At 63.5% G+C, this 112,070-nt stretch carries 104 protein-coding genes, 1 tRNA gene, 1 other RNA gene and 1 pseudogene (2 of these 107 running past the window's edge); 34 read left to right on the top strand and 73 right to left on the bottom strand.

All coding sequences use genetic code 11. The annotated features are described in order from the left end of the window. On the bottom strand, positions 1-616 hold the 5' portion of the coding sequence (locus tag AC1DXN_RS13955; protein ID WP_477270632.1) for a TetR/AcrR family transcriptional regulator. Its footprint begins 20 nt before the window's first position; the window shows 616 of its 636 coding nt (coding positions 1-616); its start codon is at positions 614-616; its stop codon lies off the left edge, out of view. 126 nt (positions 617-742) lie between these two features. On the opposite strand from AC1DXN_RS13955, the pseudogene AC1DXN_RS13950 reads away from it, so the two are divergent. Together AC1DXN_RS13950 and AC1DXN_RS13945 are read left to right on the top strand one after the other, a co-directional pair. After that, positions 743-1,550: pseudogene (locus AC1DXN_RS13950) on the top strand (Rossmann-fold NAD(P)-binding domain-containing protein). Position 1,551: 1 nt separating this feature from the next. Then, the gene (locus AC1DXN_RS13945) at positions 1,552-2,028 is read left to right on the top strand and encodes an anthrone oxygenase family protein (protein ID WP_477270630.1); all 477 of its coding nucleotides are present in this window, start codon (positions 1,552-1,554) and stop codon (positions 2,026-2,028) included. Positions 2,029-2,062: 34 nt separating this feature from the next. Here the strand turns inward: AC1DXN_RS13945 and AC1DXN_RS13940 are convergent, their stop codons facing one another. From AC1DXN_RS13940 to AC1DXN_RS13910, 7 genes are all read right to left on the bottom strand, one after another. Further along, on the bottom strand, positions 2,063-2,368 hold the full coding sequence (locus tag AC1DXN_RS13940; RefSeq protein WP_477270628.1) for an Rdx family protein: 306 nt from the start codon (positions 2,366-2,368) through the stop codon (positions 2,063-2,065). Between the two features lie 13 nt (positions 2,369-2,381). Then, positions 2,382-3,131 carry a YebC/PmpR family DNA-binding transcriptional regulator gene (locus AC1DXN_RS13935; protein WP_477270626.1) on the bottom strand — a complete coding sequence of 250 codons (750 nt, stop codon included), beginning with the start codon at positions 3,129-3,131 and terminating at the stop codon, positions 2,382-2,384. 221 nt (positions 3,132-3,352) lie between these two features. Then, positions 3,353-4,117, bottom strand: coding sequence for a TerC family protein (locus AC1DXN_RS13930; protein ID WP_477270624.1), 765 nt, complete (start codon positions 4,115-4,117; stop codon positions 3,353-3,355). Positions 4,118-4,197: 80 nt separating this feature from the next. After that, positions 4,198-5,022 (bottom strand): TIGR00282 family metallophosphoesterase, encoded by an 825-nt coding sequence (locus AC1DXN_RS13925; RefSeq protein WP_477270622.1) that lies wholly within the window; start codon positions 5,020-5,022, stop codon positions 4,198-4,200. A gap of 61 nt (positions 5,023-5,083) precedes the next feature. Further along, positions 5,084-5,671, bottom strand: coding sequence for a 5-formyltetrahydrofolate cyclo-ligase (locus AC1DXN_RS13920; protein WP_477270620.1), 588 nt, complete (start codon positions 5,669-5,671; stop codon positions 5,084-5,086). A 99-nt stretch (positions 5,672-5,770) separates the two neighbouring features. Beyond that, positions 5,771-5,926, bottom strand: a non-coding RNA gene (gene ssrS, locus AC1DXN_RS13915) — 6S RNA. Positions 5,927-5,951: 25 nt separating this feature from the next. Then, positions 5,952-6,377 carry a DUF4345 domain-containing protein gene (locus AC1DXN_RS13910; RefSeq protein ID WP_477270618.1) on the bottom strand — a complete coding sequence of 142 codons (426 nt, stop codon included), beginning with the start codon at positions 6,375-6,377 and terminating at the stop codon, positions 5,952-5,954. Between the two features lie 137 nt (positions 6,378-6,514). Here AC1DXN_RS13910 and AC1DXN_RS13905 point away from each other — a divergent pair, with 137 nt between their 5' ends. From AC1DXN_RS13905 to msrB, 4 genes are all read left to right on the top strand, one after another. Beyond that, entirely contained in the window at positions 6,515-7,354 is an 840-nt protein-coding gene (locus AC1DXN_RS13905; protein WP_477270616.1) for an AAA family ATPase, read from the top strand. A gap of 93 nt (positions 7,355-7,447) precedes the next feature. Continuing rightward, positions 7,448-7,894: an N-acetyltransferase family protein gene (locus AC1DXN_RS13900; protein WP_477270614.1), complete on the top strand. Its 447-nt coding sequence runs from the start codon at positions 7,448-7,450 to the stop codon at positions 7,892-7,894. Between the two features lie 8 nt (positions 7,895-7,902). Further along, complete coding sequence (locus AC1DXN_RS13895) at positions 7,903-9,093, top strand: vWA domain-containing protein (RefSeq protein WP_477270612.1); 1,191 nt, start codon at positions 7,903-7,905, stop codon at positions 9,091-9,093. Positions 9,094-9,310: 217 nt separating this feature from the next. Continuing rightward, positions 9,311-9,715: a peptide-methionine (R)-S-oxide reductase MsrB gene (gene msrB / locus AC1DXN_RS13890; RefSeq protein WP_477270610.1), complete on the top strand. Its 405-nt coding sequence runs from the start codon at positions 9,311-9,313 to the stop codon at positions 9,713-9,715. A 70-nt stretch (positions 9,716-9,785) separates the two neighbouring features. Here the strand turns inward: msrB and AC1DXN_RS13885 are convergent, their stop codons facing one another. The 11 genes from AC1DXN_RS13885 to AC1DXN_RS13835 form a co-directional block, all read right to left on the bottom strand. Next, positions 9,786-10,094 carry a hypothetical protein gene (locus AC1DXN_RS13885; RefSeq protein WP_477270608.1) on the bottom strand — a complete coding sequence of 103 codons (309 nt, stop codon included), beginning with the start codon at positions 10,092-10,094 and terminating at the stop codon, positions 9,786-9,788. Continuing rightward, the gene (locus AC1DXN_RS13880) at positions 10,091-10,537 is read right to left on the bottom strand and encodes a hypothetical protein (RefSeq protein ID WP_477270606.1); all 447 of its coding nucleotides are present in this window, start codon (positions 10,535-10,537) and stop codon (positions 10,091-10,093) included. Before AC1DXN_RS13880 ends, AC1DXN_RS13885 begins: the two co-directional genes overlap by 4 nt. 170 nt (positions 10,538-10,707) lie before the next feature. Beyond that, positions 10,708-10,968, bottom strand: a complete 261-nt coding sequence (locus AC1DXN_RS13875; protein ID WP_477246046.1) for a DUF2312 domain-containing protein — start codon at positions 10,966-10,968, stop codon at positions 10,708-10,710. A 149-nt stretch (positions 10,969-11,117) separates the two neighbouring features. Next, positions 11,118-14,576 carry a pyruvate carboxylase gene (gene pyc / locus AC1DXN_RS13870; protein ID WP_477270604.1) on the bottom strand — a complete coding sequence of 1,153 codons (3,459 nt, stop codon included), beginning with the start codon at positions 14,574-14,576 and terminating at the stop codon, positions 11,118-11,120. A gap of 290 nt (positions 14,577-14,866) precedes the next feature. Then, on the bottom strand, positions 14,867-15,985 hold the full coding sequence (locus AC1DXN_RS13865; RefSeq protein ID WP_477246042.1) for a branched-chain amino acid ABC transporter substrate-binding protein: 1,119 nt from the start codon (positions 15,983-15,985) through the stop codon (positions 14,867-14,869). A gap of 137 nt (positions 15,986-16,122) precedes the next feature. Next, the gene (locus AC1DXN_RS13860; protein WP_477246041.1) at positions 16,123-16,470 is read right to left on the bottom strand and encodes a DUF6867 family protein; all 348 of its coding nucleotides are present in this window, start codon (positions 16,468-16,470) and stop codon (positions 16,123-16,125) included. Positions 16,471-16,582: 112 nt separating this feature from the next. Then, entirely contained in the window at positions 16,583-17,311 is a 729-nt protein-coding gene (locus AC1DXN_RS13855) for an ABC transporter ATP-binding protein (RefSeq protein WP_477246039.1), read from the bottom strand. Beyond that, entirely contained in the window at positions 17,311-18,426 is a 1,116-nt protein-coding gene (locus AC1DXN_RS13850) for an ABC transporter ATP-binding protein (protein WP_477270602.1), read from the bottom strand. Before AC1DXN_RS13850 ends, AC1DXN_RS13855 begins: the two co-directional genes overlap by 1 nt. Then, a complete protein-coding gene (gene livM, locus AC1DXN_RS13845; protein ID WP_477246035.1) occupies positions 18,426-19,817 on the bottom strand; it encodes a high-affinity branched-chain amino acid ABC transporter permease LivM in 1,392 nt (463 codons plus the stop codon). The genes AC1DXN_RS13850 and livM overlap by 1 nt, the downstream gene beginning before the upstream one ends. A gap of 4 nt (positions 19,818-19,821) precedes the next feature. Further along, a complete protein-coding gene (locus AC1DXN_RS13840) occupies positions 19,822-20,724 on the bottom strand; it encodes a branched-chain amino acid ABC transporter permease (RefSeq protein WP_477246033.1) in 903 nt (300 codons plus the stop codon). 433 nt (positions 20,725-21,157) lie between these two features. Continuing rightward, positions 21,158-21,544, bottom strand: a complete 387-nt coding sequence (locus AC1DXN_RS13835; protein ID WP_477246032.1) for an ectoine synthase — start codon at positions 21,542-21,544, stop codon at positions 21,158-21,160. Between the two features lie 174 nt (positions 21,545-21,718). On the opposite strand from AC1DXN_RS13835, the gene AC1DXN_RS13830 reads away from it, so the two are divergent. Further along, positions 21,719-22,636, top strand: coding sequence for a LysR substrate-binding domain-containing protein (locus AC1DXN_RS13830; protein ID WP_477270600.1), 918 nt, complete (start codon positions 21,719-21,721; stop codon positions 22,634-22,636). Here AC1DXN_RS13830 and AC1DXN_RS13825 read toward each other — a convergent pair. The 3 genes from AC1DXN_RS13825 to AC1DXN_RS13815 form a co-directional block, all read right to left on the bottom strand. Beyond that, a complete protein-coding gene (locus tag AC1DXN_RS13825) occupies positions 22,629-23,630 on the bottom strand; it encodes a 4-hydroxyproline epimerase (RefSeq protein WP_477270598.1) in 1,002 nt (333 codons plus the stop codon). The two genes, AC1DXN_RS13830 and AC1DXN_RS13825, sit on opposite strands and share 8 nt — an antisense overlap. A gap of 15 nt (positions 23,631-23,645) precedes the next feature. Continuing rightward, the gene (locus AC1DXN_RS13820; protein WP_477270596.1) at positions 23,646-24,965 is read right to left on the bottom strand and encodes an NAD(P)/FAD-dependent oxidoreductase; all 1,320 of its coding nucleotides are present in this window, start codon (positions 24,963-24,965) and stop codon (positions 23,646-23,648) included. Between the two features lie 63 nt (positions 24,966-25,028). Next, positions 25,029-25,922, bottom strand: a complete 894-nt coding sequence (locus AC1DXN_RS13815) for a dihydrodipicolinate synthase family protein (RefSeq protein ID WP_477270594.1) — start codon at positions 25,920-25,922, stop codon at positions 25,029-25,031. A 108-nt stretch (positions 25,923-26,030) separates the two neighbouring features. On the opposite strand from AC1DXN_RS13815, the gene AC1DXN_RS13810 reads away from it, so the two are divergent. Continuing rightward, complete coding sequence (locus AC1DXN_RS13810) at positions 26,031-26,684, top strand: GntR family transcriptional regulator (RefSeq protein ID WP_477246612.1); 654 nt, start codon at positions 26,031-26,033, stop codon at positions 26,682-26,684. A gap of 9 nt (positions 26,685-26,693) precedes the next feature. Here the strand turns inward: AC1DXN_RS13810 and AC1DXN_RS13805 are convergent, their stop codons facing one another. Together AC1DXN_RS13805 and AC1DXN_RS13800 are read right to left on the bottom strand one after the other, a co-directional pair. Further along, on the bottom strand, positions 26,694-27,011 hold the full coding sequence (locus AC1DXN_RS13805; protein WP_477270592.1) for a hypothetical protein: 318 nt from the start codon (positions 27,009-27,011) through the stop codon (positions 26,694-26,696). Between the two features lie 413 nt (positions 27,012-27,424). Further along, a complete protein-coding gene (locus AC1DXN_RS13800; protein ID WP_477270590.1) occupies positions 27,425-28,921 on the bottom strand; it encodes a CoA-acylating methylmalonate-semialdehyde dehydrogenase in 1,497 nt (498 codons plus the stop codon). A gap of 197 nt (positions 28,922-29,118) precedes the next feature. On the opposite strand from AC1DXN_RS13800, the gene AC1DXN_RS13795 reads away from it, so the two are divergent. The 3 genes from AC1DXN_RS13795 to AC1DXN_RS13785 all read left to right on the top strand — a co-directional run bounded on the left by AC1DXN_RS13795 (position 29,119) and on the right by AC1DXN_RS13785 (position 32,753). Further along, a complete protein-coding gene (locus AC1DXN_RS13795; protein WP_477246022.1) occupies positions 29,119-30,000 on the top strand; it encodes a LysR family transcriptional regulator in 882 nt (293 codons plus the stop codon). A 159-nt stretch (positions 30,001-30,159) separates the two neighbouring features. Continuing rightward, entirely contained in the window at positions 30,160-30,600 is a 441-nt protein-coding gene (locus tag AC1DXN_RS13790; protein ID WP_477270588.1) for a hypothetical protein, read from the top strand. Positions 30,601-30,614: 14 nt separating this feature from the next. After that, positions 30,615-32,753, top strand: a complete 2,139-nt coding sequence (locus tag AC1DXN_RS13785; protein WP_477270586.1) for a phospholipase D-like domain-containing protein — start codon at positions 30,615-30,617, stop codon at positions 32,751-32,753. Between the two features lie 288 nt (positions 32,754-33,041). Here AC1DXN_RS13785 and AC1DXN_RS13780 read toward each other — a convergent pair whose 3' ends face one another. The 8 genes from AC1DXN_RS13780 to rsfS all read right to left on the bottom strand — a co-directional run bounded on the left by AC1DXN_RS13780 (position 33,042) and on the right by rsfS (position 41,284). Next, positions 33,042-34,298 carry a D-amino acid dehydrogenase gene (locus tag AC1DXN_RS13780; RefSeq protein ID WP_477270584.1) on the bottom strand — a complete coding sequence of 419 codons (1,257 nt, stop codon included), beginning with the start codon at positions 34,296-34,298 and terminating at the stop codon, positions 33,042-33,044. A 105-nt stretch (positions 34,299-34,403) separates the two neighbouring features. After that, positions 34,404-35,555 (bottom strand): alanine racemase, encoded by a 1,152-nt coding sequence (alr, locus tag AC1DXN_RS13775; RefSeq protein ID WP_477270582.1) that lies wholly within the window; start codon positions 35,553-35,555, stop codon positions 34,404-34,406. A gap of 85 nt (positions 35,556-35,640) precedes the next feature. Next, positions 35,641-36,162, bottom strand: coding sequence for an RNA pyrophosphohydrolase (locus AC1DXN_RS13770; RefSeq protein WP_477270580.1), 522 nt, complete (start codon positions 36,160-36,162; stop codon positions 35,641-35,643). A 155-nt stretch (positions 36,163-36,317) separates the two neighbouring features. Continuing rightward, complete coding sequence (locus AC1DXN_RS13765; protein WP_477270578.1) at positions 36,318-37,493, bottom strand: divergent polysaccharide deacetylase family protein; 1,176 nt, start codon at positions 37,491-37,493, stop codon at positions 36,318-36,320. A 99-nt stretch (positions 37,494-37,592) separates the two neighbouring features. Beyond that, positions 37,593-38,918: a S41 family peptidase gene (locus AC1DXN_RS13760; RefSeq protein ID WP_477271468.1), complete on the bottom strand. Its 1,326-nt coding sequence runs from the start codon at positions 38,916-38,918 to the stop codon at positions 37,593-37,595. A 1-nt stretch (position 38,919) separates the two neighbouring features. Continuing rightward, a complete protein-coding gene (locus AC1DXN_RS13755) occupies positions 38,920-40,263 on the bottom strand; it encodes a murein hydrolase activator EnvC family protein (RefSeq protein WP_477246010.1) in 1,344 nt (447 codons plus the stop codon). A 126-nt stretch (positions 40,264-40,389) separates the two neighbouring features. Further along, complete coding sequence (gene rlmH / locus AC1DXN_RS13750; RefSeq protein ID WP_477270576.1) at positions 40,390-40,872, bottom strand: 23S rRNA (pseudouridine(1915)-N(3))-methyltransferase RlmH; 483 nt, start codon at positions 40,870-40,872, stop codon at positions 40,390-40,392. Between the two features lie 34 nt (positions 40,873-40,906). Further along, positions 40,907-41,284, bottom strand: a complete 378-nt coding sequence (gene rsfS / locus AC1DXN_RS13745; RefSeq protein ID WP_477246006.1) for a ribosome silencing factor — start codon at positions 41,282-41,284, stop codon at positions 40,907-40,909. A 242-nt stretch (positions 41,285-41,526) separates the two neighbouring features. On the opposite strand from rsfS, the gene AC1DXN_RS13740 reads away from it, so the two are divergent. After that, positions 41,527-42,384 (top strand): mechanosensitive ion channel family protein, encoded by an 858-nt coding sequence (locus AC1DXN_RS13740; protein ID WP_477270574.1) that lies wholly within the window; start codon positions 41,527-41,529, stop codon positions 42,382-42,384. A gap of 2 nt (positions 42,385-42,386) precedes the next feature. Here AC1DXN_RS13740 and AC1DXN_RS13735 read toward each other — a convergent pair whose 3' ends face one another. The 6 genes from AC1DXN_RS13735 to obgE are packed head-to-tail and all read right to left on the bottom strand — an operon-like array spanning position 42,387 to position 48,027. Further along, the gene (locus AC1DXN_RS13735) at positions 42,387-43,673 is read right to left on the bottom strand and encodes an MFS transporter (protein ID WP_477270572.1); all 1,287 of its coding nucleotides are present in this window, start codon (positions 43,671-43,673) and stop codon (positions 42,387-42,389) included. Then, positions 43,674-43,880, bottom strand: coding sequence for a hypothetical protein (locus tag AC1DXN_RS13730; RefSeq protein WP_477270570.1), 207 nt, complete (start codon positions 43,878-43,880; stop codon positions 43,674-43,676). It abuts the gene before it with no gap. Between the two features lie 13 nt (positions 43,881-43,893). After that, on the bottom strand, positions 43,894-44,481 hold the full coding sequence (locus tag AC1DXN_RS13725) for a nicotinate-nucleotide adenylyltransferase (RefSeq protein WP_477271466.1): 588 nt from the start codon (positions 44,479-44,481) through the stop codon (positions 43,894-43,896). A 47-nt stretch (positions 44,482-44,528) separates the two neighbouring features. Continuing rightward, a complete protein-coding gene (locus tag AC1DXN_RS13720; protein WP_477270568.1) occupies positions 44,529-45,815 on the bottom strand; it encodes a glutamate-5-semialdehyde dehydrogenase in 1,287 nt (428 codons plus the stop codon). A 3-nt stretch (positions 45,816-45,818) separates the two neighbouring features. Beyond that, entirely contained in the window at positions 45,819-46,994 is a 1,176-nt protein-coding gene (gene proB, locus AC1DXN_RS13715; RefSeq protein WP_477270566.1) for a glutamate 5-kinase, read from the bottom strand. Position 46,995: 1 nt separating this feature from the next. After that, a complete protein-coding gene (obgE, locus tag AC1DXN_RS13710) occupies positions 46,996-48,027 on the bottom strand; it encodes a GTPase ObgE (protein WP_477270564.1) in 1,032 nt (343 codons plus the stop codon). A 158-nt stretch (positions 48,028-48,185) separates the two neighbouring features. On the opposite strand from obgE, the gene AC1DXN_RS13705 reads away from it, so the two are divergent. After that, positions 48,186-49,049: an endonuclease/exonuclease/phosphatase family protein gene (locus tag AC1DXN_RS13705; protein ID WP_477270562.1), complete on the top strand. Its 864-nt coding sequence runs from the start codon at positions 48,186-48,188 to the stop codon at positions 49,047-49,049. 19 nt (positions 49,050-49,068) lie between these two features. Here the strand turns inward: AC1DXN_RS13705 and AC1DXN_RS13700 are convergent, their stop codons facing one another. The 3 genes from AC1DXN_RS13700 to AC1DXN_RS13690 all read right to left on the bottom strand — a co-directional run bounded on the left by AC1DXN_RS13700 (position 49,069) and on the right by AC1DXN_RS13690 (position 50,853). After that, complete coding sequence (locus AC1DXN_RS13700) at positions 49,069-49,656, bottom strand: GNAT family N-acetyltransferase (RefSeq protein ID WP_477270560.1); 588 nt, start codon at positions 49,654-49,656, stop codon at positions 49,069-49,071. A gap of 118 nt (positions 49,657-49,774) precedes the next feature. Next, a complete protein-coding gene (gene rpmA / locus AC1DXN_RS13695; protein ID WP_013529063.1) occupies positions 49,775-50,044 on the bottom strand; it encodes a 50S ribosomal protein L27 in 270 nt (89 codons plus the stop codon). 101 nt (positions 50,045-50,145) lie between these two features. Beyond that, on the bottom strand, positions 50,146-50,853 hold the full coding sequence (locus AC1DXN_RS13690; RefSeq protein WP_477270558.1) for a 50S ribosomal protein L21: 708 nt from the start codon (positions 50,851-50,853) through the stop codon (positions 50,146-50,148). Positions 50,854-51,224: 371 nt separating this feature from the next. Here AC1DXN_RS13690 and AC1DXN_RS13685 point away from each other — a divergent pair. Next, positions 51,225-51,314: transfer RNA gene (locus AC1DXN_RS13685), tRNA-Ser, on the top strand. A 202-nt stretch (positions 51,315-51,516) separates the two neighbouring features. Here AC1DXN_RS13685 and AC1DXN_RS13680 read toward each other — a convergent pair. The 5 genes from AC1DXN_RS13680 to uxaC all read right to left on the bottom strand — a co-directional run bounded on the left by AC1DXN_RS13680 (position 51,517) and on the right by uxaC (position 56,761). Beyond that, the gene (locus AC1DXN_RS13680; protein WP_477270556.1) at positions 51,517-51,849 is read right to left on the bottom strand and encodes a hypothetical protein; all 333 of its coding nucleotides are present in this window, start codon (positions 51,847-51,849) and stop codon (positions 51,517-51,519) included. Positions 51,850-52,121: 272 nt separating this feature from the next. Next, complete coding sequence (recQ, locus tag AC1DXN_RS13675) at positions 52,122-53,960, bottom strand: DNA helicase RecQ (RefSeq protein WP_477270554.1); 1,839 nt, start codon at positions 53,958-53,960, stop codon at positions 52,122-52,124. A gap of 271 nt (positions 53,961-54,231) precedes the next feature. After that, positions 54,232-54,570 (bottom strand): cupin domain-containing protein, encoded by a 339-nt coding sequence (locus AC1DXN_RS13670; protein WP_477270552.1) that lies wholly within the window; start codon positions 54,568-54,570, stop codon positions 54,232-54,234. A gap of 8 nt (positions 54,571-54,578) precedes the next feature. Beyond that, positions 54,579-55,355 (bottom strand): 2-dehydro-3-deoxy-D-gluconate 5-dehydrogenase KduD, encoded by a 777-nt coding sequence (kduD, locus tag AC1DXN_RS13665; RefSeq protein ID WP_477270550.1) that lies wholly within the window; start codon positions 55,353-55,355, stop codon positions 54,579-54,581. Next, positions 55,352-56,761, bottom strand: coding sequence for a glucuronate isomerase (uxaC, locus tag AC1DXN_RS13660; protein WP_477271464.1), 1,410 nt, complete (start codon positions 56,759-56,761; stop codon positions 55,352-55,354). Before uxaC ends, kduD begins: the two co-directional genes overlap by 4 nt. Positions 56,762-56,933: 172 nt before the next feature. Here uxaC and AC1DXN_RS13655 point away from each other — a divergent pair, with 172 nt between their 5' ends. Further along, positions 56,934-58,418 carry a mannitol dehydrogenase family protein gene (locus AC1DXN_RS13655; protein ID WP_477271462.1) on the top strand — a complete coding sequence of 495 codons (1,485 nt, stop codon included), beginning with the start codon at positions 56,934-56,936 and terminating at the stop codon, positions 58,416-58,418. Positions 58,419-58,758: 340 nt separating this feature from the next. On the opposite strand, the gene AC1DXN_RS13650 is transcribed toward AC1DXN_RS13655, so the two are convergent. The 8 genes from AC1DXN_RS13650 to AC1DXN_RS13615 form a co-directional block, all read right to left on the bottom strand. Next, positions 58,759-59,166 (bottom strand): F0F1 ATP synthase subunit epsilon, encoded by a 408-nt coding sequence (locus tag AC1DXN_RS13650; protein WP_477245973.1) that lies wholly within the window; start codon positions 59,164-59,166, stop codon positions 58,759-58,761. 109 nt (positions 59,167-59,275) lie between these two features. After that, positions 59,276-60,874 (bottom strand): F0F1 ATP synthase subunit beta, encoded by a 1,599-nt coding sequence (atpD, locus tag AC1DXN_RS13645; RefSeq protein ID WP_477270548.1) that lies wholly within the window; start codon positions 60,872-60,874, stop codon positions 59,276-59,278. A 70-nt stretch (positions 60,875-60,944) separates the two neighbouring features. After that, the gene (locus AC1DXN_RS13640) at positions 60,945-61,829 is read right to left on the bottom strand and encodes a F0F1 ATP synthase subunit gamma (RefSeq protein WP_477245969.1); all 885 of its coding nucleotides are present in this window, start codon (positions 61,827-61,829) and stop codon (positions 60,945-60,947) included. A 33-nt stretch (positions 61,830-61,862) separates the two neighbouring features. After that, positions 61,863-63,392, bottom strand: coding sequence for a F0F1 ATP synthase subunit alpha (gene atpA / locus AC1DXN_RS13635; RefSeq protein ID WP_477245967.1), 1,530 nt, complete (start codon positions 63,390-63,392; stop codon positions 61,863-61,865). Then, positions 63,392-63,952 carry a F0F1 ATP synthase subunit delta gene (locus AC1DXN_RS13630; RefSeq protein ID WP_477270546.1) on the bottom strand — a complete coding sequence of 187 codons (561 nt, stop codon included), beginning with the start codon at positions 63,950-63,952 and terminating at the stop codon, positions 63,392-63,394. Before AC1DXN_RS13630 ends, atpA begins: the two co-directional genes overlap by 1 nt. Positions 63,953-64,187: 235 nt before the next feature. Next, positions 64,188-64,583, bottom strand: coding sequence for an AGROH133_08824 family phage infection protein (locus AC1DXN_RS13625; protein ID WP_477270544.1), 396 nt, complete (start codon positions 64,581-64,583; stop codon positions 64,188-64,190). 93 nt (positions 64,584-64,676) lie between these two features. Continuing rightward, on the bottom strand, positions 64,677-65,372 hold the full coding sequence (locus AC1DXN_RS13620; RefSeq protein ID WP_477270542.1) for an aspartate/glutamate racemase family protein: 696 nt from the start codon (positions 65,370-65,372) through the stop codon (positions 64,677-64,679). A 37-nt stretch (positions 65,373-65,409) separates the two neighbouring features. Next, the gene (locus AC1DXN_RS13615; RefSeq protein WP_477270540.1) at positions 65,410-67,593 is read right to left on the bottom strand and encodes a primosomal protein N'; all 2,184 of its coding nucleotides are present in this window, start codon (positions 67,591-67,593) and stop codon (positions 65,410-65,412) included. A 90-nt stretch (positions 67,594-67,683) separates the two neighbouring features. Here AC1DXN_RS13615 and fsa point away from each other — a divergent pair, with 90 nt between their 5' ends. Then, positions 67,684-68,340, top strand: coding sequence for a fructose-6-phosphate aldolase (gene fsa / locus AC1DXN_RS13610; protein WP_477270538.1), 657 nt, complete (start codon positions 67,684-67,686; stop codon positions 68,338-68,340). 90 nt (positions 68,341-68,430) lie between these two features. Here fsa and lptE read toward each other — a convergent pair whose 3' ends face one another. Next, complete coding sequence (gene lptE / locus AC1DXN_RS13605; RefSeq protein WP_477245955.1) at positions 68,431-69,009, bottom strand: LPS assembly lipoprotein LptE; 579 nt, start codon at positions 69,007-69,009, stop codon at positions 68,431-68,433. Further along, the gene (gene leuS, locus AC1DXN_RS13600; protein WP_477270536.1) at positions 68,996-71,623 is read right to left on the bottom strand and encodes a leucine--tRNA ligase; all 2,628 of its coding nucleotides are present in this window, start codon (positions 71,621-71,623) and stop codon (positions 68,996-68,998) included. Before leuS ends, lptE begins: the two co-directional genes overlap by 14 nt. Before the next feature lie 147 nt (positions 71,624-71,770). Between leuS and AC1DXN_RS13595 the strand changes: the two genes are divergently transcribed. Beyond that, on the top strand, positions 71,771-72,433 hold the full coding sequence (locus AC1DXN_RS13595; protein ID WP_477270534.1) for a YggS family pyridoxal phosphate-dependent enzyme: 663 nt from the start codon (positions 71,771-71,773) through the stop codon (positions 72,431-72,433). 430 nt (positions 72,434-72,863) lie between these two features. Then, entirely contained in the window at positions 72,864-73,913 is a 1,050-nt protein-coding gene (locus AC1DXN_RS13590) for an aldo/keto reductase (protein WP_477270532.1), read from the top strand. A 60-nt stretch (positions 73,914-73,973) separates the two neighbouring features. Here AC1DXN_RS13590 and AC1DXN_RS13585 read toward each other — a convergent pair whose 3' ends face one another. Beyond that, positions 73,974-74,879, bottom strand: coding sequence for a LysR family transcriptional regulator (locus tag AC1DXN_RS13585; RefSeq protein WP_477270530.1), 906 nt, complete (start codon positions 74,877-74,879; stop codon positions 73,974-73,976). A gap of 126 nt (positions 74,880-75,005) precedes the next feature. Between AC1DXN_RS13585 and AC1DXN_RS13580 the strand changes: the two genes are divergently transcribed. Together AC1DXN_RS13580 and AC1DXN_RS13575 are read left to right on the top strand one after the other, a co-directional pair. Continuing rightward, positions 75,006-76,187 (top strand): MFS transporter, encoded by a 1,182-nt coding sequence (locus AC1DXN_RS13580; protein ID WP_477421572.1) that lies wholly within the window; start codon positions 75,006-75,008, stop codon positions 76,185-76,187. A 59-nt stretch (positions 76,188-76,246) separates the two neighbouring features. Further along, on the top strand, positions 76,247-77,281 hold the full coding sequence (locus AC1DXN_RS13575) for an aldo/keto reductase (protein WP_477270526.1): 1,035 nt from the start codon (positions 76,247-76,249) through the stop codon (positions 77,279-77,281). A 164-nt stretch (positions 77,282-77,445) separates the two neighbouring features. Here the strand turns inward: AC1DXN_RS13575 and AC1DXN_RS13570 are convergent, their stop codons facing one another. Further along, entirely contained in the window at positions 77,446-77,718 is a 273-nt protein-coding gene (locus tag AC1DXN_RS13570) for an usg protein (protein WP_477270524.1), read from the bottom strand. A 302-nt stretch (positions 77,719-78,020) separates the two neighbouring features. On the opposite strand from AC1DXN_RS13570, the gene acs reads away from it, so the two are divergent. Together acs and AC1DXN_RS13560 are read left to right on the top strand one after the other, a co-directional pair. Then, positions 78,021-79,976: an acetate--CoA ligase gene (acs, locus tag AC1DXN_RS13565; RefSeq protein ID WP_477245939.1), complete on the top strand. Its 1,956-nt coding sequence runs from the start codon at positions 78,021-78,023 to the stop codon at positions 79,974-79,976. After that, positions 79,976-80,716: an MOSC domain-containing protein gene (locus AC1DXN_RS13560; protein WP_477270522.1), complete on the top strand. Its 741-nt coding sequence runs from the start codon at positions 79,976-79,978 to the stop codon at positions 80,714-80,716. The genes acs and AC1DXN_RS13560 overlap by 1 nt, the downstream gene beginning before the upstream one ends. Before the next feature lie 236 nt (positions 80,717-80,952). Here AC1DXN_RS13560 and AC1DXN_RS13555 read toward each other — a convergent pair whose 3' ends face one another. Then, positions 80,953-82,224: a class I SAM-dependent methyltransferase gene (locus AC1DXN_RS13555; RefSeq protein ID WP_477270521.1), complete on the bottom strand. Its 1,272-nt coding sequence runs from the start codon at positions 82,222-82,224 to the stop codon at positions 80,953-80,955. 420 nt (positions 82,225-82,644) lie between these two features. Beyond that, complete coding sequence (locus tag AC1DXN_RS13550) at positions 82,645-83,514, bottom strand: transglutaminase-like domain-containing protein (RefSeq protein WP_477270519.1); 870 nt, start codon at positions 83,512-83,514, stop codon at positions 82,645-82,647. Positions 83,515-83,685: 171 nt separating this feature from the next. Here AC1DXN_RS13550 and AC1DXN_RS13545 point away from each other — a divergent pair, with 171 nt between their 5' ends. Beyond that, positions 83,686-84,351, top strand: a complete 666-nt coding sequence (locus tag AC1DXN_RS13545; protein WP_477270517.1) for an HAD-IA family hydrolase — start codon at positions 83,686-83,688, stop codon at positions 84,349-84,351. Between the two features lie 148 nt (positions 84,352-84,499). Here the strand turns inward: AC1DXN_RS13545 and AC1DXN_RS13540 are convergent, their stop codons facing one another. After that, positions 84,500-84,721, bottom strand: a complete 222-nt coding sequence (locus tag AC1DXN_RS13540; RefSeq protein ID WP_477270515.1) for a DUF1674 domain-containing protein — start codon at positions 84,719-84,721, stop codon at positions 84,500-84,502. A 123-nt stretch (positions 84,722-84,844) separates the two neighbouring features. On the opposite strand from AC1DXN_RS13540, the gene htpX reads away from it, so the two are divergent. Beyond that, positions 84,845-85,861, top strand: a complete 1,017-nt coding sequence (gene htpX, locus AC1DXN_RS13535) for a zinc metalloprotease HtpX (RefSeq protein ID WP_477270513.1) — start codon at positions 84,845-84,847, stop codon at positions 85,859-85,861. Beyond that, complete coding sequence (locus AC1DXN_RS13530; RefSeq protein ID WP_477270511.1) at positions 85,852-87,240, top strand: RsmB/NOP family class I SAM-dependent RNA methyltransferase; 1,389 nt, start codon at positions 85,852-85,854, stop codon at positions 87,238-87,240. The genes htpX and AC1DXN_RS13530 overlap by 10 nt, the downstream gene beginning before the upstream one ends. A gap of 159 nt (positions 87,241-87,399) precedes the next feature. On the opposite strand, the gene AC1DXN_RS13525 is transcribed toward AC1DXN_RS13530, so the two are convergent. After that, positions 87,400-88,335 carry a phytanoyl-CoA dioxygenase family protein gene (locus AC1DXN_RS13525; RefSeq protein WP_477270509.1) on the bottom strand — a complete coding sequence of 312 codons (936 nt, stop codon included), beginning with the start codon at positions 88,333-88,335 and terminating at the stop codon, positions 87,400-87,402. A 93-nt stretch (positions 88,336-88,428) separates the two neighbouring features. Between AC1DXN_RS13525 and AC1DXN_RS13520 the strand changes: the two genes are divergently transcribed. Together AC1DXN_RS13520 and AC1DXN_RS13515 are read left to right on the top strand one after the other, a co-directional pair. Next, a complete protein-coding gene (locus tag AC1DXN_RS13520; RefSeq protein WP_477270507.1) occupies positions 88,429-89,271 on the top strand; it encodes a helix-turn-helix transcriptional regulator in 843 nt (280 codons plus the stop codon). Positions 89,272-89,427: 156 nt separating this feature from the next. Further along, positions 89,428-91,152, top strand: coding sequence for a heparinase II/III family protein (locus AC1DXN_RS13515; RefSeq protein WP_477270505.1), 1,725 nt, complete (start codon positions 89,428-89,430; stop codon positions 91,150-91,152). Between the two features lie 31 nt (positions 91,153-91,183). Here AC1DXN_RS13515 and AC1DXN_RS13510 read toward each other — a convergent pair whose 3' ends face one another. Continuing rightward, positions 91,184-91,492 carry a putative quinol monooxygenase gene (locus tag AC1DXN_RS13510; RefSeq protein ID WP_477270503.1) on the bottom strand — a complete coding sequence of 103 codons (309 nt, stop codon included), beginning with the start codon at positions 91,490-91,492 and terminating at the stop codon, positions 91,184-91,186. Positions 91,493-91,636: 144 nt separating this feature from the next. Between AC1DXN_RS13510 and purH the strand changes: the two genes are divergently transcribed. Beyond that, positions 91,637-93,253, top strand: coding sequence for a bifunctional phosphoribosylaminoimidazolecarboxamide formyltransferase/IMP cyclohydrolase (gene purH, locus AC1DXN_RS13505; protein ID WP_477270502.1), 1,617 nt, complete (start codon positions 91,637-91,639; stop codon positions 93,251-93,253). Between the two features lie 186 nt (positions 93,254-93,439). Here purH and AC1DXN_RS13500 read toward each other — a convergent pair whose 3' ends face one another. Further along, positions 93,440-94,819 (bottom strand): MFS transporter, encoded by a 1,380-nt coding sequence (locus AC1DXN_RS13500; RefSeq protein ID WP_477245920.1) that lies wholly within the window; start codon positions 94,817-94,819, stop codon positions 93,440-93,442. 273 nt (positions 94,820-95,092) lie between these two features. Then, positions 95,093-99,892 (bottom strand): NAD-glutamate dehydrogenase, encoded by a 4,800-nt coding sequence (locus AC1DXN_RS13495; protein ID WP_477270500.1) that lies wholly within the window; start codon positions 99,890-99,892, stop codon positions 95,093-95,095. A 137-nt stretch (positions 99,893-100,029) separates the two neighbouring features. On the opposite strand from AC1DXN_RS13495, the gene AC1DXN_RS13490 reads away from it, so the two are divergent. Together AC1DXN_RS13490 and AC1DXN_RS13485 are read left to right on the top strand one after the other, a co-directional pair. Further along, positions 100,030-100,593 (top strand): peroxidase-related enzyme, encoded by a 564-nt coding sequence (locus AC1DXN_RS13490; RefSeq protein ID WP_477270498.1) that lies wholly within the window; start codon positions 100,030-100,032, stop codon positions 100,591-100,593. A gap of 136 nt (positions 100,594-100,729) precedes the next feature. Beyond that, positions 100,730-101,056: a hypothetical protein gene (locus AC1DXN_RS13485; RefSeq protein ID WP_477270496.1), complete on the top strand. Its 327-nt coding sequence runs from the start codon at positions 100,730-100,732 to the stop codon at positions 101,054-101,056. Positions 101,057-101,065: 9 nt separating this feature from the next. Here AC1DXN_RS13485 and AC1DXN_RS13480 read toward each other — a convergent pair whose 3' ends face one another. Beyond that, positions 101,066-101,680 carry a LysE family translocator gene (locus tag AC1DXN_RS13480; protein ID WP_477270494.1) on the bottom strand — a complete coding sequence of 205 codons (615 nt, stop codon included), beginning with the start codon at positions 101,678-101,680 and terminating at the stop codon, positions 101,066-101,068. A gap of 471 nt (positions 101,681-102,151) precedes the next feature. On the opposite strand from AC1DXN_RS13480, the gene AC1DXN_RS13475 reads away from it, so the two are divergent. Beyond that, complete coding sequence (locus tag AC1DXN_RS13475) at positions 102,152-102,778, top strand: DUF1062 domain-containing protein (RefSeq protein WP_477270492.1); 627 nt, start codon at positions 102,152-102,154, stop codon at positions 102,776-102,778. Between the two features lie 59 nt (positions 102,779-102,837). Here AC1DXN_RS13475 and typA read toward each other — a convergent pair whose 3' ends face one another. Further along, on the bottom strand, positions 102,838-104,667 hold the full coding sequence (gene typA, locus AC1DXN_RS13470; protein ID WP_477270491.1) for a translational GTPase TypA: 1,830 nt from the start codon (positions 104,665-104,667) through the stop codon (positions 102,838-102,840). Between the two features lie 197 nt (positions 104,668-104,864). Between typA and AC1DXN_RS13465 the strand changes: the two genes are divergently transcribed. Continuing rightward, complete coding sequence (locus AC1DXN_RS13465; RefSeq protein WP_477270489.1) at positions 104,865-105,146, top strand: hypothetical protein; 282 nt, start codon at positions 104,865-104,867, stop codon at positions 105,144-105,146. A gap of 12 nt (positions 105,147-105,158) precedes the next feature. Here the strand turns inward: AC1DXN_RS13465 and AC1DXN_RS13460 are convergent, their stop codons facing one another. Beyond that, a complete protein-coding gene (locus AC1DXN_RS13460) occupies positions 105,159-106,727 on the bottom strand; it encodes an alkaline phosphatase D family protein (protein ID WP_477270487.1) in 1,569 nt (522 codons plus the stop codon). Positions 106,728-106,997: 270 nt separating this feature from the next. Further along, entirely contained in the window at positions 106,998-108,281 is a 1,284-nt protein-coding gene (locus tag AC1DXN_RS13455) for an MFS transporter (protein ID WP_477270485.1), read from the bottom strand. 73 nt (positions 108,282-108,354) lie between these two features. Between AC1DXN_RS13455 and AC1DXN_RS13450 the strand changes: the two genes are divergently transcribed. Both AC1DXN_RS13450 and AC1DXN_RS13445 read left to right on the top strand, forming a co-directional pair. Beyond that, positions 108,355-108,972 carry a TetR/AcrR family transcriptional regulator gene (locus AC1DXN_RS13450; protein ID WP_477270483.1) on the top strand — a complete coding sequence of 206 codons (618 nt, stop codon included), beginning with the start codon at positions 108,355-108,357 and terminating at the stop codon, positions 108,970-108,972. A gap of 244 nt (positions 108,973-109,216) precedes the next feature. Beyond that, the gene (locus AC1DXN_RS13445) at positions 109,217-109,813 is read left to right on the top strand and encodes a hypothetical protein (RefSeq protein ID WP_477270481.1); all 597 of its coding nucleotides are present in this window, start codon (positions 109,217-109,219) and stop codon (positions 109,811-109,813) included. A gap of 259 nt (positions 109,814-110,072) precedes the next feature. On the opposite strand, the gene ppa is transcribed toward AC1DXN_RS13445, so the two are convergent. The 4 genes from ppa to AC1DXN_RS13425 form a co-directional block, all read right to left on the bottom strand. Continuing rightward, a complete protein-coding gene (ppa, locus tag AC1DXN_RS13440) occupies positions 110,073-110,606 on the bottom strand; it encodes an inorganic diphosphatase (RefSeq protein ID WP_027031765.1) in 534 nt (177 codons plus the stop codon). A 111-nt stretch (positions 110,607-110,717) separates the two neighbouring features. Further along, positions 110,718-111,224: an N-acetyltransferase family protein gene (locus tag AC1DXN_RS13435; RefSeq protein ID WP_477270479.1), complete on the bottom strand. Its 507-nt coding sequence runs from the start codon at positions 111,222-111,224 to the stop codon at positions 110,718-110,720. 107 nt (positions 111,225-111,331) lie between these two features. Next, a complete protein-coding gene (locus AC1DXN_RS13430) occupies positions 111,332-111,970 on the bottom strand; it encodes a TPM domain-containing protein (RefSeq protein ID WP_477270477.1) in 639 nt (212 codons plus the stop codon). An 8-nt stretch (positions 111,971-111,978) separates the two neighbouring features. Then, positions 111,979-112,070, bottom strand: the 3' end of a protein-coding gene (locus AC1DXN_RS13425) for a TPM domain-containing protein (protein ID WP_477270475.1). The gene runs 814 nt beyond the window's last position; 92 of the gene's 906 nt are visible here — the last part of the coding sequence; its start codon lies beyond the right edge, outside the window — the gene reads right to left on this strand; its stop codon occupies positions 111,979-111,981.

Here is a 112,070-nt window from a genome sequence, read left to right as displayed (position 1 = left end):
GCAACGCCATGCGCTTGTAGGCGGCGACCAGCCTGTCGCCCTCATCTCGCTCGACCGAGATCGCCAGCCGCATGGCGGCCTCGCCCATCTGCCAGATGAGAAATGCCGTGGTTTCCAGCGCCGCCAGATCGGCGGCCGGCCGCAGCCGCTTCAGCACCGCGGTGAGGAATTCGGCGTTGGCTCGGCTGTCGGCGAGTTCGAGTTCACGCAGCGCCTTGTCGGCCTGTGTGCCCGACCAGATGTCGCGCATGACGGGCTCGGCCAGAAACAGCCCGTAATAGATATCCACCAGCTCCGAAAACGCCCGCCGCAGGCCCTCGGCGTCACTGACATCGGCCAAAACGGCCGCGATGCAGGCCTGGCTTTCGGCGGTATGGCGCTCTGCCAGCGCCCAGACGATCGCACGTTTGTCGGGAAAGAACTGGTAGAGCGAGCCGATCGAGACCCCTGCCCTTTCCGCCACTTCGCCCATGCGCATGGCGTCGCTGCCTTGTTCGGCAATTAGCGCCGAGGCGGCGGCCAGCATGCGCTCGACCCGCTCGCGGCTGCGCTGCTGGCTCGGCGCCCGGCGCGGCGAGGCGATCTGTTCGTTGGCCGGTGGGGCGGTGCCTTCCATGACTGTCTCCAACAAACGCGCTCAGCTGAATCACCGTGAAAATTGGCTTGACTCGCAAAATACGAGGGTTTATCACGTTTTGCAAATGTGAGGATTACTCATATTCTCAAAACAGAGGAACCAGAGATGACGGACACGACATCGAAACCAACTCTGATCCTCGGCGGCACCGGAAAAACCGGCCGCCGTCTTGCCGAGCGGTTGACCGCGGATGGCACGCCGGTGCGGATCGGTTCGCGCGCAGGCAGCCCACGCTTCGACTGGGAAATCCCCGCGACCTGGGGCCTGGCGCTGCAGGGCGTCGCCGCCGTCTACATCAGCTACTACCCCGACATTGCCGTGCCGGGCGCCGCCGAAGTCGTCGACGCCTTCGCCCGGCTCGCCGTGGCCAATGGTGTCACCCGGCTGGTGCTGCTGTCGGGGCGCGGCGAGACCGAAAGCCTCTGGCGCCGACTGGACGATCCTGCGCTGCGCCTGGTTCTCGCAGAATTTCAGCGAAGGTTTTCTCGTCCAGCCCTTGCTGGAAGGCGAAGTGGCCTTGCCGGTCAGCAATGTCGGCGAACCCTTCGTCGATGCCGACGACATCGCCGAAGCCGCCTTCGTCGCGCTGACCGAGCCAGGCCATGTCGGCCAGCTCTATGAGTTGACCGGGCCGCGACTCCTGAGCTTCGCCGACGCGGTCGGCGAGATCGCCAGGGCCACCGGACGCGACATCCGCTTTGTCAGGATTTCGCACGCCGAGTTCACGGCTTCGGTGGCCGCGCACGACATGCCGCCTGAGTTTGCCTGGCTGCTCAACGAGCTGTTCACCGAAGTGCTCGACGGCCGCAACGAGGCGCTCACGGACGGCGTCCAGCGCGTGCTTGGCCGTGGGCCGAAAGACTTCTCCACCTACGCAACCGAAACCGCCGCAACCGGCATCTGGAGCAACTGAGATGATCAAGCTTCTTCCCACCCTCACCATCATTGCCGCAATCGGCTCGGGCGTCGTCGGCGGCGTGTTTTTCGCCTTTTCCAATTTCATCATGGCGGCGCTTGCCCGGCTGCCCGTCCCAACGGGCATCGCCGCGATGAATTCGATCAACATCACGGTGATCACGCCGACCTTCATGACGGCGCTTTTCGGCACCGGCCTGCTCTGTGTGGTGCTGATCGCCGCCGCCATCATGGGTTGGAGCCAGTCCGGCTCGTACTGGTTGCTTGCCGGGGCGGTGATCTACCTGATCGGCAACCCGATCGTGACCATGATCTTCAACGTGCCGCTCAACGATGCGCTCGCCGCCGTCGACCCGACCAGCGCCAACGGCGCCGCCGTTTGGGCGAACCATCTGAGCCAATGGGTAATGTGGAACCACGTCCGCACCATCACCGCCATCGTGGCGATGGCCTGCTTCATCTTCGCATTGGTGTGAAAATGGCACGTCGCAAACGCAAAAGGACCTCGCCTCAGGCGGGGTCCTTTTGCGTGTGACCCTTGCGGTCGGAATGGCCTAGATCCCGATCCGGATCGATGACGTCGCGCACCAGCTGCTTAAGTTTTGCCGCGTCCGGAAAGCCGCCGTCGCGCTTGCGGTCCCAGACCAGCGTGTCGTTGCAGGAAATGGTGAAGATGCCGCCGGTGCCGGGCACCAGCGTCACTTCGCCGAGATCCGTGCCGAAGGTGGAGAGCAGCTCCTGCGCCATCCAGCCGGCCCGCAACAGCCACTGGCACTGCGTGCAATAGGTGATGCGGATGGCTGGGAGATCGCTCATGTTCGAGTTTCGATCATGCCGCGCTGAGCTTGGCCATGGTCTCGTCGTCGACCTCGAAATTGGCGTAGACGCTTTGCACGTCGTCGTCATCCTCGAGCGTGGCGACCAGCTTCATCAGCGACTGTGCCCGTTCTTCGTCGACGGCGATATTGGTCTGCGGTTTCCAGATCGGCTTGACCGACTCGGCCTCGCCGAGCGCGCCTTCCAGCGCCTTCGACACCTCGCCCAGGCTTTCAAAGGCGCAGTAGATGGTGTGGCCTTCCTCGTCCGACTGCACGTCGTCGGCCCCGGCTTCGATCGCCGCGTCCATGACCTTCTCGGCGTTGCCGGCCGAGGCTGGATAGTAAATCTCGCCGGCGCGGTCCCACATGAACGACACCGAGCCGGTTTCGCCCATCGCCCCACCCGCCTTGGTGAAGGCGGCGCGCACATTCGAGGCCGAGCGGTTGCGGTTGTCGGTCAGTGCCTCGACGATGACGGCGACGCCGCCTGGGCCATAGCCTTCATAGCGCACCGCTTCGTAATTCTCGGCATCGCCCATCGACGCCTTGTTGACGGCGCGCTGGATGTTGTCCTTCGGCATCGACACCGCCTTGGCGTTCTGGATCGCCAGGCGCAGGCGCGGGTTCATCGATGGATCGGGCGTACCGCTCTTCGCGGCGACGGTGATTTCTCGCGCCAGCTTTGAAAACATTTTCGACCGCACCGCGTCCTGGCGGCCCTTGCGGTGCATGATGTTCTTGAACTGTGAATGGCCAGCCATGGCACCCCTGTCGTCTTCTCGTCTAGAGCAGCTTGCGGCCAGGTGGATCACCCGGCGTTTTGCAAAAATGCTCAAATTCAAAATCTAGAACGCCCTGATGCGTCCGGATGGACGCAACGTCGCTCTCTGTCGGAATGGCCGGCTTATAGATAAATCGGCTCAATTCGTCCAGCCGCGCCGTATATGCGGCGCGCGTGTCCAGGATTGTCGCTTTTCCGAGGCTAGTGGCCGCCGGACTTGGACTTCTTGCGTTTGCGCGCCAGCATGTTGAGGCCTTCGACCAGCGCCGAAAAGCCCATGGCGGCGTAGATGTAACCCTTGGGCACATGATAGCCCATGCCGTCGGCAATCAGCGTCATGCCAATCATCAACAGGAAGCCCAGCGCCAGCATGACGATGGTCGGGTTCTTGGCGATGAAATTGGCCAGCGGCGCGGCCGCCAGCATCATCACGCTCACCGCCACGATCACCGCGATGTACATGATGGCGATCTCGTCGGTCATGCCGACAGCAGTGATGATCGAATCGATCGAGAAGACGAGGTCAAGCAGCAGGATCTGGAAGATCGCGCCGGCGAGCGAAAGCTGCAGCGTCTCGCCCATCATTGAATCCTGGTGATCGTCGAGATCGACCGTGTGGTGGATTTCCTTGGTTGCCTTCCAGACCAGGAACAGGCCGCCGGCGATCAGAATCAGGTCGCGCCAGGAAAGGCCGTGGCCGAAGGCGGTGAACACCGGCGTCGTCAGCTGGACAATGATCGAGATGGTGGCAAGCAGCACCAGCCGCATGACCAGCGCCGCCGAAATGCCGAGCCGCCGGGCGCGGGCCCGCTGCGCCTCCGGCAATTTGTTGGTGAGGATCGAGATGAAGATCAGATTGTCGATGCCGAGCACGATCTCCAGCACCACCAGCGTCAGCAGCGCGATCCAGGCGGTCGGATCGTTGACGAAGGCAAAATGCGGCGCCAGGAATTCGATGAGCTGCATGGAGGTCGTCCCCTCTTTAACGATCTAGAGCAGTGTCGCGGTTGGCCGGCAGTTAGGTACTGCCTGCACCCATATCAATGTCACGACCAGAAGGACGGCGCGGTTTCCTCCAGCCGTGGCCCGCGGCGAAACGGCGCGATCTTCTCGGCGAGGCCAGTGCGGTCGGAAATGTCGACGCCGACGCCGCACAATGTCGCCGGTCCGGTCGCCGCCTCGAACCGGCCTTTCGGCACTTTCGACAGGAACCGGTTGAGCGGTTCTTCCTTGTCCATGCCGAGCGAGGAATCATAGTCGCCGCACATGCCGGCGTCGGACAGATAGCCGGTGCCGCCATTGAGGATCTGGTGGTCGGCGGTCGGCTGGTGCGTGTGGGTGCCGACGACGAGGCTGGCGCGACCATCGACGAAATGCGCAAAACACATTTTCTCCGAAGTCGCTTCCGCGTGAAAATCGATGACCGCCGCATCGGCCTGTTCGCCGAGCGGGCAGGCGGCGAGTTCGCGCTCACCGGCCTGGAACGGATCGTCGAGCTCGGGATGCATGAACACCCGGCCCATGATGTTGGCGACCAGCACGCGTGCGCCATTTTTGGCGATGTAGACGCCGGAGCCGCGCCCCGGCGTGCCCTTTGGGAAATTCGACGGGCGCAAGAAGCGTTCCTCGCGCGGCGCGAAAACCAGCGCATCGCGCTGATCCCAGACATGGTTGCCGGTGGTGACGACATCGGCGCCGGCCGCGATCGTGTCGCGAAAGATGTCTTCGGTGATGCCGAAGCCGCCGGCGGCATTCTCGCCATTGACAATGACGAAATCGAGTTTGAAATCCGAGATCAGGCCGGGCAGCTGTTCCCACACTGCCGTGCGCCCCGATTTGCCGACCATATCGCCAAGAAAGAGAAGTCTCATCTAGGTCCTGAAAAGCTGCATGGACCCTTGGAAAGGATCATGCGTCTGAAAGATAATCTATCTACAATTTTGGCGAGAACCGGCGCAACCCGCTCTCGGTGAGTATTTCCGGGATGACCACGTCATGCGGCTCGTCCGGCACCAGCGCCACTTCCTGGCAATCGAAGGCGATGCCGATCAGTCGCGGCGGACGCCCTTTGTCCACCAGCTTGGCGATGGCGCGATCATAGTAGCCTGCGCCATAGCCGATGCGGTGGCCGCGCGCGTCAAAGGCAGCGAGCGGCACCAGCATCACCGCGGGATCGAGCACCTCGGCCTCTTCATGTGGCCCGACCGTGCCGAATCCCATCTCGACCATCGGCGCGCCGCGCACCAATTCGCGAAAGACGATGGTGGTCTTGTCGAGAATGGCCGGCAGGCAAAGCCTTGCTCCTTGCTCACGCAAGGCAAACATCAGCGGCCGCACGTCGACTTCCGAGCGCATCGGCCAGAAGCCGGAGACGATCTGTCCCGGTTCGACAGCGAGATGATCGCGCGCCGTCTCGGCCATTTCGAGAGCCGCCTCCACCCGCCAGAACTCATCGAGCGCATCGCGGCGGCCGAGTGCTTCCTTGCGGAGATGCTTTTTCAGGTCTTTCGGAGAGGTCATGGAGCCAAGGTAGAAAAGGTCGGATTTGGGCGGAGTGTCAGGAGCGACGTTTTCTACCGCATGATCCACCGGAATGTCAGTGGATCCAAAGCGTTTGAGTGACGATCCACACAACCGGTGGAGAGAGCGATCCCGGGAACCTACAAAGTAGGTGGGCGCCGTATGAGAAAACCCACGGGTCTTCCCAGGGACAGCTCCCTAGGGATCATTAAGGCCCCGGGGAAAATGTTCTCCTGCCGGGAAGCGCAGACCGTCGACCCTGATATAGGCCTCTTGCCGCCTATAGACCAGATGCCAAGACATTCTCGGCCGCATTATTCGCGACCCGCCCCTGCCACCAGACCAGCGCCGGCATGGCCAGCAGTTCGACGCAGAGCCCGGCGATGTGGCCCGCCGACGGCGCACCGGCCACCAGCAGCGAGAAAAGCCGCGCCAACCCGCCACTGAAGGTGCAGGCGGCAAGCAGGCGAAACCGTTCGGTCTTGGTCTCGATGCCGGGAATGCAGCTGTACCAGGCGATGCCGACGGCGAGGAAGAAACCGGAGAGGAAACGGAAATGGCTGTCGAGATCGACCGGCCAAGGTGCCGTAACATGCAGGAACTGCGGTCCCGAAACCATGCCTTCGAGGCCGACCAGCACCGGCGTCGCCGCCAGCCCCGCGACAGCGACTTGCAGCGCTGCCTTGCCGAATGTCTTTTCTTTCAACTCTGTCGTCCCTCGGTCCGAGGTTGGACCTGACAAAGCAACGGAGTTGGCGGCACGAGGTTTCACGGCAGCTTCGTCGCAGCCTTGCACAGCCAAAGCCGTCTCCTTAGGGTCCCCCGATGAACCAAGGAGCAAAAATGCGTTTCGAAGGCACGGCGGCCTATGTCGCCGACAAGGACCTGATGGTGGCGGTCAACGCGGCAATCGCGCTGGAGCGGCCCTTGCTGGTCAAGGGCGAGCCCGGCACCGGCAAGACCGAACTTGCCAGGCAAGTGGCATCCGCACTCGGCCTCGACCTGATCGAATGGCACGTCAAGTCGACGACGCGGGCGCAGCAGGGCCTCTATGAATATGATGCCGTGTCGCGGCTGCGCGACAGCCAGCTCGGCGATAACAGGTTCAACGACATCAGGAACTACATCAAGCGCGGCAAGCTTTGGGAAGCCTTCGCCGCCGGCAAGAAGGTCGTGCTTTTGATCGACGAGATCGACAAGGCCGACATCGAGTTCCCCAACGACCTTTTGCAGGAACTCGACCGGATGGAGTTCTTCGTCTACGAGACCGGCGAGACGATCCGCGCCATGGTGAGGCCGATCGTCATCATCACCTCCAACAATGAGAAGGAACTTCCGGACGCTTTTCTGCGCCGCTGCTTCTTCCACTACATCCGCTTTCCCGACGTCGAGACGCTGCACAAAATCGTCGACGTCCACTATCCAGGCATCAAGCAGAATCTGGTGCGCGCCGCGCTGACCCAGTTCTACGAAATCCGCGACGTCCCCGGCCTGAAGAAGAAGCCGTCAACCTCCGAAGCGTTGGACTGGATCCGGCTGTTGGTGGCCGACGACATCGCGCCGGAGGATCTGCGCGCCGACCCAAAAAACGCGCTGCCCAAGCTGCACGGCGCGCTGTTGAAGAACGAGCAGGACGTGCACCTGTTCGAGCGCCTGGCTTTTATGGCGAGAAGGCAGGGGTAGGACGGCAGTAATAGGGTTTTCCCCTGCTGTGGACGGTTGCGGGCAACCTGGCATCAAGGCAGCCTCGGGCATGAAGCTTCGGAGGAAAATGAAATGACCGAGATCACCGTCCGCCCACTGGCGCAGTTCGATCATGCCGACTGGCAGCGGCTGTGGACCGCCTACTTGACTTTCTACGAGACGGTGCTGCCGCAAGAGGTCTACGCCATCACCTGGAAGCGGCTGTTCACGGAAGGTGAGTTCGAGCCAAAGGGCTTCATCGCCACGCTCGACGGCAAGGCCGTGGGTCTCACCCACTATCTCTACCACCGCTCCGGCTGGTCCGAGAAAAACAACTGCTATCTGCAGGACCTGTTCGCCGACCCCGATGTGCGCGGCAAAGGCATCGGCGCCGCTCTCATCGAAGCGGTGAAGCAGGAAGCGGCCAAGATCGGCGTCAAGAACGTCTACTGGATGACCCACGAGACCAACACCACCGCGCGCAAGCTCTACGATCATGTCGCACGGCGGACCGGCTTTATCGAATATGATTTGATGTAGACAAGACCATGTTCATCCCCTTCTTCCTCGAACTGAAGGCCGCGCGGGTTCCCGTTTCGCTCCGGGAATATCTGTCGCTGCTGGAAGGGCTGGAAGCGGGACTGGTCGACTATGACGTCGAGGGTTTTTACTACCTGGCCCGCACTGCCCTGGTGAAGGACGAGCGCCATATCGACCGTTTCGACCAGGTCTTTGCGCATGTCTTCAAGGGCATTGAAGCGCTGGATGGGCCGGATGCGGTGGACGTCGCCAATATTCCCGAGGAATGGCTGCGCCGCCTTGCCGAAAAGCACCTGACCGACGAGGAGAAAAAACTGGTCGAGGCGCTGGGCGGTTTCGAAAAGCTGATGGAGATCTTGAAGCAGCGGCTCGAGGAACAAAAAGGCCGCCACCAGGGCGGCTCCAAATGGATCGGCACCGGCGGCACCTCGCCCTTCGGCGCCTATGGCTACAACCCCGAAGGGGTGCGCATCGGCCAGCATGAAAGCCGCAATCGCCGCGCGGTCAAGGTCTGGGACAAGCGCGAGTTCAAAAACTTCGACGATGCCGTCGAGCTCGGCACCCGCAACATCAAGATCGCGCTGAAGCGCTTACGCCGCTGGGTGCGCGAAGGCGCTGAGGAAGAATTCGACCTGCCCGGCACCATCCATGCCACCGCCGAGCATGGCTATCTCGACGTGCAGACGCGGCCCGAGCGGCGCAATGCGGTGAAGCTGTTGATGTTCTTCGATGTCGGCGGCTCGATGGACGATCACATCAAAACCGTCGAGGAATTGTTTTCGGCCGCCCGCGCCGAGTTCCGCCAGCTCGAATATTTTTACTTCCACAATTGCCTCTACGAGGGCGTGTGGAAGGACAATCGCCGCCGCCACGCGGAGACCATCCCCACCTTCGACCTGCTCCACAAATACGGCCCGGACTATAAGGTGATCGTCGTCGGCGATGCCTCGATGAGCCCCTATGAGATCGCGCATCCCGGCGGCTCAGTCGAGCACTGGAACCCGGAGGCCGGCGTGGTCTGGCTCGGCCGCCTGCTGCAGCACTGGCCAAACGCGGTATGGCTCAATCCGGAAAACCAGAAGAATTGGGGCTTTACCCATTCGATCGCGATGATCCGCGACATCTTCGGCGGCCGCATGTTTCCGCTGACGCTCGCCGGTCTGGAGGGCGCGACGAAGCAGCTTTCAAGGAAACATTGACTTGCGGCTGGGCGGCCAAGATTCAGGTCAGGCCGAGTCGAAAATGACGGCGTGCGAGAACCGGAGCGTACTTGCAGTACGTGAGCACCGGAAGCGCAGGTATCAGCCATTTGCAGGCCGGCCTCGCCTGAATCTGGGCAGACGCGTAACAAATGCCTATGTTGGTGCGAACATGAGGTTGCAATCAACAACGAGCCGGCAAGGCTGAGGAGATCAAATGGACACCCACACCTATCCCGTCACCCGCACCGACGCCGAATGGCGCGCCCGGCTGACGCCTGAGCAATATGCGGTGATGCGCGACCATGGCACCGAGCGGCCGGGAAGCTGCGCCCTGCTCTACGAAAAGCGCGCCGGCACCTTTTCCTGTGTCGGCTGCGACCAGCCCTTGTTCGAATCCAAGCTGAAGTTCGAGAGCGGCACCGGCTGGCCGAGCTTCAACGATCCGGTCCCGGGTTCGGTCGAGAACACCGTCGACCGCAGCTACGGCATGGTCCGCACCGAATGCCACTGCGCCCGCTGCGGCAGCCATCTCGGCCACGTCTTCGACGACGGCCCGCCGCCGACCGGCCTGCGCTATTGCATCAACGGCGTCGCGTTGAAATTCGAGCCGGCCGCGTAAGCCGAAGCTCTTTTATCGCCTAGCGAAGGGCGGCTCCGGCCGCCCTTTTTCGTTCAACGATTGCTTTGATTTAGACGACGGCCGTCAGGATCAGCCATAGCGCGGAACCGAGCATCATCGCCGAAGCCTTGGCGCCAGCGGCCTTCTCAGCGGTTCGCCAGACGGCAAGGGTCAGGAAGATGTTGTAGGGCACCGGCGAAAAATGCACCGCCAGAACCAGTGCCAGCGGCAGCCTCAGCCCGAGCAGGATGAGTGCCGCCACCGTCGAGGCGATGTTGATCGCGGTGCCGATAAAGGCCAGGTCGCGCCAGAACAGCCGGTCGAGCGGCACCAGGCCTTGCCAGCGCGAGCGGAAGAACGATCCGACGGCGGATATCATATCTTGCTCTGTCCCAGCACGTCGGTGACGACCCGCTCGATGCGTGAGCATTCCGTCACCAGCCAGTCGGCCATCGCCGGCCAATTGTCCTCGGCAAAGCAGTTGACCCGCCACATCGAATTGATGCCGAGGCCCTCGCAACTCTGTTCCGGCCTGAGCTTCAGCCTGTCTTCGATCGCCGCCTGGAACGGCTTCAGCCGCGACCAGGATTCTGTAGCGCCGAACTTCTCGTTGCGGCCGAAGAAGACGCCGACATGGTTCTGCGCCGGAGCGACATACATGGAAAGCACCAGGGCGAAATCGGGCAACCCGCGCTGCCAGAACCAGGGCCCGCGCCGCGCCATTAGAGGCCGTTCTTCCGGATGCCGTTCCGCGAACAGCGTCCAGAAGCTGCGTTGGCGAAATTCAGAGGCGCGGCGGGCGCCGAAGTCGAATTCGCTCATGGCCCGCTCCAGCATCATGCTCGGCCCGAGACTGTTTTCGAAATTCGCTCTGGCGAGTCATATGGCGGTGGTTTCGAGAACCGTAGCGCAGCGGACATTTGGTCCGTGAGCAACGGAAGCGCAGAAAACGCCGTCAGATGGCCGCCGGAGTAGAATTTCCAGACAGTCTCTTACACCATGCCGAGCGCGGCCTTGTAGAGATCGAGGATGGTTTCCTCTTCCTGCCGCTCGGCCTGGTCCTTCTTGCGCAGCCGGATAATCGACCGCATCGCCTTGGTGTCGAAGCCGGTGCCCTTGGCCTCGGCGAACACTTCCTTGATGTCATCGGAAATGGTCTTCTTCTCTTCCTCGAGCCGCTCGATGCGCTCGATGAAGGCGCGCAACTGGCCGGCGGCAACAGTCTGGCTGGTATCGGTGATGTCGTCGGCCATTTTTCTTCTCCGCTTCTTTTTAAGCGCCGCGATTCTGGCGCGGCGAAATGGAGCGGGTTCGATGCCCGAGCGGGCGCGGCGGGTCAAGACATTATCGGCGCTTCGTGAACGGCTGCTGCCAGCCGTCCCCAGAGCGATCGATCGGCGCGTCAATTGAACGCGATCAACAGATCCTTCGCATCGATCTGGTCGCCGGCCTTGACCAGCACCTCGGCGATCGTGCCGTCGCGCTCGGCATGCAGCGCCGTCTCCATTTTCATGGCTTCGATCGACAGCAGCACGTCGCCGGCCTTGACCGCCTGACCGGCGGCAACCGCAAGTGCGGAGACCACGCCCGGCATCGGCGCGCCGACATGCGCTTCATTGCCGGGCTCGGCCTTGCGCCGCGCCTTGGCGGCGGAAGCGCCATGCGCCCGGTCCGGCACCTTGATGCGGCGCGGCTGGCCGTTGAGCTCGAAGAACACGGTGACCATGCCCTTCTCGTCGACATCGCCGATGGCCAGGCAGCGCACCACCAGCGTCTTGCCCTTCTCGATGTCGACAAAGATCTCGTCTTCCGACTTCATGCCGTAAAAATAGGTCGGCGTCGGCAGCACGCTGACCGGCCCGTAGGTCTCCTGCGCGCCGGCGAAGTCGGCAAACACTTTTGGATACATCAGCCACGAGGCGAATTCGAATTCTGACAGCTTGCGCTCGAGCTTCTCCTCGATCTCCTTGCGGCTCGCCTTGAGATCGGCGGCTTTCAGCAGCGAGCCCGGCCTGACCGTGATCGGCTTGTCGCCCTTCAACACCTTCTTCTGCAGCGCCTCCGGCCAGCCGCCGGGCGACTGGCCGAGATCGCCGCGCAGCATCGACACAACCGAGTCCGGGAAGGCGATGTCCTTGCTGGGGTTCTCGACATCGGCGACGGTCAGGTCCTGGCTCACCATCATCAGCGCCATGTCGCCGACGACCTTGGACGACGGCGTCACCTTGACGATGTCGCCGAACATCAGGTTGACGTCGTGATAGGTCTGCGCCACCTCGTGCCAGCGCGTCTCCAGCCCGAGCGAGCGCGCCTGCTCCTTCAGATTGGTGAACTGCCCGCCCGGCATTTCGTGCAGATAGACTTCCGAGGCCGGACCCTTGAGGTCGCTTTCGAAGGCAGCGTACTGGTTGCGCACCGCCTCCCAGTAGAACGAGATTTTCCGGATCCATAGCGGATCGAGGCCGGGATCGCGCTCGGTGCCCTTCAGCGCCTCGACGATCGAGCCCAGGCATGGTTGCGAGGTGTTGCCCGACAGCGAATCCATCGCCGCGTCGATGGCGTCGACGCCGCTCTCCACCGCCGCCAGCACCGTCGCCGCCGACAGGCCCGACGTATCGTGGGTGTGGAAATGGATCGGCAGGTCGCTCGCCTCGCGCAGCGCCTTGAACAGCACGCGGGCCGCAGCCGGCTTCAATAGTCCGGCCATATCCTTGACGGCGATGATGTGAGCACCGGCCGCCTGCAATTCCCTGGCCAGCCCGACATAATATTTGAGATCGTATTTGGCCCGCGCCGGATCGAGGATGTCGCCGGTGTAGCAGATCGCCGCCTCACACAGCTTGCCCTCGGCGCCAACCGCATCCATGGCGACGCGCATGTTTTCGACCCAGTTCAGGCAGTCGAAGACGCGAAACAGGTCGATGCCGCCGGCAGCTGCCTGCTTGACGAAATGCTGCACGACATTGTCGGGATAGTTGGTGTAGCCGACGCCATTGGCGCCACGCAAAAGCATCTGCAGCAGCAGATTGGGTGCGGCTTCGCGCACCAGCGACAGCCGCTCCCATGGGTCTTCGGTGAGAAAGCGCATGGCGACGTCAAAGGTGGCGCCGCCCCAGCATTCCAGTGACAAAAGCTGCGGCAAGGCTCGCGCGTAGGTGCCGGCAATGCCGGCGATGTCATGCGTGCGCATGCGCGTTGCCAGCAGCGACTGATGCCCGTCGCGCATCGTCGTGTCGGTGACCAGCACCTCTTTTTGCGCGCGCATCCAGCCAGCGAATTTTTCCGGCCCGAGCGCGTCGAGCTTCTGCTTGCTGCCGCCTGGCACATTGCCGTTGAGATAGGGCACCACAGGTGCCGCCGCATCGGCCTTCGGCTTCGGCCGGCCGCGTGTCTCAGGATGGCCGTTGACCGAGACATCGGCCAGATAGTTGAGCAGCTTGGTGGCGCGGTCCTGCCGCTTGACCTGCTGGAACAGCTCCGGCGTCGTGTCGATGAACTTGGTGGTGTAGGAATTGTCGGCAAAACTCGGGTGATTGATGATCGCCTCGAGGAAGGTGAGATTGGTCGCGACGCCGCGGATGCGGAACTCGCGCAGCGCCCGGTTCATGCGGGCGATGGTCTCGGCCGGCGTCGGCGCCCATGCCGTCACCTTCTCCAGCAGCGGATCATAGAAGCGGGTGATGACCGCGCCCGAATAGGCGGTGCCGCCATCGAGGCGGATGCCGAAACCGGTGGCGCCGCGATAGGCGGTGATGCGGCCATAGTCGGGGATGAAATTGTGCTCGGGGTCTTCCGTGGTGATGCGGCACTGCAGGGCATGGCCGTTCAGCCTGATGTCCTTCTGCGCCGGCACCCCCGATTCCGGCGTGCCGATGGCAAAACCGTCGAGGATGTGGATCTGCGCCTTGACGATGTCGATGCCGGTCACCTGTTCGGTGACGGTGTGCTCGACCTGGATGCGCGGGTTCACCTCGATGAAGTAGAACTTGCCGGTGTCGGCATCCTGCAGGAACTCGACCGTGCCGGCGCCGATATAGGCCGTCTCGCGGGCGATCTTCAGCGCGTAGCCGCACAGCTCCTCGCGTTGCGACATTTCGAGATAGGGTGCCGGCGCCCGCTCGACCACCTTCTGGTTGCGGCGCTGGATCGAACAGTCGCGCTCGAACAGATGCACGGCGTTGCCTTGGCGGTCGCCCAGCACCTGCACCTCGACATGGCGGGCGCGCTCGATCAGCTTTTCGAGATAGACCTCGTCCTTGCCGAAGGCGGCTTTCGCCTCGCGCTTGCCTTCCGTGACCTCGCGGGCAAGGTCGGCTTCGGCGCGAATGGCGCGCATGCCGCGGCCGCCGCCACCCCACGATGCCTTCAGCATCACCGGGTAGCCGATCTCCTTGGCCAGTTTCTTGACCGCCTCCATGTCATCCGGCAACGGATCGGTGGCGGGGATCACCGGCACGCCGACCTCGATGGCGAGGTTGCGCGCCGCGACCTTGTTGCCAAGCCGGCGCATCGTGTCCGGCTTCGGCCCGATGAAGGTGATGCCGGCCTCGGCGCAGGCGTCGGCGAATTCGGGGCTTTCGGACAACAGGCCGTAGCCTGGATGGATCGCATCGGCGCCCGAAAGCCTGGCGACGCGGATCACTTCCTCGATCGACAGGTAGCTTTCGATCGGCCCCATGTCGCGGGTCAGATGCGGTCCGCGCCCGACCTGGTAGCTTTCGTCGGCCTTGAAGCGGTGCAGCGAATATTTGTCTTCCTCTGCCCAGATCGCCACGGTTTTGAGGCCGAGTTCGTTGGCCGCGCGAAAGACGCGGATGGCGATTTCGGACCGATTGGCGACAAGGATCTTCGTGATTGCCAAGGACTGGGCTCCAGACACGAGGGGATGGGGGCTAAAGGCAATGATTAACGCGAAAATGCTGCAGTGCAAACAAAATCAGGAGGCGATTAAACCGATTTAAATCGATTCTTCGCGTGAAAGCGGCATGCATTTGCCTGGACGCGTCGGCAGCCTCCGATTTGCGATCCGGGCGGATGCCCTTCGCCCGCCGCATCGAGGCTCGATTTCGGGTTTTGCAAGGGGTCGTACCAGACATGAAAAATGCCCGGCGCAGCGCGCCGGGCATTTTCCGATTTCAGACGTTTGTCGGCTTATTGCTCGAAGTAGGTGTACTTGCCGTCGTCACCCTTCTTCCAGTTATAGATAACGTAGTCGGGGCGGGTGATGTCGCCCTTGGCGTCATAGCCGATGTCGCCGATAGCGGTCTTCCAGGGGCCACTCGCCTTGATCTCTGCGGCAACCTTCTGCGCGTCGTCCGACGAGCCGACCTTGGCGGCGGCGGCGGCGACGATCTGCAGGGCGGCGTAGGAGTAAAGCGTGTAGGCCTCAGGCTCGAAACCGGCGGCGCGGAACTTCTCGACGAGTTCCTTAGCGTTCGGGTTCTTGCGCGGATCGGGAGCGAACGTCATCAGCGTGCCATCGACGGCGTCGCCGGCGATCGAAGCCAGTTCGTTCGACACGATGCCGTCGCCCGACATGAACTGGACCTTGAGGCCCTGGTCAGCCGCCTGGCGCTCGATAAGGCCGAACTCGGTATGCAGGCCGCCGTAGTAGACGACGTTGACACCGGCGTCCTTCATCTTGGCGATGAGGGCCGAGAAGTCCTTGTCGCCGACATTGATGCCTTCATACAAGACTTCGGTCAGGCCGTTGCCATTGAGCGCCTTCTTGGTTTCGTCGGCGAGGCCCTGGCCATAAGGCGTCTTGTCATGGATGACCGCGATCTTGCCATCCTTGAAGTGCGCGGCGAGATAGTCGCCGGCAACCTTGCCCTGCTGATCGTCGCGTCCGCAGGTGCGGAACGTGTTCCACAGGCCGCGCTCGGTCAGCTGCGGGTTGGTCGCCGAAGGCGTGATGACGAGAATGCCGTTCTCGGCATAGACTTCCGATGCCGGGATGGTGACGCCCGAGTTGAAGTGGCCGACAACATATTTGACGCCGTCAGCGACGAACTTGTTGGCAACCGAGATGCCCTGCTTCGGATCCGACACGTCGTCGCCGACTTCGAGCTTGACCTGCTGGCCGTTGATGCCACCGGCCGCGTTGATGTCGGCGGCCGCCTGCTCGGCGCCCTTCTGCAACTGGGCACCGAACGCTGCGTTCGGGCCGGTGATCGGACCGGCGACGCCGATCAGGATGTCAGCCCACGCGTTACCGCTGAACGCGACAAGCGCGGTCAGGGCGACGGCGGACAAAAGTGACTTTTTCATATAACGCTCCCATTTACCGAGTGGGCGTGGATGATGCTTTCATGCGATGCCCACTCTTGCTCGCAGAAAGTTTACTTTGCCGATTTTCAGGCACTTGTCACGCCGATTCATCCCCGGAACGGCGTTAATGATGAACGTCAGCCCTTCGGTTTCCAGCTCAAAAGCGACGCTCGTTCGTAGAGCCAATTATACTGCGTCACCATCTGGTTGGTGCGCGTGTATTGATAGCCGATGAAGCCCAATATCAGCAGCACGATGGTGTCGACGATGTAGTAATGCAGCGAAAACATCGTGCCGCCGAACAGCGCGTGATGGATGAACCTGATGCCGATGCCGAGGCCGAGCATGTAGGCGAACAGCTGGATGAAGCTGCGCCATGTTTGGGCACTGGCCTTGCCGGTCATCCATGCCGCCCAGCCGCCGAGCAGGCAGGTGACGAAGAAGAACTGCCAGATCGAGGGTTCCTCGTAGAGAATGCCCTGCATGATGATGACTCCCTAGCATGGTCCCGAAAAGTTGCAGACTTTTCGGACAAATATCATGCGACAAACAAACAACTTGGAGCGGAATACCGGATGCACGCATTCCGCTCCAAACTCAGTGGTGGCCGCCTTCGAGATAGGCGGCGCGCACTTCCGGATTGGCGAGCAGTTCCTTGCCGGTGCCGCTCATCGTCACGTTGCCGTTGACCATGACATAGCCGCGGGTGGCGAGCTTCAGCGCGCCAAAGGCGTTCTGCTCGACCAGGAACACGGTCAACCCTTGCGTGCGGTTCAGTTCGCGGATGGCGTCGAATATCTGTTTGACGATCAGCGGCGCCAGGCCCAGCGACGGTTCGTCGAGCAAAAGCAGCTTCGGCCGCGCCATGAGCGCGCGCCCGATCGACAGCATCTGCTGCTCGCCGCCCGACAGCGTGCCGCCGCGCTGGGCGATGCGCTCCTTGAGGCGCGGGAACAGCGTGAACACCTTCTCGACGTCCTCGTCATAATGCTTGAGGTTGTCGAGGCTGGCGCCCATCTGCAGGTTTTCCATCACCGTCATGCGCGGGAAGATGCGGCGTCCCTCCGGCGACTGCGCGATGCGCATGCGCGCAATCTCGTGGGTCGGCATCTGGGTGATGTCGGTGCCGGCGAAGGTGATGGTGCCGGCGCGGGCGCGAGGCGCGCCAAAGATGGTCATCATCAGCGTCGACTTGCCGGCGCCGTTGGCGCCGATCAGCGCGACGATCTCACCCTCGTTGACGGCGACATCGACGCCGTTCAGCGCCCGGATATTGCCGTAAAAGGTCTGGACGCCCTTGATATCGAGCAGCGTATTGGCGGCCATTATTTGCGTCCTCCGCGCGGCTTGGTTGTCGAGGACTTCCCGGTCGGCTTGGCCGTGGCTCGCTCGGACGACTTTCTTGGCAAGTTGGCCTTTGCATCGACCTGCTCTGCCTTGGAGGCGCCTTTCGACACGGTGACGCGTTCGCCCTCACTGTGGCCGATCGTGTCGGTCACCGGGCCGGCCATCATCGACGACGACATGTCGGACCCGTGCGCCTTGTCGGGACCGGTGTCCAACTGCTCGATGACGGCTTCGTCACCGACCTCGGTCAGCACCGTCTCGACCTCTTCGTCATCGACACCGAGATAGGCGGCGATGACGCGCGGATCGGTCCGCACCGATTGCGGACTGCCGTCGGAGATCTTGCGTCCGTATTCCAGCACCACGACATGGTCGGAAATCTGCATGACCACCGACATGTCGTGTTCGATCAAGAGGATCGAGGTGCTGTTCCTGATGTCCATCAACAGATCGTTGAGTGCCGCCGATTCCTTCGGATTGAGGCCCGCGGCCGGTTCGTCGAGGCACAAAAGCTCGGGACCGGTGCACATGGCGCGTGCGATCTCCAGGCGCCGCTGCGCACCATAGGGCAGGTCACCGGCCGGATCGTCGGCACGGTCGACGAGATTGGCCTTCTCCAGCCAATGCTTGGCGAGGTCGATCGATTCGGCCGACGCCTTGCGGTAGCTCGGGAAGCCGAACAGGCCCAGCATCGTATAACCCGACGCCTTCATCAGCTTGTTGTGCTGGGCGACGAGAAGATTTTCCAGCAGCGTCATGCCCGAGAACAGGCGGATGTTCTGGAAGGTGCGCGCCACCTTGGCGCGCGCCGGGATCTCATGGTTCGGCAGCCGTTCAAGCAGGAAACTCGAGCCGCCGCTGAGGTTGAGCGTGATCATGCCTTCCGACGGCTTGTAGAAACCGGTGATGCAGTTGAACACGGTGGTCTTGCCGGCGCCGTTCGGTCCGATCAGTGCGGTGATCTCGCCGCGCCTGGCCTGGAAAGACAGATCGCCGATGGCGACCAGACCACCGAATTTCATCGACAGATGGTCGACCTGGAGGATGGCGTCTTTCATGGACGGATCGGTCTTCTGAATCGAGTTCATGCTCATCAGCCGTGTCCCTCTTTGGTGAAGGACCCCGAGACCGCTCTTCTCTCCTTGAGGAAGGCTGTCGGCTCACGGCTGCCGACGAAACCGCGCGGCTTCCACAACATGACGATGACCATGGCCATGCCGAACAAAAGCATGCGGTAGAGCTCCGGTGTGAAGTCAGGACCGAATATGGCCTTGAGGAAGTCCAGCTCGCGCAGGATTTCCGTGCCGCCGATCATCACCAGCGCCGCCACCGCGATGCCTCCGAGCGAGCCCATGCCACCGAGCACGACGATGGCCAGGATGATCGCCGATTCCAGGAACACGAAGGATTCCGGGCTGACGAAGCCTTGCCGTGCGGCGAAGAACGAGCCGGCAAAGCCGCCGAACATGGCGCCGGTGGCGAAAGCGGTGAGCTTGGTGGTGGTGGTGTTGATGCCGAGCGAACGGCAGGCGATCTCGTCCTCGCGCAGCGCTTCCCAGGCGCGGCCGACCGGCAGGCGGCGCAGCCTGATGGTGACGAACGCGGTGAGCAGACAGAGCAGCAGGATGAGATAATAGAGGAAGATCTTGTAATAGGCGCCCGACTGGGCAATGCCCAGCACTTTGGCGATGTAGTTCGGGTCCGAGACGTTGAACGACATCAGGCCGAAGAACGAGACCTTCGGAATGCCGGAAATGCCGGCGGAGCCGTTGGTCACCTCGCGCCAGTTGATGATCACCAGCCGGATGATCTCGCCGAAGGCCAGCGTCACGATCGCCAGATAGTCCCCTCGCAGGCGCAGCACCGGAAAACCGAGCATCACGCCCCAGAACGCTGCCATCAGGCCTGCGGCCGGCAGCAGGATCCAGAACGACAGGCCGAAATGCGTGCCGAGCAGCGCATAGGCATAGGCGCCGACGGCATAGAAGGCGACGTAGCCGAGGTCGAGCAGGCCGGCCAGACCGATGACGATGTTCAGCCCCCAGGCCAGCATCACATAGATCAGAATCTGGATGCCGAAATTGTCGACCCACTTCAGCGAGCCCTGGAAGCCGACCAGCAGAACGATCACGATCGGATACAGGAACAGTACGGTTATGCCGATCTTGTTGAAGTTGCGGCGCACGAAGCCGGGTTGCGCCGCGACTGCTGGAGCTTGGGCCTTTTGCGCCTTGGCGCGCTCAAGGGCGGGTTGTGCGAACCCGACATAGAGGAAACGTCCAGCGGCGGTGAGGAGCACCACTATGGCCAGCAGACCCCAGCGCTGCACCAGGATCAGCTCGTTGGAGATATTCTGGTCGGTCTTCAGGCCGATGAACAACACGAACAGGCCAAGCGCGATGGCGCCGGCATAAAGCGCCTCGCGAAAGGCGCGCTGGACGGGGCTGGCGACGACGTCGCTTTCCGGAGAAACGGTAACCGCCATGATTTCAGACCTTTTCGACTTCTGGCCGGCCAAGAATGCCGGACGGCAGGAAGATCAGCACGATCGCCAGGATGGAGAAGGCGGCGACGTCCTTGTAGTCGATGGAGAAATAGGCCGACCACATGCTCTCGATGAAGCCGATCAGCAGCCCGCCGAGCACGGCGCCGGGCAGCGAGCCGATGCCGCCGAGCACCGCCGCGGTAAACGCCTTAACACCGGGCGTGAATCCATCGGAAAATACCACCACGCCGTAATACATCAGGAACAGCGTGCCGGCGACGGCGGCAAGGGCGGCGCCCATGATGAAGGTGATCGAAATGGTACGGTCGACATCGATGCCGAGCAGCGCCGCCATCTTGCGGTCCTGCTCGCAGGCGCGCTGCGCTCGGCCAAGCGAGGTCTTGTTGACGAGATACCAGAACAGCGCCAGCAGGATCGCGGTGACCACGACAATGATGATCTGTTTCAGCGACACGCTGACGCCCTCGATCGTGAAGACCTTGGACACCATCGGCGGGACCGGCTTGTTACGCGGCCCTTGCGTCACCTGGACGAAATTGGACAGCGCGATCGACATGCCGATCGCGGTGATCAGCGGCGCCAGCCGGAACGAACCGCGCAGCGGCCGGTAGGCCACCTTTTCGATCGTCCAGTTGTAGAGGCTGGTAAGCAGCATCGCCACGATCATCATGATCAGCAGCGCGAGCACAATCGGCACCGAAGTGAACAGGGCGCCGAGGATGAGGAAGACGATGAGGGCGGTGAAGGCGCCGACCATGAAGATGTCGCCATGGGCGAAATTGATCATGCCGATGATGCCGTAGACCATCGTATAGCCGATTGCGATCAGCCCATAGATCGATCCCAGCGTCAGCCCGTTGATAAGCTGCTGGATGAAGTACTGCATGCTGTTGTGGCTCCCCTGGAATGTCGCCCATGCAGACGCATTCCTTTTCGTATTTCCCCTAGTCGTAAAGTTTCGAGCCCGGATTGCAACGTGATTTTTCGATGGTCATGCGTGTTTTCCCGACACGCCATCAGATTGCCCGTTTTTTCTTATCCGACCCCTGGACTATCGCGGACCCTATCATTGGCATAACGCAATGTCTTTGACGATTCGGCCGCATCATGCACCTCGTTTCGAAGAAACCACCGTCAAAATTAGGTGATGAGCAGGATCGTTGCGTCATTGAAGGCGATCCGGTTTTCGCGCCTTTCGCGCCCCGCGGCTCCGGATTCTGTTAGCTGGCGACAAACCTGCGCTAAAACGGATCATGGCCGGCGATTGAGATGGCCTTCAATCCGGCCATCCAATCGAGCAATGGTCGCTCCGCCTGGCCTCAATAGGCCGAACCGCCGTCCTGGCCAAGAACGTGCCGCTCAGTGCCCTTCAATGGCGGGTTGAACACGCTGACCAGGACCATGTCATTGGCCGCATCCGCGCGCAGGAAATGCTCGTCATGTTCGTCGAGCACATAGATCGTGCCCGGCTCGATGCGATGGACGGTGCCGGACATGTCCTCGACCTCACCCGCGCCGGCGATGCAGTAGCAGGCCTCGAAATGCCTGATGTAATGGAGCCGTGATTCGCTGCCGGCGCGCACGACGGTATGGCAGACGGTGAACCCCATGCCGTCCTGCTGGGTCAGCAGGCGATGGCTGGTGCCATTGCCCCAATCGACGAAGAAGTCAGATTTTTCTACATCAGTGAGTTGTCTTGTAAACATGATCGTTCTTTCGAAAGCTACGGCCACAGCCATGACACGCAAAACGGACTAAGGGATAGCGCTGCTTTATCTCAAGTTTTTGCGATGATCCCGGGATCCGCCTGCAGGAATGCCGCAGCTGAGGGGCGCTTTCAAATGATTGCTTCTCACCTGATATGTTAGTAAATTTGACAGATGGACTACATCCCGTTGAATGCCGTGCGCGCTTTCGAGGCGGCGGCCCGCCATTTGAGCTTTTCGGCTGCCGGCGAAGAGCTTCACGTCACCCACCCGGCCATCAGTCACCAGATCCGGCGGCTGGAGGAATGGCTGGGCGTCTCGCTGTTTCACCGGGATGCCCGCAAGGTGCGGCTGACCGAAGCCGGGGTGATCCTGCAGACCTCGGCCAGTGGCGCGCTTGCCGAACTCGACGCCACTTGCCGCCGCATTCGCCGCAATGCCGGCCAGGAAACCTTGTCCGTCGGCTGCATCCCTTCCATCGCCAGCCGCTGGCTGGTGCCGCGTCTGTCCGACTTTGCCGCCCGTCACCCCGGTATCGGCATGCGGGTCGCCTATGCCAAGGCCGATGAGAGGTTCATCGACGGCCACAACGATGTGCTGATCACGCTCGGCGCCGATCCCTCTCCCGACGTCACCAGCCTCAAGCTGTTTTCCCGCCTCAACCGGCCGGTGTGCAGCCCCCACTATCTCGCCGGCAAGGAACACCTGCGCACGCCGGCCGGCATCGCCGGCGCCGACCTGTTGCACGACGAGACCCGCGACGGCTGGCGCGAATGGTTTTCTGAAAGCGGCCTGCCCGGCGTCGATGTCGGCAATGGCCCGGTTTTCGCCGACTTCAGCATTCTTGCGACGGCGGTCATCGCCGGCCACGGCGTGGCGCTCTGCCCCGTCGAAGTTTTTCGCGATGAGCTGAAGCGCGGCGACCTGATCGTCCTGTCGGAGATCGCGACCAACCGCGACAAGGGCTACTTCCTGACCATGCTGGCGCAGGCCTCACCGGCAGCGGTCAAATTCGCCGACTGGTTTCGTCAGGAGGTTTCGGCTGACAAGGAAGCAGGCGGCTCTCAGGCCGGACAACTCGACGTCACTTGACGACGAAGCCATGCGCGAACGGATCGCGGTCGTCGATGAAGATCGTGTTCAGCCCGGTCATCCGCGCCCAACCCCCGATCGAGGGAATGATCGCCGGTTTGCCGGCAACGGTGACGTCTTTCTCGACCTTGCCCTTGAAGAGCGAGCCGATGATCGATTCGTGGACGAAGTCGTCGCCGGCCTTGAGCTTGCCCTTGGCATGGAGCTGCGCCATCCGCGCCGAGGTGCCGGTCCCGCACGGTGAGCGGTCGATCGCCTTGTCGCCGTAGAAGACGGCGTTGCGCGCGTCGGCCCCCTCCACCGTCGGCTTGCCGGTCCACAGCATGTGCGACAGCCGGTTGATGCCGGGATTTTCCGGATGCACGAAGGAATACTTCTCGTTGAGCCGCTGTCGCACCACCGGGCTCCAGGCGATGAAGTCGCCGGCTGAATGATCAGCCATGTCGCGATAGTTTTCTTGCGGCTCGACAATGGCGTAGAAATTGCCGCCATAGGCGACATCGACACTGATCTCGCCGAGCCCGGGGCATTCGACCGTCAGTCCCTCGGCATAGAGGAATGATGGCACATTGGTAATGCGCACTTCCTCGACATACTCGCCAACCTGTTTGTATTCGGCGGTGACCAGGCCGGCCGGCGTGTCGAGCCTCAGAACGCCCGGCGTCTTCGGCTTGATCAGCCCGTGCTCGATGGCCATCGTTACCGTGCCGATGGTGCCATGGCCGCACATCGGCAGGCAGCCCGACGTCTCGATGAACAGTATGGCAATGTCGCAATCCTCCCGCGTCGGCGGATAGAGGATCGAGCCCGACATCACGTCATGGCCACGCGGCTCGAACATCAGTCCGGTGCGAATCCAGTCATACTCGGCCAAAAAATGCGCGCGCCGCTCCATCATCGTCGAGCCCTGGAGCAGTGGCCCGCCGCCGGCGACCAGCCGCACGGGATTGCCGCACGTGTGGCCGTCGATGCAGAAGAAGGAATGCTTGGCCATGACGTCTCCTGGAACTCAAAACCGTTGTGGGCTGAAAGGGGCGAGATCGATCGGCGGAGTCTGCCCGAGAACGAGATCGCGGATCAAGCGGCCGGTAGCAGCCGACTGGGTCAGGCCGAGATGGCCGTGGCCGAAGGCATAGACGACAGACGGGCCGTTCCGAGCGCCGCCAATGACCGGCAGCGAATCCGGCAGCGAGGGACGAAACCCCATCCATTCGCGGCCGCCTGAGGGATCGAGCCCCGGCAGGAAGGCTTTCGCCTTTCCCAGCAGCGCCTTCGAGCGGGCATAGTTGGGTGGCCGCTCGATGCCGCCGAGCTCGACCGCGCCGCCGACGCGCAGGCCGGTATCGAGCGGCGTGATGACGAAGCCATGGCCGGAGAAGATCAGCTGCCGCTTCACATCGAAGGCGGTCTTCGGCAGCGTCGTGTTGTAACCGCGTTCGGTTTCGAGCGGGATGCGGTCGCCGAGATTTTTGGCCAGCAGATGCGACCAGGCGCCGGCGGCGATGACGAGGTGTTTTGCCTGCCGCGTCGTGCCATCGGCCAGCGTCAGCGTCGCGCCGTCCTGAGCCGCATCGATACGTTCGATCCGAACCTTTTCAAAACGCGCGCCCTTGCTCTGCGCATAGGCCCAGATGGCTTTGCCGAGCAATTTCGGGTCGGCGACGGTCTTCCATCCCGGCACGAACGTGGCCTTGATGAAGCGCGGTGACAGACCTGGCTGCAGCCGCGCCAGCTCTTCGCCATCGACATGGCGAAAGCCGATGCCGAAACGCTGCTTGGCCGCCCAGCCGGGCAGCGATGCCTTGAACTCGGCTTCGCTCTCATAGAGTTCGAGCGAGCCGTCCTCGTGCAGCATGTCTCCGGTACCGGAGCGCGCCATCAGCCCGGCCCATTCGGCTTCGGCGAGCCGCATCATCGCGACTTGTGCCGCGATGCTGCCCTCATAGCGATCACTGCGCCCGGCACGCCAGAAGCGGAACAGCCAGGGCAGGAGTTTTGGCAGATAGGCGGGCGGAATGCTGAGCGGCCCGAGCGGGTCGGCAAGCCATTTCGGCAGTTGCCTGATCATGCCCTTGTGGGCGAGCGGCAGCACGTCGGAAAAGGCAAAGGCAGCGGCATTGCCGGAGCTCGTCTCTTCGCAAATGCCCGTCCGGTCGAAGATCGTGACGTTGCGCCCTGCCTCAGTCAGAAAGGCAGCGGCGCAGATGCCGATGATGCCGCCACCGACTATGGCGATATCTTCCCCTTCTCCCCGTTCACGGGGAGAAGGTGCCCGAAGGGCGGATGAGGGGCGGCGCCCCGCTTCTGCCGATTTGGAATTTCCTTGCACGTGGGCGCTGCCCCTCATCTGGCTGCCGCCATCTTCTCCCCGTGAACGGGGAGAAGAGAGCCATCAAAACTGCGGCAGATTCGGCCGCACCGCCAACGCGTCTTTGACGATCTTCTCGACCGCCTTGCGGCGTTCGCCCGAAAGCGGCTGGCGCGGCATGCGCACCCGGTCGTTGGTTTGAATCGCAAAAACTTCGGCGAGCTTGATGTTCTGCACCAGATAGGTCGACACGTCGAGGTCGAGCAGCGGCCGGAACCAGCGGTAGATGCTCAATGCCTCCTCGCGGCGGCCCTGCTTCATCAGCTGGTAGATGGCGACCGTCTCGCGCGGGAACGCCACGACCAGTCCGGCCACCCAGCCGATGGCGCCGACCGACAGCGCCTCGAACGCCAGATTGTCGACGCCGGTGAACAGATCGTAGCGGTCGCCGAAGCGGTTGATGATCTCGGTCGAGCGGCGGATGTCGTCGGAGGATTCCTTGATGGCGACAAAACGCTTGTCCGACGCCAGCTCCTCCATCTGGTCGACGGTGACGTCGACGCGGTAGGCAAGCCGGTTGGAGTAGATCATCACCGGCAGATCGCCGGCCTGAGCGACGGCGCGCAGTGCTGCGACCGTCTCTTCCTCATTGGTGTGGTAGATCGGGCTCGGCACCACCATCAGCCCGTTGGCGCCTTCCTTCGCGGCGCGACGTGCGATGGTCGCCGCCTCGCGGGTGCCGGCCTCGTTGACGGTCAGCAACACCGGCTTCTTGCCGGCGACCTTCTGCGCCGTCTTCAGCACTTCGATCTTCTCGTCGGGCGACAGCATCGGCCCTTCGCCGAGCGAGCCGCAGACGATGATGCCGTCGCAGCCGGCCTCCATCTGCAGAGCAAAGCAGCGCTCCATCTCGGCATGGTCGAGGCGGTCGTCCTCGGTAAACTTGGTCGTGACGGCGGGGAAAACTCCGGTCCACATGGTCATCTCTCCATCTGATATATCAGTGATATATTTCAAGCGAAAGCCGCTGTCAATGCGGATTCCATTGTGATATATCCAAAATATATCAGGAGATGACCCTTGGCATTGGTCGACGAAAGCCAAAGCGCAGAGCCGGTGGCGGCGAAAGCCTACCGCGTGCTCGAGCACATGATCGTGACGCTCGAGCTGGCGCCCGCCAGCTTCGTCACCGAAGGCGCGTTGATCGAGCGGCTCAAGCTCGGGCGCACGCCGGTGCGCGAGGCGATCCAGCGGCTGGCCTGGGAAGGCTTGCTCGATGTCCGGCCGCGCGCCGGTATTGCCATTGCCCCGCTGCATCCCGGCGACTGGCTGCGCGTTCTCGACGCCAGGCGCGGCATCGAAGTGGTACTGGCCCGCTCGGCCGCCCGCTTCGTCACCCGCGAGGCAGCCGACCTGTTTCACGATGCGGCGCTTGCCATGCAGAAGGCGGTCATCTCCGGCAATGTGCTTGCCTTCATCCAGGCCGACAAGGCACTCGACGAGGCACTGGCGCTGGCCGCCGACAATCCGTTCGCTGCCCGGCTGGCCGCACCCTTGCAGACCCACAGCCGCCGCTTCTGGTTCCGCTACAAGGCCGACACCGGCCTCGCTGAGTCTGCCGAGCACCACGTCGCGCTGATCCGCTCGATCTTGGCCGGCGACGAAGAGGCCGCCGCCAAGGACGCCAAGCGCCTGATGGCGCTGCTGCGCGGCCATGCCGAGGCAGCTGCCACGCGCTGATCAGGCAGCTCAGTTCCCGTGCGCCATCGCGTTCACGGTGAGGGTATTCTCCCATCCCTCACCGATCGCGAGGATACAGCTTTGGCCGTTTACGTCGGTTATCAGCAGGGTCCATGTCCCACTTGCCGAGACATAGATTTCGACAACGGCAGCTTGCCCGACAACACCGTAGCCGATCTGCCTCTGTTGAAAGGCCTGCGCCAGTCCGGCGATAACGTCACTGTGGCCGCCGCAGACGAGTTGCGCCTGAGCGGGCAGCGTCGACAGCGCCAACGCGGCGGCGATCGCGGCTATCCTGATCCATCGAAACGAAAATATGTGTGCCATTTGGCACCTCCTTCGCCTTCACGTTCCGGCAAAGGGAGGCACATAGGCAGCCTCAATATGCCGGAGCGTTCCAGGCCGGGTCCGACGTCTTCATCACGTCACTCCTTCTGGTTTCCGGTCTGTCGTCTGGGAATTTTGTCTCATTCCCTCGATTCGATATGGTGAGGTCCCGATCCGAAAACAAGCACCATTGCCTTGCCGTCACCGGCGCCACCTCACAGGATTTTGTCACCGCATGACACGATCCAAGCAACAGGATGCCGTGCAAAAAAAGGCGCGGCAAAAGCCGCGCCCTTGGCTCGATAAAATCCGACCTCAGTTCATCGTCGGAATGACAAACTCTGCACCATCTTTGATGCCTGCCCGCGCACCCGCAGCCGAAGGCGAGGACGCGCAAACAGGAAATCGTCCGGCTAGTTCATCGTCGGAATGACGAACTCCGCACCATCCTTGACGCCGGACGGCCAGCGCGACGTCACCGTCTTGGTCTTGGTGTAGAAGCGGAACGCGTCCGGGCCGTGCTGGTTGAGGTCGCCGAAGGAGGAACCCTTCCAGCCGCCGAAGGTGTAATAGGCGATCGGCACCGGGATCGGCACGTTGACGCCGACCATGCCGACCTGGACACGGCTTGCAAAGTCGCGCGCCGCGTCACCGTCACGGGTGAAGATGGCCACGCCATTGCCCATTTCATGGTCGTTGGCGAGCTTGATGGCGCTCTCATAGGTCGGTGCACGCACCACCGAGAGCACTGGGCCAAAGATCTCTTCCTTGTAGATGCGCATGTCCGCCGTCACATTGTCGAACAGGCAGCCGCCCATATAGTAGCCGTCTTCATAGCCCTGCATGGAGAAGCCGCGGCCGTCGACGACCAGCTTGGCGCCTTCCTTGACACCGATGTCGACATAACCCTTGACCCGCTCCAGCGCTTGCGCCGTGACCAGCGGGCCGAAATCGGCGGACGAATCCGTCGACGGGCCGACCTTCAGGCTTTCGACGCGCGGGATCAGCTTTTCCATCAGCCGGTTGGCGGTGTCGTTGCCGACCGGAACCGCCACCGAGATCGCCATGCAGCGCTCGCCGGCCGAGCCGTAGCCGGCGCCTATCAGCGCGTCGACGGCCTGGTCCATGTCGGCATCGGGCATGATGACCATGTGGTTCTTGGCGCCGCCGAAGCACTGCACGCGCTTGCCCGACGCGGTGCCGCGCGAATAGATGTACTGGGCGATCGGCGTCGAGCCGACGAAGCCGATGGCCTTGATATCAGGATCGTCGAGGATGGCGTCGACCACGTCCTTGTCGCCATTGACGACGTTGAGGATGCCTGCCGGCAGGCCGGCCTCGATGAACAGTTCGGCGATGCGCATCGGCACACCTGGGTCACGCTCGGAAGGCTTCAGGATGAAGGCGTTGCCGCAAGCGATGGCCGGCGCGATCTTCCACAGCGGGATCATGGCCGGGAAATTGAACGGGGTGATGCCGGCAACGACGCCGAGCGCCTGACGCATCGAATAGACGTCGATGCCGGGGCCGGCGCCATCGGTGAATTCGCCCTTCATCATATGCGGTGCGCCGATGCAGACTTCGACCACTTCGAGGCCGCGCTGGATGTCGCCCTTGGCGTCGGCGATGGTCTTGCCGTGCTCGCGCGCCAGGATCTCGGCCAGCGAGTCGTATTCCTTGGCGACCAGTTCGAGGAACTTCATCAAGACGCGCACGCGCCGCTGCGGGTTGGTTGCCGCCCATTTGGGCTGGGCTTCCCTGGCATTGATGACCGCTGCGCGCAGTTCCGCCTGCGAAGCCAGCGCCACCGTGCCGCGCACAGTGCCGTCCATCGGCTGCATGACATCCTGCTTGCGGCCGCTGGTGCCGGCGACATGCTTGCCGCCGATGAAATGACCGTAGTCGATCATGATTTCTCTCCCTTTGTTGTGATGGGATTATTCAACGCCTTTGCGCGGTCGATGGCAACGCGAGCCAGAACGCAACCGTTGTGCGTAAAATAGATATCGGTTGGTGTCTGTGCATTAATTGCCGCAAATGATAGGGTGCAGCGTCGATTGCTGGAACCACACGTTGAGCCTTGACCGTTTTCACCGGGACCATTCCCATGAACTGGGATGACGTCCGCATCTTCCTCGCCGTGGCCCGTGCCGGCCAGATCCTTGGCGCCGCCAAGCGGCTGGAGCTCAACCACGCCACCGTCTCGCGCCGCATCGCCGCGCTCGAAGATGCGCTCAGGACGAAACTCTTTCGCCGGCTTACCACCGGTAGCGAGCTAACGCCGGCCGGCGAGCGCTTTCTCGACATCGCCGAGCGCATGGAGGGCGACATGATCGCCGCGCGCTCCACCGTTGCCGGCGAGGGCGACGATGTCTCCGGCACAGTGCGCATCGGCGCGCCGGACGGTTTTGGCGTCGCCTTTTTGGCCAAGCACCTCGGCCAGCTCACCGCGCTTCACCGCGAACTCACCATCCAGCTGGTGCCGGTGCCGCGCTCCTTCTCGCTGTCCAGGCGCGAGGCCGACATCGCCATCACCGTCGAGCGGCCAACGGAAGGCCGACTGGTGGCGGGGAAGCTGGTCGATTACACGCTCGGCCTGTTCGCCTCCCGCGCCTATGCCGAGGCGCATGGTCTGCCCAAAACAGCCGCCGAGCTTGGCCAGCACAATCTGATCGGCTACGTGCCGGACCTCATCGTCAGCCCCTCGCTCGACTATGCGGCCGAGTTCAGCGCCGACTGGCGCACCAGCTTTGCCATTTCCTCGGCACTCGGCCAGGCGGAAGCGGTGCGATCGGGGGCCGGCATCGGTATCCTGCACACCTTCGTCGCCCGCTCGATGCCGGAGTTGCTGCCGGTCGACATCGTCGCGCCCATCCGCCGCGCCTACTGGCTGGTCTATCACGAATCGGTCCGGCCGCTGCGCCGCGTCCAGATCGTCGCCAATTTCATCACCAAGGCGGTGGAGCGGGAACGCGGGCTATTCGTATAGGATCGGGGCGCGTCGGGCACGAATGTACCGTCCGTAGTGCGAACCAAGCCGCCTTGCCCTTGCCACAAAATCGGCCAGTGTGGCATCAGGTGCAGGCGTTCTCGATCACGTGGCCAAAGCGCTGGGTGGGGACATTTTCGGAAATTGGCGCGGATAGACATGCGAGCCGTTCTTGCCATCCTGCCGCTGGTTTTCGTCTCGGCCTGCGCCAACCCGTGGACGAAGGTGCCGGAAGCGGAATTGCCCAAGCCGATCCGCACGGCCATGGCACGCCCCTCGCCTTTCGTCTTCGGCAATTACTGCGGCCCCGGCACCCGCACCGGCGACCTCTCGGCCCGGCCGGTCGACCGCCTCGATAGGGCTTGCCAAACCCATGACGCCTGCTACATCGCCCGTCGCAACCATTGCGATTGTGACAGCGCGCTCATCGCTTCGGCCAGGACGATCCGCGATGACAGGACGGCGCCAAAGAAGATGCGCGGCGAGGCAGAGCTTTTGATCGCCACCTTCGTGCTTCCGGTCTGCAAGGTCTTTCCGCAAGGCTTCATGCCGCCGCGCGATCCCGCCCAGTTGAAGGAATTGAACGAGGCAGCGGGTTGAACCGGGCCGCGTGCATGGCCCTGTTCGGACTGGCGTTTGCCGCGCTTGCCGGTTGCGCCGGACCACTTCGCCATGGCTGTGATTTCTTCCCCAACGGAAAGGATTGCTCGAGACCGTCGCTGTCGGCGGGTACATCAGAACCGCAAATCGCGGCCAACCGGTTTTTCGGCGACACCGGCACCAGCGACTACGAAAAGCAGTTCCTGGCGCTGCTCGCCCACAACCAGATCGGCGCCATCGACCGCACCAATGGTACCGGCCCTTTCGGCCATGATCGTCACGCCATCGCCAACAGCGATTTCCAGGCGACCTATCGGGCGCTGGAACAATTGGCAAAGCCGCTCGCCACCGCGCAGGTGCCGCCGGCGAGCGGCCAAGCGGGCGAAGGCCGTTTCGACGGCCGCTGGCGGGTGTCGCGGCAGACGCTCTATGTCGACGCCGCCGCCCGGCCATCTCAGCCAAAGACCTTCAGCTTTTCCGGCCTGCAGGCACGCTCGGTCGAAATCCTGCTGCGCCAGGCGGGACGGCAATCTGTCGACATCGGCGGTACCTGCGACGGTGCGCTGGCGCTCCGTGCCGGCGGCCATTCGCGCACCATCGCCAGGGGCGCGGCATTTGGTTTCCACCTGTCCGGGGAGGGTGTCGCCGTCAGCCTGTTTCCGAGCGAAAGTGTGAACCGCTGCGACCTGCAAATCCGCTCCAGCCTTGCGCTGGCCGGCACGCCGCTCACCATCCTGCGCGAAGAAATCGCCGACCCGGCGCTGGCCGCCTTCGATAGCCGCTACCAGCGCTGTCCGGTCCCCGATCCGGCCGGCCTCGAAGAACTCGACCACGTTTTCTACGCCAGCCGCTGGCTGTCGCAGACCTGCTCGCTGCCGCTAGGGTCACCACGACTGTTGCGCAAGTCGCGCGAGGGCTTCAACGCCAAGGTCGAAGCGCTGATGGGCGCGGCCTTGCCCGACAGCGCCTTCGACAAGGGCGATCCCGAACTGCCGCTCGATTTCTCGCACGCGCCCAAACTCAGGCTGATCTATCTGTCGTCGCTGGAGTTCAAGGCGGACTTTTCCGGCCGCATTATCGAGCGGCTGATCCGCCATCACGCCGCGCTCGGCACCAAGGTGCGCATCATGGTCACCGACGTGCTGGAGCGCGACAAGGACGACGCCATGCTGCATCGGCTGGCGGCCGAATTCCCCAATGTCGAGCTGCAGGAATACCGCTGGCGGCCAGACCACGGCGCGCCGATCGACGAGCAGCTGTCGCAATTCCACAAGACCCACCACGTCAAGATGCTGGCGACGCTTAGCGACGATCCGGGCCGCTCCCGCGTCATCATCGGCGGCCGCAACATCCATGACGGCTTCCTGTTCCACCAGCCTGTCGACCTGTCGCGCTACCCGAACCTCCAGCAATATGGCCGGACCGACGGACTGTCGCTGAATTACTATTCGAACTGGAGCGACTTCGACATCGAGATATCGGACCGGGCCACGGTCGAGACGCTCGCCGCGCATCTTTCGACGCTGTGGCTGCGCGACGCCGACACCAACATTATCAGGCCCTTCTCCATTCCGGTCCGCTCAGGCAGCCAGCGTCCGCAAGGCACAGCGCGACATTTCATCTCCGTGCCTTACGAGGATGGGCATGCTCTGGAAGCCTATTTCGTCGAGCTGATCGACACCGCCGAGCACCGTATCGAGATCGTCAATCCCTATCTCAACCTGACGCCGAAGCTCGCTCTGGCCTTCGACCGGGCGCTGGCCCGTGGCGTCAGGATTGACATCGTCGGCCGCATCGACCTCAAGGGCGACATCGGCGGTAAGTTCCTGACAGCGCTGAACAAGCTGTTCGTCGAGAAATACGGCGACCGCATCAACATCCGCGAATTCAAGGCGCCCGATGTCGTGCTGCATTCCAAGATCATGATGATCGACGAAAGGCTGGTGACGATCTCGTCGGTCAACCTCAACAACCGCAGCTTCTTCCACGATTCGGAGAACGGCATGATGGTGCTCGATCCCGCCTTCTATGCCAGGATGCAGCCGATCTACGACGACTATGTCGCCCACTCCAACCCGGTCTCGACGAAAGTGACGATCCCGTGGGCCTACCGCCTGTTGTTCAGCAAAGGCTGGGTGAAGGAAGCGTTTTAGAGCATAACGACGACAGCCGATTGAAGGCCGCCAAACGTTCGTCATCCTAGGGCGAAGCAGGAGCGAAGCTCCGTCGCGGAGACCCTAGGATCCATTCCGTGACCTCTATCGAAGGCTGCAGCGGAGCAGAATTCTGAACCGTGGCAACACCTTAGCCTCACGGCATGGATCCCGGGGTCTGCGCCGCGTCGCTTCGCTCCTTGCTCCGCCCCAGGATGACGACCTCATGGAGGTCTCCGCCAATCCCACCGTAACTGCTGGTGTGAATCGGCTCGGCAAACACTCGCACTAACTCTGATACCGCTCTGGCCCCAACTCGCGCACATTGATGTCCGGCACCCGGCTGGAGATGATGTCGGCCAGCACCTTGGCCGAGCCGCAGGCCATGGTCCAGCCGAGCGTGCCATGGCCGGTGTTGAGATAGAGGTTGGAGAACTCCGTGCGGCCGATCAGCGGCGGTCCGTCCGGCGTCATCGGCCGCAGCCCGCACCAGAACGTCGCCGCCTTGAGGTCGCCGCCCTCCGGAAACAGGTCGCCGACCGAGTGCTCGAGCGTGCGGCGCCGCGATTCGTGCAGCCTGAGATCGAAGCCTGAAATTTCCGCCGTGCCGCCGACGCGGATGCGGTCGCCAAGCCTGGTGATCGCCACCTTGTAGGTTTCGTCCATGATCGTGGATTCGGGCGCGGCGGCCGCATCCTTGATCGGCACGGTGATCGAATAGCCTTTGACCGGGTAGACCGGGATCGGCCGTTTCAGCTGGCGCATGAATTTCGCCGAATAGCTACCCATCGCCATCACATAGGCGTCGGCTACCCGCCAGCCCTTGTCGGTGGCGATGTTGGTGATGCGGTTGCGGTTCTTGACGACGCGTCTGATCGTCGTGCCGTATTCAAAGGTGACGCCGCGCGCCACGCACAGCTCCGCCAGACGGTCGGTGAACATCTTGCAATCGCCGGTCTCGTCGCCCGGCAGCCTGAGGCCACCGACGAACTTTTCGCGCACGCCCGCCAGTGCCGGCTCCGCCGCGATGCAGCCATCGGGGTCGAGCACCTCGTAGGGAACGCCATAGGTCTTCAGCACCTCGATGTCGCCGGCCGTGCCGTCGAGCTGCTTTTGCGTGCGGAAAAGCTGCAGCGTTCCCTTGGCCCGCGCATCATAGGCAATGCCGGTCGTCTCGCGCAGCGCCTTCAGCGTGTCGCGGCTGTATTCGGCGAGCGGCACCATGCGCGCCTTGTTCACCGCGTAGCGTTCCGCCGTGCAGTTGCGCAGCATCTTGAGCAGCCAGACCCACATATGCGGATCGAAAGCCGGCCGCACCACCAGCGGCCCATGCTTCATCAGCAGCCACTTGATCGCCTTCAGCGGGATGCCGGGTCCCGCCCAGGGCGAGGCGTAGCCGGGCGACACCTCGCCGGCATTGGCAAAACTGGTTTCCAGCGCCGGACCTTTCTGGCGATCGATCACCGTCACTTCGTGGCCGGCCTCGGCGAGAAAATAGGCGGTGGTGACCCCGATCACGCCGCCGCCCAACACCAGGATCTTCATCGCACCATTCTCCACGACGACGTCTCGCCTGGGCTTGAAGCCCAGACCGTCGCTTTCTGTCTGCCGGATTTTGCAGCGTCCGCCAAGTGCTTGCGTGCTCTGCCGCTATCCGTTGTCGTAGCGGCGATGGAAGCGGGAGCCGAGGCTGGTCAGGATTTCATAGCCGATGGTGCCGGCATGACCGGCGGCATCGTCGACGCTCTGTAAGGGACCCAGGAGTTCGACGAGGTCACCTTCCGCAAGCTTGCCCGCCGGCAGCGCGGAAATGTCGAGGATGATCGAGTCCATCGACACGCGCCCGAGGAAGGGCAAGCGCACGCCTTCGAACCAGGCGGCGGAAGCCGCGCGGCGGTGCCAGCCATCGGCATAGCCAAGTGAAATTGTCGCCGCGCTCAACGGACCCGTCGCGTGAAAAATGTGGCCGTAGCCGACGCCGGCTCCCTTTTCGAGTCGCCGCGTCTGCACGACCTTGGCCTGCAGCCGCACCACCGGCAGCATCGGGTTCGGTTCGCCCGGCGTTGGATTGATGCCGTAGAGCGCCGCCCCCGGGCGGGCGAGGTCGAAATGAAAGGCCGACCCCAGGAAGATGCCGGAGGAATTGGCGAGCGAGGCGGGAGCCTCGGGCAGCACCTTTCGCAGGCGTTCGAAGACCAGCCATTGCCGCTCGTTGGCCGGATGCTCCGGCTCGTCGGCGCAAGCGAGATGGCTCATGACAAGGGTAACGGCGATGCCGTCGAAGGCATGCGGATCAGCAGCAATCGCTTCCACTTCCGCAGGTGCCATGCCGAGCCGCGACATGCCGCTGTCGACCTGGATGGCGGCTGGCAGTTTCCTGCCGGCCTGTCGGCCGGCTTCACCCCATGCTTTGAGCTGGCCAGCGCTGTTGATGACGGGAACAAGGTCCGCTGCAACCGCCTCTGCTTCCGAGCCGGGCGGCAGGCCGTTGAGGACATGGACCACTGGTTGGGGTCCGAGAGCCTTGCGCAGCGTCAGACCCTCGGCCAAAAGCGCGACGAAGAAGATCCTGCAACCTTCTTCTGCCAGCGCCCGTGCGACTGGTGCCGCGCCCAGACCATAGCCGTCGGCCTTGACGACACCGGCGCACCGCACGCCACCCAGTTGCGCCTTCAATCGCCGGTAGTTTTCCCTGATGGCGCCAAGGTCGATGGTCAGAATCGCGCCGGCCGCCGCTTCGCTGACCGGCTCGCCGGCAGTGTCTAAAGGTTCGGAGAGAGACCCTTTGGCGGCGTTGCTCATGCCAGCCCCTTGTTGCATCAACCCATCAATAGGGCCGCCGCGCGGGCGCGGCAACCATGCGGAGACGATGCCGTTCCTGGCCGCCTTACGCCACCAGATGCCGGAACGCCGCCACCACGTCCTCATAGACCTTGCGCTTGAACGGCACGATCAGCTCGGGCAGGTCCTGCATTGGCCGCCAGGCCCATTTGTCGAACTCGGCCGCATGCCCGCCCGGCGGCGGATTGATCTGGATTTCGCTCGCCTCGCCGTGAAATCGGAAGGCAAACCATTTTTGCGTCTGACCGCGAAAGCGTCCCTTGAAGGCGATACCGACCAGGTCGGGCGGCAGGTCGTAGTTGATCCAGTGCGGCGCTTCGACCAGCAGCGAGACCGAGCGCATGCCGGTTTCTTCGTAGAGTTCGCGCTCCGCCGCCTGCAGAGGCTCCTCGCCCTTGTCGATGCCGCCTTGCGGCATCTGCCAGAGCTGCGTCGTGCCAGCGAATTCGCTGTCCGGTTCGGCAATGCGATGGCCGACCCAGACCAGGCCGTCGCCATTGAGGATCATCAGCCCGACGCAGGGACGATAGGGCAGCGTTTCGGGGTCGACACGTTTCTTCTTCGACATCGGGTCAGATTTCCAGCCGTTTTGAGAATTCGCTCCGGCGAGGCAGGTGGCAGCGCTTTCGAGAACCGGAGCGGAGCGTACTTAAAGTACGTGAGCACCGGAAGCGCAGAAAACGCCGCCAGATGCCCGCCGGAGTAGAATTATCAAAACGGCTGTCAGCCTTTTTCCGGGTCAATGGCCACCGCCGAGATCGGCACGATCTCGATGCCGCGCTTCTTGGCTTCGATCACCCAGGACGACACCGTGTCGACGGTCAGGTCGAAGGCCGAGCCTATGCCGACGGCAGAGCCTTTGGCCCGCGCGGTGGCTTCCAGCGCGTCGAGCTTTTTGAGAATCGCGCCGCGATCCTGCACAGCGTCGATCGCCGTGTCGCCGGCGACGAACGGCACGCCGTCCTTCAACGCCAGGTCTGGCGCCAGGCTGCGCGCCGACGAGCCATCGTCGACATAGGCCAGGCCGCGTCTGCCGAGCTCGGCCATAAATGGCCCCATCGCTGTCGCATCGACCGAAAAGCGCGCGCCCATATAGTTCATGACGCCGGTATAGTTGGTGGTCCGCGACAGCGCCCAGCGCAAATTCTTCAAATTCTCATCCGGCGTCGCGGAAACAGTCAGCGTGTTGCGGCCGGGATTGACGTTGGGATAGTCGAACGGCTCCAGCGGCACCTGCAGGACGATCTCATGCCCGCCCTGCCGCGCCGCCTGCATCCAGCGGCCGATGCTGTTGCCTTGCGGCGCGAAGGCCAGCGTCACCTCGGCCGGCAGCTTGGCAATCGCCGCCTGCGTGCCGGTCTGCGACACGGCCAGCCCGCCAATGACGATCGCCACGCGGGCACCGCGCGCGCCGGACCATGGTCGCGCATAGACATCGAACGGCCGCCTTCCGTCGGCGGCACGGATCGGCAACGGTCCGGTGTCGCTGGGCTCGATCAGCGCCTTGTCGGGAATATGCGCGATCTTCAGGTTCTGGCCGAGCGTCGACGGGTCGTGGATGACGATGGCCGCCTTGGGCGGACCGTCGCCCTCTTCCGTTTGCACATGGATGATCTGCGGCCCGCCTGTCTTGGCCGGCGCGTCCGCCTTCGGCGCTGCCGTTGCAGTGACCGGTGCGGCCGCAGGCTCTGCCGCGGCCGTCACTTTCGGCGTCGACACGGTGGCTGCTTCCGGTTTGCGGAACGGCTTTTCGCGCAGCGCGATCGCACCGGAGATGCCGACCACCGCCAGCACGGCAAGCGTGGCCGCAACCGCACCGCTGCTGGTGCTGCGGGCCACGCGCGGCGACCGGACGGTCTGTCCGAGCGGGCGTTCGATATCCTTTACGATGTCTGCCAAGCAGCATCCCCGAATCAAACTGCCGGAACCTCACGGTCCCGGCAGCATTGCATTGCTTCGATCAGCCGGCCAGAGCTGCTTGCCCGGCCGGGTCGACCCTTACTGGTTGAGCACAGCCTTCTCCGGATTCGGCGGGAATGCCGGATCGGTCTTCTGGCCGCGCAACAGCTGCTCGGCATAGATGAGCTGCAGATCGTCTTTCGGATCCGGCGGCACATAGGCAGCCGAGCCCGAACCGGTATCGCTCTCATCGGCGCCTTTGATGTGGCCCTTGAGGTCCGATTCGCCACGAGTCAGATCCCTGCCCTGCAATTCCGGCGGCAGCGGCTGGTCGACCTTGATGTCGGGCGTGATGCCCTTGCCCTGGATCGATTTGCCGGATGGCGTGTAGTAGAGCGCCGTCGTCAGACGCAGCGCACCGTTCTCGCCAAGCGGGATGATGGTCTGCACCGAACCCTTGCCGAAGGACTGCGTGCCGACCACGGTGGCGCGGCGCAGGTCCTGCAGCGCGCCGGCAACGATTTCCGAGGCACTGGCCGAGCCGCCATTGACGAGCACGATCAGCGGCTTGGCGCCGATGTCGTCGCCCGGCCTTGCGTCGAAGCGGGTGACGTCCTTGGGATCGCGGCCGCGGGTCGAGACGATCTCGCCACGGTCGAGGAAGGCGTCGGACACGCTCACAGCCTGGTCGAGCAGGCCGCCCGGGTTGAGCCTGAGATCGAGCACATAGCCCTTGAGCTTGTCGTTCGGCACCTGCTTCTTGATGGTGTCGATGGCGTTCTCGAGGTCGTCATAGGTCTTTTCGGTGAACGAGGTGATCTTCATGTAGCCGACGTCGTTTTCGACCCGGAACTTGACCGCCTTGACCTTGATGATGTCGCGCACGACCGTCAGCTCGATCGGCTTGTCGGCGCCCTGGCGCAGGATGGTCAGCTTGATCGGCGTGTTGACCGGTCCGCGCATCTTCTCGACCGCGTCGTTCAGCGTCAGGCCGCGCACCTCGTCGCCGTCGATCTTGGCGATATAGTCGCCGGCCAGCACGCCAGCCTTGGCGGCCGGTGTGTCGTCGATCGGCGTGATCACCTTGACCAGGTCGTTCTCCATGGTGACCTCGATGCCAAGGCCGCCGAACTCACCCTTGGTCTGCACGCGCATGTCCTGCGCCTGCTCGGCATTCATGTAGGACGAGTGCGGATCAAGCGAGGCGAGCATGCCGTTGATGGCGTTTTCGACCAGCGACTTGTCGTCCGGCGGCGTCACATACTGCGCCCGAACACGCTCGAAGATGTCGCCGAAGATCGCCAGTTGCTTGTAGGTTTCGGAGCCCGCAGCGTTCGCCGTCGAGCCAGGCGCGCCGTAGACCAGGCTCATCGCTGATGCGCCCATCAGCGCACCGGCAAACAGAAGCGACAGTTTCCGCATAATTTCACGTCCTTCCAGAAAAACGGTCCGCCCACCATGGGGTCGGATCGACGGGTTTTCCATCCTTGCGGAACTCGACATAGAGTTCCGGCGTGGCATTTCCATTCTTCGAGGCCGAGGTGCTTGCCACCCGGGCCTCTCCCATCGCGCCGACCGGCTCTCCTGCGAGCACCGACTGGCCAGACGCGACGCTGATTCTGCTCATCCCCGCCAGAACGACATGATAGCCGTCACCTGCGTTCAGGATCAAGAGTTGACCGTAGGAGCGAAAGGGCCCCGCATAAAGCACATTTCCGTCCGCCGGTGCGGTGACGATGGCTCCCGATTGTGTCGCAACCATGTCGCCAAGCATCACTGCGCCGTTACCGTCGTCGGCCCCGAAGCGCCGCTTGATCTTGCCGGTGACCGGCAGCGCGACCTGCCCCTGAAGTGCCGAAAACGGCGCCGTGGCGGTCAGCTGATTGCCTTCCGGCACCGGCAGCGACGCCAGTTCCGTTGACGCGGTTGTGCCTGCGTCCGCCTTGTCGGCGTCAGCCGCCTTCTGCTCGCCGGCCTTAACGGCATCCGCCGCCTTGCGGCTCTTGTCGGCCTCGAGCGAGGCGATCAGCTCCTTCAGGCTGCCGGCCTTGGCCGCAAGTGCCTGGGATCGCTGCTTTTCGGCCACCATCGCCGTCCAGGTGTCCGCTTCGAGCTTCTGCTTGGCCTCGAGCAACATGCTGAGCCGCTTCTTTTCCGCTGCCTGCTCGCTGACCGCCGCGGTCAGGCGTGCCCGCTCGGCCTCGATAGAGGCGGTCACCCGCGATTGTTCCTTGAGGTCGGCCAGCAAGCTGTCGGTCTGCTGGCGCAGTTCCGGCACCACCGCGCCGAGCAGGATGGCGCTGCGCACCGAAGACAGCGCGTCCTCGGGCTTGACCAGGATCGCCGGCGGCGGGTTGAGCCCCATGCGCTGCAGCGCGCCCAGCACCTCAGCCAGGACGTCGCGCCGCGCCATCAGCGAAGTGCGGAGCTTCTGCTCCTGCCCCTTCAGCCCTTCAAGCTTGGCGCCGATGTCCTCGATGTCCTGGCCGAGCTTCTGCTCGGTCATCGCCGACTGGATCAGCGCCGCGGTGATCGATGCATGGTCCTTCTTGACCGCCGCGATGTCGGCGGCAAGCTTGCCCAACCGCTCAGACGACAGCGTGATCTCTTTCGAGACCTGCTCGTACTCGGCCCGGCTCTGATCGGGATCGGGCGCCATGTCCAGCGTGTTCTGCGCCCGCACGGCGCCCAGCGAAAGCGCAACCGCCGCCGCAGCGATGCCGCAGCGCGCGCGCCAGGAGCTCGTTCTTGATTTCCAGTCTTCAGACATTGAAGCCCGACTCTATGCGCGGCTTCGTTAACGAACAATCAACCATATTCGAAAGGTCCACCAGCTCAGCGCAATCTGGCTGCGCATTGGGGCGGAAATCCGGGCGGATCGCGCCAATTCGCGGGATTACGAGCGATGATAGGGATGCCCGGAAAGAATGGTAGCCGCCCTGTACAGCTGTTCTCCCAGCATCACACGCACCAATTGATGCGGCCAGGTCAGCGCGCCGAACGACACCGTCAATTCCGCCTGATCGCGCAGCGATTGATCGTGACCGTCGGCGCCGCCAATGGCGATGACCAGGGCCTTGCGGCCGCCATCGCGCAACAGGCCGATGCGCCCGGCGAAATCCTCGGATGACAGGTTTTTGCCACGCTCGTCGAGCAGGATCAGCGCACTGCCTTGCTGCAAGAGCGTCTGCAGCTTCTGGCCTTCCTCGCGGCGACGCTCATTGGCGGTCTGGGCGCGACCTTCGGCAATCTCGACAACACCTGAGAATTCGAACCCCACCGCCGGGCCGCTCTTGGCGAAGCGTTCGAAATAACGGTCGGCGAGTTGCTTCTCGGGGCCGGCTTTCATTCGGCCCACGGCATGAACGGTAATCTTCATCCTCGCCTCGAAGAGCAGCTAAAACAAAAGCTGCTCAGTGGAGGGTCTCTTCCTCGAGATCCGGCGCCTGCCACATCTTTTCAAGATTGTAGAAGTCGCGGACTTCGGGGCGGAAGACATGGACGATGATGTCGCCCGAATCGATCAGGACCCAGTCGGCACCGGCCAGCCCTTCGACGCGCGCCATGCCGAGACCGGCATCCTTGAGCGCCTTGAGCAGATGGTCGGCGACAGCCGAGACATGACGGTGCGATCGGCCCGACGCAACGACCATGTAGTCGCCGAGGCTCGATTTCCCCTGAATGTCGATTGAGACGATGTTTTCGGCCTTGGAGTCTTCCAGACTGGCAAGGACTGTCTTGATGGCGCGGGACACGGCGTCGTTTACGCTGATCCCGGCCGGCGAAGGCACGATGTCGGCCTTCTTCCGCAGTGCTGTTCTCAGTGTATTTCCTTTCGCAGCAAGAACAACCAAATCACCCTTCAAAGCAGGTGACACCACTTAGATAGGCAGAGTTCCGTTGCAGTTTCAAGACGGCAGGCTCCGCCATCGCAAACGCAGGGCCCGTATTGCGGTTCCGCGCCTCGACAAAAATGGGAACCCGGACGCCTTGCGAGGGTTATCGACTTGCCGACCAACACGGATTCCCAATCATGCCAATCGACCCCCAGAACACCCTTCTCACGGTGCAAGCAGGCCTTGCGCAACTCAGCACGCTGATCGTTTCCTATTCCTTCTCGGCCGTCGGAGCGATAATCCTGCTGGTCGTCGGCTACGTCATCGCCGGGCTCGCCGAACGATCTATCTTCGCCGGCCTCGGCCACATCCATGGCTTCGACGCAACCTTGCGCCACTTCTTCTCGAAGATCGTCCGCTACGCCATCCTGATCCTCGTCGTCATCATGGTGCTTGGCCAGTTCGGCGTGCAGACAGCGTCGATCATTGCCGCCATCGGCGCCATCGGCCTCGCCATCGGTCTGGCCCTGCAAGGCACGTTGCAGAACATCGCCGCCGGCATCATGCTGCTGGCGTTGCGGCCCTTCCGCATCGGCGAATATGTCGAAGTCGGCGCCATTTCCGGCATCATTGAGGAGATAGGGCTGTTCGCCACCCGGCTGCGGACCGTCGACGGTGTCTACATGCTTGCGCCCAATTCGACGCTCTGGAACCAGCCGGTCCGCAACTATACGCGCAATGGCGTTCGCCGCGGCGACATAACGCTGACCATCGGCTCCTGGAATGACATCGATCTTGCCCAAAAGACGATGCTGGCCACCGCCGCTGCCGAACGGCGCGCCAAGCGCGAGCCGGCGCCAATAGCCTTTGTCGCCACCGTCGGGGACAGCACCGTCGCCATCACCTTGCGCTACTGGACCTCGTCAGCCGATTTCTTCGCCACCCAGATCGATCTCACCAAGCGCGCCAAGCAATCCTTCGATGCCGAAGGGATTTCGGTGCCCGCGCCGCCGCCGGAAGCGCCGTATCAAGAACCCTCGGCCACAAGGCAATAGGACTAGTTATCCGTGCGGCGCGGCTCTTCGCCCGCGAAGGCGAGTTCCACCGGCAGCGGCGCCTGCGCCGTCATCGGCGCGAAGCTGCCGGTCTCAGTGGCGGGAACCGCCCGCGTGGTGGCCACCCGCCACAGCACGAACAGGCAAAAGCCGGCGGCAATGACGATCGCCACATAGATGAAGGCCTGCGTACCGTAGACGGCCGAAAGCGCCGTCACGATGCCGGGCACGACAAAACCCGACAGCGACCAGGCAAACAGCAGCGAACTGGACAGCGCCACCATGTCGTCCTTGCCGGCGCGGTCCGCGGCATGCGCGCTGGCCAGCGAGTAGATCGATTCCGAGGCGCCGTCCCAGACGATATAGATGACGATCAATGCGGCCAGCGCGCCGCCATCGAAACCGAGGGCAAACGCTCCCGCACCGGCGGCAAGTGCCGAGGCGGCGATCAGCACATAGCGGCGGTCGGTGCGGTCGGAGATCCAGCCGAGCGGGATTTGCAGGATCAGCGTGCCGACCGGCATGGCCGACAGCAGCAGCGCCACATCGGCCTGGCTGTAGCCCTTGGCCGTGGCATGGATCGGCGCGAAGCCGGCAATCGCCATCGACAGGCCGCCGACGGCCAGCATGCCGGCAACACCGACCGGCGAGATCCGCCAAGCCCGAAGCAGCGCTACCGATGCCGCCCGCGGCGCCGGTGGCTGAGCGAGCCGCGTCATGCCGACGGGAAGGATCGACAACGCCGTGAAGGCGATGCCGACCAGCGGTGCCTCCGCCGTATTGATGTCAACCAGCGCCAGCGTCGCGTAGCCGACACCGAGCCCGGCGACATAGGCGACGTAGAAGAACGCCATCACCCTGCCGCGTATGGCGTTGGCGACGGCGTCGTTCAGCCAGCTCTGCGCGACAATGAAAAGGCCGCAGATCGAGAAGCCATAAAGAGCCCGCGCTGCAATCCAGACGATGGGATGCGTCCCGGCGCCGACAGCGGCGTTGGAGAGCGCGATCAGCGCCGACAGCACCATGAAGGCACGGGCATGGCCGACCCTTCTGACCAGCGGTCCGGTCAGGATGCAGCCGGCGAGACCGCCCGCCGAAAGCCCGGTGATGATCAGCCCGGCCCAGGTCGGATCGAAACCCTCGGCGCCGAGCCGCACCGGAATATAGGCGAACATCAGCCCGTTGCCGACGGCGATCAGCGCCATCGACACGACGACGCTGGCAATGGCAATCAGCGGCGCCGACGGCTTGCCTTCCGGATCGATTGTGGCGCGGTCCTTCTCCAGCATTCACGCACCATCGCCCACCGCACGGCGAAAAGCCGCCGCAAAAGCGACATCGCCGGACGGCCAGCAGCGCAGATGCTCACATGGCCAGAATTTCGCCCAGCGGCGAGGTCGGCGGCACATCGGCGAACGAGAGTTTGCGACATGCATCGACCCGAGCGGCCCGCCGATCCAGACGGCATGAACCGCAGGCAGGTCCTGATCGATCATGGCCCCGAACCGATCACAGCTTTGCCATATTGCGGATCGCGCTCGACGACAGCGATGACCGCGGGCCATGGATAAAGGTCCAGGCCGGCGCCTTCATGCGGGCGAGCCGCGGCGCGTCACCTTCGTCGACGCGGGCGTAGTCGAAGGTCTTGGCGACGACCGACGACAGGAACGACAGCGTTGCCCCCGGACGGTCGATCACCGCGATTGGAAAGGTCATGACGATCTGCCGCCAGCGCTGCCAGCGGTGGAAATCGCGCAAACTATCGGCACCCATGATCCAGACGAAATCGACGCCGGGGTTGCGCGCCTTGACCAGCGCCAGCGTGTCGGCGGTGAAGCGGATATGGTGGGCGGCCTCGAAGGCGGTGACCTTGATCTTCGGGTTCTTGGCGATCTGCTCCGACTGCAGCAGCCGGTCGCTGAGCGGCGCCAGCTCGCGCGTGCTCTTCAGCGGATTGCCGGGCGTCACCATCCACCACAGCTGGTCAAGCGCCAGACGCCTCAAGGCAATCTCGGCAACCAGCGCATGGCCGGCATGCGGCGGATTGAACGAGCCGCCGAACAGCCCGACAGCCAGGCCCTTTTCGGCATGCGGCATCTTCAGATGCCGATACCCGACGCCCGGCCAGGACTTCGAAAGATCGCTCAAGGCCGTATCTGGCCGGACCCGCGCACGCGGTATTTGAACGAGGTCAGCTGCTCGACGCCGACCGGCCCACGCGCATGCATCTTGCCGGTGGCGATGCCGATCTCGGCGCCCATGCCGAACTCGCCGCCATCGGCGAACTGCGTCGAGGCGTTGTGCAACAGGATTGCCGAATCGATTTCGTTGAAGAATTTTTCGACCGCCCTGGCATCTTCGGCAACGATCGCCTCGGTGTGATGCGAGGAGAACGTCTCGATGTGCTCGATCGCCCCGGCAACGCCGTCGACCAGTTTTACCGCGATGATGGCATCGAGATATTCGGTCACCCAGTCGGCATCGATCGCCGGCTTGGCGTCGAAGAACAGCTTCATCACTTCGAGATCGGCATGGATCTCACAGCCGGCCGCACGCAGCGCGTCGAGGATCGGCACCAGATGCGTCGAGGCAACGGCCCGGTCGACCAGCAAAGTCTCGGCAGCACCGCACACGCCGGTGCGCCGCATCTTGGCGTTGACCGCGATCTGAACTGCCATGTCGAGCTTGGCCGAGCGGTCGATGTAGAGGTGGCAGATGCCTTCGAGATGGGCAAAGACCGGCACCCGGGCCTCGGTCTGCACGCGCTCGACCAGGCTTTTGCCGCCGCGCGGAATGATGACGTCGAGTGCGCCGTCAAGACCTTTCAGCATCTCGCCGACGGCGGCGCGATCGGTGGTCGGCACCAGCTGGATGGCGTCTTCCGGCAGCCCGGCGGCCTTCAGCCCTTCGACCAGGCAGGCATGGATGGCGGCTGACGAATTGAGCGAATCCGAGCCGCCGCGCAGGATCACCGGATTACCGGCCTTGAGGCAGAGAGCGCCGGCATCCGCCGTCACATTCGGCCGGCTCTCATAGATGACGCCGACGACGCCAAGCGGCGTGCGCACGCGTTCGATATGCAGGCCGTTCGGCCGGTCCCATGCGGCGATGACGTCGCCGACCGGATCCTTGAGTTCGGCGATTTCACGGATGCCGTCGGCCATGGCGCGGATGCGCGCCGGATCGAGCTTCAGCCGGTCCATGAAGGAGGGGGACAAGCCCGACTCGTGGCCGTTCGAGACATCGATGGCGTTGGCGTCGAGAATGTCCTGCTCGCGGACGACAATCGCGTCGGCCATGGCGAGGAGCGCGGCGTTCTTGGCACCTGTGGTAGCGATGGCCAGCGGTCGGGCAGCAGTGCGGGCACGGCGGCCAATATCGGCCATCAGTGCGGCAGTATCATCCCGGGATTTTTCATGCAGCTTCAGCATGGCTCATCCTCCGCTCTGGTCACCGGCCAATACTTGGTCACCGGCCCCTACTTGGTTACCGGCATGGCTCACCACAAGGTCATCGCGGTGGATCATCGCCGAACGCGCTTCGTAACCAAGAACCGTTTCAATTTCGGCAGTCTTCAGGCCAGCGATCCTTACGGCATCGGCGGCATCATAGGCAACCAGCCCGCGCGCGATCTCGCGGCCTTCCGGCGACAGGATCGCCACAGTATCGCCGCGCGAAAAATTGCCGCTGACCAGTTTGACGCCGGCCGGCAGCAGCGACTTGCCCGACAAAAGCGCGCCGATGGCGCCGGCATCGACTGTCAGCCGTCCCGCCGGTTCGAGCTGGCCGGCGATCCAGGTCTTGTAACCCTTGACCGGATTGGCGCTCGGCCGGAAGAAGGTGGCGCGCTCGCCGCGCTCGATCGCCATCAGCGGCGACAACCGCGTCCCGGCGGTGATGATCATGGCGGTGCCGGCGGCGGTGGCGATCTTGCCGGCGTCGAGTTTTGTGCGCATGCCGCCGCGCGACAGTTCGGACGCAGCCGCCCCCGCCATCGCCTCGATATCGGGCGTAATGCGGTCGACCATCGGAATGAACTTCGCGTCGGGATCGCGCGCCGGCGGTGCCGTGTAGAGCCCGTCAATGTCGGAGAGCAGGACCAGCAGGTCGGCGCCCATCATCGTCGCCACCCGCGCCGCCAGCCGGTCATTGTCGCCATAACGGATTTCGGAGGTCGCCACGGTGTCGTTCTCGTTGATGACGGGCACCGCCTTCATCTTGAGCAGCGTCGAGATGGTCGCGCGGGCATTGAGATAGCGGCGGCGCTCTTCGGTGTCGCCGAGCGTCAGCAGGATCTGGCCCGACTTCAGGCCGCCCTTGCCCAGCGCATCCGACCAGGCACCGGCCAGCGCGATCTGCCCGACGGCAGCGGCCGCCTGGCTCTCCTCCAGTTTCAGTGCACGCTTGCCGAGGCCGAGAATCGTGCGGCCAAGCGCAATGGCGCCGGAGGACACGACGAGGATTTCGGCGCCGCCTTCAGCCAGCACGGCAATGTCGTCGGCCAGCGACGCCAGCCAGTCGCGCTTCAGGCCGCTCGTGCGGTCGACGAGCAGCGCCGAGCCGATCTTGACGGTGATGCGCCGGTATTTTTTCAGCGACTGCGCGGCCATGCTAGCGATCCCAGCGCGTCTCGACCGGGACCGCAGTGGCGGCGCGGGCTTCGCCCACCACCGCCATCAGCGCGCGCAGCACCGCCTCGACGCCTTCGCCGGTGACGGCTGACAGCAGCATCGGCGCGCGTCCGGCAGCGCGCTTCAGCGCCGCGACCTTCTTCTTGCGTTCGGCGGCATCGAGAATGTCGACCTGGGAAAGGGCGACGATCTCGACCTTTTCGATTAGCCCGTTGCCATAGGCATCGAGTTCGGCGCGCACGGTCTTATAGGCCTTGCCCGGATTTTCCTCCTGCGCCGAAACAAGGTGCAGCAGCACACGCGTGCGCTCGACATGGCCCAGAAATCGGTCGCCGATGCCGACGCCTTCATGCGCGCCTTCGATCAGGCCGGGAATGTCGGCAATGACGAACTCGCGCGCGTCGATGCGCGCGACGCCGAGGCCGGGATGCAGTGTGGTGAAGGGATAGTCGGCGATCTTCGGCTTGGCAGCCGTAACCGCCGCCAGGAAGGTCGACTTGCCGGCATTGGGCAGGCCGACCAAGCCGGCATCGGCGATCAGCTTGAGTCTCAGCCAGATGTTGAGCTCTTCGCCCGGCAGGCCGGGATTGGCGCGGCGCGGCGCCTGATTGGTCGAAGTCTTGAAATGCTGGTTGCCAAAACCGCCATTGCCGCCCTTGGCCAGCAGATAACGCTGGCCGACCACGGTCAGGTCGCAGATCAGCGTCTCATTATCCTCGGCAAACACCTGGGTTCCCGCCGGCACTTTCAGGGTCACGTCGGCGCCTTTGGCACCGGTCATGTTGCGGCCCATGCCGTGAATGCCGGTCTTGGCCTTGAAATGCTGCTGGTAGCGATAGTCGATCAGCGTGTTCAGGCCGTTGACGGCCTCCAGCCAGACATCGCCGCCACGGCCGCCATCGCCGCCATCCGGCCCGCCGAACTCGATGAATTTTTCGCGCCGGAACGACACCGAACCGGCGCCGCCGTCGCCGGAGCGGATGTAAACTTTGGCTTGATCGAGAAATTTCATCGGATTTCGTAGTTTCTCTATTGGCCTTGCGGCATTGCTCTAACCCTCGGCACTGCTCTAAACCAAGGTGGGGCGAAGGGCGAGGCCGTTTTGCGACGACGGCGCCGCGCGATTTTTTGCGGCGCTGTTGCAATTTGCCCGGGCCGGGGAGATGTGGAATGCGGGTTGTAACCTACAACATCCAGTATGGCATCGGTCTCGATGGGCAATACGACGTCGGTCGGATCACCGACGCCGTGCGCGGCGCCGACGTGATTGCGCTGCAGGAGGTCACCCGCAACAACCCCAGGAACGGCAATCGTGACATGGTGGCCGAGATCGGCGAGGCGCTGCCTGAATATTTCGCCGCCTATGGCAGCAATTTCGAGGTCAATGTCGGCTCGCGCGTCGAAAACGGCCGGGCGCTGACGACCACCTTCCAACTCGGCAACATGGTGCTGTCGAAAACTCCCATTCATCTGTCGCGCAACCTGCTTTTGCCGCGCAGCCGCAGTTTCGAGGCGATGAACTTCCAGCGCGGGGCGCTGGAGGCGCTGATCGAGACGCCGCTCGGTTTCATCCGTTTCTACTCCACTCATCTCGACCATCGCAGTCCCGTCGAACGCACCAGCCAGATCCGTTTCCTGCGCCAGCGCCTGTTGAACTATGCGCTCGAGGGCGGCGGTCTCTCCGGCATTCCCGAGATCGGGCTGCCGGATCTGCCCTATCCCGAAGCCTTCATCGTGCTCGGCGACTTCAACATGCTGCCCGGATCGCCCGAATATGTCGAACTCGCCGGCCGCCCGGATCATGAGTTCGGCATGCCGCTGACCGCCGATCTCGCCGTCGACGCCGCCCAGCGTCTCGATACGCCCGATCTCGTCACCTGGGTCGATCCGAAGCGGCCCGACGATGTCAACCGCCACAAGCGCATCGACTATGTCTTTACCTCGGCCTCGCTCGCCAAATCGCTGAAGAGCCTATGGGTCGACCGGCAAGCGGTCGGTTCCGACCATCTGCCGGTCTGGCTCGAGACAGCCTGACCGGCGTGATCCGCATACATCAGAAGTGGACCCAATTCCTGAGGCTGGTCCAGGTCTTGCGATCGAGGCGATAGCGCTCGACCGGCACCTGGCCGGCGACGATCGAGTTCAGCATGCCCTGGCCGGCATACTGGAAGCCGCATTTGTGGATGACCCGCCGCGAGGCCGGATTGATGACCCGCGTCGAGGCATGCAGCACCTGGATCGTCGTCCTCTGGAAGGCGAGGTCGACCAGCGCGTGCGCGGCCTCGGTCGCATAGCCGCGCTTCCAGAAGGGTTCGCCGATCCAGTAGCCGAGTTCCAGTCCGCGATCGGTCGTGTTGAGACCGGCGCAGCCGACGAAGGTGTCGGTTCCCGCCAGCGTCAGCGCAAAGGCGATCCCCGCCCGGCGCGACGCCGTCATGGCAAGAAAGGCGCGCGCCTCCGCCTCGCCATAGGGGTGCGGCATGCGGGCCAGCATTTCGGCGACATGACGGTTGTCGGCGAGTGCGGCCAGTTGGCCGATATCGCTTTCACGCGGTGCACGCATCACCAGCCGCTCGGTGGCCAGCACCGGGCAGTCTATCGCGTAACTTTCGTCTTCCGTGTCTTCCGCTTCGGCAACCATGTCAGTCCTCCAGGCACAAGAAAAAGGGGAGATGGAAACCCATCTCCCCTGATCCATTTCCTGGCTTGGCCAGACACCGGTTCCCGAGATGGGTGCCGGTGTTCTCGTACGGAACCGGCTACTCCGCGGCTTTGGCGATCGGATTGACCGATACGTAGGTTCGGCCGTTGGCTTTTTTGTTGAAGGTGACTGCGCCGGTTTCGAGCGCAAAAAGGGTGTGATCCGTGCCCATGCCGACATTGACGCCGGGATGCCACGTGGTGCCGCGCTGACGAATGATGATGTTGCCCGGAATCACGGCTTCGCCGCCGAACTTCTTCACGCCCAGGCGCTTGGAATGCGAATCGCGACCGTTGCGCGACGAGCCGCCAGCTTTCTTGTGTGCCATCTAACTAACTCCGATGCGCCCTCGAGGGCGCTTGAATGGTCTTATGAACGCGTTCGCGTTCCGTTTCAAGTCCGATCCGGCGACCTGGTCGCCGGTTCGTTTCACTTCTTCGCCAGTTCCTTGGCCTGCTCGCGCCAGTCGCTGATCTGCTCGGCGCTGAACGGCATATGCTCGTCGATCTTGGCGACATCCTTGTCCGACAGCTTGGCAAGCTGCGCGAAGGTGATGATGCCCTGCTCGGCAAGGTCCTTGGCGGCGACCGGGCCGATGCCCTTGATCACGGTCAAATCGTCCGGCTCGCCCTTCGGCGCCTTGAACAGCGGCGCGGCGGCGGCTTCAGCGGCCTTGGCCTCTGCCTTCGGAGCAGCCTCTGCCTTGGCTTCCTTCTTGGCCTTGGCCTCCTTCGGCGCGGCCTCGGCCTTCGCCTCGGGGGCGACCTCAGCCTTGGCTTCCTTCTTCGGAGCTTTGACTGCTGCCGTCTTCGTCGGCTTGGCGCCAGCCAGCAGGATCTCGGCGATCCGCACGGTGGTCAAAAGCTGACGATGGCCGATCTTGCGGCGCGAATTCTGCCGGCGGCGCTTCTTGAAAGCGATGACGGTGCGGTTCTTGCCCTGTTCGACAACTTCGGCGGTGACCATCGCGCCATCGACAAACGGCGCACCGAACGTGACATTGTCGCCCTCGCCATGAGCGAGCACGTTGCCGATTTCGACGATATCGCCGACCTGGGCTTCGAGTTTTTCGATCTTCAGGAGATCGTTGGCGGCAACGCGATACTGCTTACCGCCCGTTTTAATGACTGCGAACATTTTTTGCCTTTCGCTGTTCGGTCGGCCTTGATGAGCCGCGTTGGCGGTTCGGCCGTCTTTTTGTCAGTCTGCGGGTTCAAAAAACAAGCGGCGCGGAAGAACCCTCCACGCCGATTGCGCGCTGTCCCTAACCGAAGGTTGCGGTGAAGTCAAGGCAAACGGCCAGGACAAGCGCCCCGGCCCCGAAGGTTTTCCGCTGCAGGGCATTCGCGTCCCGTAAGGCGCCCCTAAACGGCGTGACGCCGGACATTCGCACCCGGCAGAAACGGTGCTGTGCCGAAGAAGCCGGATAACAGGCAGATTGGGCCTTGTAACCTGCCGGTGCAGCCGTTATCTAGTGCGCCGCGCCGGCAACGGCCGACCATGACCGCGGAGAGGTGGCAGAGTGGTCGAATGCACCGCACTCGAAATGCGGCATGGGTGCAAGCCCATCGGGGGTTCGAATCCCTCCCTCTCCGCCAGAGTCCCTTCACGGAGAATTTCCCGACGCCCCCAGGCTTGCCTAGGCCTGTATGATTTGCCAGGCGTCGAGCGGGCGGACGATACCGCCTTTGGCGAACACCGCCCGACCTGGCGAAGCGAAAAGTTATCGAGCGATCGTAGCGTCTCGCCGGCAACGGCGGGCCGCGGACAGTCGGCTATTCGCTCGTCCCTCTGGGCTTCTTACCGATGATTTTCAACGAAAGCTCTGCAGGCGGACGACAGCTGCTCGATCTTGCCTTCAAGATCGCATTTGCCCATCGGCTTCCCCGGGCAAAGCCGTGCGTAGTCACGACGGCATCGTTTGCTTTCGAAAAGCTTGAAACTTCTTACCTGCATTGAGTTGGTGGTGCTGGCCGGTACCAGCCCTGGTCCGATGCCCATCGCGCCATCCTTGCCGCCCTTACCGCCCCTGCCGCCTCCACCGCCTCCTTTGGCAGACGCGATGCCACTAAAGGCGACGTGGACGACACTTGCACCGAGGATGGAAAGCAATGCACGACGTGAAGTAGACATAGTTCAATCTCCCCTTCAACTTTAGAGATAACTAAATTAACACAAAAGAAGATGGATTTCACAGGGAAAGCGCCATGTGTGGGTCTCGGCCCGCTCGAGTTTTAGCGCTCTCTCTTGTCGCTATCGAAAGTCGGCTTCCAGTCGCGGTTCCTGCGCTCCTGGTCACCTGTGTAGTCGGGGTACGGCGATGGCTGTATGGTTGCCGCCGCAGGTTCAAACCATCCTGAGGACCGATTTTCCGGGCTCAGACGCCGGCTTGCCTGACAGGGCGTTCAGACAGATCCGCCGGATAGGTGCGCGGCAATCGCCCTGACGAAAATTGCGCCGAACTCCTTGAGCTTTGCCGCGCCGACGCCATTGACCTCGGCGAAGGCGTCGAGATCATGCGGACGGCGCTCGGCCATGTCGATCAGCGTGCGATCGGAGAAGACCACATAGGCCGGCACCTGGCGTTCCTTCGCCAGACGCAGCCGCAGCGTCTTGAGCGCGGCGAGCAGCGACGCATCCACATTTTCGCCCTGGGGGCTCTGGCCGGCGCGGGCCTTGCCGCGTGCGGCGCGCGTGCGCATCTCGACGCGATACTGGAACGCCACCTCGCCGCGGCCAAGCGCATGGCCCTTTTCCGCGATGGCAAGGCCACCATGGCCGCCCGGATCCGGTACCAGGAAACCGTTCGCGACAAGCTGGCGGATCAGCGACAGCCAGAAATCCTTCTTGTGCGCCAATCCGGTCCCGAAGCTGGCCAGCCTTTGGTGCCCCCTGGCCAGCACCTTTTCGGTGTCATGGCCGAGCAGAATGTCGACGACATGACCAGCGCCGAAGCGTTCGCCGGTCTGGGCGATCCCAGCGAGGATGATCCGCGCCTCCGCCCCGCCATCGGCGCGCGGCGCCTGGTCGAGGCAGGTGTCGCAATTGCCGCAAGGCGTTGCTTCTTCGCCGAAATAGCCAAGCAGGATCTGGCGGCGGCACTCGGCCGTCTCGCAATAGCCGATCAGTGTGTTGAGCCGGCCATGGGCACGCCTTTTGTGCTCCACCGGCGCGTCCTCGTCGTCGATGAAAAGCCGGCGCATGCGGATGTCGCCGAGACCGAACAGCATATGCGCCTCGGCCGCCCGCCCGTCGCGGCCGGCACGGCCGATTTCCTGATAGTAGGCCTCCAGGCTGCCCGGCAGATCGGTGTGGAAGACATAGGCGACATCCGGCTTGTCGATGCCCATGCCGAAGGCGATGGTCGCCACCATGACGACGCCGGACAAGGTCATGAAAGCGTTTTGATTGGCATCCCGCGCCTCCTTGCTCATGCCGGCATGATAGGCCAAGGCGGTGACGCCGTTTTTGTCGAGGAACGCCGCCATCTCCTCCGTCTTCTTGCGCGACAGGCAATAGACGATGCCGCTGCGGCCTTCATGACGCTGGACGAAGCTCAGCAACTGGCGCTTGCTGTCCTGCTTGGCCTCGATGCCAAGCTTGATGTTCGGCCGGTCGAAACCCAGCACTACGGTTTCGACGCGCCCGGCAAACAATTGCGTTTCGATGTCGGTGCGCGTGGCTTCGTCGGCCGTCGCCGTCAGCGCAATGATCGGCACATCGGGGAAAATATCACGCAGCCGCGATAGTTCTTCATATTCGCGTCGGAACGCCGGCCCCCATTGCGAGATGCAATGCGCCTCGTCGACGGCGATCAGCCGGACATCGAGCCTGGCCAGCGCCTCGAGCATGCGCGCGGTCATCAGCCGCTCCGGTGCGAGATAGAGCAGGCGTGTTTGGCCCGCCGCAACACGGCGCCATGCCGCGATATTGGCATCGCGCTCGATCGAGGAGTTGATCGTGTCGGCGGCGACGCCGGCAAGACGCAATGCCGCGACCTGGTCCTGCATCAGCGCCACCAGCGGCGAAACGACAATGGTGAGTCCGCCCAGAACCAGCGCCGGAACCTGGTAGCAGAGCGATTTGCCGGCGCCCGTCGGCATGACGGCCAGCACATGACGCCTGGCCAGCAATGCCTCCATCACATCGGCCTGGCCGGGACGAAAGTCGTCGAAGCCGAACACATCCTTCAAGACGCGCCGCTTGGGATCCTGCGCCGGGGCGCTCGCCGCCGATATCTGCATCACCTTGTCGCCTGCTGTTGAAGCGGATGGTTGAGTCCGCCCGCGCGATTCGTTCCGCCAGCATTCGACTCGCCAAAGACCTGCCGTCCTGCTTGGCCGATAAAGCGGGGCTAATCCAGCCCTGTTAAATCTATTTTCACCATCTTGCGGCACCGTCCCGACCCTGCGGTGATGTTTTGAGTACCGCGGCGCCACAAGCGCCCAGGCAACACGCCCGCGCCTCTCCGGAGGCGCGGGCATTTTCGTTTTGGAACCATTGATGAAGACTGTATCAGTCCAGGAAATCGGCGCGGTGCGGGGTAAAACTGTCGACCAGACGCCCGGCCTCCAGCGCCTTGACGCCATGGACCAGATTGGACGGGACGATGAAGCTGCCGCCCGCTGCCAGGATTTCGCTCCTGCCGTCGATGGTTACCTCGAAGCGGCCTTCGGCGACATAACTCGCCTGGACATGCGGGTGCGAATGCAGCGCGCCGACGCCGCCTCTGTCGAAGCCGAACTCGACCATCATCAGCTCATCGGTATGCAGCAGAACCCGCCTGCGGTTGCCGTCCGGGGTCGGCGTCCACGCGCCCCCGCCGGCATGCGCAAAGATCTTTGCTTCGGTCATTGCCACTCCTATCGCGCCAGCCAGCCGCCATCCACCGGCACCACGGCGCCATGCATGTAGTTGGACGCCGGCGCCAGCAGGAACACGGCGGCGTCGCCGATGTCTTCCGGCCCACCCCAGCGCCCGGCCGGAATGCGCGCCAGGATGGCGGCGCTGCGATCGGGATCGGCGCGCAGCGCCTCGGTGTTGTTGGTTTCGATATAGCCCGGCGCGATGGCGTTGACATTGATGCCTTTCGCCGCCCACTCGCAGGCGAGCAGTCGGGTGATGCCAAGCACGCCATGTTTCGAGGCTGTGTACGAGGCAACGCGGATGCCGCCCTGGAGGCTTAGCACCGAGGCGATGTTGACGATCTTGCCGCACCGTCCCGGCTCGGCCAGCACACGCCTGGCAAAACTCTGGCTGAGAAAAAAGACCGTCTTCAAATTGACGTCGGTGACGTCATCCCAATCGGCCTCCGAGAAATCGACCGCATCGGCGCGGCGGATGATGCCGGCATTGTTGACCAACCCGTCGAGCGGCCCGGTTTCCTCCCAGACGCTGTCGAGCATCGCCTGTGCGGCGGCATGGTCGGCAAGATCGCAGTTGACCGCTTCGAACTGTCCGTCCGCCGCGGCGATCTTCTCAGCCGTATCGTCCATCGCCGAGCGGCCGACACCGACGACGGCGCCGCCGGCGCGCGCGATCGACACGGCAATGCCCTGGCCAATGCCGGTGTTGGCGCCGGTGACAAGGATGCGCTTGCCAGCGAGGCTGAAGGTGGAGAGATCGGTCTTCGTCGTCATAGCCGATAGGCTCTTTTGGCAAGGGTGTAGGCCAGCTCCCCGGCCAGTTCGTGTGCCTCGTCCTCGCGCAGCCTGTGCTCGGCAACGAGACGCGCGAGATAGGCACAGTCGACCCGCCGCGCCATGTCGTGGCGGGCGGGTATGGATGGAAAGGCGCGGGTGTCGTCGTTGAAACCGACGGTGTTGTAGAAGCCCGCCGTTTCGGTGGTCATCTCGCGGAACCGGCGCATGCCCTCCGGACTGTCGTGGAACCACCAGGCCGGCCCGAGCTTCAGCGCCGGATAGACGCCGGCCAGCGGCGCCAGTTCGCGCGCATAGCTTGTTTCGTCGAGCGTGAAGAGGATGATGGTGAGATCACGCTCCAGCCCGACGCAGTCGAGCAGCGGCTTCAGCGCCGTCACATAGTCGGTTTGGGTCGGGATATCGAAGCCCTTGTCCCTGCCGTATTTTTGAAAAATAGCCGGCGAATGATTGCGCCAGGAGCCGGGATGGATCTGCAGCACCAGCCCGTCGTCGCGGCTCATCTTGGCCATTTCGGTCAGCATCTGGGCGCGAAACAGTTTGCGCTCGCGCTCATCGTCCGAGCCGCGGCGGATGCGGTTGAACAGTTCGGTGGCGGCGGCATCGGAAAGATTGGCGGTCTCCGCCGTCGGATGGCCGTGGTCGGACGAGGTCGCGCCAAAGCTCTTGAAGAAGGCGCGACGCTGACGATGCGCGTCGAGATAGCCGGCCCAGTTCCCGGTGTCGCAGCCGGTGATCTCGCCAAACCGATCGAGATTGGCCGAGAACCCCTCGAAGTCGGGATCGACGACCGCATCCGGCCGGTAGGCGGTGATGACGCGGCCCTGCCAGCCGCCGTCGCGGATCGCTTTGTGCCATTTGAGATCGTCGAGCGCGCCCTCGGTCGTCGCGATGACCTCGATGTTGAAGCGCTCGAACAGAGCGCGGGGGCGAAACTCATCGCGCTGCAGCAGGCCAGCGATGGTGTCGTAATGCCGGTCGGCCGTTGCCGCACTCAGCGGCTCGTCGATGCCGAACAGATGGGTCAGCACATGGTCGAGCCACAACCGGGTCGGCGTGCCGCGAAACAGGTAGTAGTGCTCGGCAAAGCGCCGCCAGATGACCCTACCGTCGGTCTCCACCGGCGCGCCGTCCAGCGTCGGCACACCAAGATCCTCGAGGCGAACGCCCTGGCTGAACAGCATGCGGAAAATGTAGTGATCCGGTACGATGAGCAATTGCGCCGGATCCGGGAATGGCTCGTTCAGCGCATACCAGCGCGGATCGGTGTGACCGTGCGGGCTGACGATCGGCAGATCTTTCACCCCGGCGTGGAGATCACGGGCCAGCGAACGCAAATGCGCTTCGGCCGGGAACAGCAGATCCGGATCGGTCAGCGCGATCATCGAAAAGCGGCTCCTCCCAGGGCCGGTATCGGTACGGTCGAGCAGGAATGATGTCAACGTTGTTGCCGGGAATTGGCGTCCTTGCCGAGCCAGGAAACAGGTGTTACGCCGCGTGCGATCCGCCGCGCAGGAACATATCCATGCACTCAACTCCGTCAGCCCCTTTGATGCCATGACAAGCGGTCATCTGTCCGACAACACACTCCAGTCATTGCCGAAGCAAGTCGCACTCCCCCGGTACGATCGCAGCCGCGTCGCACCGGGCATCGTCCATCTCGGCGTCGGCGCGTTTCATCGTGCGCACCAGGCGACCTATGTCGACGACTGCCTGGCGGCCGGGGAGACCGGCTGGGGCATTGTCGGCGTCTCATTGCGCAGTGCCGACACACGCGACGGGCTGGCGCCGCAGGACGGGCTCTACACGCTGGCGGTGAGAAGCAGCGACAGTGAGAGCCTGCGCGTCATAGGCTCGATCCAGTCGATGTTGGTGGCACCGGAGGATCCGGGCGCGGTGCTGGCCGCGCTGACCGATCCGCGCACGCTTATCGTCACGCTGACGATCACTGAAAAAGCCTATCTCAGGGCCGCCGACGGCAACCTCGACACAGCCCATCCCGACATCGTCCACGATCTGGCGAACCCACAACGTCCGAAAACGGCGCATGGTTTCCTCACCGAATCGCTGGCGCGCCGCCGCACCGCCGGTGTCCCGCCGTTCACGGTGCTTTGCTGCGACAACCTGCCGGCCAACGGTGCCACCTTGCACCGTCTGCTGGTCGAATTCGCCACGCAGCGCGACGCTGACCTTGGCCGGCATGTCGCCGACGAAGTGGCTTTCCCCTCGAGCATGGTCGATCGCATCGTACCGGCGACCACCGACGCCGACCGGGCGCGCATCGCTGGCCAGCTTGGCGTCGAGGACGCCTGGCCGGTGATGACCGAACCATTCTGCCAATGGGTGGTCGAAGACAACTTTCCGGCGGGACGGCCGACCTGGGAAAAGTTCGGCGTCACCATGGTCGGCGATGTCGGCCCCTTCGAGGACATGAAGCTGAGGCTGCTCAACGGCTCGCATTCGGCCATCGCCTATCTCGGCCTGCTCAGCGGCCACGCAACCGTCGACCGCGCCTTCGCCGACCCGGCGATCCGGCAGTTCGTCGATGCCCTGTGGGCCGAAGCCATTTCAACGCTGCCTGAGGATGCCGGGCTCGACACATCAGCCTACACGGCTCAGCTCACCGAGCGTTTTTCCAACACCGCGCTCGCCCACCGTACGGCGCAGATCGCCAATGACGGCAGCCAGAAACTGCCGCAGCGCATTGTTGCGTCCGCCGTCGCACGGCTTGAAGCCGGCGCCTTGCCTGAGCATCTGACTCTGGTGATCGCCGCCTGGATCGCCGCCTGCGCCGCGCGCGGCAAGACCTTGCCGGAGGGCCATTTCACCGATCCGCTGGATACCGCGCTGGCGGCGCTTTTCAGCCGCGACCTGCCGACGGAAGCGACAGTAACAGCGGTGTTCGATCTCGCCGGCTTCGCCAAGGACCACGTCGAGCGCCGGACGCTGATCGAGTTCGTGGCCACCCATCTCGTCCACTTCAAGCAGGGCGGCCCGGCGCTCGCACTGGCCGCGCTCGGCATTCGGAGCAAGCAATCCTGAGCTCCGGCTAGACTAGACCCAGTTACGCTGGGGACAAGCGCTGGAACATTTGAGCGTAAGGGGTGTAGAACCTTAACGCCGGCRGGACAGCGCCCCCCTCTGTCCTGCCGGACATCTCCCCCACAGGTGGGGAGATTGGCCGTCACAGCGGCTTTCGCTAATCTCCAACATTGCAGAGTTTGCGCCGACACCTGAGCTGCCGATCTCCCCCCTTGTGGGGGAGATGTCCGGCAGGACAGAGGGGGGCGCGAAGGATCGCTACCACACGCTACTTCTACGCCACCAATGTCATGTCATGAATCCCAAGGGCTGCGCGCCAGCTTGGGATAGTAGGGATGCTCTAGGCCGGCAGAATAGCGCTTTCCAGCGTGGTGAGCTGGCTAAGGAACTGCTCGGCCTTGCTGCGGGTCTGGTCGTCCTTGGCGTCGGCGGCGTCTTCCTTGGCTTCCTGGATGCGGCGGGCGAGATCGGTGCGATCGACATCCTTCACCGCCACGGCGGATTCCGCCAGCAGCGTGCAGCCGGAAGGCACGATATCGGCAAAGCCGCCGAACACCACATAGCGCTCTTCCTGGCCTGCCACGGTCTTCAGCGTGACGACACCCGGCTTGATCGTGGTCATGACCGGTGCGTGATGCGCCATCACGGTCATCTCGCCTTCGGCGCCCGGAATGACGACGGACTCGACCTGCTCGGAAACCAGCAGGCGTTCCGGCGAAACCAGTTCGAATTTGAAAGCTTCAGCCATGCCAATCTAGCGAGTAGGGAATAGCGAGTAGCGAATAGTTCAGGAACTATCGCCGACTCATAGGCCCTATTCGCTACTCCCTATTCGCTATTCGCTTCTTTTCGCTTCTTTATGCCGCTTCGGCCGCCAGGCGCTGTGCCTTCTCGACCGCTTCCTCGATGCCGCCGACCATGTAGAAGGCAGCTTCCGGAAGATGATCATAGTCGCCGTTGCAGAGGCCCTTGAAGCCCTTGATGGTGTCGGCGAGGTCGACCAGTTTGCCCGGCGAACCCGTGAACACTTCGGCGACGAAGAACGGCTGCGACAGGAAGCGCTCGATCTTGCGGGCGCGAGCCACCGTCTGCTTGTCCTCTTCGCTGAGCTCGTCCATGCCCAGGATGGCGATGATGTCCTGCAACGACTTGTAGCGCTGCAGGATCGACTGCACCTGGCGCGCGACGCCATAGTGCTCGTCGCCGACGACCAGCGGGTCGAGCATGCGCGAGGTCGAGTCCAGCGGGTCGACGGCCGGGTAGATGCCCTTTTCCGAGATCGCGCGGTTGAGCACGGTCGTCGCGTCAAGGTGGGCGAACGAGGTCGCCGGCGCCGGGTCGGTCAAATCGTCGGCCGGCACGTAGATCGCCTGCACCGAGGTGATCGAGCCCTTGGTCGTCGTGGTGATGCGTTCCTGCAGCGCGCCCATGTCGGTGGCGAGCGTCGGCTGATAGCCCACGGCCGAAGGAATACGGCCGAGCAGAGCCGACACTTCCGAGCCAGCCTGCGTGAAGCGGAAGATGTTGTCGACGAAGAACAGCACGTCCTGGCCCTGGTCGCGGAAATATTCGGCGACCGTCAGTCCGGTCAGGCCGACGCGGGCGCGGGCGCCCGGCGGCTCGTTCATCTGGCCATAGACCAGTGCCGCCTTGGAACCTTCGCCGCCGCCCTTCTTGTTGACGCCGGATTCGATGAACTCGTGGTAGAGATCGTTGCCTTCGCGGGTGCGCTCGCCAACGCCGGCGAACACCGAGAAGCCGCCATGCGCCTTGGCGACGTTGTTGATCAGTTCCTGGATCAGCACCGTCTTGCCGACGCCGGCACCGCCGAACAGGCCGATCTTGCCGCCGCGGGCGTATGGGGCCAGCAGGTCGAGAACCTTGATGCCGGTGATCAGGATCTGCGCTTCCGTCGACTGCTCGACATAGGACGGCGCCGGCTGGTGGATGGCGCGCATCTCGATGCCGTCGACCGGGCCTTCTTCGTCGACCGGCTCGCCGATGACGTTGATGATGCGGCCGAGCATGCCCGGGCCGACCGGCACGGTGATCGGCGCGCCGGTGTCATAGACGTCCTGGCCGCGGACCAGACCTTCGGTCGAGTCCATGGCGATGCAGCGCACGGTGTTTTCGCCGAGATGCTGGGCAACTTCGAGCACCAGGCGGTTGCCGACATTGACCGTCTCGATCGCGTTCAGGATGGCCGGCAGGTGCTCGCCGAACTGCACGTCGACAACGGCGCCGATGACCTGGCGAACCTTGCCGACCACGCCGGTCTTCTTGACGGAAACCGCCGGCGTCTTGGCTGCGGCTGCCTTGACCGGCGCTGCCGCCTTTGCGGGCGCGGCCGCCTTCTTGGCCGGAGCGGCCTTGGCCGCTGCTGCCGGAGCCTTCGCCGGTGCCGCCTTTGCGGCGGTCTTCGGGGCTGCCGTCTTGGGGGTCGCTGCTTTCGCCATCGTCTTTACCCTTTTCGTCCTTTGTTTCTCACGCTCCAGCAGAAGGCCGATGACCCTCTGGCGGTCGCGCCTAGAGCGCCTCGGCGCCCGAAATGATTTCGATCAGTTCCTTGGTGATCTGCGCCTGCCGCTGGCGGTTGTAGGTGATCGACAGTTTGTTGATCATGTCGCCGGCATTGCGCGTCGCGTTGTCCATGGCGCTCATCTTGGCGCCCATTTCGCCGGCTGCGTTTTCGAGCAGCGCGCGGAAAACCTGGACCGAGATGTTGCGAGGAATGAGATCGGAGAGGATCTCGCCCGGCTCCGGCTCATATTCATAGACGGCATTGCCACCGTCCGCGGCCGCGGCTGGAGCGGAAGCAATACCCGCCGGAATGATCTGCTGCGTGGTCGGAATCTGGCTGATCACCGACTTGAACTGCGAATAGAACAGCGTGCAGACGTCGAAGCCACCCTCATTGAACAGGTGGATGATCTTTCTGGCAATCGCATCGGCATTGACGAAGCCGAGTGTCTTGACCTCGCGCAGGTCGACACGGTCGAGCACCAGCGACGCGTAGTCGCGACGCAAAATATCAAAGCCCTTCTTGCCCACGCAGATGATCTTGACCTGCTTGCCGTCGGCCAAGAGCTTGCGGATGTGGTCGCGGGCGAGGCGGGCAATCTGCGAATTGAAGCCGCCGCACAGGCCGCGCTCGGCGGTGCAGACGACCAGCAGATGCACGTCATCCTTGCCGGTGCCGGTCATCAGTGCCGGGGCATCGCCGCCGCCGCCGATCGCCTGGGTGATGTTGGCCAGCACCGCGCCCATCCGCTCCGAATAGGGGCGCGCCGCTTCCGCCGCTTCCTGCGCGCGACGCAGCTTCGCCGCGGCGACCATCTGCATCGCCTTGGTGATCTTCTGCGTCGCCTTGACCGAGGCGATACGGTTACGAAGGTCTTTTAATGAAGGCATGCTTCAAACCTGATCCAACCCAATCGGCTTCGTTCAAGCAAAGGTCTTGGCGAAGGCGTCGATTTCCGCCTTCAGCTTGGCGCGCAGATCGTCCGACAGCGCCTTCTCCTTGCGGATGGCGTCGAGCACGTCCTTGCCGGCCGCACGCATATGCGACAGCAGGCCCTGCTCGAACTTGCCGACCTGGTTGATCGCCAGCTTGTCGAGATAGCCGTTGACGCCGGCGAAGATCACCGTGACCTGCTCCTCGACCTTGAGCGGCGAGAACTGCGGCTGCTTCAAAAGCTCGGTCAGGCGCGCGCCGCGATTGAGCAGGCGCTGCGTAGCGGCGTCGAGATCGGAACCGAACTGCGCGAAAGCAGCCATTTCGCGGTACTGCGCGAGCTCGCCTTTGATCGAGCCAGCGACCTGCTTCATCGCCTTGATCTGCGCCGACGAACCGACGCGCGACACCGACAGGCCGACGTTGACGGCCGGGCGAACGCCCTGGAAGAACAGATTGGTTTCCAGGAAGATCTGGCCGTCGGTGATCGAGATGACGTTGGTCGGGATGTAGGCCGAGACGTCGTTGGCCTGCGTCTCGATGATCGGCAGCGCGGTCAGCGAACCGCCGCCATTGTCGTCATTGAGCTTGGCGGCGCGCTCGAGAAGGCGCGAATGCAGGTAGAACACGTCGCCCGGATAGGCTTCGCGGCCCGGCGGGCGGCGCAGCAAGAGCGACATCTGGCGATAGGCGACGGCCTGCTTCGACAGATCGTCATAGCTGATCAGCGCGTGCATGCCGTTGTCGCGGAAATATTCGCCCATGGTGCAGGCGGTGAATGGCGCCAGGAACTGCATCGGCGCCGGATCGGAAGCGGTGGCAGCGACGATGATCGAATATTCGAGCGCGCCGCGTTCTTCGAGAACCTTGACGAACTGCGCGACGGTCGAGCGCTTCTGGCCGATGGCGACGTAGACGCAGTAGAGCTTTTCCTTCTCCGGGCCGTTGTCGTGCACCGATTTCTGGTTGAGCATCGTGTCGAGGATGATCGCGGTCTTGCCGGTCTGACGGTCACCGATGACCAGCTCGCGCTGGCCGCGGCCGACCGGGATCAGCGCATCGATGGCCTTGAGGCCGGTCGACATCGGCTCGTTCACCGACTTGCGCGGGATGATGCCGGGGGCCTTGACGTCGACGCGCTTGCGCTCGGTCGCCTTGATCGGGCCCTTGCCGTCGATCGGGTTGCCGAGCGCGTCGACGACGCGGCCGAGCAGGCCCATGCCGACAGGCGTGTCGACGATGGCGCCGGTGCGCTTGACGATGTCGCCTTCCTTGATGTCGCGGTCGGCGCCGAAGATGACGACGCCGACATTGTCGGCTTCGAGGTTGAGCGCCATGCCGCGAATGCCGCCGGGGAACTCGACCATCTCGCCGGCCTGGACATTGTCGAGGCCGTAGACGCGGGCGATACCGTCACCGACGGACAGCACCTGGCCGACTTCGGAGACCTCGGCCTCCTTGCCGAAATTCTTGATCTGGTCTTTCAGAATTGCGGAAATTTCCGCGGCGCGGATGTCCATCAGCCGACCTCTTTCAGTGCAAGCTTGAGCGAATTGAGTTTGGTTTTGAGTGACGTATCGATCTGGCGCGAGCCCATCTTGACCACCAGCCCGCCAAGCAGCGACGGGTCGACGGTGACGGAAATGGCCACGTCCTTGCCGGCAACGCTTTTCAGCGCCGCCTTCAGTTCAGTCTGCTGGGCCGCCGTCAGCTCATGCGCCGAGGTCACTTCGGCGGCAGTCTCGCCACGATGTTCGGCGGCAATCTGACGGAACGCCTTGATCATGCCGGGAATGGCGAACAGCCGGCGGTTGCGGGCGACGACGCGCAGGAAATTGCCGGTGAGGCCGGTGATCTTGGCCTTGTCGGCGATCGCCGCGATCGCCTTGGCCTGGTCCTCGCTGGAGAACACCGGGCTTTTGATCAGGCGGGAAAGATCGGCACTGCCGTCCAGCATCGCTTGGAAACTGTTGAGGTCGGCCTCGACCTTGGCGATCGAATTTGCCTGCAGCGCGAGCTCGAACAGCGAACCCGCATAGCGTTCTGCGACACCTGAGATTGGCGATGACGATTGGGCCACGGACCGTCTTTTCTCTTGTCTGACAGGCCGCAGATTGTTGGCGCGAGCAAAAACTCTGGCTAAATCTTTGACCTTACTACATTTTTTCAAGCACGGAGGCGCGGCTTCCGCTATCCCCGGCCGAAAGTCGATTGCCGTCTAGCACAGGCATTTTAAGACCGCAATGCGTCGTTCCGCATGCTTTTCAGGCACTATTGTCGCATCTGGCGGCTGAGTTCAACCGAAGCCGTTGGATTCAAGGCAAAAAGCCGAAGGCAAAGGCAAGCGGCAGCCCGGCCAGCACCAGTTCCACGACGATGGAAACCCAGTTGAAAGGCGTGTTGGCGCCGTCAGACATCATCGACAGCAAACGGCCGAAGGCGGTGAACAGCCAGGAAAAGCCGAGCGCCATATAGAGCAGCGGCTGCGCCAGCAGGAGGCAGCACAGGCTGACACCGAGATAGAAGCCCGACATGCGGCCGCGCCCTTCGGCGATGGCGGCGAGTTTTTCGGGCTTGGGCTGCAGCCGAAGAATCCTGAAGCCAATTCTGGGCGCCAGAAACAGCAGCAGGCCGAAGGCGAGCGTGACGACGGCGCTCGACCATGCCAGCCACTCGCCCTGGCTCGTCGGCCACGGAAATGCAAATTCCATCTTGTCCCCTCGAAAATGCTTGTCTTGAAAATTTTGAGCATTCTAGCCGACCGGGAGACATGCACCAGATGGGTATTGCGATTTTAGATCGGGTTATCCCAGCGCGAATTCGACCGCCGCCTCGGCATGGATGCGTGTGGTATCGAAGACCGGAATGTCGAAATCCGGCTGGCCGATCAGCATGGTGATCTCGGTGCAACCCATGATGACGCCGTCGATCTTTTCGTCGCGCCGCATGCGGGTGACTTCATCGACGTATGCCGCCTTCGACTCTGTTGTGACGATGCCCTGGCAGAGCTCCTCGTAAATGACGCGGTGAACCATGTCCCGCCCGGCCTGATCCGGCACCACGGGCTGCAGCCCATACTTGTCGATGAGCCTACCCTTGTAGAAGTCCTGTTCCATGGTGAAGCGCGTCGCCAGCAGCGCCGGCCGGCTGACGCCGGCGTCCTTGATCGCAACGGCCGTGGCATCGGCGATATGGATGATCGGGATCGACACGGCCGCCTGCACGGCGTCGGCCAGTTTGTGCATGGTGTTGGTGCAGATCAGCAGCCCTTCGGCGCCAGCAGTCTCGAGCTTGCGCGCCGCTTCGATCAACAGCACGCCGGCGCCTTGCCAGTCCCCTTCATGCTGCCTCTCGGCAATCTCGGCGAAATCGAACGACCACAGCAAAAGCCTTGCCGAATGCAGCCCGCCCAGACGCTCGCGCACGATCTCGTTGAGCAGGCGATAATAGATAGCCGTCGATTCCCAGCTCATGCCGCCGATCAGGCCAAGGGTTTTCATGACGTTCGCTGCTCCGATCCGATTTGCATCGTCGATCTCACAAAAAGCTCTGCGGGTCGATGTCGACCTGCACCCGCACCGAGCCGCGCTGTTTCGGCCCCTCGGCCAGCATGGTGCGGATGAAGCCTTGCATGTCGGCGCGACGCTCGCCCTGGATCAGCAGGCGAAAGCGATGGCGGCCGCCGAGCAAGGACAGCGGCGCCTCGGCCGGGCCGAGTACGAACAGGTCGGTGGCCTGGGGCGCAGCACGCCGCAGGCCGCGCGCATGGCCCTCCGCTTCCGCCCGCGACGCGGCGCTGACGATGACGCCGGCGAGCCGGCCGAAAGGCGGCAGCGCCGCCCGCTCCCGCTCGGCGATCTCGCGCTCGTAAAAGGCATCGGCGTCGCCGGAGACGATCGCCCGCATCACCGGATGCTCAGGCTGAAATGTTTGCAGCAGGCCAAGGCTTTTCTTGCCGGTGCGGCCGGCGCGACCGGTCACCTGGCTGAGCAGTTGAAAAGTGCGCTCGGCGGCGCGCGGATCGCCATTGGCGAGGCCGAGATCGGCATCGACGACGCCGACCAGCGTCATGTTGGGAAAGTTGTGGCCCTTGGCGACCAGCTGGGTGCCGATGACGATGTCGGCCTCGCCATCGGCGATGGCTTCCAGCTCCAGCCTCAGCCGCCGCACGCCGCCCATCAGGTCTGACGACAGCACGATGGTGCGAGCGTCGGGAAAATGCGTGACGACCTCTTCGGCGATACGCTCGACGCCCGGGCCGCAAGCGACGAGATGATCGAGCGTGCCGCATTCCGGACAGGCCTCGGGACGGCGTTCGTTGTGCCCGCAATGGTGGCAGACGAGCTGGCCGCGAAACCGGTGCTCGACCAGCCAGGCCGAGCAGACCGGACAGCCGAAACGATGGCCGCAAACCCTGCATAGCGTCAGCGGCGCATAGCCGCGCCGGTTGAGAAACAGCAGCGACTGCTCCTGTTTCTCCAGCGTGCGGCGCATATGGTCGATCAGCACCGGCGACAGGAAACCGCCGCGCGCCGGTGGCGCCCGGCGCATGTCGATCGTCTTCAGGTCGGGAAGTGCTGCCTCGGCAAAACGTGCCGAAAGCACTGCCCTGCTGTAGCGGCCTTGCAGCGCGTTGACCCGGCTTTCCACCGACGGTGTCGCCGAAGCCAGCACCACCGGGAAGCCGCCAATATGGCCACGCACCACCGCCATGTCGCGCGCATTGTAGAAGACGCGGTCTTCCTGCTTGTAGGCAGGGTCATGCTCCTCGTCGACGACGATCAGCCCGAGTTCCCTGAACGGCAGGAACAGCGCCGAGCGGGCGCCGGCGACGACGCGCACGCCGCCTTCCGCCACTTGCCGCCAGACCCGTTCACGCATTTTTGGCGGCAGGTCCGAATGCCATTCCGCCGGCTTGGCGCCGAAGCGTTGCTGGAAGCGTTCGATAAAGGCATGTGTCAGTGCAATCTCCGGCAGCAGGATCAGCACCTGCTTGCCCTGGTCGAGTGCGGCCGCCACCGCCTCGAAATAGACTTCCGTCTTGCCCGATCCGGTGACGCCGTCGAGCAGCGTGACACCGAAGGCGCCAGCCATGACATTGCTGCGCAGCATGGCCGCCGCATCGCCCTGGTCCGGCATCAGCTCCGGCACGGCATAACTCGCATCGGGTGCTGCGACCACCGGTCGCGGTGGGATCATCACCGTCTCGAACACGCCTTGCGCCTTCAACCCGTCGATGACGGTCGACGACACGCCAGCCGCATGCGCCAGCCCGGAGCGTGTCCAGGCGAGCCCGCCTTCCGCTGTCTCAAGCACCCGCACTCTCGCAGCCGTCATCCGGTCGGGGTCGGTCACGGTGCGCAGCAAGCCCTCGATCCACGGTTCCGGGTCAAACGCTTCCGGCGCCCTGAGCAGCATGCGCGCCACCATGCCGGGCGGCGACAGCGTGTATTGCGCGATCCAGTCGACGAACTGGCGCATCGCACGATCGATCGGCGGGCAGTCGAAGACCTGCTCGATCGGTCGCAGTTTTTTCGCGTCGACCTTTTCGACCGCGCCATCCCAGACGATGCCGGCAACCTGGCGCGGACCGAGCGGGACGCGCACGATCGAGCCCGGCACCACCCGCATGCCGGCAGGCACGGCATAGGTGTAGGGGCGTTCGGCAGGCATCGGCACCAGCACCGGTGCGGCTGCGACAAAGGGCGAATCTTCGATCATGAGGCGTGACCTTGCCCCGACTTTGGTCTAGATCAAAGGGCAACCCCGAATGTGCATGGCATGCACATGAGAATCTTCAGGAGACCCCCCATGAAATTTTTTGTCGACACCGCCGATATCAAGGACATTCGTGAGCTGAACGATCTGGGGCTGCTCGACGGCGTCACCACCAATCCCTCGCTGATCCTGAAATCCGGCGGCAAGATCGCCGACGTCACCAAGCAGATCTGCGACATCGTCAAGGGCCCGGTCTCGGCCGAGGTCACCGCCACCGAATATTCCGAGATGATGCAGCAGGCCAAGGTTCTGGCCAAGATCGCCGACAATGTCTGCATCAAGGTGCCGCTGACGCTGGACGGCCTGAAGGCCTGCAAGACCATCCGCACCGAGATGAACCGCCTGGTCAACGTCACGCTCTGCTTCTCGGCCAACCAGGCGCTGCTGGCGGCCAAGGCCGGCGCCTCGTTCATCTCGCCCTTCGTCGGCCGCCTTGACGACATCGGCCTCGACGGCATGGAGCTGATCCAGGAAATCCGGCAGATCTACGACAATTACGATTTCCAGACCGAGATCCTCGTTGCCTCGGCGCGCACCGTGAACCATGTCAAGCAGGCAGCCCTGATCGGCGCCGACGTCGTCACCGCGCCGCCGGCGACGCTGAAGGCGCTGGTCAAGCATCCGCTGACCGACAAGGGCCTGGAACAGTTCCTCGCCGACTGGGCAAAGACCGGCCAGACGATCGGCTGAGGCCAAGCCGCACCGCGTAACAAAAAAGGCCGAGCGATCGGCCTTTTTTGTTGCCAGGTTTTCATCCAATGAATCTAAGCGGGAAAGCCTCTAGCTCGAGGTCTTTCCGTGCTTGACCAGGTCCTGGGCGACCGACAGGGTCACCATTTCGGCCAGTTCGCGCGCAGCACGGTTCTCGGCATCGATCTGCGCGCGATAGGAAGCGTACTCCTGGGTCGGCTTGTCGAAGGATGACGGGATCGAGCGCTTGCCGGTGGCGATGACCGCGCCGGTCTTGGCGTCGGTCAGCACGTAGTTCGCGGTCAGCGTGACCGTACCTGCCGTCGGCTCGTCCTCGTTGGTCTGGATTTGCACCTGCGCCGCCGATTCGACCAGTTCGCTAACGCCGAGATCAAGCATATAAACCGGCGCGGCCGGCTCGCCGGCACCCTGGCCAAGCGCAAAGATCAGATTGTTGCGGACCTGCTGGGCGTAGCGGGTCTTGACCGGCTTGACCGAGATCGACGCCAGTTCGGCCGAAGCGCTGACCGTGGAGCCGACCGTCAGCGGCGCGCTCGAATAGAGCGGCCTGACCGTGCAGGCCGAAACCAGCGTCACCGAGGCGACCAGCCCGCACAACGCGGCGCGTCGCAGCAAATGCGTCGTCTTTCCGAAATCAGGCAACGACATTGACGATCCTCTGCGGCACGATGATCACCTTGCGGGGCGCCTTACCTTCCAGCGCTTTTTGCACGAAGTCGAGGGCCAGAACCGCTTTTTCGACCGCACCTTGATCCGCGTCGCGGGCAATTGTCAAATCCCCGCGCTTCTTGCCGTTGACCTGGACCGGCAGCACGATCTCATTGTCGACGACCAGCGCCGGATCGTAGACCGGCCACGGCCGTTCGGCGACCAGATCGGTGCCGCCCAGCGTGTGCCAGCACTCCTCGGCCAGATGCGGCATGACCGGCGCGACCACATGCACCAGGATCTCCACTGCCTCGCGGCAAGCGGCTTTCAGCGCCTCATCGGCCTTGCCTTCGGCAACGTCGTTGAGCGGCGTGGTCAGCGCGTTGGCGAGCTCGTAGATGCGGGCGATGGCGCGGTTGAAGCCGAGCTTCTCGATATCCTCGCCGATCGCCTTCAGAATCTTGTGCGCGGCCTTGGAAACGGCGCCCGCCTCGCCCTCCTTCGCCGCTTGCGGCTTGACGCCGCCGAGCGTCTCGGCGGCGATCGACACCAGACGCCAGACGCGCTGGATGAAGCGATGCGCACCGGCGGCGCCATCGTCGGTCCATTCGACATCGCGCTCGGGCGGCGAATCCGACAGCATGAACCAGCGCGCGGTATCGGCGCCGTAGCCGTCGGTGATGTCTTCCGGGCTCACCGTGTTCTTCTTCGACTTCGACATCTTTTCGAGCGAGCCGATCGCCGCCTCTTCGCCGGTAGCGATTTCGATAGCGCGGCGCTTGCCGCCCACATCCTCGATCCTGACCTCGCCCGGCGACAGCCAGCGGCCATTGTTCGACGCGCCGCCGACGCGGTAGGTCTCGTGCACCACCATGCCTTGCGTGAACAGGCCCTTGAACGGCTCGGCCAGGTCGAGATGCCCGGTCTCGCGCATGGCGCGGGTGAAGAAGCGCGAATAGAGCAGGTGCAGGATCGCATGCTCGATGCCGCCGATATACTGGTCGACCGCCAGCCAATCGTCGGCAGCCTTCGGCTCGGTCGGATCGTTCGCCCAGGGCGCGGTGAAGCGGGCGAAGTACCAGGACGAATCGACGAACGTGTCCATCGTGTCGGTCTCGCGCCGCGCGTCCTTGCCGCATTGCGGGCATTTGACGTGCCGCCAGGTCGGGTGACGGTCGAGCGGGTTGCCGGGACGGTCGAACTCGATGTCGTCGGGCAGCTTGACCGGCAGGTCGGCCTTCGGCACCGGCACGACGCCGCAATCCTCGCAATGGATCATCGGGATCGGGCAGCCCCAGTAGCGCTGGCGCGAAATGCCCCAGTCGCGCAGGCGAAAATTCACTTTGCGCTCGGCCATCGGCCGGCCGCCGATGCTTTTCTGCTCCAGCAGCTTGGCGACCTCTTCAAAGGCCTGCTCCGGCTTCATGCCGTCGAGGAAGCGCGAATTGATCATCACGCCGTCATCGAAATAAGCCTCTTCCGTGATCTGGAAGGTCTTGGCGTCGGCATCTACCGGCATCACCACCGGGATGACCGGCAGGCCGTATTTGTTGGCGAAGTCGAGGTCGCGCTGATCGCCCGACGGGCAGCCGAAAATGGCGCCGGTGCCGTATTCCATCAAAACGAAATTGGCGACATAGACCGGCAGCGTCCATGAGTCGTCGAATGGGTGGACGACGCGGATGCCGGTGTCGAAGCCTTTCTTCTCGGCCGTCTCCAGTGCGGCCACCGAGGTGCCCATATGGCGGACTTCGTCGATGAACTTGGCCAACGCGACATTGGTCTCCGCGGCCTTCCTGGCCAGCGGATGGTCAGCCGCGACAGCCATGAACGAGGCGCCGAAGATGGTGTCGGGCCGGGTCGTGTAGACTTCCAGTTCGCTCGCATCGCCAACCGGTGCTGCCAGGGGCCAGCGGATCAGCAGCCCTTCCGAGCGGCCGATCCAGTTCTGCTGCATCAGCTTGACCTTTTCCGGCCATTCGCCGAGGCCGTCGAGCGACTCCAGGAGGTCCTGGGCAAAGTCGGTGATCTTGAAGAACCACTGCGTCAGCTCGCGCTGTTCGACCAGCGCGCCCGAGCGCCAGCCGCGGCCGTCGATGACCTGCTCGTTGGCGAGCACCGTCATGTCCTCCGGGTCCCAGTTGACCTTGGAGGATTTGCGCGTCACCAGCCCCTTGGCGACGAAGTCGAGGAACAGCATCTGCTGGCGGTGGTAATAGTCGACGTCGCAGGTGGCGAATTCACGCGACCAGTCCAGCGACAGGCCCATCATCTTGAGCTGCTCGCGCATGGCAGCGATGTTGGCGTAGGTCCATTCCTTGGGATGGACCTTGTTCTGCATCGCCGCATTTTCGGCCGGCATGCCGAAAGCGTCCCAGCCCATCGGGTGCAGCACATTAAAACCCTTGGCCCGCTTGTAGCGCGCCACCACGTCGCCCATCGTGTAGTTGCGGGTGTGGCCGATATGGATCTTCCCTGAGGGATAGGGGAACATCTCCAGCACGTAGTATTTCGGCTTCGGGTCGTCGTTCTGCGCTTCGAACAGCTTCTTCTCGGCCCAGGCTTTCTGCCATTTGGGCTCTGACGCGCGCGGATTGTATCGTTCGGTTGCCATCGGATGATTTTCACTTAAAAGCAGGCGCAGACCGCCGGACAAGGCCCGGCGGCCAAGGTAAATGTCGTCGCGGTGTTCACCATGGATTGCCGGACCCGTCAACTGCGGCGAGCCGGCCAGCGCTAGAAAGACAGACAGGATATAGGCATGGCCAGCGCCGTCGAACAGTTTTTCGCCGTCAAGACGAGGATCGCTGCTGCCGAGCGCGAGGCCGGCCGCGACGCCGGTTCCGTAACGCTGGTTGCCGTGTCGAAGACCTTCGAAGCCGACGCCATCCGCCCGGTCATCGAAGCCGGCCAGCGCGTCTTTGGCGAAAACCGGGTGCAGGAGGCGCAGGCCAAATGGCCGGCGCTGAAACAGGAATTCCCCGACATCGAGCTTCATCTCATCGGCCCGCTGCAGTCGAACAAGGCGAAGGAAGCCGTTGCTTTGGCCGACGTCATCGAGACCGTCGACCGAGAAAAGATCGCTGCCGAACTCGCCAGGGAAATTGCCAGACAGGGCCGTGCGCCAAAACTCTACGTGCAGGTCAACACCGGCTCGGAGCCCCAGAAGGCCGGCATCGAGCCGCGCGACGCCGTCGCTTTCGTCACCCGCTGTCTCAACGTCCATGGCCTGGCGATCGAAGGCTTGATGTGCATCCCGCCGGCCGACGAGAACCCCGGCCCGCATTTCGCGCTGCTGGAAAAGCTGGCGCGTGAGGCCGGCGTCGCAAAACTGTCGATGGGTATGTCCGGCGACTACGAGACGGCAATCGCCTTCGGCGCCACCAGCGTCAGGGTTGGGTCGGCGATCTTCGGCAGCCGTTAGCCAACTGCCTGTTTCCGTCATGCGCGATTGGCCGCAGGCGACCGCATCTTCGTCATCCTGGGGCGGAGCAAGGAGCGAAGCGACGCAGCGCAGACCCCGGGATCCATGCCGGGACATGACAGCGCTGCTGCTGTGCAGAATTCTCATCCGCCGCGCCCTTAGGCCAGGGTCGCGGCATGGATCCTCGGGTCTTCGCGACGCCGCTTCGCGGCTGCTCCGCCCGTGGATAACGAAGCGAGAAATGTTTCGGCCAATCTCCAAGGTTTCTATTTCCGAGGAACCATGATCCACCGGACAGCCCCAGCGAATGCCCGGCGTGGCTAACGGGTTCCATGATGCCAGCGCCGGTACATCGTTAAGCCACGACTGGAAACGAAACGTATCGTTCCTATATGATTGGTGTCATCACCACATCTTCTGGAGCCGCACCATGCGCTACAATCAACTTGGAAATACGGGGATGTTTGTCTCCGAACTGTGCCTCGGCACCATGACTTTCGGCGCCGCCGGCGAGAACGCCCAATGGGGCCTGATCGCCAGCCTCGACCAGAAGGGCGTCAACGAGATCGTCGGCCGCTCGATCGCCGGCGGCGTCAATTTCTTCGACACGGCCGATGTCTATTCCTTCGGCGAATCCGAGAAACTGCTCGGCCAATCGCTCAGGGATCTCGGCGTCAAAAGGTCTGACGTGGTCATCGCCACCAAGGTGCATGGCGCCATGGGCAGCGGTCCGAACCAGCGCGGCTCCTCGCGCGGCCACATCATGGACGCGGTCGACGCAAGCCTGGAACGGCTGCAGCTCGACCATATCGACCTCTATCAGCTGCACGGCACCGACACGGTGACGCCGATCGACGAGACGTTGCGGGCGCTGGACGATCTGGTTGCCAGCGGCAAGGTCCGCTATGTCGGCGTCTCCAACTGGGCGGCATGGCGCATCGCCAAGGCGCTCGGCATTGCCGACCGCAAGGGCTTTGCCCGCTTTGAGACCGTGCAATCTTACTACTCGATCGCTGGCCGCGACCTCGAACGCGAGATCGAGCCGCTGCTCAATGAGGAGAAGCTCGGCCTGATGGTCTGGTCGCCGATGGCCGGCGGGCTGCTGTCCGGCAAATACGGACCCGGCGCGCCGGGCAATGGCGAGGGCCGCCGCGCCTCCTTCAATTTCCCGCCGGTCAACGAGGACCGCGCCTGGGCCGCGGTGGCCGTGATGCGCGAGATCGCCAAAAAGCATGATGTCAGCGTCGCCACCGTCGCGCTGGGTTATGTGCTGGCCAAACCCTTCGTGATGAGCGTCATCATCGGCGCCAGCCGCATGGAGCAGTTGGAGCAGAACCTTGCCGCGACCGAGCTGAAGCTCGACGCCGACGATCTGGTGAAGCTCGATGAGGTGAGCGCACTGCCCGCCGAATACCCCGGCTGGATGCTGGAGCGGCAAGCGGCAGGCCGGCGCCCGGAGCCGTTCGCAGCGAAGAAGTAGGGCTCTTCGAGGACAGTTTCGCGAAGGTCACGTGCCCCGTTGGTACACGGCCTTTTGCTGTCAGAGACGAACGGTCTCGGCGAGAAAATCGAGAAAGGCGCGCACGCGGGCCGGCAGATGCTTGCCTTGGCCGACATAGACGGCATGTGTCGGTTCCAGATCGCTGGGGTTGAACGCTTCCAGCAACGGCAGCAGCCGACCGCTGGCGATGTCGGCCTCCACGTGCCAGCGCGCCAGCCGGGCGATGCCCACTCCGGAAAGCGCCATCAGCCGCATGGCCTCGCCGTCGCTGACCAGCGCATTGCCTATCGTCGGCACGATCACGCTTGCGCCGGCGCCGTCGAGGAATGGCCAGCCATCGATATGCCGCACGAAGCCGAAACTCATCCGGTTGTGGCGCTCGAGATCGGCCGGCACTTGCGGGGTGCCATGCGTCTCGAGGTAGGGCGGTGCTGCGACGACGACGGTCCGGCTTTGTCCGAGCTTGCGCGCCACCAGCCGCGATTCGTTGAGTGGGCCGGCACGGATGGCGACATCGGCGCGCTCCTGCATCAGGTCGATGACGCTGTCGGTCAAAACCAGATCGACTGATATTTCCGGGTAGCGTTCGAGGAAGCGCGGCAAAAGCGGGATCAGCCGGTGCTGTCCGAACGGCACATAGCTGTTGACACGCAACAGCCCGCGCGGTGCCGCTCCTGCCGCCGCCTCGCGCTCGGCCGCCGCCATGTCGGCCAGGATGCGCACGCCGCTGTCGTAGAAGGCCGAGCCTTCCGGTGAGAGCTGCAGCTTGCGCGTCGAGCGGCTGACCAGCCGGGCGCCGAGCCGGCCTTCGAGACGGCCGATCAGTTTGCTCACCGCCGATGGCGTCATGCGCAGTTCGCGCGCCGCCGCCGAAAAGCTCCCCGTCTCGACGACGCGCACGAACACTTCGATCTCACCGGAGCGGTTGATGTCGGGCCTGGCCATCTGTGAATCTATTTCATAGAAACTATGCCCGTAGCAAGTCTGGTTCACAGTACATGGGAGCACGATCTTTGCGGTCGGGGCGCGGATTTGGACAGGACGCTCATCGCCTTTGAACTGGAAACCGCCATGCCTCTCGCTCTCTACGCCCTCGCCGCCGGCGCCTTCGGCATCGGTGTCACCGAATTCGTCATCATGGGCCTGCTGATCGATGTCAGCAAAGATCTCGGCGTCTCGATCTCGGCCGCCGGCCAGCTTATTTCCGGCTATGCGCTTGGCGTCGTTATCGGCGCACCGCTGCTGACCATCGCCACCGGCAACTGGCCGCGCAAGACCGTGCTTCTGGCACTGATGGCGATCTTCACGCTGGGCAATCTCGCCTGTGCGCTGGCGCCGGACTACTGGACGCTGATGGGCGCCCGCATCATCACCGCCTTCGCCCACGGCACCTTCTTCGGCGTCGGCTCGGTCGTCGCCACCGGGCTGGTGGCGCCCAACAAGAAGGCCTCGGCGATCGCGCTGATGTTCACCGGCCTGACCATCGCCAACATTCTTGGCGTTCCCTTCGGCACCTGGCTCGGCCAGGCTTTCGGCTGGCGCGCGACCTTCGGGGCGGTAACCCTGGTCGGGCTCGCCGCCTTCGCCATCATTCTCGTGCTGGTGCCGCGCAGCCAGGCAGCGCCGGAAAAGAGCAACCTGCGCAGTGACCTCGCCGTGCTCGGCCGCATGCCGGTGCTGCTCGGCCTCGCCACCACCGTGCTTGGCTATGCCGGCGTCTTCGCCGTCTTCACCTACATCGCCCCGCTGCTGACCGAGATCAGTGGCTTTGGGGAAGCTGCGGTGTCGCCGATCCTGCTGGTCTTCGGCGGCGGCCTGATCGCAGGCAATCTGCTCGGCGGCAAATTCGCCGACCGCTGGCTGGTGCCATCCGTTCTCGGCAGCCTCGTGGTGCTGGCACTGGTGCTCGGCACCATGACCTTCGCCCTGCACAGCCAGGTGATGGCCGTCCTCTATGTCGGCCTGCTCGGTGCCGCCGCCTTCGCCACCGTGGCACCATTGCAGATGTGGGTGCTGGAAAAGGCGCAAGGCGCCGGCCAGAGCCTGGCCTCGTCCTTCAACATCGCCGCCTTCAATCTCGGCAATGCCGGCGGCGCCTGGCTCGGCGGCATGGTCATTGCTGACGGCCCCGGCCTCGGCGCCGTCAGCTGGATCGCGGCCTTGCTGCCGCTCTCGGCACTCGCAGTCGCAATGCTGGCGCTACGGTTCGATCGCACCGCCGCGCTCGGCACGCCCGCTTCCGTGCGGTCCTGACATCCGCAGGCAAAGCCAGATCGCTTTCACTTTCCGTCCACACCCGCAGGAGTAAGAAAATGGACTATCGACGTCTAGGCGCATCCGGCCTCAAGGTCCCGGCGCTTTCGTTCGGCACCGGGACTTTTGGCGGTTCGGGGCCATTGTTCGGCGCCTGGGGCACCAGCGACGCCAATGAAGCACGGCGACTGATCGACATCTGCCTGGAAGCCGGCGTCAATTTGTTCGACACCGCCGATGTCTATTCGAACGGCGCGTCCGAAGAAGTTCTCGGCGCAGCCATCAAGGACCGCCGCGACGCAGTGCTGATCTCGACCAAGACGTCTTTGCCGATGGGCGACGGCCCGGCCGACTACGGTTCGTCCCGGTCGCGGCTGATCAAGGCCGTGGAGGATGCGCTCAGGCGTCTTGGCACCGACTATATCGACCTGCTGCAGCTACACGCCTTCGATGCCGCGACGCCGATCGAGGAGGTGTTGTCGACGCTCGACGATCTCGTGCGCGCCGGCAAGCTGCGCTATGTCGGCGTCTCTAATTTCTCCGGCTGGCAAGTGATGAAGTCGCTCGGCCTCGCCGACAGGCATGGCTACCCGCGCTATGTCGCGCATCAGGTCTACTATTCGCTGCTCGGCCGCGACTATGAATGGGAGCTGATGCCGCTCGGCCTCGACCAGGGCGTCGGCGCGCTGGTGTGGAGCCCGCTCGGCTGGGGCCGGCTGACCGGCAAGATCCGCCGCGGCCAACAGCTGCCGGAAAAGAGCCGGCTACACGACACGGCGAGTTTCGGGCCGCCGGTCGAGGACGAGCATCTCTACCGGGTCATGGACGCGCTTGACGCGGTGGCCGAGGAAACCGGCAAGACCGTACCGCAAATCGCGATCAACTGGCTGTTGCAGCGCCCGACCGTGTCATCCGTCATCATCGGGGCTCGCAACGAGGAACAATTGCGCCAAAACCTCGGCGCCATTGGTTGGACGCTGACGCCGGAGCAGATGAAAAAGCTCGACGTCGCAAGCGAGGTCACCGCGCCCTACCCGTATTTCCCCTATCGCCGTCAGGAAGGTTTCGCCCGGCTCAATCCGCCAGCGGTGTGACCGTCCAAACGTCTCGGGGTCAGGGTGTGTTGAGATTCAGGTCAGGCCGAGCCGAAAACGGTGGGTTCCGAGAACCGGAGCGGAGCGTACTTTTGGGTACGTGAGCACCGGAAGCGCAGGAAGCCGGCGTTTGCAGGCCGGCCTCACCTGAATATCGACATACCCTAGTGCAGCACGAACTCACCATCCACCTTGCGCCATTCATTCGGCGCGATCAGCTTCTGGTGCGTGTAGACAACCGAATGCAGCGGACCATCGAGTTTGGCCTGCCAGAATTCGATGAACCGGATCAGCACCGGAAACTTCGGCGCCAGGTCGTAGTCCTGCCAGATGAAGCTCTGCAAGAGATGTGGATGATCGGGAAAATGATAGAGAATCTTGGCCGTGGTCAGGCCATAACCCCTAAGCATCAGGTCCATTTCGGCATGGTCGCGCATTGCAGCCCCCAGGTTGATTCACCTCGCCTCCCAACGAACATTGTGCGCGCCGTTGCTTAACTGTCTATTGATTTTTCCTGATCGAAACAGGCTTTTCCACGCGAAAACATACAGTTAGCAGCGAATTGGACCGAGTGCTGACAGCACATGACGGTGCCCCTGCGTCATCCCGCCACGCAAACCCAACGTCTAATATTGCCGTCACCGCGGAACTGATAATAATGCGCGCGAATTCGCGGCCGCGTCGCCGCGATCCCGCCGGCGTTTCAAGCCGGCGGATTGGTTTGGGAGGAAGTGAAGAAATGTCCGAAGTTCATGTCCATCGCGTCCAGCCGGCGTGGAAGAAGAACGCGCTGATCGACAACGACACCTATCTCAAATGGTATGCCGAAAGCGTCAAGAACCCGGACAAGTTCTGGGGCAAGCATGGCAAGCGCATCGACTGGTTCAAGCCGTTCAGCAAGGTCAAGAACACCTCCTTCGATGGCAAGGTCTCGATCAAATGGTTCGAGGACGGGCTGACCAACGTTTCCTACAACTGCATCGACCGGCACCTGAAGAAACGCGGCGACCAGACTGCCATCATCTGGGAGGGCGACAATCCCTATGACGACAAGAAGATCACCTACAACGAACTCTACGAGCATGTCTGCCGGCTGGCCAATGTGATGAAGAAGCACGGCGTCAAGAAGGGCGACCGTGTCACCATCTACATGCCGATGATCCCTGAAGCGGCTTATGCGATGCTCGCCTGCACGCGCATCGGCGCCATCCATTCGATCGTCTTCGGCGGCTTTTCGCCGGATGCGCTGGCGGGCCGCATCGTCGATTGCGAATCGACCTTCGTCATCACCGCCGACGAAGGCCTGCGCGGCGGCAAGGCCATTCCTCTGAAGGAGAACACCGACAAGGCGATCGACATCGCCGCCAAGAATTTCGTCATGGTCAAGAATGTCGTCGTCGTGCGCCGCACTGGCGGCAAGGTCGGCTGGGCGCCGGGGCGCGATGTCTGGTACCACGATGAAATCGCTTCGGTGAAGGCCGAGTGCAAGCCGGAGAAGATGAAGGCCGAAGATCCGCTGTTCATCCTTTACACGTCGGGCTCGACCGGCAAGCCGAAGGGCGTGCTGCACACCACCGCCGGCTATCTCGTCTACGCCTCGATGACGCACCAATATGTCTTCGATTACCACGACGGCGACATCTACTGGTGCACCGCCGATGTCGGCTGGGTTACCGGCCACAGCTACATCGTCTATGGGCCGCTCGCCAACGGCGCCACCACGCTGATGTTCGAAGGCGTGCCCAACTACCCTTCGCAGGCCCGCTTCTGGGAAGTCATCGACAAGCACAAGGTCAACATCTTCTACACGGCACCAACGGCGCTGCGCGCGCTGATGGGCGCCGGCGACGATCCCGTGAAAAAGACGTCGCGCAAGTCATTGCGCGTGCTTGGTTCGGTCGGCGAGCCGATCAATCCGGAAGCCTGGGAGTGGTATTTCAACGTCGTCGGCAACGGCAAGGTGCCGATCGTCGACACCTGGTGGCAGACCGAGACCGGCGGCATCCTGATCACGCCGCTGCCTGGCGCCACCGACCTAAAGGCAGGTTCGGCGACGCGGCCCTTCTTCGGGGTCAAGCCGCAGTTGGTCGATAGCGAGGGCAAGGTGATCGACGGCGCCGCCGACGGCAATCTCTGCATCACCGATTCCTGGCCCGGACAGATGCGCACCGTCTATGGCGATCACGAGCGCTTCATCCAGACCTATTTTTCCACCTACAAGGGCAAGTATTTTACCGGCGACGGCTGCCGCCGCGATGCCGACGGCTACTACTGGATCACCGGCCGCGTCGACGACGTGATCAACGTCTCCGGCCACCGCATGGGTACGGCGGAAGTGGAATCGGCACTAGTCAGCCACAACAAGGTTTCCGAGGCCGCCGTCGTCGGCTACCCGCACGACATCAAGGGCCAGGGCATCTACTGCTACGTCACTCTGATGGCCGGCGAGGCGCCGAGCGAGGAGCTGCGCAAGGAATTGGTCGGCCATGTTCGCAAGGAGATCGGCGCCATTGCTTCGCCCGACAAGATCCAGTTCGCGCCGGGCCTGCCGAAGACCCGCTCCGGCAAGATCATGCGCCGCATCCTGCGCAAGATCGCCGAGGACGATTTCGGCTCGCTCGGCGACACATCGACGCTGGCCGATCCGGCTGTGGTCGACGACCTGATCGCCAACCGGCAGAACAAGAAGGGCTGATGCCGTCGACGGTCGGTTCCGTCACTGAGCTTTGGCGCTATCCGGCGAGCTCGCTCGCCGGTGAACGCCTCGACGCGATTTTGGTAAGTCAGGAAAGCATCGACGGCGACCGCATGTTCGGTCTCGTCGATGTCTCCGACAACGAAATCGCGCGGCCCGATCGCGATGCGAAATGGCACAAGGTGCCGCGCATCCGCACTCGGCTGTCACAAGCTCGCCAGCTTGAAGTTGCCGTTCCCGGCGGCGACTGGCTGGCGGCACCCGGCGCCGAAAGCGACCGCGCCGTATCAGCCTATCTCGGCTTCGAAGCCTCGATCCGGCCGTTCGGCCCTGAAAATGCCGCGCCCGGCTATTCCGGCCCGCTGACCGCGGCGCGCTATCGCAAGGCGCCTATCCATCTCCTGACCACGGCGTCGCTGGCCCGCCTCAAGGCGCTGCATCCGGAGGGTGCCGACCCGCGCCGCTTCCGACCCAACATCGTCGTCGACGTGCCACCGGTCGAGGGCTCGTTTCCCGAAACGGAATGGATCGGCCGCAAGCTGGCGATCGGCGACCTCAAGCTGACCATCGCCGAGCCATGCCGCCGCTGCGGCTTCACCATCATTGCCCAGGATGGCTTGGACCACGACCCGGCCATCCTTCGCAACCTGGTCCGCCACAACGCCCACAATCTCGGCGTCTATTGCACGGTCGACCAGCCCGCCCGCGTCGAGATCGGCGCAACGATGCGGTTTCTCTGAGGATTGTGATTTCGTCATACTAGGGCGAAGCAAGGAGCGAAGCGACGCGGCGCAGACCCTAGTATCCATGCCGCTACGCTAACGCGTTGCAGCGGTGCAGAATTCTGTTCCGCCGCATTCCCCGGCAAAGGTCGCGGCATGGATCCTCGGGTCAAGCCCGAGGATGACGAAGGCGCGAGAGCATCGACCAATCTCGAAGCTTGGCGACGAGCGTGGCGGCGACGGTCCTCCAATCCTCATTCCCGATACAGATCCGCCCGCGTCGGCGGCAAGCCGCTTGGCCCCCGCGCGCGCCTGGTGACGACGGTCTGGAAAATCTGTGCCGAGGCACGCTCGAAGGTGATCGAGCAGCCGGTGAGATATAGCAGCCAGAGCCGCGCCTTGGCCTCACCCACTTCGGCAATCGCTTCGTCGAACCGTGCCTGGAGGCGCTCGGCCCACAGACGGCAGGTGCGGGCATAGTGCTCGCGCAGGTTTTCGACGTCATAGACGAGGAAGCCATGCGCCTCGAGATTGCCGAGCGTCATGCCGATGGTGTCGAGTTCGCCGCCCGGGAAGATGTATTTGATCAGCGCTTTGAATTCCGGACCCTTGCGCAGGGTCTTTTTCATGTCGCCCTTGCTGCGCCGGGTGATGGCATGATGCAGATAGATGCCGCCAGGCTTGAGCAGACGATGGATGGTCGAGAAATAGGTGGCATGATTGGCAAGCCCGAGGTGCTCGAACATGCCGATCGACGATATCTTTTCGAAGGTGCCGGAAAGTTCCGCATAGGACTTGATTTCGATGGTGATGCGATCCTCCAGCCCTTCGGCACGAATACGCTCGCGGGCGAGTTCGGTCTGCGCCTCCGACAGCGAAACGCCGTGGCCAACGACGCCATAATTTTTCACGGCGTAGATGAGCATCGCCCCCCAACCGCAGCCGATGTCGAGCAACCTTTCGCCGGGCTTCAGCCGCAGCTTGCGGCAAATATAGTCGAGCTTGTCGATCTGCGCCTGATCGATGCTGTTGGCGAAATCCTTGAAGTAGCCACAGCTGTAGACCATACGGTCGTCGAGGAAGAGCCGGTAGAAGGCGTTTGAAATGTCGTAGTGGTGCTGGATCGCCTCCTGGCTCGAACCGCTGACGAAGGGATTGCGCCCGGAAAGATCGGTCCGCGCAGTCATCTGTTTTCGCGAAAACAGCACGGCTGGCAGGTCGCGCAGGATCGCCAGCTTCGGCAATGTCTTGAGCTTCGTGCGAAGCTTGCCTTGCGAAGGCAGGGCGTAGAAGTCGAACAGCGATCCGTCCTCTATGTCGACAGTCTTGGAAATCCACATCTCGATCAGCGTCGAGAACGAGGGCCGACGCACCATCTGCCAGACGATGTCCTGGTCGTTGATGACAAGCACCGGGCCGGTGGCGGGACCGATCCGTTCACCGGTCCACAGCCTGACCGCAAAGCCCGGCTTCAGCGCTTCGATAACCGTCCGAACGATCCGGGCTGCCCTCTCGGCTGCTTCCATGCCGTCCTCCTCCCAAATGCTGGGTGGCCGGCAATGATTTTGCCCGTCCGACCGGCCGGCCGCAACCCGCTCGCACGAGAAACCCGGCCCATGCGGTTTTTCAGCGGGGCGCCTTGTCTTTTGCTGCGGCGCACCCCATCATGAGGATGTGTTCAACAAATCGAAAGGAGGTGATCCGATGTCGAGTGATTTCGTTTTCCAGAACGTGGCCTCAGCGGATTGCACTTTCGGGAAGCAGTCTTCCCGTTAAGGCGCGAAATGCGCGGCGGGTGACTTCGGTCACCGCCATGGGCCGCGCCACGGACGGAAACACGGAAGGCCGCCGGCTTCGCAAGAAGCGGCGGCCTTTTCCGTTTAGTGCATGTCGCCCAAAAATGTGCAGCGGTTTTGGGACAACGACATGCATAAAAACAAAGCCCTTTAGGCCAGCATCTGCGCGCTGACCGTCTTATCGATGCCGTGATAGGGCGGGTTGAACAGATTGCCCTCCTGCTCGTAGGTCCACACCTTGAACAGCGACAGCTGGTGCTGGCCGAAACTGTGTAGCAGCGGCACGTCGGTGGCGTCGCGACCGCGCGCGATGACGACGCGGCCGATCCTCGGGCGATTGTGGCGGGGGTCGAACGTGTACCATTTGCCGTCGAGGAACACTTCCATCCAGGCCGAGAAATCCATCGGCGCCGGGTCGAGCGGCACGCCGATATCACCGAGATAGCCGTTCACATAGCGGGCCGGGATGTTCATGCAGCGGCAGAGCGTGATCGCCAGGTGCGCGAAGTCGCGGCAGACGCCGACGCGCTCCTCATGCGCCTGCGCCGCCGTGCGGGTTGAGCGCGCATAACCGTAGCCGAAGGACAGCCGGCTATGGACATAATCGACGATCGCCTGCACCCGCGCCCAGCCGGGCGGAAGCTGGCCGAAGAGCTGCCAGGCGAGACCGCCGAGATGATCAGTCTCGCAGTAGCGGCTGCCGAGGAGATAGAACAGCACCTCGTCGGGCAACTCCGCCACCGGCACTTCTTTGGCCAGCGTGTTGACCGCGTCAGTCTCGCCGCTGTCCTCGACGACGGCATCGTAGAGGATGCGAAAATTGCCGGCAGGCGCGGTGAACCGCCGGCAGGCGTTGCCATGAAGGTCGTGATAAACCTTGGTCGGCACCAATGGCGAGGTCAGCACCCGCGTCTGCCGCTTGATGTCGGCCTGCCTGTCCTTGTGGATCTCGAGCAGCGAAACGACCGGCGTGGCGGCAATACAGTCGATGGCGATTTCATAGCCGAGCCGGATCAGCATCGCAGTCCCCCTTTTGGTGATCGTGGAAAACAGTTTTGCTCAAACGCAAAAGGGCGGGCCATGGTTCCCTTGGACTGGTCGAAAAGACGCCCCGCGTGCCTTTCCATCCGGCCGCCGCGCCGTTACGATTGGCGTCTCTTCTCCCCTCCCGAAACGTTCCCAGGGTTTCAGATGTTTGCAGGCAGAAAATTCGCGGCCTTCCTGTTCGATATGGACGGCACGGTGATCAATTCGATTGCCGCGGCGGAAAGGGTCTGGGCCGAGTGGGCGCACCGGCAAGGTCTCGACGTTGCCGCCTTCCTGCCGACGATCCATGGCGTGCGGGCGATCGAGACAATCGGCCGGCTGGCGCTTCCGGGCGTCGACGCCGCCCACGAGGCGTATGTGCTGTTGCAGGCCGAGGCGGCCGATCTGGATGGCATTCTTCCGATCGCCGGCGCGGCGGCGTTCCTGGCGTCGCTGCCGCCCGAACGCTGGGCGATCGTCACCTCGGCGCCGCGCTCCTTAGCGCTGCTGCGCATGGAGGCGGCCGGCATCCCGGTGCCCGCTTTGATGGTCGCAGGCGAGGACGTTTCCCACGGCAAGCCGGCGCCCGACTGTTTCCTGCTGGCGGCGAAACAGCTCGGCGTCGATATTGGCGACTGCCTGGTCTTCGAGGACGCTCCGGCCGGTATCGCGGCAGCGGAGGCCGCGGGCGCGTCGGTGATGGTGATCAGCGCCACCCACCAGCACCCACTGCCGACGCAGCATGCCGCGATAGACGGTTACGAAGGGGTCGATACCACCATCGACGAAAACGGCTGGATCGCGCTCGAGCCACAACGCAACGCCGCTTAGGGTGCCAGGGTGTGTTGAGATTCAGGTCAGGCCGAGTCGAAAGCGGTGGTTCCCGAGAACCGGAGCGGAGCGTACTTGAAGTACGTGAGCACCGGAAGCGCAGGGAACTGCCGCTTGCAGGCCGGCATCACCTGAATATCAATACACCCTAGAAGTCACTGGTCAGGCCTTTGACTTCCCAATCGCCATAGCGGCCGGGTTCCTTGCCACCGCGGCCGCCGATTTCCTTCGGCAGCGCGGCCTCTTTCTCGCGATAGGCTTCGCGGCGCGCTTTGGCTTCCGCCAGCGCGCGGCTGGCTGCCGGCGGCAGTGGCTTTTGCGACGTGGCGTCATCGGGAGCGGCGTCGGTTTTGCTGGTTTCGTCGATCATGCGATATGTCCGGCGGATTGAAACGAGCGCAGGCGTTTCCCATCATATAGCGATGAACACACAGGGATCGACCCCTTTCTACCACCGCCCCAAACCTAGCCACGAGCAAAGACGGAGCAGACGATGAACACGATGCGCACCGCCATGCTTCTCGCCGCGATGACGGCGCTGTTCATGGGCGTCGGCCTTCTGATCGGCGGCACTGGCGGCATGGTGATCGCCTTGCTGTTCGCCGCCGGCATGAACCTGTTCAGCTACTGGAACGCCGACAAGATGGTGCTGTCGATGAACCGCGCCGTCGAGGTCGACGAGAAAAACGCGCCTGAATATTACGCCATCGTGCGCGACCTCGCCAATCGGGCCGGCTTGCCTATGCCGAAAACCTATCTGATCGACAACCCGCAGCCCAATGCCTTCGCCACCGGCCGCAACCCGCAAAACGCCGCGGTAGCCGCCTCCACCGGCCTGTTGCAGACCCTGACGCATGAGGAAGTCGCCGCTGTCATGGCGCATGAACTGGCCCATGTCGAGCACCGCGACACATTGACCATGACCATCGTCGCCACGCTTGCCGGCGCCATCTCGATGCTCGGCAATTTCGCCTTCTTCTCCGGCGGCAACCGCGACAACAACCCGTTCGGCTTTGTCGGCGTGCTGGTGGCGATGATCGTGGCGCCTTTCGCCGCCATGATCGTTCAGATGGCGGTCAGCCGCACCCGCGAATACGAGGCCGACCGGCGCGGCGCCGAGATCGTCGGCAACCCGCTATGGCTGGCTTCTGCCCTTGACAAAATCGCCCGCGGCGCCGAACGCATCCGTAACCCGGACGCAGAACGCAATCCGGCGACCGCCCACCTCTTCATCATCAATCCCCTTTCCGGCGAGCGCATGGACAGTCTGTTTTCCACCCACCCGAACACCGACAACCGCATCGCTGCCCTGCAGGCGATGGCGCGCGAAATGGCCGGCGCGCCGCAGGCAGCGCCACGCCAGGCACCGACGCCCCGCCAGGCGGACGAGCAGCAATCGGCGGGACCGTGGGGCAAGCCAGCCGAGCCGCAGCCGCCGGCTGAGCCCGCGCAGCCGAAATCCAACCCGTGGGGCCGCAATCCGACCGGACCCAAGGGTCCGTGGTCGTGAGCGGGGCCAGGCCTCGGCCCGCAATTTCAGCCGATCGTGAAACAGGCGACGCCGACGGACCCGTGGCCGGCCTCGCCGCCCGCAAGGCGGCCGCTCGCCTGCTCGCCGCCGTCATCGACGCCAGGACGCCGCTGGACGGGCTGACCGACCACGAGAACGGCCATCCGCAATACAAGGCGCTCGACCTGCGCGACCGTGGCCTGGTGCGCGCCATACTGGTCACCGCGCTGCGCTACCGCATGACCATCACAGGGCTGCTGGCGCGGCGGCTGGAAAAGTCGCTGCCGCCCAATGCCACGGCGCTTTCGCACATACTGCATGTGGCGGCGGCGCAGATCCTGTTCCTCGACATTCCCGACAGCGCCGCCGTCGACCTTGCCGTAACCCACGCCAAGTCCGACCCACGCACGCAGCGTTTCTCCGGCCTCGTCAATGGCGTGCTGCGTACCTTGGCGCGTGCCAAGGAGACCGAACTGACCGCCGCCCTTGCCGCCACCGACGAAGCACCAAAATGGTTTTCCGACCGGCTGAAAGCCGCCTACGGCCCCGACAAGACCAGAGAGATTCTCGCGGCCCATCGCGTCGAGGCGCCGGTCGACTTCTCGGTCAAATCCGATCCCGAACTGTGGGCGGAAAAGCTTGGCGGCATCGTGCTGCCGACCGGCACGATACGCGTGGAAAAGCTCAGCGCGTCGGTCACCGAACTGCCCGGCTTCACGGACGGCGCCTGGTGGGTTCAGGATGCGGCGGCCAGCTTTCCCGCGCGCCTGTTCGGCGATGTGCAGGGGCTTCGCGTCGCCGATCTCTGCGCCGCGCCGGGCGGCAAGACCGCGCAGCTGATCCTTGCCGGCGCCAAGGTCACCGCCGTCGACACCTCGAAGAACCGGCTGGTGCGGCTTACGCAAAATCTCGAACGCCTTGGCCTCTCGGCCGAGATCGTCCAGGCCGATTTGCTGAAATACCAGCCGGCGGAACTGTTCGACGCCGTCCTGCTCGACGCGCCCTGCTCCTCCACCGGCACCGTGCGGCGACATCCCGACGTGCCCTGGACCAAGACGGCGGCCGATGTCGAGAAACTCGCCGACCTGCAGCGAAAATTGCTGGCGCGCGCCGTCACCTTGGTCAAGCCGGGCGGACGCATCGTCTTTTCCAATTGTTCGCTCGACCCGCATGAGGGGGAAGACCTCTATCGCAGCTTCCTCGCCCAGACGGCCGGCATCGCCGACGATCCGCTAAAACCGGGTGAGATCGCCGGCATGGATGCCTTCCTGACGCCAGAGGGCACGCTGCGCAGCACGCCCGCCGATCTCGACCTTGGTTCGCCTGGAGTTTCCGGTCTCGACGGCTTCTTCGCCGCCCGCATGCGACGGGTAGCCTAAGGTGCAACGCGTCGCCTAGGATGTGTCGAGATTCAGGTCAGGCCGCGCCGAGAGCGGCGGTTTTCGAGAACCGGAGCGGAGCGTACTTGAAGTACGTGAGCACCGGAAGCGGAGGAAACCGGCACTCGCAGGCCGGCCTCACCTGAATATCGATACATCCTAAAGCATGTCGTCCAGGGACCAGTGGTTCCCCCACCGCGCGTCAATCTCATCGTCGACGTTCTGAAAGCGAATGTCGGTGGAAAGCCGGATGCGCCCGTCCATGCTCTGGTTGGTCGTCGAGGCATGGATCATGTAGGGCGAGTGAAGAACGACATCGCCGGCCTCGAAATCGGCGATCAGCCAGCGCGCATCGAACCGCTCCGCCATCTCCGGCAAGTCCTTCGACACCCAGCCGCCCTCGGCCATGTTGCGATTGTAGGCGCTGATGCGCTCCTGAGGGTCCATGCCGGCATTGTCGCTGTTGAACCGGGCTTCCATGTCAGCGCCGATCGCATGCGACCCCTCGAGGTAAACCAGGCCGCCCATATCGACTGAAATGTCGCCGAGCGGAATCCAGGCCGTGACGATCCGGCTGGTACCGCCACGCAGATAGACAAGATCGTAATGCGCCGGCGTCGCGACGGACGTTCCCGGCCGGGTGAAGCGCATGATCTTCCGTTTGTGCAGGTAGGACAGCCCACCCAGGAATTTGTCCATGAAGCGGGACAGAGGCGGCTGTGCGCAGAAGCCTTCATAGGCGGCCGAGCGAACCAGCGACATCAGCCGGCGGTCGGCGAGCTGGCGGTCAAAGGTGCCGGCTGCCGCGATGCCGAGCGACGGATCGAGCCCGGGTTTGAGCAGCCCGGTATCCGCCATATATGAAAACACAAAGCCGCGAAAATCGACCACGTCGCGGCTCGGCAGCAGACCCTTCAGCCAGACATAACCCTGCGCCGCAAACAGCTTGCGGATCGTCTCGAGACCGACCGAGGGGTCGGTCGGGGTGAGATATCCCAACCGGTTTTGCGCTGTCGACAACACCTTGCCGTTGGCGATCAGATCGACAGGAAGAACAGCGGCTTCGCTTTGTCCCCTGGCGGCAAGACTTGACATTTCGATCACCTATGGCGTGTCGTTTCGGCGAAATGGTGCCATAGAACTTAACACTCTGCCCATGGACAGAAAGTAAAGCTGGACTTTTCGCTCATGCCGGACCGGGACTTCGCGCTGTACAGATCGCCGCCGGCCGCTGCCGGTGGCCTGTCGGCAACGGGCGTTGGCCAGCATCGTGTCACCCAGGCAATCACAAATCGCAGGCTGCCGGATTTTGCTGTCGTCCTCGTCGAGCAAGGGCAAGGCTGGCTCGAAACCAGGGTTGGCGGCAGGCAGGCGGTCGCTGCGCCGGCCTTGTTCTGGCTGTTTCCCGGCAAGATACATTCCTATGGACCGGACGCATCGGGATGGACCGAACGCTGGGCGCTCTTTGAGGGCGCCATGACGCGCGATTTCACGCGGCTGCGGCTCATCGCCGAAGAAGAACCCGTCATTGCCTTGCACGACCTGGGCGAAATGCACCGCCTGTTCGACAGGCTGCACGCCGAACTGTCGTTGGATACCGTGCTTAGCCAGGCGGAAGCCGCTGCCACCATGCACGCAATCGTTGTGCAGGCCGCCAGGCAGGCGACCCAAGGGAACAACCGCAAACAAGATCCCGATTTTCGGCGCGCCCCCGATTTTCAGCATGTCGTAGACGAACTGCGCAGTTGCGCGCTCGATCCGCTCGACCTCAACGCGTTCGCCGCGAAATTCGGCATCTCGCCGGCGACGCTGCGCCGCAAGTTTGCGCTGGCCACCGGCATGTCGCCCAAGGCATTTCAGCTGCGCATACGGCTCGACCTTGCCAAGCAATTGCTGGTCGCCTCCGATTCCCCGGTGGAGTCTGTCGCGGCTGCGGTCGGCATCCACGATGCGTTTTATTTTTCGCGGCTCTTTCGCGATCGCGAGAAGTGTTCGCCCAGCGCGTTCCGTAGCCACCACAGGCGGACGTGAGCGCGATCAGGGACTTGACCTCCGAAATGTGCTGACTTTTTTAGGGCTGGTCCGACGGCAACAGCGTGAACTCCTTCACGCCAGTGGAATTCGCCTTCGCATAAGTTCTTGAATCATATAAACTTGTGTCGGGGTATGTGACGATCAGGAGGGGTTTTGGCACTCGCTGCCGGCAGCACGACGCGTCTTTGGACGCTTGTCGCGAAGGAGTTCTGGCGCAAGGCGCGCCGGCGCTTGCGTGCCGGGCCTGTCTATCGCTGGCGCTATTCCGGCCGCACGCCCGAACGCGTCCTCATCGCGCCGCCGGATCTGCGCCTCGCCGACCCGCAAATTGCGCTCGAGATCTATTATGGCCGCTATCCGCTGTCGGGACATCTGGTCGAGACCGGCGGCAAGTCGCCGTTCCAGATCGGGGTCTCCAATCGCGGCTGGCTGAAGACGCTGCACGGCTTTCGCTGGCTGCGCCACATGCGTGCCGCCGGCACCGAGCTCGCCGCCGCCAACGCCCGCGCGCTGGTTTCCGACTGGATCGCCATCCATGGCAGCAATATTTCCGGCGTCGCTTGGGAGCCAGGCACCACGGCCAAGCGCGTCATTGCCTGGTTGCAGCATTCCTCGGTTGTGCTGCAGGGCGCCGAGTTCCCGTTCTACCGCTCCTTCCTGAAATCGCTTGCCGTCCAGATCCGCTATCTCAGGTCGATGGCGCGCGAAATGCCGAACGGCAAGGACAGGCTGCGCGCCCGCATCGCGCTGGCCTTTGCCGCTCTGTCGCTGCCGGCGCCGGCATCGGCGCTGCGCAGCGCCACCCGCAATCTCGCCGAGGAACTCGACCGCCAGATCCTTGCCGATGGCGGCCATATTTCGCGCAATCCGATGACGGTTCTCGAACTGCTCGCCGACCTTCTGCCGCTGCGCCAGACCTATGCCAACCAGGCGGAGACACCGCCGGCCGCGCTGATGGGCGCCATCGACCGCATGCTGCCGGCGTTGCGCTTCTTTCGCCACCAGGATGGCAGCCTCGCCCGCTTCAACGGCATGGGCGCCACCATCCATGACCGTATCGCCACCATTCTGCGCCACGACGACACCGCCGGCGCGCCGCTGCTGCACGCGCCACATTCAGGCTATGAGCGGCTGTCGATGGGCGGCGTGACGGTGATCGCCGATACCGGCCTGCCGCCGCCTGTCGACGTGTCCAATGCGGCGCATGCCGGCTGCCTCGCCTTCGAAATGTCCTCCGGCCGCCAGCACTATGTCGTCAATGCCGGCATCGACACCTATGGCGCCGCTGAATTCCGGCCGCTGGCGCGTGCCACCGCGGCGCATTCGACCGCCACCATCAACGACACCTCGTCGGGGCGCTTCAGCCATTCGCTGCGCGTCAATGACCTGCTCGGCACACCCTTGATCGGCGGCCCGCAGCATGTGCCGTGCAAACGCATCGACCAGAAGGGTATGCAGGGCTTCATCGCCCGCCACGACGGCTATGTGGCACGCTTCGGCTTCCTGCATGAACGCGAACTGAAACTGTCGTCGGACGGCAATGTGCTTGCCGGTAGGGACCGCATCCAGCGGCCCGGCAATGCTGCGATCCGCAACAACGGCCGCGATTTCGTCACCCTGCGCTTCCACATCCATCCCGACATCAACGTGCTGCAGGACGAGCATGACCGGCTGGTGCTGGCCGCCGACGGCGCCGACACCTGGGTGTTCACCTGCGCCGAAGTGGTGCCGGAGGTCGATGAGTCGATCTACTTCGCCGGTCTTGGCGGCCCACGCCGCAGCCGCCAGATCGTGCTTGCCTTCAAGGCCTCGGAGATATCAGAGGTTCACTGGCAGCTGACGCGCACGACCATCGCCGGTTACCCGGAAAACAACTGACCGCTGCTCTGCAGGCAATCAATCGGTCAGCTCAGGCCTGTTGCGGAACACCGAAGGCGTCGTAGGTGCTCAGCGAAGGTGGACTGGCAAAGGCGAAGCGGATCTTGTCCACCATCGCCGCCGCCTGGCCGCTTCGGTCATAGCGCTCGGCGTCCTCCACAGTGCTCCACACGGTGATCGCCATGAATGTGTCGCGTGCCTGATGCTGCTGCAGCAGCACGGCGCTGATGTTGCCGTCTGCGGCGCGGATGGCGGGGATCGCCTCGGTTTCGTAGATCGCCCGCAATTGCTCTGTCGTGTCCGGCAATGCCTTGAACTGGCCAATACGCACAAATGCCATGATTTTGCTCCTCCGGGATGGTCAAGCCTATATCCGAGACCAGCAAATACGAAACCTTGGAATGGCGTGCGGCGCTTGATTTCCTGATCTCATGTGCTACGGCCCGCGGACGCTTCAAATCAAGCCTCGAAAGGCCGCCAGCCCATGGCCGTCGCCGCCAAGAACATTCCCGCGCCCGACCTCGTTCCCGTCCGCCGCGCGCTACTTTCCGTTTTCGACAAGACCGGCCTGATCGACTTCGCCAGGGGATTGGCCGCGGCCGGCGTCGAACTGGTCTCGACCGGCGGCACGGCCAAGGCGATCGCCGAAGCAGGCCTGGCGGTGCGCGACGTCTCCGAGCTCACCGGCTTTCCCGAAATCATGGATGGCCGCGTCAAGACGCTGCACCCGTCAGTGCATGGCGCGCTGCTTGGCGTGCGCGACGATCCCGAGCACGCCAAAGCGATGCGCGACCACAAGATCGAGCCGATCGATCTGCTGGTTTCCAACCTCTATCCGTTCGAGGAGGTGCGCCGCTCCGGCGCCGACTATGCCTCGATCGTCGAGAACATCGACATTGGCGGTCCGGCGATGATCCGCGCCTCGGCCAAGAACCACGCCTATGTCGCCATCGTCATCGACCCCGGCGACTATGCCTCGGTGCTCAATGCACTGGAGATGAACATCGGTTCCCTCTCGCTGGATTTCCGCAAGAAGCTGGCGGCCAAGGCCTTTGCCCGCACCGCCACCTATGACGCGGCGATCTCCGGCTGGTTCGCCGAAGCGCTGGAGATCGAGCATCCGACCTGGCGCGCCTTCGGCGGCAGGCTGGACAGCGTCATGCGCTACGGCGAGAACCCGCACCAGAGCGCCGGCTTCTACATCAACGGTGGCAAGCGGCCGGGTGTCGCCACAGTGCGCCAGCTGCAGGGCAAGCAGCTTTCCTACAACAACATCAACGACACCGACGCCGCCTTCGAACTGGTCGGCGAGTTCGATCCGGCGCGCTCCGCAGCCGTCGCCATCATCAAGCACGCCAACCCGTGCGGCGTCGCCGAAGGCGCGTCGCTGACGGCGGCCTATGCCAAGGCGCTGGCCTGCGACCCGGTCTCGGCCTTCGGCGGCATCGTCGCCATGAACCGCATCCTCGATGCCGAAGCGGCGGAGGAAATCGTCAAGACCTTCACCGAGGTCATCATCGCGCCGGACGCCTCGGAAGAAGCAATCCGCATCGTCGCCGCCCGGAAGAACCTGCGGCTGCTGGTCACCGGCGGCCTGCCCGATCCGCGCACCGCCGGCATCACCGTCAAATCCGTCGCCGGCGGACTGCTCGTCCAGGGCCGCGACAATGCGGTGGTCGACGACCTTGAGCTAAAAGTGGTGACCAGGCGCGCGCCGACGCCGGCAGAGATGGCCGATCTCAAATTTGCCTTCCGCATCGCCAAGCACGTGAAATCGAACGCCATCGTCTACGCAAAAGACGGCGCCACTGTCGGCATCGGCGCCGGCCAGATGAGCCGCGTCGATTCCTCGCGCATCGCTGCCCGCAAGGCGCTCGATGCGGCCGAGGCCGCGGGGCTGGCCGAGCCCCTGACCAAGGGCTCGGTGGTCGCCTCGGACGCCTTCTTCCCCTTCGCCGACGGGCTGCTGTCGGCGATCGAAGCCGGCGCCACCGCCGTCATCCAGCCCGGCGGCTCGATGCGCGACGACGACGTCATCGCCGCCGCCGACGCGCACGGCATCGCGATGGTGTTTACGGGTGTGAGGCATTTCCGGCATTAGCGCCGCCTTCCCTTCTCCCCTTGTGGGAGAAGGTGGATCGGCGCGCAGCGCCGAGCCGGATGAGGGGTGCTGGAAGGAGTGAGGCGGCGGCGATTTCGAACTTGTCGCCAAGCTGGAACACCCCTCATCCGACCTCGCTTCGCGAGGCCACCTTCTCCCACAGGGGGAGAAGGGAAGAGCGTCGCGCTACTCCACCGGCTGATCCGCCGGATATGGCGTCTTGATCAATATCGCAATGCCGATGCCGAGGAACAGGATGATCACCGCCATGCCGAGCCGCGCTGAGTCGGTGGCCCAGCTGATCGTTGCCAACAGGAACGGCGCCAGGAAACTGGTCGCCCGTCCGGACAAGGCATAGATGCCGAAATAGCGGCCTGATTCGGCAGCTGTCACGCTGCGCGCCATGTAGGAGCGCGACGACGCCTGCACCGGCCCGAAGGCCAGCCCGATCAAAAGCCCATAGAGAATATAGGCCTTCTCCGCCGCTGTGCCGAACAGGCCGCCCGAATCGGTGGTCGACAGCTGTATGAGGCCGAGCAGTGTGAACCCCGGCCCGGTCGATACGATGCCGGCGGTGGCCACCGTCAGCATCACGAGCGCGATCATGACCACCACTTTGGAGCCGAAGGCCGTGTCCACGCGGGCGGCAATCCAGCAGCCGAAGATAGCGACGACATTGAGGATGATGCCGAAAATGCCGATCTCGGTGATCGACCAGCCGAACATCGCCGCGGCAAACACGCCGCCCTGCGTCAGCAGCGCGTTGACGCCGTCCTGATAGATCATGCGCGCGACAAGGAAGCGGAAGATGCCGCCGCGCTTGCGCGCTTCAGCCAATGTCGACTTCAGTTCGGACAGGCCTTGGCGTACGGCCGGCCTGATGGGGATGCCTTTGACGGCATCCGGGGTGAAAAAGAACATCGGCAGGATGAACAGGAAATACCAGCCGGCCGACAGCGGCCCGGTGGCGCGTGCATCTTCGCCGAGCTTCGGGTCGAGCCCGAAGATGGGATTGAGGCCAAGGATCGTCTTGCCGGTTTCCGCCGAGCCGGCCATGCAGGCGATGACAAAGATCAGCGCGACCATGCCGCCGAGATAGCCGAGGCCCCAGGCGATGTTGGAGATGCGGCCGATCTCGCTCTTCGGCACCAGGCGCGGCATCATCGAATCGTTGAACACGGTTGAGAACTCCGCCGCGACGGAGGCCAGCGAGAACAACGCCACGATCAGGAATGCATTCGAGCCAGGCGCCGCCAACCACAACAGGCAAAGACTGGTGATCTTGATCGACGCGAAAAATGCGATCCACGGCTTGCGCGGCCCGGTCTGGTCGGCGATCGAGCCAAGAATGGGCGACAAAACGGCAATGACCAGCCCGGCGGCAGCGATACCCCAGGCCCAGATTGCCTGACCCATCACCGGATCGCTGACCATGCGCGAAGCAAAATAGGGACCGAAAATGAAGGTGGTGACGACGGTGAAGAACGGCTGTGCCGCCCAGTCGAAGAACATCCATCCCCAAATGCCGCGTCCCGACGCCCGCTGCACTGTCTCTACCGCCGCCATCCTGATTCCCCCGGCACCGCCCGTGTCGGGCGCCATGTCTGCATGTTTTTGACGACCATGCAAACCGACGAAGTTTGCTGCTGCCCCTCACCTGCCTGCCGGCATCCTCTCCCCGTATAGGGACGGGGAGAGGGTCGCCCTCATTGATGATTTCGCCAATCGCCGGCGTTGCAATGAGGGCGCCAAGGCTGGGTCTGCCCTTTCTCCCCGTCCCTATACGGGGAGAAGTGCCCGGCAGGGCAATGAGGGGCGGCGCCAGCCTTGCGAAGATGATCACATCCCCGTCAGATCGCTCATCAGCCCCGAGGCCACCGATAGCCGCGACACGGTAATGTCGCCGCCTTCGGTCAGCGCCTGCAGCCGTTCGCGGATGCGCGCCACCCTTTCGCCGCCGGCCTCCAGCCATGCCGCCACCGGATCCGTCGCCTTGGCGTGGCCGGTGAGTGCCGCCACCGCGATGCCGCGGCGAGCGGCGCCGATCGTGTCGGTGGCGCGGGAGAGCGCCAACTGGTCGTAATAGTCCGACGGCGTGATCGAGCGCGCCGCATCTTCGACGCGCGGAATGCGGAAGGCATCGCTGACCGCAAAGAAAGCCTTCGCCGCGGCAACGATATCGGCATTCGCCATCCGCGCCGTCAGCGCGATGTCGGGGATCAGTTCCGCCATATCGGCCAGCGCCAATTGCTCGGCCAGTTTTTCCGGCGCACCGCCCTTGAACAGGCCATGCCGCTTTTCTTCGATCCGCTCGCGCGAGAAGGCCGGAAGCAGCGAGCCGAGTTTCGGTTCCAGCGCCTTGCGCGCCTCCTGCAGTTCGGCGATGCGCTGGCCGAGCGGCGCGGTGCCGGCATCGTTCTTCAAATACCAGCCGCTGGTCATGAAGATAAGCCGGCTAACCGCCTGGTAGAGGTCGAGCTGCACCTGGCCGTCGATCTGGTTGTCGAGCGCATCGATCTCGCGATAGAGCGCCGGCAGCGCGAAGCCGTCGCGCACCACGGCGAAGGTGCGCACCACGTCGGCGGCACTGCGGCCGGTGGCTTCCTGCAGCCGGTTGACGAAGGACGGGCCGCCGCGGTTGACCAGATCATTGGCGACGACACGCGCGATGATTTCACGGCGCAGCCGATGGCTGCGGATTTCATCGCCATACTTCTTGGCCATGCGATCGGGGAAATAGCCCATCAGGTCGCGGTCGAAATGCGGATCGTCCGGCACGTCACTGGCGACGATGTCGGAAAACAGCACGATCTTGGCATAGGCGAGCAGCACGCCGAGTTCAGCCCGGGTCAGCGGCTCGCCGCGCGCCTCGCGCTCGGCCAGGGCTGCCGGCGACGGCAGCGTCTCGACGGCACGGTCGAGCAGGCCACGTGCCTCCAGTGCCGCCATGAAGCGGCTCTGATGCGCAATGTCGGCAAGGCCCCGCTTGCGTGCGATGGAAAGCGCCAGCGTCTGTTCGTAATTGTTGGACAGCACCAGGCCACCGACCTCGCCGGTCATCTCGGCCAGCAATTTGTTGCGTGCCGGCCGGGTCAGCGATCCCTTGCGCATGGCGGAGGCCAGCGCGATCTTGATGTTGACCTCGACGTCGGAGCAGTTGACGCCGCCCGAATTGTCGATGGCGTCGGAATTGCAGCGGCCGCCATTCAGCCCGAACTCGATGCGGGCGCGCTGCGTCACGCCGAGATTGGCGCCTTCACCGATCACCTTGGCGCGCACGTCGAGCGCGGTGACGCGGATGGCATCATTGGCGCGGTCGCCGACATCGCCGTTGGTCTCGGTGGATGCCCTGAGATAGGTGCCGATACCGCCGAACCACAGAAGGTCGACCGGCGCCTTGAGAATGGCTTTCATGATCTCGACCGGCGTCGCGGTCGTCTTGTCAAGCCCGATGGCGGCGGCTGCGGCCGCCGGCAGCGTGATCGACTTCTGGCTGCGCGAGACGATGACGCCGCCCTCGGACAATTTGGTCTTGTCGTAGTCCTGCCAGCTTGAGCGCGGCAGCGCGAACATGCGCTCTCGCTCGGCCATCGACGCCGCCATATCCGGATCGGGATCGATAAAGATGTCGCGATGGTCGAAGGCGGCGATCAGCCGGGTCTGCGGCGACAGCAGCATGCCGTTGCCGAACACGTCGCCCGACATGTCGCCGACACCGACGACGGTGAACGGCGTGGTCTGGATGTCACGGTTGATCTCGCGGAAGTGCCGCTTCACCGCTTCCCAGGCGCCCTTGGCGGTGATGCCCATCTTCTTGTGATCATAGCCGGCCGAGCCGCCACTGGCGAACGCGTCGTCGAGCCAGAAGCCATGCTTCTCTGAGATGGCGTTGGCGGTGTCGGAGAAGGTCGCCGTGCCCTTGTCGGCGGCGACGACGAAATAGGGATCGTCAGGGTCGCGCCGCACCACGCCGGCCGGCGGGATGATGCCGTCGAGGCCGATATTGTCGGTGATCGAGAGCAGGCTGGAGACGTAGTTCTTGTAGGCCGACGTGCCGGCTTCGAATATCGCGTCGCGGCTGCCGCCCACCGGCAGACGCTTGGGGAAGAAACCGCCCTTGGCGCCGACCGGCACGATGACGGCGTTCTTGACCTGCTGCGCCTTGACCAGGCCGAGCACCTCGGTGCGGTAATCCTGGGCGCGGTCCGACCAGCGCAGGCCGCCGCGGGCGACCGGACCGAAGCGCAGATGCACGCCCTCGACCTCGGACCCGTAGACGAAGATCTCGCGCCATGGGCGCGGCGCCGGCAGACCGTCGACTGCATGCGATTCGAGCTTGATCGCCAGAGACCGGCCTTTTTCCTTCGTTTCGGCAACGAAATGATTCGTGCGCAGCGAGGCTTCGATTAGGTTGAGGTAGCGGCGGATGATGGTGTCGTCGTCGATGTTGGGGACGTCTTCCAGCGCGTCCTTGATCTTGGCCTTGAGATGCTTGGCCGCCACCACGCCTTCCCCTTCGGCCGTCGGGCCGAGGCGGGCAACGAACAACGCATGCAGGCCACGCGCAATCTCGGGATAGCGGTTGAGCGCGGCGGCGATGAAGTCCTGGCTCTGCGGGATGCCGGCTTGCTGCAGATAGCGGCCATAGGCGCGCAGGATGGTGACCTCGCCCGACCACAGGCCGGCGGTCTGGGCAAGGCCGTTATAGCCGTCATTATCGACATCGCCGCGCCAGACCGACAGAAACGCGTCCTCGAACAGCGCGCCGCCGTCGGTGAGATCGATTGGCTTGCCGTAGCTGTTTTCCAGCTCCATGTCGTGCACGAAGACCATGCTGGAAGCTTCGTCACCGACCTCGAAAGTGCGTTCGCTGATGACACGGAAGCCGATGTTTTCCAGAACCGGCACCCGCCGCGACAGCGCTACCGGGCTGGCATGATGAAATATCTTCAGCGCCGCCTGATGCGGCTTCTGGTCGGCATGGCGGTAATAGTCGATGGCGATCGGATTGGACGCATCGATTTTGGCGATGCGTCCGGCGTCGGTCAGCGCCACTGCCGGCGGGAAACTGTCGCGGTAGCTTTCCGAAAACCGCGAGGCGATGGCCGTCAGCGCCGCATCGGCGCCGGTTTCGGCCGCCGTTTCGCGCAGCGCGTCTTCCCAGGTCCGCACGATACCGCGGATCGCCGCCTCGATCGTTGCCTGCTCGACCTTTGGTGTCTTGCCGCCGGAGCGGCCGATGATGAAATGCACGCGCGCCAGCCCGCCTTCCGGGAAGGCCGGGTAATAGGCCGACAACCGGCCTTCGAACACCGTCTTCAGATAGGCGCCGATCTTTTCGCGCACGACGCTGTCATAGCGGTCGCGCGGCACGAAGACGAGGATCGAGACGAAGCGGTCGAACTGGTCGGCGCGTACCAGCGCCCTGACGCGCGGCCGCTCGACCAGCCCCAGAATGGCTTCGGCGTGCTTGCGCAGGATCGGCACCGGGACCTGGAACAGCTCATCGCGCGGATAGCTCTCCAGCACATTGATCAGCGCCTTGCCGGAGTGATCGCCGGGATTGAAGCCAGACTTGGCGATGATGGTTTCGGCTTTCGACCTGAGATAGGGGATCTTCATCACCGAGCGCGTGTAGGCGGTCGAGGTGAAAAGGCCGACCATACGCAGTTCGCCCGACAGCACGCCCTTGGCGGTGTAGGTCTTGACGCCGATGTAGTCGAGATAGATGCGGCGGTGCACCGCCGACTTGGCATTGGCCTTGGTGACGATCAGCGGTTCGGGCCCATGCAGGAAGGCGCGGATCTCGGGCGTCGTCGTCACCGCTTCGGTGCCGCGCCTGAGCACCAGCACGTCGGGATCGGACAGGATGCCGAGGCCAGGCTTGTCGGCGCGCTCCAGCGTGCCGCTCTTTTCGCCGCCGGTGTATTTGAACTCGCGCATGCCGAGGAAGGTGAAATTGTCATCGCGCAGCCATTCGAGGAAGGCGATCGCCTCGGTGACGCTGGCCTTGTCGAGGGGCATCGGCGCGTAGCGGAATTCGTGGATAGCCTGGTCGAGGCGGGCCAGCATCGGCTTCCAGTCGGTAACCGCGGCGCGCACCTGGGTGAGTATCTTCTTCAACCGCCCCGCCAAAGCCTCAGCCTGGTCGGCTGAAAGGCGGCCGATATGGACGTGGATGACGCTCAGCCGATCTTGGCTGTCGTCGCCCTTGGCGTAGCCGCCGTCGCCGAGGATTTCATCGACGCCACCCTTGCCGTGCCTGACGGTGATGACCGGGTGGGTGACCAGCAGCGGTTCGCCGGCGCTTTCGGTGATCTCGCCAAGGACGGAATCGAACAGGAACGGCATGTTGTCGTTGACGACGGTGATGACCGTAATCGGCCGGCCCTCGCGCACGACACCGGAATCAACGTCTATGGCAACGACGCAACCGCCCTTTTTGTGCCTGGCAACGGCACGGCCGGCGAGATCGGCAGCGCGTACCAGATCGGCGACGTCATAGGCGGCGATGTCTTCAGCCGGCGCCCGAGCAAGCAAGTAGTCGGCAAGCCTGCCGGGCTTTTCGCCCGCCTTTGCCGCACCTCCCTTTGTCGGACTGGTCTTTTTTGGGCTGCTTGCGGATTTCAGGCTGGCCATGACGCTAATTCCCTCCCGTCACATGCTTTTGCGACTATGGTAGCAGATGACCGGTATTTGGCGACAAAGGTTTGACGGCTTTCGAAGAAATATCGGCATTCCGCGACAGATCCGCGCCCAAAGAGGAGAAATGCCCCATGTCCGGCAGGATTTCCGCGCTTGACCTTGCACAAACGGAGCTGAGCGACGCAACAAAAGCCTATTTTGCGAAATGCGAGGAAAAGCTCGGTCTCGTCCCCAATGTGCTCAAGGCCTACGCCTTCGACGAGAAGAAGCTGCGCGCCTTCACCGACATGTACAACGACCTGATGCTGGGCAGCTCCGGCCTGTCGAAGCTGGAGCGCGAGATGATCGCGGTCGTCGTCTCCTCCATCAATCACTGCTACTACTGCCTGACCGCGCATGGCGCGGCAGTGCGCCAGCTGTCCGGCGATCCGTCGCTTGGCGAGATGATGGTGATGAATTTTCGCGCCGCCAACCTGTACGCCAGACAGACGGCGATGCTCGAATTTGCGGTGAAGCTGACTGAAGATCCGGCAAAGATCGTCGAGGCCGACCGGGCAGCTTTGCGCCAGGCAGGCTTTTCCGACCGCGACATCTGGGACATCGCCTCGACCGCCGCCTTCTTCAACATGTCGAACCGGGTGGCAGCGGCCATCGACATGCGGCCTAACGATGAATATCACGCCATGGCCCGGTAGCGGATCGCCTTTGTCACCCAACCGCGCCGTACATTAGCTGTCTCGCATACCCGTTGCTTGTTTCCCGGTTTGGTCCGATGATTGGCACGCGGCGTGACCGCATGCCGGTTCGATGCCGCTGATCAGGGAGGAGAACATGGCGAAGTTTCTCTACATCTATCACGGCTCGGGCAAGATGCCGGCGACCGAGGCCGATCTAAAGGCGTTAACCGACACCTGGACAGGCTGGTTCGGAAAACTTGGCTCTGCCGTGGTCGACCGCGGCAATCCGGTCGGCATGTCGAAGACCGTCCTGCCCGGCGGCAAGGTCGAGAACAATGGCGGCAGCAACCCGACCGGCGGCTATTCGATCATCGAAGCGAAAGACATCGACGACGCTGCCAGCAAGGCCAAGGATTGTCCGATCCTGATGGAGCCGAACTGCAACGTCGAGATCGCGCCGATCCTCAATATGATGGGTTGACGCGCCGGTTCAGGACCGCGCCGCGATCGCCGCCGCCGCGCCGGCCATCGTGCCGGCGCTGATGCGGTTGGCTATCTTCATCGCCCGCTTGCTCTTCAACAGCTTGCGCGCCTGCGATGCGGCCAGCACCCAGGCGAGATCGATGGCGACCAGGACCACGGCCATGGTCGCCGTCAGCTCGACCCAGCCGATGAGGCTGACCGAAGCGAGGTCGATGATCGTCGGCAGCAGCGCCAGATAGAACATCATGATCTTGGGGTTGCCGAGCGTCACCGCCATCCCCGCAAAGAACAGCTTTGCCGGCGAATCTTCGCGTGGCATCTCGCCTTCGCGCGCCTCGACCGGTGCCGTCCACATCTTCCAGGCGAGGTAAGCGAGATAGGCGACGCCGACCCATTTCACCACGACGAAAGCGAAATGGAAGGTCTGCGCCACCACCGCCAGCCCAAACACCGCCAGCGACAGCCAGATGCCCTCGCCGATCCACATTGCGAGTAGGAAAGGGAACACATCGCGAAAGCCCTTTGAGATCACGCGCGCTACGAGCGCGGCGATCGACGGGCCGGGCGAACCCGCGGCGACGAACAGGGCAGCGGCGAAGATCAGGAGCGAGGTGAGGTGCATGGTGGGGGTCTCTGCGTCAGGGCTCGATCAACCACAAATACTCGACAGCTGCGGCTCTGGCAAAGGCAACTCGATACGGACCATTTGCACCGATCTACCAAGGCTTGGGTTCCTCGCCCCCGCAAAGCGGGGGAGAGGAACCCAAGGCGGCAGAGTCCCTTGCCGGCCCGGCTTCACGCCGCTAGAAATGCCGCCGCGAAACAATTTCGAGCTTCACCTTGCCCCAGTAACCGCCGGTCTCGCCAACTCCCCTGCTCACACTTGGCAGGCGCCGCATGAGCGGTGTCTGCTTCATTTTAATGTGTTCCTCAGGCGGCGGTTCGAGACCGGTTTGGCACTGCTGAACCGCTGTCGCGTGGCTCCGCCCGTGACACCTGACTCCTACCATAGCTAGCTCTCGCCACGCCGTGCCCGCATGGGCATCTCGACATTGCCGGTCTGAAGGACTTCCACACTGGAAGGTTTTTCGGCTTGTCTCAACATCTCGCTATACGCTGGACGATCGCGTCCAAAACAGCACCTCAACCTCTCATCAACTGCAATCGCTGCGGCACTGTGAAGGCCTATCGCTGCAGCTCGAAATTTCGCGTCAACGCCAATGGCAAACGCATTGGCGTGTGGCTGATCTACCGCTGCATCGACTGCGACAATTCCTGGAATTTTGGCATTCTCGAGCGCTGCAACCGCCGCGATATCGAGCCGGCATTGCTGCAGGCGCTGGAAAGCAACGATCCGCTGCTGGCGCGTCGCCATGCCTTCGACATAGTGGCGCTGCGAAACCGGGTCGGACGCGTCGAGGATTTTCCCGAAGTCGCCGTACAAAAGCAGATACTCGGCGATTTCGGGGAAGACACGACCGTTCTCGAGCTCCAGCTCGGGCTTGAAATGCCGATCTCGCTGCGGCTCGACCGGCTGCTCGCCGGCGAACTCGGTATCTCGCGATCGAGGCTTCAGGCGCTGGAAGAAAAGCGATTGCTGGTCGTAAACCCGGAAGGGGGCAAAGCCCTGCGAAAGCCGGCTCGAACAGGAACGGCGATCCGGATCGATCTGACCGGCGAGCCAGATCGTGCAGCCATCATCTCAGCTGCCAGCGGATAAAATAAGGGAGGGAGCACATTTGTGCTCCCTCCCGGCAATCCGTCAATGAAGTGAAAAACTTACGCCGCGCCGGCCACTTTCGCCGACTTCTCGAAGCGCTTGCGCTCGTTCGGGTCGAGATAGAGCTTGCGAAGGCGGATGGTCTTCGGCGTCACCTCGACCAGCTCGTCGTCCTGGATCCAGGCCAAAGCCTTCTCCAGAGTCATGCGGATCGGCGGCGTCAGCTTCACTGCCTCGTCCTTGCCGGCGGCACGGATGTTGGTCAGTTTTTTGCCCTTCAGCACGTTGACCTCGAGGTCGTTGTCTCTGGAGTGGATGCCGATGATCATGCCCTGATAAACCTTGACGCCCGGATCGATGACCATCGGGCCGCGGTCTTCCAGGTTCCACATGGCGTAGGCCACCGCCTCGCCCTGCTCGTTGGAGATCAGCACGCCGTTGGTACGGCCAGGCAATTCGCCCTTGTAGGGTTCGTAGGCATGGAACAGCCGGTTCATGACGGCGGTGCCGCGCGTGTCGGTCAACAGTTCCGACTGGTAGCCGATCAGGCCACGCGTCGGCGCATGAAAGACGATGCGCTGGCGGTTGCCGCCCGACGGGCGCAGCTCGACCATCTCGGCTTTGCGCTCCGACATTTTTTGCACGACGATGCCGGCATGCTCCTCGTCGACGTCGATGACGACTTCCTCGACCGGCTCCAGCATTTCGCCGTTTTCGCCCTTCTGCATGACGACGCGTGGACGCGACACGGCAATTTCAAAGCCTTCGCGGCGCATCGTCTCGATCAGAACGGCCAGCTGCAATTCGCCACGGCCGGAGACGAAGAACGAATCCTTGTCAGGCGATTCCTCGATCTTCAGCGCGACATTGCCTTCGGCTTCGCGCAGCAGGCGGTCGCGGATGACGCGGCTGGTCACCTTGTCGCCCTCGGTGCCCGCGAGCGGTGAATCGTTGACCAGGAAGGACATGGTCACGGTCGGCGGATCGATCGGCTGCGCATGCAGCGGCTCGGTCACCGCCGGGTCGCAGAACGTGTCGGCGACGGTGCCTTTCGACAGGCCGGCAATGGCGACGATATCACCCGCCTGCGCTTCCTCGATCGGCTGGCGCTCGAGGCCGCGGAAGGCCAGAATCTTTGAGATACGGCCGGTTTCGACCAGCGTGCCGTCATGGTGCAGCACCTTGACCGGCTGGTTGGACTTCAGCGTGCCGGACTCGATGCGGCCGGTGATGATGCGGCCAAGGAACGGATTGGCTTCCAGGATGGTGCCGATCATGCGGAACGGGCCGGGATGAACGGTCGGCGCCGGCACATGCTTGATGACGAGATCGAACAGCGGCGCCAGGCCTTGGTCCTTGGGACCTTCGGGGTTTTCCGAGACCCAGCCGTCGCGGCCTGAACCGTAGAGAATCGGGAAGTCGAGCTGGTCGTCGGTGGCGTCGAGGGCGGCAAACAGGTCGAACACTTCGTTGACCACCTCGACATGGCGGGCGTCCGGGCGGTCGATCTTGTTGATGACGACGATCGGCTTGAGGCCGACCTTGAGCGCCTTGCCGACGACGAACTTGGTCTGCGGCATCGGCCCTTCGGCGGCGTCGACCAGCACGATGGCCGAATCCACCATCGACAGGATGCGCTCGACCTCGCCGCCGAAATCGGCGTGGCCGGGGGTGTCGACGATGTTGATGCGGGTATCCTTCCAGTCGACCGAGGTCGCCTTGGCCAGGATGGTGATGCCGCGTTCCTTTTCGAGGTCGTTGGAATCCATGGCGCGCTCGGCGACGCGCTGATTGTCGCGGAAGGAGCCGGATTGCCGGAGCAATTGATCAACCAGGGTGGTTTTTCCATGGTCGACGTGCGCGATGATCGCGATATTACGAATTTTCATGTTGTGGTCTCGGGAGCGTTGCAGGCAGCAGGCCAAAAGGCGCCGCCTCTTTCGGTTGCGCGGCTCATACAGGGTTTTTCGCAATTGCGAAAGAGGCGGCTCGTCACCAAATACTCATCAAATCTTAAACATCCGCGTGTGAAATGATTTCATTAACCAAGGCGGGAACCTTTCGGGGCCCGGGTAGTTCGACCTCTATGACCGATCACGTCATCAAATTCAGGCAGATCCTGGCATGGGCCGCCCTCGCGGTTGTGCTTGCCGCGGGCGCCGCACAGTCGGCCGCGACGCTGAAACAGACGCAGCCGGCGCTGGCGTCCGACACGCCGACGGCAGAGCAGCTTTTTGCTGACGCCCCCGATGGCGTCGACCCGATGGTGACCGGACCGGTCACCGCTGCCTTCAAGCAGCGGCAGGAAGCCGCCAACTGCGACAGTGCGGTCTGGCCCAACATTCCGACGGTTTGCTATCCGAACTAGCAGTTTGGCCGCTCACGCCGACCGCACCGGATCGAGCGTCACCTTGTAGAGCTCGTTGTCGTCGCGATCCATCAGCCGCACCGTCAGCTGCTCGCTGGCGCCGGAAATGTCGACCAGGCCGAAGAACTGCAATCCTGCTGACGGCGGCAGGTTCTGGCCCTGCTCGGCGGTCGGCGCCTTGATGAATTTCAGCTCCGGACCGAAGGTCATGTCGAAATCGTTCGGGCCGAACGTGCCGGCATGGATCGGCCCCGAGACGAATTCCCAGAACGGATTGAAATCCTGGAACTGCGCCTTGTCGGGGTTGTAGTAGTGCGCCGCCGTGTAATGCACGTCGGCGGTCAGCCAGACAGTGTTGCTGATGCCGGCATTCTTGATGTAGCGCAGCAGATCGGCGATCTCGAGCTCGCGGCCCTTCGGCAGGCCGTTGTCACCATTGCTGACTGCCTCGGCGCCAACCTTCTTGGCGCCATCGTTCCAGACAACGAGGCCGAGCGGCATGTCGGCGGCGATGATCTTCCAGGTCGCCTTCGAATTCGCCAATTCGCGCTTCAGCCATTTCGTCTGCTGTTCGCCCAGCATGCGCGATTCCGGCGTCATTGTATCCTGCATGTCGGGGCCGTTGGGGCCGCGATAGGACCGCATATCGAGGAAGAACACGTCGAGCAGCGGCCCGTAGGCGATCTTGCGGTAGACGCGGCCGGGCTCGGACGGCTCGTAGCGGATCGTCGTCATCTCGTGAAAAGCGCGCGCGGCGCGCGCCGCCAGCACATGGATGGACTTTTCCGAGTAGCGGTCGTCGGCGGTCAGGTCCTTCGAATCCGACCAGTTGTTCAGCACCTCATGGTCGTCCCACTGGTAGAAGGTCGGGCAGATGGCGCTGAGGCCCAACACGTTCTTGTCCATCATGTTGTATTTCCACTGGTCGCGGTATTCCTCCAGCGTCTGCGCAATCTTGCGCTTGCCGTCGATGAGCACGACATTCTTCCACTTGCCACCGCCGGGCAGGTCGACCTCGTCCTTCATGGCGCCGTCGGCATAGATGGTGTCGCCGGAATGCAGGAAAAAATCGGGCGTGTGCTTGCCGATCGTGGCGTAGGTCTTCATGCCGGTCTCGTCGATGCCCCAGCCCTGGCCGGCGGTGTCGCCCGACCAGGCGAACTTGATGTCGCGCTTGGAGGCGGGCGCCGTGCGGAAGCGGCCGACGATCGGCTCGGACACCGCGTTGATGTCGGCGAGATCAGCCGCAACCATGCGGTAAAAGATGTCCTGGTCGGAAGCGAGGTCGGTCAGCAGCCGCTTCACCGTGTAGTCGCTGGCCGGCGAGGTATCGAGCGGCGCCAGCCGGGTGGCATTGGCGAAATTTTCCGTCGACGACACTTCGAACATGACGCGCGACGGCCGGTCCGTGCGCGTCCACACCATGCCGCTGGTGGCGTCGACGTCGCCCGACTGGATGCCATGGGTAAAGGCCGGCCGCTGGTTGGCGCGCGAATAATAGGGCATTGCCAGCCCCGAGACGCCGACCAGGCCTACGGCGCTGGCGGAAGTGACGAAAGCGCGGCGGGAAATCTTGTTCATGGCTGTCTCCTGGATGGCTTCGAACGGTGCCACCAACGTCCAGCTTCAATGTTTCAACCACATCTCCAAACCATGAAGGTTTGATAACAATGAACACCTCTTCCCTTCTCCCCTTGTGGGAGAAGGTGGATCGGCGCAATCGCGCCGAGACGGATGAGGGGTGTTGGAAGGATCACGGTTGGTGCCAAGCTGGAGCCCCCCTCATCCGACCGAGCTTCGCTCGGCCACCTTCTCCCACAAGGGGAGAAGGAAGAGCCGCACCCAGTCGCCTTAAGCCGGCAGCGGCTCCGGATCAAAAGCCGGCCTGCTCGTGTTGATCAGCAGCGACAGACACGCCGCCGCAATGGCCGTCATGCCGGCGATCAGGAAGGCCAGTTCGTAATTGCCCTGCAATTCGCGCATGGTGCCGCCGAAGAAAGCCGCGGAGGCCGCGCCGATCTGATGGCCGGCGACGATCCAGCCGAACACGATCGGCCCGCTGCGGTCGCCGAATGCCTCGTTGGCGAGCCGCAGCGTCGGCGGCACGGTGGCGATCCAGTCGAGACCGTAGAGCACGGCGAAGATGATCAGGCTGGTCGCCGAGAAGCCGGAATAGGGCAGATAGATCAGCGCCAGGCCGCGAATGCCATAGTAGACGCCGAGCAGCTTGCGCGGGTCGAAACGGTCGGTGAGCCAACCCGACAGCGTCGTGCCGATCAGGTCGAAAATGCCCATCATCGACAACAGGCCGGCGGCCTGCACCTCACCGATGCCCATGTCGCCGCAGAACGCGATCAGATGCGTGCCGACCAATCCGTTGGTGGTGAAGCCGCAGATGAAGAAGGTGGCAAACAGGTACCAGAAGACGCGGGTGCCAGCGGCGCGGCGCAATGTGTTGAGCGTGTGCGCCAGGAAATTGCCTTGCGATGCCGGTGGCACCGGCGGCACGTCGTCGAGTTCGGCGCCGTAGCGCACCATGCCGATCGAGGCCGGCCGCTCCGGCACCAGCAGCCAGACCAGCGGCAGCAGGCAGGCAGTGGCGACGGAGATCGCGATGGCGACCGGCTTCCAGCCGCCCGACTGGGCGAGCGCGGCCAGCAGCGGCAGGAACACCAGCAGGCCGGTGGCGCTGGAGGCCGACATCAGGCCCATCACCAGGCCGCGATTGGTCTTGAACCAGCGGTTGACGATGGTGGCGCCAAGCACCGTGGCGACCGCGCCGGAACCGATGCCTGAGAAGACGCCCCAGGTGATGAGCAGATGCCATGGCTTGGTCATCAGCAGGCTGAGCGCGGTCGAGGCCGACATCACCATGAGCGAGGCAAGCAGCGTGCGGCGCAAGCCGATCCGCTCCATCAGTGCCGCGGCAAATGGCCCGGTCATACCGTAGAGGAAAATGCCGACGGCAGCGGCCAGCGAAACCACATCGCGACGCCAGCCAAAACTCTCTTCCAGCGGCAGCATCATGACGGCTGGCGCCGAACGAAGCCCCGCCGCGATCAGCAGGCAGAGGAAGATGACGCCGACCACGACGAAGGCGTAGCGCTGGCCAAAGGGACGGGATTGAGCTATCATGTTACTGACCGGTACGTTGCAGGGTGAGGAGATGTATACGTACCGATCGGTAACACGTCAATCGAGTCATGCCATGCCAACGGACAGAAATATTGAACTGACCGTCAGCGACGATCATGCATCGTCTCCGCCGAAGGCTGCCAAGAAGATCCTCGACGTGGCGTACGACCTGTTTTACCGGCGCGGCATCAGGGCGATCGGCGTCGACGAAATCGTCAAGCGCGCCGGCGTCACCAAGCCCAGCCTTTACCGCAGCTTTCCGTCCAAGGATGAGCTGGCCGCTTCTTATCTCAGGCAATACGACCTCGAATTCTGGGGCCGCTTCGACGAGGCGGTGGACGCCCATCCCGGCGACCCGCGCGCGCAGATCAAGGCTTTCCTGACCCGTGTCGGCAAGCGCACGCAAAGACCCGACTATCGTGGCTGCGGCATGACCAACGCGGCGGTGGAGTATCCCGAGCACGGCCACCCGGCACGCGTGGTGAGCGAGGCCAACAAGCAGGAATTGCGCCGCCGCTTGCGCGCCATGGCGACCGCGATGGGCGCCGACGATGCCGACACGCTCGGCGACGGGCTGCTGCTTCTGATCGAAGGCGCCTATATCAGCGGCCAGCTGTTCGGGCTCGGCGGCCCGGCGCAGTCGGTGGTGCGAAATGCCGATCTATTGATCGGGGCAAGCTTGAGGAAATAAGGGCTTTCGGGCGTCGGCGCCGCCCCTCAACTGCCTGCCGGCATCCTCTCCCCGTAACCGTCGATTTCGCCAATCGCCAGCGTTGCAAGAAGGGCACCGGCGTTGCGGCCGGCCTATTTCTCCCCGTTTACGGGGAGAAATGCCCGGCAGGGCAATGAGGGGCGGCGCCGACCCTGCGAATGGAGCGCTAGGCCGGTCGCAAATTTGGCGATAGGCTGGAACGAACTCCACGGGAGACGTCTGCATGCGAGCCCTGTTGCTTGTTTCATTTGCCCTCGCCGGCCTCTGCCAGGCAGCACATGCCGATGGCATTTCCAGCGCCTACACCGACCTCGACTGGAAGAAGGATTGCGTCACCTATGCGCAGGCCGAGGAAGGCGACGGCGACTGGGCCGAGCTCGCCTGTTCGGGCTATCGCGGCTATCCCGTGCTGGTCGCCTATGACGACGCCCGTGAATCGCTTTTTTATGGTTTCCCGCCCGGCGGCGACATGACGACGGTCTGGGAGAGTTTTTCCGGCTTCAACTCGTCCGGGGCCAAGGTCGAGTGGCGCATCGAGACCAAGGGCGATGTTGCCGTGCCCTTCGCCACCATCCACCGTCGCTCGATCAGCAATCCCGAGGACGAGAACAAGCCGACCGAAGTGCTGCTCGTCGCCAAGGTCGCCCAGATCGACGCGCGCGACGGCTGTACGGTCGGCCTGGTGCTGGCCACCGGCAATCCCGCCGCCAACGACCAGGCGCGCAAGCTGGCCGACGAAAAGGCGAAGACCTTCGCCTGCGGCAAGGACAAGCACACCGTCATCGGCAACGTGCCGGCCTTTGGTAGGGTGGATAATTAGGAACGCTGAAGATTAGCGGAGGCACCCGGAACTTCGTCATCCTCGGGCTTGACCCGAGGATCCATGGCGCGACCTCAACTTCACCGCAACGGTGCAGAATTCTGTTCCGCCGTGCCCTTCGGCCAGTGTCACGGCATGGATACTAGGTTCTCCGCGACGCCGCTTCGCGGCAGCTGCGCCCTAGTATGACGAAGCTAAGGGGCTTCGCCATACCCACCTAGGCAGTGCAAGGCGAAGGGTCAGCAGAGGCCAGCGTCGCCTACTTAGCCGCCTTGGCCCGCGCGATCGCGTCGACGATCATCTTCTTGGCATATTTGGAATCGTGCCAGCCTTCGATCTTGACCCATTTGCCGGGCTCGAGATCCTTGTAGTGCTCGAAGAAGTGCTGCACCTGCTGGCGGGTGATGTCAGGCAGCTGCGTGTATTCGGTGACGTTTTCGTAGCGCAGCGTCAGCTTGGGCGAAGGCACCGCGATGACCTTCTCGTCCTGGCCGGCATTGTCTTCCATCACCAGCACGCCGATCGGCCGCACATTGATGACGCAGCCCGGCACCAGCGCGCGCGTGTTGCAGACCAGAACGTCGATCGGGTCGCCGTCGCCCGACAGCGTGTGCGGCACGAAGCCGTAATTACCGGGATAGCGCATCGAGGTGTGCAGGAAGCGGTCGACGAACAGCGTGCCGGCTTCCTTGTCCATCTCGTACTTGATCGGCTCGCCGCCGATCGGCACTTCGATAATGACGTTGATGTCTTCCGGCGGATTCTTTCCGATGGCGATGGCTTCAATGCGCATGGCTTTGTCCCTCTTTTGATGGGAGATCGATAGCGGGCGCTGCCGCGCGGCGCAATGCGGCGAATGGTGCTGGGCACGATCGCAAGTCGGAAGTGGCAGGAAAGCCGGGGATTATTCCCAGACGAAGGCGACCTTCTTAAGCGCCTTCTGCTCGAAGATCTCGACCCCTTCGGCGACATCACGGCCGCCGGCGCCGGCATAGAAGTCGAGCGCGTTCTGGTTGTCTTCCAGCGCCCACACCACCATGCCTTTCAGCCCGTGGTCGGCGAGCCGCGCGCGGGCCGCCTTGAAAAGCCGGCTACCGAGCCCGATGCCCTGATACTCAGGGCGCATATAAAGCTCGTAAATCTCGCCCTGCTGCCTGAGTTCGCGGGCGCGGTTCTTGCCGATCGTGGCGTAGCCGGCAATCTTGCCGCCGATTTCGACGACCAGCACGGTGGCGGCGCGGCGAATGGCGTTCGCCCACCAGTCGGCGCCACGGCGGTTGATCATCGACGTCAGCGTACGGTGCGGAATGATGCCGGAATAAGCGCCGTTCCAGGCCTGCTGGTGTACGTCGGCGATGGCGCCAGCGTCGCGCGGCTCGGCTTTCCTGATATCGATGCTCAGCGTATTCATGATTTGTTAACCATAAACCCGCATCGGCCATTTGCAAGAGTCTGCTAAGCCGGCTCGCGCGCTTTCGCACAGGCGATCGACCCTATTAGGCCACGCTTGAAAACGACTCAGATTTCGACCAGGTGATCGTCCAGCTCGTTGGCATCGGCAGCCGAAACCGGAAAATGCTCGGCCAACACGATACCGACCGATTCGATCGCCTTGACGAAACCGTCGGCTAGGCGATCGTCGCCGGCATGCGCGGTCAGGTCGCGGATGACACCGTCCCAGACATCCTGGCCGACTTTGGCATTGATGCCGCTGTCGGCAACCACCTCCGCATACCGCTCGGCGATCGAGACGAATACCAGCACGCCGGTGCGCGCCGTGGTACGGTGGACGTTGCGCGCCAGGAACTGCTTGACCGCATTGGTATGCGCCGCCTGGTAGCGCAGCCGCCTCGGCACCAGATGAATGCGCAAGCCGGGCAGCGCCCACAGCAACGCAAGCACCGAGGCCAATGCAAGAAGCTGGGCGATGACGAAATGCGGCACACGGATCGACAGCCACCAGGCTTCCAGCCCGTAGCCGACTGCAAGGCTGACGATGAGCATGCCCAGCGTCGCCATGAAGGCGGCCGGGAAGAAATAGCCGTCGCTGGCACGTGCCACGACGCAGTAGATCTCACCGTCGGTTTTTGATTCGGCGACGCGGATCGCGGTGGCGATGCGCTCATGATCTTGCGGGCTGATCGGTCGTGTTGCCATGATCTGTCTCACCAGCTCCCTGAAGAACCACCGCCGCCGGACGAACCGCCGCCGCCTGAAAACCCGCCGCCACTGCTCGAGCCTGACGACCAGCTGCTGC

It is taken from the genome of Mesorhizobium sp. P2_H9 (assembly GCF_056403215.1).
This window is presented reverse-complemented; position numbering and strand designations above follow the sequence as displayed.

What these genes read in the sequence shown, in the direction of transcription:
- AC1DXN_RS13945 (WP_477270630.1), top strand. Translation starts at nt 1,552, where the DNA reads ATGATCAAGCTTCTTCCCACCCTCACCATCATTGCCGCAATCGGCTCG.
- AC1DXN_RS13940 (WP_477270628.1), bottom strand. Translation starts at nt 2,368, where the DNA reads ATGAGCGATCTCCCAGCCATCCGCATCACCTATTGCACGCAGTGCCAG.
- AC1DXN_RS13935 (WP_477270626.1), bottom strand. Translation starts at nt 3,131, where the DNA reads ATGGCTGGCCATTCACAGTTCAAGAACATCATGCACCGCAAGGGCCGC.
- AC1DXN_RS13930 (WP_477270624.1), bottom strand. Translation starts at nt 4,117, where the DNA reads ATGCAGCTCATCGAATTCCTGGCGCCGCATTTTGCCTTCGTCAACGAT.
- AC1DXN_RS13925 (WP_477270622.1), bottom strand. Translation starts at nt 5,022, where the DNA reads ATGAGACTTCTCTTTCTTGGCGATATGGTCGGCAAATCGGGGCGCACG.
- AC1DXN_RS13920 (WP_477270620.1), bottom strand. Translation starts at nt 5,671, where the DNA reads ATGACCTCTCCGAAAGACCTGAAAAAGCATCTCCGCAAGGAAGCACTC.
- AC1DXN_RS13905 (WP_477270616.1), top strand. Translation starts at nt 6,515, where the DNA reads ATGCGTTTCGAAGGCACGGCGGCCTATGTCGCCGACAAGGACCTGATG.
- AC1DXN_RS13900 (WP_477270614.1), top strand. Translation starts at nt 7,448, where the DNA reads ATGACCGAGATCACCGTCCGCCCACTGGCGCAGTTCGATCATGCCGAC.
- AC1DXN_RS13895 (WP_477270612.1), top strand. Translation starts at nt 7,903, where the DNA reads ATGTTCATCCCCTTCTTCCTCGAACTGAAGGCCGCGCGGGTTCCCGTT.
- msrB (WP_477270610.1), top strand. Translation starts at nt 9,311, where the DNA reads ATGGACACCCACACCTATCCCGTCACCCGCACCGACGCCGAATGGCGC.
- AC1DXN_RS13885 (WP_477270608.1), bottom strand. Translation starts at nt 10,094, where the DNA reads ATGATATCCGCCGTCGGATCGTTCTTCCGCTCGCGCTGGCAAGGCCTG.
- AC1DXN_RS13880 (WP_477270606.1), bottom strand. Translation starts at nt 10,537, where the DNA reads ATGAGCGAATTCGACTTCGGCGCCCGCCGCGCCTCTGAATTTCGCCAA.
- AC1DXN_RS13875 (WP_477246046.1), bottom strand. Translation starts at nt 10,968, where the DNA reads ATGGCCGACGACATCACCGATACCAGCCAGACTGTTGCCGCCGGCCAG.
- AC1DXN_RS13865 (WP_477246042.1), bottom strand. Translation starts at nt 15,985, where the DNA reads ATGAAAAAGTCACTTTTGTCCGCCGTCGCCCTGACCGCGCTTGTCGCG.
- AC1DXN_RS13860 (WP_477246041.1), bottom strand. Translation starts at nt 16,470, where the DNA reads ATGCAGGGCATTCTCTACGAGGAACCCTCGATCTGGCAGTTCTTCTTC.
- AC1DXN_RS13855 (WP_477246039.1), bottom strand. Translation starts at nt 17,311, where the DNA reads ATGGCCGCCAATACGCTGCTCGATATCAAGGGCGTCCAGACCTTTTAC.
- AC1DXN_RS13850 (WP_477270602.1), bottom strand. Translation starts at nt 18,426, where the DNA reads ATGAGCATGAACTCGATTCAGAAGACCGATCCGTCCATGAAAGACGCC.
- livM (WP_477246035.1), bottom strand. Translation starts at nt 19,817, where the DNA reads ATGGCGGTTACCGTTTCTCCGGAAAGCGACGTCGTCGCCAGCCCCGTC.
- AC1DXN_RS13840 (WP_477246033.1), bottom strand. Translation starts at nt 20,724, where the DNA reads ATGCAGTACTTCATCCAGCAGCTTATCAACGGGCTGACGCTGGGATCG.
- AC1DXN_RS13835 (WP_477246032.1), bottom strand. Translation starts at nt 21,544, where the DNA reads ATGTTTACAAGACAACTCACTGATGTAGAAAAATCTGACTTCTTCGTC.
- AC1DXN_RS13830 (WP_477270600.1), top strand. Translation starts at nt 21,719, where the DNA reads ATGGACTACATCCCGTTGAATGCCGTGCGCGCTTTCGAGGCGGCGGCC.
- AC1DXN_RS13825 (WP_477270598.1), bottom strand. Translation starts at nt 23,630, where the DNA reads ATGGCCAAGCATTCCTTCTTCTGCATCGACGGCCACACGTGCGGCAAT.
- AC1DXN_RS13815 (WP_477270594.1), bottom strand. Translation starts at nt 25,922, where the DNA reads ATGTGGACCGGAGTTTTCCCCGCCGTCACGACCAAGTTTACCGAGGAC.
- AC1DXN_RS13805 (WP_477270592.1), bottom strand. Translation starts at nt 27,011, where the DNA reads ATGGCACACATATTTTCGTTTCGATGGATCAGGATAGCCGCGATCGCC.
- AC1DXN_RS13800 (WP_477270590.1), bottom strand. Translation starts at nt 28,921, where the DNA reads ATGATCGACTACGGTCATTTCATCGGCGGCAAGCATGTCGCCGGCACC.
- AC1DXN_RS13795 (WP_477246022.1), top strand. Translation starts at nt 29,119, where the DNA reads ATGAACTGGGATGACGTCCGCATCTTCCTCGCCGTGGCCCGTGCCGGC.
- AC1DXN_RS13790 (WP_477270588.1), top strand. Translation starts at nt 30,160, where the DNA reads ATGCGAGCCGTTCTTGCCATCCTGCCGCTGGTTTTCGTCTCGGCCTGC.
- AC1DXN_RS13785 (WP_477270586.1), top strand. Translation starts at nt 30,615, where the DNA reads ATGGCCCTGTTCGGACTGGCGTTTGCCGCGCTTGCCGGTTGCGCCGGA.
- AC1DXN_RS13780 (WP_477270584.1), bottom strand. Translation starts at nt 34,298, where the DNA reads ATGAAGATCCTGGTGTTGGGCGGCGGCGTGATCGGGGTCACCACCGCC.
- alr (WP_477270582.1), bottom strand. Translation starts at nt 35,555, where the DNA reads ATGAGCAACGCCGCCAAAGGGTCTCTCTCCGAACCTTTAGACACTGCC.
- AC1DXN_RS13770 (WP_477270580.1), bottom strand. Translation starts at nt 36,162, where the DNA reads ATGTCGAAGAAGAAACGTGTCGACCCCGAAACGCTGCCCTATCGTCCC.
- AC1DXN_RS13755 (WP_477246010.1), bottom strand. Translation starts at nt 40,263, where the DNA reads ATGTCTGAAGACTGGAAATCAAGAACGAGCTCCTGGCGCGCGCGCTGC.
- rlmH (WP_477270576.1), bottom strand. Translation starts at nt 40,872, where the DNA reads ATGAAGATTACCGTTCATGCCGTGGGCCGAATGAAAGCCGGCCCCGAG.
- AC1DXN_RS13740 (WP_477270574.1), top strand. Translation starts at nt 41,527, where the DNA reads ATGCCAATCGACCCCCAGAACACCCTTCTCACGGTGCAAGCAGGCCTT.
- AC1DXN_RS13735 (WP_477270572.1), bottom strand. Translation starts at nt 43,673, where the DNA reads ATGCTGGAGAAGGACCGCGCCACAATCGATCCGGAAGGCAAGCCGTCG.
- AC1DXN_RS13730 (WP_477270570.1), bottom strand. Translation starts at nt 43,880, where the DNA reads ATGATCGATCAGGACCTGCCTGCGGTTCATGCCGTCTGGATCGGCGGG.
- AC1DXN_RS13725 (WP_477271466.1), bottom strand. Translation starts at nt 44,481, where the DNA reads ATGCCGCATGCCGAAAAGGGCCTGGCTGTCGGGCTGTTCGGCGGCTCG.
- AC1DXN_RS13720 (WP_477270568.1), bottom strand. Translation starts at nt 45,815, where the DNA reads ATGCTGAAGCTGCATGAAAAATCCCGGGATGATACTGCCGCACTGATG.
- proB (WP_477270566.1), bottom strand. Translation starts at nt 46,994, where the DNA reads ATGGCCGCGCAGTCGCTGAAAAAATACCGGCGCATCACCGTCAAGATC.
- obgE (WP_477270564.1), bottom strand. Translation starts at nt 48,027, where the DNA reads ATGAAATTTCTCGATCAAGCCAAAGTTTACATCCGCTCCGGCGACGGC.
- AC1DXN_RS13705 (WP_477270562.1), top strand. Translation starts at nt 48,186, where the DNA reads ATGCGGGTTGTAACCTACAACATCCAGTATGGCATCGGTCTCGATGGG.
- AC1DXN_RS13700 (WP_477270560.1), bottom strand. Translation starts at nt 49,656, where the DNA reads ATGGTTGCCGAAGCGGAAGACACGGAAGACGAAAGTTACGCGATAGAC.
- rpmA (WP_013529063.1), bottom strand. Translation starts at nt 50,044, where the DNA reads ATGGCACACAAGAAAGCTGGCGGCTCGTCGCGCAACGGTCGCGATTCG.
- AC1DXN_RS13690 (WP_477270558.1), bottom strand. Translation starts at nt 50,853, where the DNA reads ATGTTCGCAGTCATTAAAACGGGCGGTAAGCAGTATCGCGTTGCCGCC.
- AC1DXN_RS13680 (WP_477270556.1), bottom strand. Translation starts at nt 51,849, where the DNA reads ATGTCTACTTCACGTCGTGCATTGCTTTCCATCCTCGGTGCAAGTGTC.
- recQ (WP_477270554.1), bottom strand. Translation starts at nt 53,960, where the DNA reads ATGCAGATATCGGCGGCGAGCGCCCCGGCGCAGGATCCCAAGCGGCGC.
- AC1DXN_RS13670 (WP_477270552.1), bottom strand. Translation starts at nt 54,570, where the DNA reads ATGACCGAAGCAAAGATCTTTGCGCATGCCGGCGGGGGCGCGTGGACG.
- kduD (WP_477270550.1), bottom strand. Translation starts at nt 55,355, where the DNA reads ATGACGACGAAGACCGATCTCTCCACCTTCAGCCTCGCTGGCAAGCGC.
- uxaC (WP_477271464.1), bottom strand. Translation starts at nt 56,761, where the DNA reads ATGATCGCGCTGACCGATCCGGATCTGCTGTTCCCGGCCGAAGCGCAT.
- AC1DXN_RS13655 (WP_477271462.1), top strand. Translation starts at nt 56,934, where the DNA reads ATGACAAGCGGTCATCTGTCCGACAACACACTCCAGTCATTGCCGAAG.
- AC1DXN_RS13650 (WP_477245973.1), bottom strand. Translation starts at nt 59,166, where the DNA reads ATGGCTGAAGCTTTCAAATTCGAACTGGTTTCGCCGGAACGCCTGCTG.
- atpD (WP_477270548.1), bottom strand. Translation starts at nt 60,874, where the DNA reads ATGGCGAAAGCAGCGACCCCCAAGACGGCAGCCCCGAAGACCGCCGCA.
- AC1DXN_RS13640 (WP_477245969.1), bottom strand. Translation starts at nt 61,829, where the DNA reads ATGCCTTCATTAAAAGACCTTCGTAACCGTATCGCCTCGGTCAAGGCG.
- atpA (WP_477245967.1), bottom strand. Translation starts at nt 63,392, where the DNA reads ATGGACATCCGCGCCGCGGAAATTTCCGCAATTCTGAAAGACCAGATC.
- AC1DXN_RS13625 (WP_477270544.1), bottom strand. Translation starts at nt 64,583, where the DNA reads ATGGAATTTGCATTTCCGTGGCCGACGAGCCAGGGCGAGTGGCTGGCA.
- AC1DXN_RS13620 (WP_477270542.1), bottom strand. Translation starts at nt 65,372, where the DNA reads ATGAAAACCCTTGGCCTGATCGGCGGCATGAGCTGGGAATCGACGGCT.
- AC1DXN_RS13615 (WP_477270540.1), bottom strand. Translation starts at nt 67,593, where the DNA reads ATGATCGAAGATTCGCCCTTTGTCGCAGCCGCACCGGTGCTGGTGCCG.
- fsa (WP_477270538.1), top strand. Translation starts at nt 67,684, where the DNA reads ATGAAATTTTTTGTCGACACCGCCGATATCAAGGACATTCGTGAGCTG.
- lptE (WP_477245955.1), bottom strand. Translation starts at nt 69,009, where the DNA reads ATGTCGTTGCCTGATTTCGGAAAGACGACGCATTTGCTGCGACGCGCC.
- leuS (WP_477270536.1), bottom strand. Translation starts at nt 71,623, where the DNA reads ATGGCAACCGAACGATACAATCCGCGCGCGTCAGAGCCCAAATGGCAG.
- AC1DXN_RS13595 (WP_477270534.1), top strand. Translation starts at nt 71,771, where the DNA reads ATGGCCAGCGCCGTCGAACAGTTTTTCGCCGTCAAGACGAGGATCGCT.
- AC1DXN_RS13590 (WP_477270532.1), top strand. Translation starts at nt 72,864, where the DNA reads ATGCGCTACAATCAACTTGGAAATACGGGGATGTTTGTCTCCGAACTG.
- AC1DXN_RS13585 (WP_477270530.1), bottom strand. Translation starts at nt 74,879, where the DNA reads ATGGCCAGGCCCGACATCAACCGCTCCGGTGAGATCGAAGTGTTCGTG.
- AC1DXN_RS13580 (WP_477421572.1), top strand. Translation starts at nt 75,006, where the DNA reads ATGCCTCTCGCTCTCTACGCCCTCGCCGCCGGCGCCTTCGGCATCGGT.
- AC1DXN_RS13575 (WP_477270526.1), top strand. Translation starts at nt 76,247, where the DNA reads ATGGACTATCGACGTCTAGGCGCATCCGGCCTCAAGGTCCCGGCGCTT.
- AC1DXN_RS13570 (WP_477270524.1), bottom strand. Translation starts at nt 77,718, where the DNA reads ATGCGCGACCATGCCGAAATGGACCTGATGCTTAGGGGTTATGGCCTG.
- acs (WP_477245939.1), top strand. Translation starts at nt 78,021, where the DNA reads ATGTCCGAAGTTCATGTCCATCGCGTCCAGCCGGCGTGGAAGAAGAAC.
- AC1DXN_RS13560 (WP_477270522.1), top strand. Translation starts at nt 79,976, where the DNA reads ATGCCGTCGACGGTCGGTTCCGTCACTGAGCTTTGGCGCTATCCGGCG.
- AC1DXN_RS13555 (WP_477270521.1), bottom strand. Translation starts at nt 82,224, where the DNA reads ATGGAAGCAGCCGAGAGGGCAGCCCGGATCGTTCGGACGGTTATCGAA.
- AC1DXN_RS13550 (WP_477270519.1), bottom strand. Translation starts at nt 83,514, where the DNA reads ATGCTGATCCGGCTCGGCTATGAAATCGCCATCGACTGTATTGCCGCC.
- AC1DXN_RS13545 (WP_477270517.1), top strand. Translation starts at nt 83,686, where the DNA reads ATGTTTGCAGGCAGAAAATTCGCGGCCTTCCTGTTCGATATGGACGGC.
- AC1DXN_RS13540 (WP_477270515.1), bottom strand. Translation starts at nt 84,721, where the DNA reads ATGATCGACGAAACCAGCAAAACCGACGCCGCTCCCGATGACGCCACG.
- htpX (WP_477270513.1), top strand. Translation starts at nt 84,845, where the DNA reads ATGAACACGATGCGCACCGCCATGCTTCTCGCCGCGATGACGGCGCTG.
- AC1DXN_RS13525 (WP_477270509.1), bottom strand. Translation starts at nt 88,335, where the DNA reads ATGTCAAGTCTTGCCGCCAGGGGACAAAGCGAAGCCGCTGTTCTTCCT.
- AC1DXN_RS13520 (WP_477270507.1), top strand. Translation starts at nt 88,429, where the DNA reads ATGCCGGACCGGGACTTCGCGCTGTACAGATCGCCGCCGGCCGCTGCC.
- AC1DXN_RS13510 (WP_477270503.1), bottom strand. Translation starts at nt 91,492, where the DNA reads ATGGCATTTGTGCGTATTGGCCAGTTCAAGGCATTGCCGGACACGACA.
- purH (WP_477270502.1), top strand. Translation starts at nt 91,637, where the DNA reads ATGGCCGTCGCCGCCAAGAACATTCCCGCGCCCGACCTCGTTCCCGTC.
- AC1DXN_RS13500 (WP_477245920.1), bottom strand. Translation starts at nt 94,819, where the DNA reads ATGGCGGCGGTAGAGACAGTGCAGCGGGCGTCGGGACGCGGCATTTGG.
- AC1DXN_RS13495 (WP_477270500.1), bottom strand. Translation starts at nt 99,892, where the DNA reads ATGGCCAGCCTGAAATCCGCAAGCAGCCCAAAAAAGACCAGTCCGACA.
- AC1DXN_RS13490 (WP_477270498.1), top strand. Translation starts at nt 100,030, where the DNA reads ATGTCCGGCAGGATTTCCGCGCTTGACCTTGCACAAACGGAGCTGAGC.
- AC1DXN_RS13485 (WP_477270496.1), top strand. Translation starts at nt 100,730, where the DNA reads ATGGCGAAGTTTCTCTACATCTATCACGGCTCGGGCAAGATGCCGGCG.
- AC1DXN_RS13480 (WP_477270494.1), bottom strand. Translation starts at nt 101,680, where the DNA reads ATGCACCTCACCTCGCTCCTGATCTTCGCCGCTGCCCTGTTCGTCGCC.
- typA (WP_477270491.1), bottom strand. Translation starts at nt 104,667, where the DNA reads ATGAAAATTCGTAATATCGCGATCATCGCGCACGTCGACCATGGAAAA.
- AC1DXN_RS13465 (WP_477270489.1), top strand. Translation starts at nt 104,865, where the DNA reads ATGACCGATCACGTCATCAAATTCAGGCAGATCCTGGCATGGGCCGCC.
- AC1DXN_RS13460 (WP_477270487.1), bottom strand. Translation starts at nt 106,727, where the DNA reads ATGAACAAGATTTCCCGCCGCGCTTTCGTCACTTCCGCCAGCGCCGTA.
- AC1DXN_RS13455 (WP_477270485.1), bottom strand. Translation starts at nt 108,281, where the DNA reads ATGATAGCTCAATCCCGTCCCTTTGGCCAGCGCTACGCCTTCGTCGTG.
- AC1DXN_RS13450 (WP_477270483.1), top strand. Translation starts at nt 108,355, where the DNA reads ATGCCAACGGACAGAAATATTGAACTGACCGTCAGCGACGATCATGCA.
- AC1DXN_RS13445 (WP_477270481.1), top strand. Translation starts at nt 109,217, where the DNA reads ATGCGAGCCCTGTTGCTTGTTTCATTTGCCCTCGCCGGCCTCTGCCAG.
- ppa (WP_027031765.1), bottom strand. Translation starts at nt 110,606, where the DNA reads ATGCGCATTGAAGCCATCGCCATCGGAAAGAATCCGCCGGAAGACATC.
- AC1DXN_RS13435 (WP_477270479.1), bottom strand. Translation starts at nt 111,224, where the DNA reads ATGAATACGCTGAGCATCGATATCAGGAAAGCCGAGCCGCGCGACGCT.
- AC1DXN_RS13430 (WP_477270477.1), bottom strand. Translation starts at nt 111,970, where the DNA reads ATGGCAACACGACCGATCAGCCCGCAAGATCATGAGCGCATCGCCACC.